We start from the raw sequence: 96,940 nt of genomic DNA, 5'->3' as shown, positions 1-96,940 counted from the left end.
CGGGGCCCCGGGCCGGGACACCTCGGCCGCCTACACTGGCCCGCTGTGAACGAAACCCTCGGGGACGCCGCGCTCGTCCTCGTCTTCATCCTGCTGGGCGGGCTGTTCAACGTTGCCGAGATCTCGCTGATCTCGTTGCGCGAGGGCCAGATCCGGGCGCTGGAGGCGCGCGGCACCCGGCGCTCGGCCCGGGCCGCGCACCTGGCCGCGGACCCGAACCGCTTCCTGGCCGCCGTGCAGGTCGGCGTGACCTGCATGGGCTTCCTGTCCGCCGCGTTCGGCGCGGACACGCTGTCCGGCAAGGTCGCCCCGCTGTTCGTCCGGGCCGGAGTGTCCCAGGGGGTGGCGGACGCGATCGCCCTGGTCGGCCTCACCCTGGTGATCAGCTACGTCTCGCTGGTGCTCGGCGAGCTGACCCCCAAGCGGATCGGCCTGCAGCGCGCCGAGTCCATCGCGGTGGCCGCCGCCCCGGTGGTGGACGTGATGTCGGTGGCGCTGCGCCCGGTGATCTGGCTGCTCGGCCACTCCACCAACCTGATGGTCCGGCTGTTCGGTGGCGACCCGGCGGCCGGGCGCGGCTCGATGAGCTCCGAGGAACTGCGCGGACTGGTCGCCTCCAACACCGAACTGGGAAGCGACGAAAGGGCGTTGATCGCGGATGTGTTCGCCGCCGGGGAGCGCCAGCTGCGCGAGGTGATGGTCCCGCGCACCGAGGTGACCTTCCTGGACGCCGAGCGTCCGCTGGCCGCCGTGCGCCACCAGGCGGAGACCTCCCCGCACTCGCGCTACCCGGTGGTCGAGGGCAGCGCCGACGCGGTGGTCGGCTTCGTCCACGTCCGGGATCTCTACGGCGCCCGCGGTGAGCAGGCCGTCAAGGTCCGCGACCTGGCCCGCCCGGTCAAGCTGCTGCCCGGCACCAAGCGGGTGCTGGAGGCGATGGGCGAGATGCGCCGGGAGGGCCACCACCTGGCCATCGTGGTGGACGAGTACGGCGGCACGGCCGGCATCGTCACCCTGGAGGACCTGGTCGAGGAGGTGGTCGGCGAGATCCGGGACGAGTACGACCGGCCGGAGTCCGCCCCCACCCGCCGGCTGGCCGGCGGCGGCACGGAACTGGACGGTCTGCTGAACCTCGGCGACTTCGAGGAGGAGACCGGCGTCACCCTGCCCGAGGGCCCGTACGAGACGGTGGCCGGCTGCCTGGTCGCCTCGCTCGGCCGGCTGCCCCGGGACGGCGACCAGGCCCGGGTGCCGGTCGAGGGCGGCGGGGAGGTGCTGCTGACGGTGGCCAAGGTGGAGGGCCGGCGGATCGCCCGGGTGAGGGTGAGTGCGGTCACACCGGAGGAGCCTCCTGGGGCAGAGGTTTCCTGAGCGACCGGGGGAACTGGAACAATGGCCCGCATGGTCAACGCAGCGGTCACTGGTCCGGTCAAGGACCGTCCCCGGGTGCTCTCCGGCATCCAGCCCACCTCCGGCTCGTTCCACCTCGGCAACTACCTGGGCGCCGTGCGCCAGTGGGTCGACCTGCAGAAGGACAACGACGCCTTCTACATGGTTGTCGACCTGCACGCGATCACCGTGCCGCAGGACCCGGTGACCCTGCGCCAGAACACCCGGGTCTCCGCGGCCCAGCTGCTCGGCGCCGGGCTGGACCCGGAGCACTGCACGCTGTTCGTCCAGTCGCACGTGCCCGAGCACGCGCAGCTCGCCTGGGTGATGAACTGCCTCACCGGCTTCGGCGAGGCCTCCCGGATGACCCAGTTCAAGGACAAGTCCTCCCGGTACGGTGCCGACAGCACCACCGTCGGCCTGTTCACCTACCCGATCCTGCAGATCGCGGACATCCTGCTCTACCAGGCGGACGCCGTCCCGGTCGGCGAGGACCAGCGCCAGCACGTGGAGATCACCCGCGACATCGCGGAGCGCTTCAACTCGCGCTACGCGCCGGTGTTCACGATCCCGAAGCCGTACATCCTCAAGGAGACGGCGAAGATCATGGACCTCCAGGACCCGGGCATCAAGATGAGCAAGTCGGCCTCCTCGGCCAAGGGCCTGGTCAGCCTGCTGGACGACGCCAAGGCCAGCGCCAAGAAGTTCAAGAGCGCCGTCACCGACACCGGCACCGTGGTCTCCTACGACGAGGAGCAGAAGCCGGGCGTCTCCAACCTGCTGCGGATCCACTCCGCGCTCAGCGGCCAGTCGGTCGAGCAGCTGGTCGCGCACTTCGAGGGCAAGATGTACGGCGCCCTGAAGACCGAGCTGGCCGAGCTGTACACCGAGTGGGTCACCCCCTTCCAGGAGCGCACCAGCGCCTTCCTGGACGACCCGGCCGAGCTGGACCGGGTGCTGGCGATCGGCGCCGAGAAGGCCCGCGCGGTGGCCTCCGAGACGCTGGCGACCGTGTACGACCGGATCGGCTTCCTCCCGGCCGCCAAGCGGTGACTCCGCTCACCCGTCTGCCCGGTGGTGAGGGGCTCCCGGAGCTCCTCACCATCGGTGTGTCCGTGAGCGTCCCGGATCCGCACGGCGCGCGGATCCAGGACGCCCGGGCCGGCCTCGGGGACCCCCAGGCCCGCTCGATACCGACGCACGTCACCCTGCTGCCGCCCACCGAGGTGCCGGCCGAGGCGCTGCCGAAGATCGAGGAGCACCTGGCGTCGGTGGCGGCCGCGCACCGGCCGTTCCGGATGCTGCTGCGCGGTGGCGGCACCTTCCGCCCGGTCTCCCCGGTGGTGTTCGTCCGGGTCGAGGAGGGCGCGCAGGAGTGCCGGCTGCTGGAGGCGGACGTCCGCTCCGGCCCGCTGGCCCGCGAGCTGGCCTTCCCGTACCACCCGCACGTGACGGTCGCCCACGGCCTGCCGGACGACGTGCTGGACCAGGCGTACGAGCAGGCGCGCGGGTTCCGGGCGGCCTTCCCGGTGCCGGGGTTCTCGCTCTCCCGGTTCGACGCGGACGAGGTCTGGCGGCCCTGGCGGGACTACCACTTCTCCTGATCCGGCGCCGCTCCCGGATCCGGCGCCGCTCCTGAATCGCAGCTGAACTACCGGGCGGTGCGGCCGAGTTCGAGCATCCGGTCGGCCACCCGCCGGGCCGCACCGCCGTCGTCCAGGGCACAGTGCCCGGCCCGGAAGCGCCGATAGCGCTCGGCGTAGCCGGGCGGCAGTCCCGCTCCGCGGTCGGCGAGTTCGCGCAGTGCGGCGAGCAGTTCGGCCGAGTCGGGCACCAACGGGCCGGGGGCGTCCCGCTCGAAGTCGAAGTAGAAGCCGCGCAGGGTGTCGCGGTAGTGCTCCAGGTCGTAGGTGAAGAAGTACATCGGGCGGCCGGTGATCGCGAAGTCGAACATGATCGACGAGTAGTCGGTCACCAGCACGTCCGCGATCAGCAGCAGTTCCTGCGGGTCGGGGAAGTCCCCGCAGTCGAACAGGAAGCCGTCGTCGGCGCCCGGCAGCGGGTCGCGCACGTGCGAGTGCGGGCGGACCAGCAGCACGTGGTCCTCGCCGAGCAGTCGGCGGGCGTGGTCGAGGTCCAGCCGCAGGTCGAGCCGGAAGCCCTCGCCGTCGCCGCGTCGCTGGTCCTCGCGCCAGGTCGGCGCGTACAGCACGACCCGCTTGCCCTCGGGGACGCCGAGCCGGCGGCGGACGGCCGCGGCGGTCCGCGGTTCGGGTCGGGCCAGCACGTCGCCGCGCGGGTAGCCGGACTCCAGGACCTCGCCGTCGTAGCGGAAGGCGCGCCGGAGGATCGGGGTGGCGAAGGCGCTGGGGGAGAGCAGCAGGCTCCACTGCGGGGTCTCCCGGTCGAGCGCCTCCAGGTAGCCGTGGTCGGCCAGCCAGGGGTTGTCGACGTCGTGGGCGATCCGCTTCAGTAACGAGCCGTGCCAGGTCTGCACCACGACCTGGCCCGTGCGGCGCTCCAGGAAGTCCGGGAAGTGGGTGTTGCCGACCAGGTACCGGCAGGTGGCCAGCGCGTGGTACCACTGCGGGCTCCAGATCCGGATCGGGACGACCCCGGGCGGCAGCTCGGCCTGGCCGTCGTCGACCACCCACAGGTGCTCCAACTGCTCGCCGCGGCGGACGAGTTCGGCGTGCACCGCGCGCGGGGAGTCGGCGTAGCCGCGGCCGCCGAAGACGTCGTACAGCACCGCCTCGCGCAGCGGCTCGCGGCGGGCGGCCGGGTAGTGCCCGGTGCGTAGCCGGGCCTGGGTCCAGGCGCTGCGCTCGGCGGCGTCGAGCACCGGGGTGGAGTCCACCAGCAGGGTGTCGTGCCAGCGGCGCTGCAGCAGGACGTCCTTGCCGCCGGTGGTCGCGGTGGCGGGCAGGGCGGGCAGGACGGCCGCGGCGGCGAGCAGCGGCCGGGCCGGGCCGGAGCCGTCGGCCCGCTCCAGGGCGGCCTCCCAGACGCCCTTGCGCAGCGGCAGCACGGCGCCGTCCGAACCGGTACGGGTGGCGGGCACCCGGACCCGGAAGCGGCCGTCCGGCTCGGGCTCGACCGGGGCGCGGACCTCGCCGGCGGTGCCGCCGTGCCGCAGGACCAGTTCCAGCCGGTCGGCGGCCGGGTCCGGGCAGTGGCCGGACAGTTCGAAGCCGCCGAAGTGGACGGCGATCCGGTCGACGATCCCGGCCGCGGGCTGGACGCAGACCTGGAGCCGGCCGTCGGCGAGGTGCTTGAGGTAGAGCACCCGGTCCGGGGCGTCCGGCAGCGGGTGCTGGCCGGCCACCGGGCCGCCGCGCTCGTCCAGGCAGAGCTGGTCGGTGCCGCCGTCGGGGCGCAGCAGTTCGGCGTCCCAGTGCTCCAGTTCGCGGCGGCCGCGCCCGTCGGCGGTGAACGGCCGGTACGGCAGGTCGACGGCGAAGGTGTTGCCGGTGCGGGTGAGCGGCCGTTCGATCACCGCGTCGCTCTGCCGGTGCCGCAGCCGCAGGACGGTGCCGCCGGGGCAGTGGTCGGCGGTGCCGGCCAGCCGGAGGCCGTCGGGGGTGGGCCCGGCGTGGTCGAGTCGGACGCCGGGGCGCTCCAGCCGCAGCCGCAGCCGGCCGTCCTCGAAGTACGGCTGGAGGCGTACGTCGCGGTCCACCCATCGGGCGGGCGGGTATTCGCCGGAGCCGCACCAGTGGGGGGCGAGGGCGCCGTACTGACGGCGCAGCCGGGTGGGGCGGGGGCGGGTGAGGAGGGTGGTCTCGACCTGCCAGTCGCCGAGCTGCCAGCGGTCGTCCTGGCGCAGCCGGGAGGGTTCCACCAGGGCGGTGAAGCCGGACCAGTCGTGGTTGTGCTCGGGCTGGGCGCTGTCGTCGGTGACCTCGGGCAGCCGGCGGGGCCGGGAGCGCAGGTGCAGCGGCGGCACCGTCCCGCGCTCGTGGCGCAGGGTCAGCCAGGTCCAGGCCGAGCCGGGGCGGCCGGTGTCCAGGTCCAGCGGGCGGCCGAAGCCGGTGAGCTCCAGTCCGCGGCCGTGCCAGCGGGCGCGCAGCAGCCCGAACACCACGTCCTCGTCGTCGGCCGGTCGGCCCGGGCTCACCCACGGGGCGGCGTGCGGCAGGACTAACCGGGTGAGCGCAGACATGGGGCGGGGACCCTTCGGGGGGACGGCATCCCGGCGGTGGCGGTGGCCGGGAGGGCCGCGTTCCGGTGTCGACCGGACCGGGGCCGAATTGATATCCCATACCGGGAAGGCACCCCGGGTCAACTGCGGGGGTCGCAGGATATCCGTTGAAATTCGTCAACAAAACATCAGTTCGAATGCAAAATACACGTAAAGGGCCGACACTTCCCAGGAAATTCCCAGAAAGCACGGAGGCGCCCGGCGCTGATCGCGCCGGGCGCCTCGCGGCGTGCCGGGGACTACTCCTTGCGGAGCATCGCGTCGACCACCCGGGCGGCGGCCTTGCCGTCGTCCAGGTCGCAGTACGCCTCGCGGAAAGCGGCCGCCTTGTCCGCGTACTCGGCGGCGACCTCGTCCACCCGGCCGAGCGCGTCGACCAGTTCGGTGGAGCTGGCCAGCAGCGGACCGGGGGCCTCGGCCTCGAAGTTCAGGCTGAAGCCGCGCAGGTTGTCGCGGTAGTGCTCCAGGTCGTGGGTGAAGAAGAACATCGGCTTGCCGGTGTTGGCGAAGTCGAAGACGCTCGACGAGTAGTCGGTGACCAGCACGTCGGCGATCAGCAGCAGCTCCGCCATGTCGGGGTAGGTGCCGACGTCCCAGACGTAGCCGTTGCCGGCACCCGGGATCTGGCCGCACATCAGGCTGTGCCGGCGCACCAGCAGCACCTGGTCGTCGCCGAGCGCGGCCTTGGCCGCCTCCAGGTCGATCCGCAGGTCGATCTGGTAGCCGCCGTTCGGCCGGCGCCGGTCCTCGCGCCAGGTCGGCGCGTACAGCACGACCTTCTTGCCCTCGGGCAGGCCGAGCCGCTCGCGGACCTGTTCCGCGGTCTTCTCCCGGTCGGCCGCGAAGAGCAGGTCGTTCCGCGGCGAACCGCTCTCCAGGATCTCGCCCTGGTAGTCGAACGCGCGCCGCAGCACCGGGGCCGACCAGCTGTTGCCGGCCACCAGCAGGCTCCAGTTCGGCACCTCGCGGGCCAGGCTCTTGAGGTACCGGGAGTCGGTGAACCAGACCTTCTCGAAGTCGAAGCCGACCTGCTTCAGCGGGCTGCCCTGCCAGGTCTGCACGACCACCTGGCCGGGGCGGCGGACGAAGAAGTCGGGCAGGTGGGTGCTGGTGACGATGTACTTGGCCGTCGCCAGCGCCTCGAACCACTCCGGGCTCCAGAGCCGGATCGCCTGCGCGGTGCGCGGCAGGTCGGCCTGCAGGTCGTCGTTGCCCCACAGGTGCTCCAGCGGCAGGCCGCGGCGGACCAGCTCCTCGTGGATCGCCTTCGGGGAGTCGGCGTAGACGCTGTTGTTCCCGGCGTTGTACAGCACGGTGTCGCGCACCGGCAGCCGACGGGCGGCCGGGTAGTCGACGCTGCGGATCTGGCGCTGGCGGAAGCCGGCCCGCTCCTCGGGCATCAGCGCCGCGTGCGACTCCAGCGACAGGCAGTCGTGCTGGCGGCGCTCCAGCGCGATCCGCTTGCCGCGGGACTCCACCTCCACGGGCAGGGAGCCGAAGCAGCCCGGGGCGATCTGCACGTAGCCGTTCGGCAGGTCGACGCCGGGCACGCCGACCGGACGGAAGAAGACCCGCCAGGTGCCGTGGGCGAGCGGGACCTGCCCGGCGAAAGAGGCGGTGGGCACGGCGGGCAGCGCGGTGCGGAACCGGCCGTCCGAGATCTCCACCGGGTAGACGTGCTCCTCCTCGCGCCAGTGGTGCCGGACCACCAGCTCCCAGCGGTGCGCGCCGGGCAGCGGGAACGAGCCGCTCAGCAGGAAGCCGTCGGCGCCGCGCGCGGCCACCTCGTCCACCACCGGCTGCAGCAGCTGGTCGGAGAACTGCAGGTGCCCGCTGGGGGAGGGCTTGGTGTAGATCGCCCGGCGCTGCTCGACCGGCGCCTGCGGGTCCAGCGGCAGGTGCAGCTGCTCGGGCGCGTTGCGGTCGTCCCAGACCAGCGGCAGCACCACACCGTCGGCCAGCACCAGCGCGCTGTCCCAGCGGTCCCGCACCCGCTCGGCGGCCACCGGGTCCAGCTCGGCCCAGGCCTCGCGGACGGCGGTCAGCTCGGCCACCTCGACGGCGGAGGTGAACGGCTGCAGGGTGCCGACCGGAGCGCCCAGCTCCAGCGGGAAGGTCAGCTCGCGGTCCGACTCGACGTGGGTGAGCCGCAGCCTGGCCCCGACGAAGCTCGCCCCGGAGCGGGCCGCGCCGGAGACCTCGATCCGGCCGTCCTGCGCGGCCAGGCCGGTCACCCGGGCCTTGACGGTCTCCACCTGCAGGTAGACGAAGTTGTCTCGGACCCACGGCACGATCCGCACGTCGGGCTCGACCCAGTGCAGCGGGATCGACTCGGCGGTGTCGCTCCAGCCCGCCGAGATCCGCCCCTTGTAGATCCCGCCCTTGCCCGCGCCGGCCACCAGGACGCGCCAGTGGCCGTCCTTCCACTGGCCGCGGTGCTTGAGCTTCTTCGGGTCCAGGGCGACGGTGAAGCCGGACCAGTCGCAGCTGTACAGGTCGTGGTTGCAGCTGGCGGTGGCCTCGGGGCTGTACTGGGTCTTCATCGGCACCGCGACGACCCGGCGGCCCTTGGCCTCGCGCAGCACCAGGGTGCGGACCATGTCGTGCTTGTTGGCCGCGCCCAGCTGCTCCGGGTAGGCGTGCCCGGTCAGCTCCAGCTTCCCGCCGACCCAGGCGCTCTCGTACAGCCGGCTGCGCATGACCAGCGAGTTGTCCAGCTTCAGCACGCCGGGCGGCACGCTCTTGCGCCCGCCGCGCAGGAACGGGTAGTCCGCGTACGGCCGCAGCAGGCCGCGGGCCTGCACGCCGCCGCCGCTGTCGCCCTCGTACTTGATCTGCTCGACCAGCTCGTCCACGCGGTTCTGCAGGGTCAGGTGGTACTTCAGCCGCAGCGGCGCGCGCAGCTTGCGGACCTGCTCCTGGCCGATCGAGCGGAGCAGCCGGCTGACGTGCTGGACGTAGGCGTCCCGGTACTCCTTGTCGCCGTCCACGACGGACCAGAAGAACATCGGGATCTCCTCGACGAGGGTGTTCTCGTCGTAGGAGCGCAGGTACTCGGCGAAGCGCGGCTCGGTCTGCTTCTTCAGCCAGCCGCGGACCAGCTCGACCGAGGCGACCCGGTCGACCAGGCCCTTGGGGTTGGTGCGCATCTGGGTGATCGACATCTCGCCGACCTCCCGCTCGCGCCAGTGGTAGATCGGCTCGGAGAGCACGTCCACGCTCTTGGCGAGGTAGTGGTGCGGCACGCTGACCGGCGCGTCCTCGTACAGGATGCCCTCGGGGTACAGCAGGTCGGCGGCGTCGAAGAAGGACCGGCGGTACACCTTGTTCCACGCGGTGCGGTCGGTGACCAGCGCCGGGAGCTCGGTGATGTGGGTCTTGAGCCGGGTCTCCTTGAACGGCTTCACGTGCCCGCCGGACTGGTAGTAGCCCACCGCCCGGAACCGCAGCACGTTGCCGGTGCAGAAGTCCGAGCCGGTCTCCTCCAGCGTGTTGATCATCAGCTCGTAGGCGCTCGGCGGCATCGAGTCGTCACTGTCCACGAAGCACAGGAACTCGGAGTCCGGGTCGATGTGCCGGATGCCGGTGTTGCGGGCCGCGCCGAGGCCCTTGTTCACCTGCCGGACCAGCCGGAACCGGGAGTCCCGGGCCGCGTAGGCCTCGGCGAGCGCCGCGCTGCCGTCCTTGGAACCGTCGTCGACCATGACGCACTCGAAGTCCGTGAAGGTCTGGGCGGCGATCGAGTCGAGGCATTCGACGAGGTAACGCTCGACGTTGTAGATCGGAACGACGATGGAGAGGCGGGGAGCCATCGGCTACGCAGGCCTTTCTCGGGAGGAGCGTGGCAGCCCCGTGGGGGCCTTGCCGCACAAGGGATCGGTGCGTACGTGCGCCCCGATCCTACCTCCGGGGCCCGGTCGCCCCCGGGCCCACTACGCTGGGCCCCGTGCCCCGCTTCAGTGTCATCGTCCCCGTGTACCAGGTCCAGGACTACCTCGCCGAGTGCCTCGAATCGGTCCTCGGACAGGACGGCCCGGACTTCGAACTGATCGCGGTGGACGACCGTTCGCCGGACGGCTGCGGAGCCCTGCTGGACGAAGCGGCGGCCGCCGATCCCCGGGTCCGGGCGCTCCACCTGCCGGAGAACGTCGGCCTCGGCCGGGCCCGCAACGCCGGCCTGGAGGTAGCCACCGGCGACTACGTGGTCTTCCTCGACAGTGACGACACCCTCACCCCCGACCTGCTCCGCACCGTCGACGAGCGCCTCGCCGCCACCGGCGACCCGGACGTCCTGGTCTACGACTACGCCCGCAGCTACGCCGACGGCCGGATCACCCGGGCCGCCGCCGGGCACGTCTTCGGCGCCGCCTCCCCGGACGTCTTCGACCTCGCCGCCCGCCCCGACCTGCTCGACCTGCTCCAGGTCGTCTGGAACAAGGCCTACCGCCGGGGGTTCATCACCGAGCAGCGGCTGGAGTTCCCGGCCGGCTACTACGAGGACACCCCCTGGACGTACCCGGCGCTGCTCGCCGCCGCCTCCATCACCCTGCTGGACCGGGTCGGCGTGCACTACCGCCAGCGCCAGGAGGGTGGCAACATCCTGGCCACTGCCAGCCGCAAGCACTTCGACGTGTTCGCCCAGTACGACCTGGTCTTCGCCTTCCTCGACCGCCGCCCCGACCTGGACCGGTGGCGCCCCGTCGTCTACGGCAAGATGCTCAACCACCTCAACACCGTGGTCGCCAAGCCCGGCCGGGTCCCGCCCGGCGACCGCCGCGAGTACTTCCGCCGCGCCGCCGAGCACTGCGCCCGGCTGCGCCCGGCCGGCTACCGCCCGCCGGCCGGTGTGGACGGCGTGCGCACCGAGCTGCTCGGACAGGGCCGCTACACCGCCTACCAGGCCGTCCGCGCGCTGGCGAAGGCCCGCCGGCTGGTCAGCCGCTGACCCCGGAGGCCCGCCGGCCGGGCCCGTCCGCCGGAACCGGCCAGGGGATCCGGCCCGGGGATCCGGCCCGCGCCTGACGGCCGTTCGGGGGACGGGCCGGTATAACCGGTCGGGTGGACTTCCTGACCCGCCTTCCGGTCCTGGGCCCGCTCGTGGCCCGGGTGCTGCGCAGCCGCCCGTACCGGGTGTACGAGTACTTCTCCGCCGCCCGTGGCAACCGGCTGGCCGGAGCCGTCACCTTCTTCGGCTTCCTGGCCCTGTTCCCGCTGCTCACCGTCGGACTGGCGATCGCCGTCGCGACGCTGAACGGCAGTCAGGTGGACGACCTCCAGCACCGCATCTCCGACCAGCTGCCGGGCCTGTCGGACGCGCTCAACCTGCCCTCCCTGGTGGCCAACGCGGGTGCCCTCGGGCTGGTCAGCGGCGCCCTGCTGCTGGTCTCCGGCCTCGGCTGGGTGGACACCATGCGCACCTCGATCCGGGACCTCTGGCAACTGCCCGACGAGAAGGGCAACCCGGTGCTGCGCAAGGCCTGGGACGTCGTGGTGCTGGCCGGCCTCGGCCTGGTGTCGCTCTTCTCGCTGGCCGCCTCGGCGGCCGGCACCACGCTCGCCGGGCGGATCGCCCACGCCAGCGGCTTCGACAGCGGCTACCTGCTCACCGCGGTCGGAGTGCTGATCGCCATAGCGTGCGACATGCTGCTCTTCGCCTACCTGCTGGCGCCCTTCCCCGGGATCACCGGCCAGCACCGCCGGGACCTCCTCACCGGCGCGCTGATCGGCGCGGTCGGCTTCGAACTGCTGAAACTGCTGCTCGCCTCCTACCTCGGCTCGGTCGCCGGGCGGAGCCTGTACGGTGCCTTCGCCACTCCGGTGGCGCTGCTGCTCTGGATCAACTTCGTCAGCCGGCTGTTGATGTACTGCGTGGCCTGGACGGCGACGGCCGACCCGGCGGACGCCCGGGAGCGCACCAGGGCGCACGGCCGGGCCCTGCTGGCCGCGGCCGACGAGTCCGAGGCCCGAGGAGCGGAGACGGCGAAGGCCCGGCCCCAGGACTGAGGCCGGGCCCGCGCACCGGGGATCACCTCCAGGTACGGCCCGCCGACCGGCGCCGTACGGCCACCACCGCACCCACCGCGACCACGGCCCCGGCCACCACCGCCGACCAGCCGCCCAGGCCGAGCCCGTCGTCCCCGGCCGCCGCCGCGGGGCGGCCCGGCCCGGCCGAGGGCCGCGGCGGCGGGGCGGGGGACCCCGCGGCGCCGCCCGCCCGACCGGTCGGCTCCTCGCCGCCGGCCGGCTTCTCGTCGACCAGCCGACCGACCGGCCGCACCTTGCCCGCCGCGGCGAAGCCCCAGTCCAGCAGCTCGGCCGTCTCGTCGTACACCCGCTGGTAGCTGGCCGGGTGCATCACCGTCACCAGCAGGGTCCGCCCACCCCGCTCGGCGGCGCCGACGAAGGTCGAGCCGGCGTTGGTGGTGGTGCCGTTCTTCACCCCGATCAGGCCGGGGTACTTGCCCAGCAGCCGGTCGGTGTTGGCGATCCCGAAGCTGCCGCGCTGGCCGGTGTTCTTGTCAACGGCCCCAGGGAACATCGCCTCCCGGGTCGCGCAGTACATCCGGAAGTCCGCGTTGCCCAGGCCGGAACGGGCGAACAGCGACAGGTCGTAGGCCGAGGACACCTGGCCGTCCATGTCGTAGCCGTCCGGGGAGATCACCTTGGTGTCCCGGGCCTGCAGCGCGTCGGCGCGGGCCTGCATCTCGTTGACGGTCGGCTGGATGCCGCCGTTCATGTGCGACAGGACGTGCACGGCGTCGTTGCCCGAACTGAGGAACACGCCGCGCCACAGGTCCTCGACCCGGTAGTCCAGGTTCTCCTTGATGCCGACCAGGCTGCTGCCGGGGCCGATGTTCTGGATCTCCTCGTCGGCGACCCGGTGCACCGCGTTGCGGTCGAACTTGGGCAGCACGGTGTCCGCGAAGAGGATCTTCAGGGTGCTCGCCGGGGGCAGCCGGAGGTGCGGGTTGTAGGCCGCCAGCACCTCGCCCGACGCGGCGTCGGAGACTATCCAGGACTGGCCGGTGAGGTCCGTCGGCAGCGCCGGCGCCCCCGCCAGCGGATCGACCTGGACCCCGGGGAGCCCGAGCCGCTCACCGCCGACCGCGGTCGACGGGGGCGGCGCCTGCGGAGCCGCGACCGCCGCCGGAGCGGCGAGCAGGACCGGGAGGGCCGCGGTGGCCGCGGCGAACAGCTGGGCGAAGGAATGACGGCGTGTGGACACCAGCTGACCGTACCCATCGCGGCGCCCCGCCGTCCGCCACACCGGACGGGTCCTCCGCACGAGGGGCCCGCCCTGGGCCGATCGGCGGCCCGCGCATACTGGGGAGGCACACCGCCGCCACCCTGCCGAGGACCACCCCATGAAGCTCAGCCGCCGCACCTCCTGGTTCCTGACCGCCTTCGGCGTCTGGTCGATGATCATCTGGACCACCTTCGTCAAGAACCTGTGGAAGGACTCCGGCGGCCAGGCCTTCGTCAACGGCGACCACTCCCAGCCCACCGCCTTCTTCTGGATCCACCTCCTCCTCGCCGTCACCTCCTTCCTCCTCGGCATCGCCGTCGGCACCATCGGCCTCCGCGGCCTCCGCGCCACCCGCCGCACCCCGGCCACCGACTGAAATCCCCCCGGCCTCGCCGACCCGACGGCAGGTGACCTTCAGCGGCTGGTCCTCGCCGAAGGACCTCGGCGCGCTGGACTGAGCCCGGACGCACAAGAGACCCCGCCCGAACAACTCGGGCGGGGTCTCCGGGTTGAGCACTCGGCGCGGCCGGGCTCCACCGGAAATCCGCGTTGCCTCCGTCGGCCCTCGCTGGCAAGATCCTCTCCGCTCTCATGCGCGTACCGGACGCGCCGAGCACGAGGGGTGGGGATTTCGATGAAGCACGTACGCCTGCGCAGAGTCGGCGGGGTCGCGGCGGCGACCGTGGCCGCGGGTCTGCTGGCCGCGCCGACGGCTGCCGTGGCCGACACCGCGCCGGCCGTCCTCGGCACCAACCAGGGTGTCGACTCGTCCCACGTCGGGGCCTGCGACTCGGCGGCGGATCCGACCTGGATCGGCCGGAGCGTCAACGGGCCGGCGCTCAACGTCAAGGTCGCCGGCACCGGTGCCCGGTTCGGGGTCTGGGACGTGACCACCGGCGCCGAGGACCCGGTGTTCACCGGTGAGGCCCAGGCCGGCTCCGACCGGTCGGCCGCCCTCACCGTCCCCGGCCTGCTGGACGGGCACAGCTACGCCTGGCACGCCTGGGCGCTCCAGGGCACCCAGGCCTCGGCCCCGTCGGCGGACTGCCACTTCACGGTGGACACCACCAGCCCGACCGCCACGGTCAGCTCGACCGACTTCCCGGCGAGCGGTACCGCCCCCAAGTTCGCGGGCCAGTTCGGCACCTTCGTGGTCAAGACCACCGACCCGGTGCCGGCCGGCGGCGAGTCCTCCGGGATCGCCTGCATCCGGTACGGCTGGGGCGACCTCGGCGTCGGTGGCTGCGACTCGCCCGACGCCGTCGTCCCGGAAGACGACGGCACCGCGACCGTCAGTCTGCGGGTCCTGAACTGGGGCACCAACACCCTCAACGTCCAGGTGATCGATGACGCGGGCAACGTCGGCGGGGCGGGCTACACCTTCTACGCCCCGTGGAACCAGAACCCGCCCAAGGCGCTCGGCGACGTGGACGGGGACGGCGTCCCGGACGTCCTGCTGCCGGACGCCGGTGGCAACCTGCAGATCATCAGCGGCAACTCGGGCGACACCACCCCGTCCGCCGTGATCCGGGCCGTTCAGTCGCCGAACCGGACCTCGTGGTCCGACGTCCAGGTGGCGCACCGTGGTTGGGACGCCAACGCGCACGCGCCGATGGACGACCTGCTGATGCACCCGAGCGGCTCGCCGGCGCTGTACCTCTACAGCAACCAGGACTACGCCTCGTTCACCCAGGGCTATTCGGCGATCTCCCGGCCGTCCGCCTGCCAGGACGCCGCCGGAACGGCCGCCACCTGCCCGGCCGGCTTCGCCACCGACTGGCACAAGGCCGACCAGATCGCCCTGATCGGCTCGCTGGACAGCCGGATGGTCTCCTCCCTGATGACGGTGGAGGACGGCAACCTCTGGCTGTTCGCCAACCCCGGGTTCTCCTACCGGCTGCGCAGCGCCCGCCAGCTCACCGCCAACGGCGCCTGGGCGGGGTACGACCTGATCGCCCCGGGGCCGGACTCGGCCGGCAACCTGACCCTCTGGGCCCGCGAGCGGGCCACCGGCCGGCTGCACGCCTACCCGATCGTGAAGAAGGCCGACGGCACCTTCGACTTCTCCGCCCTCGCCGACCCGAGTGCGGACGTCGTCGCGAGTGGCTTCACCGTCGACAAGTACCCGACCCTCGGCAGCTCGGGCGACGTGGACGGCGACGGCAAGCCGGACCTGTGGGCCGTCACGGCGGACCGTCACCTGGTGTACTTCAGCGGCTGGAGCGACCCCTCCGGGGCCGGCGTGCTGAAGTGAGGAACACGGAGGCCCCCGCCCGATCCTCGGATCGGGCGGGGGCCTCCGTACTGTCAGGCGGGGATCAGAAGCGGCGGGTGACCAGGGCCCGCTTCACTTCCTGGATCGCCTTGGTGACCTCGATGCCACGCGGGCAGGCCTCGGAGCAGTTGAAGGTGGTGCGGCAGCGCCACACGCCCTCGCGGTCGTTGAGGATCTCCAGGCGCTGCTCGGCACCCTCGTCGCGCGAGTCGAAGATGAAGCGGTGCGCGTTGACGATGGCGGCCGGGCCGAAGTACTGGCCGTCGTTCCAGAACACCGGGCAGGACGACGTGCACGCGGCGCACAGGATGCACTTGGTGGTGTCGTCGAAGCGCTCGCGGTCCTCGGCGGACTGCAGCCGCTCGCGGGTCGGGTCGTTCCCCTTGGTGATGAGGAACGGCATGACGTCCTTGTACGCCTGGAAGAACGGGTCCATGTCCACGACCAGGTCCTTGAGGACCGTCAGGCCCTTGATGGCCTCGATCGTGATCGGCTTCTCCGGGTTGACGTCCTTGATCAGGGTCTTGCACGCCAGCCGGTTGCGGCCGTTGATCCGCATGGCGTCGGAGCCGCAGATGCCGTGCGCGCAGGAACGGCGGTAGGTGAGGGTGCCGTCCTGCTCCCACTTGATCTTGTTGAGCGCGTCCAGGACGCGCTCCTTCGGGTCCATCGTCAGCTGGTAGTCGACCCACACCGGGTCCGGGTGCTCCTCCGGGTTGAACCGGCGGATCCGGAAGGTGACGGTGATCAGCTGTACGCCACCGGCCTCGACCGCGTCCAGAGCGGCCGAGTGCTCCACAGTCGGAGTGCTCATCAGTACTTACGCTCCATCGGCTGGTAGCGGGTCGTGACGACCGGCTTGTAGTCGAGGCGGATGGAGGTGCTGCCGTCGGCGGCGACCTCCTGGTACGCCATGGTGTGCTGCATGAACTTCACGTCGTCACGGGTCGGGAAGTCCTCGCGGTAGTGGCCGCCGCGGGACTCCTCGCGGGCCAGCGCGGAGACGGCCAGCACCTCGGCCAGGTCGAGCAGGTTGCCCAGCTCGATGGCCTCCAGCAGGTCCGTGTTGTACCGGAAGCCCTTGTCCTGGATGGAGACGTGCTTGTAGCGCTCCCGCAGCGCGGCGATGTCCTCGACCGCCTGCTTCAGGGTGGCGCCGGTGCGGTAGACCATCGCGTTGGCGTCCATGGTCTCCTGCAGCTCCTTGCGGATCTGCGCCACGGACTCGGTGCCGGTCGACTCGCGGAGCTTGTCGACCATGCCCTGGACCAGCGCCTCCGGGTCCTCCGGGAGCGGGACGAACTCGTTGGCGCTGGCGTAGTCGGCGGCGGCGATGCCCGCGCGCCGGCCGAACACGTTGATGTCCAGCAGCGAGTTGGTGCCGAGGCGGTTGGCGCCGTGCACGGACACGCAGGCGACCTCGCCGGCCGCGTACAGGCCCGGGACGACGTCGGTGTTGTTGCGCAGGACCTCACCCTCGACGTTGGTCGGGATGCCGCCCATGGCGTAGTGCGCGGTGGGCTGGATCGGGATCGGGTCCGTGTAGGGCTCGATGCCGAGGTAGGTGCGCGCGAACTCGGTGATGTCCGGGAGCTTGGCGTCCAGCTGCTCCGGCGGCAGGTGGGTGAGGTCCAGGTAGACGTGGTCGCCGTCCGGACCGCAGCCGCGGCCTTCGCGGATCTCGGTGTAGATCGCGCGGGAGCAGACGTCACGGGACGCGAGGTCCTTCATGACGGGGGCGTAGCGCTCCATGAAGCGCTCGCCGTCCTTGTTGCGCAGGATGCCGCCCTCGCCGCGGGCGCCCTCGGTGAGCAGGATGCCCATGCGCCAGATGCCGGTCGGGTGGAACTGGAAGAACTCCATGTCCTCCAGCGGCAGGCCGCGGCGGTAGGCCACCGCCTGGCCGTCACCGGTGAGGGTGTGGGCGTTCGAGGAGACCTTGAAGAACTTGCCGGTGCCGCCGGAGGCGAACACGACCGACTTGGCCTGGAAGACGTGGATCTCGCCGGTGGCCAGCTCGTAGGCGACGACGCCGGCCGTCTTGCCCTCGTTGAGCAGCAGGTCGAGGACGTAGAACTCGTTGAAGAACTCGACGCCGTGCTTGACGCAGTTCTGGAACAGCGTCTGGAGGATCATGTGACCGGTGCGGTCGGCCGCGTAGCACGAGCGGCGGACCGGGGCCTCGCCGTGGTTGCGGGAGTGACCGCCGAAGCGGCGCTGGTCGATCCGGCCCTGCTCGGTGCGGGAGAAGGGGAGGCCCATCTTCTCCAGGTCGAGGACGGCGTCGATGGCCTCCTTGCACATGATCTCGGCGGCGTCCTGGTCGACCAGGTAGTCACCACCCTTGACCGTGTCGAAGGTGTGCCACTCCCAGTTGTCCTCCTCGACGTTGGCCAGGGCGGCGCACATGCCGCCCTGGGCCGCGCCGGTGTGGGACCGGGTCGGGTAGAGCTTGGTCAGGACGGCGGTGCGGCTGCGCTGCGTCGACTCGATGGCCGCGCGCATGCCGGCGCCGCCGGCGCCGACGATGACGGTGTCGTACTGGTGAATCTGCATGGGGGGTTAACTCGCCTCTGGCCTCTGCCGATGGTCGATGGTGCTCGCGGCTCAGATGTTGGGGTCGAAGGTGAAGATCACCAGGGTCCCGAGCAGCACGGTGAACACCGTGGCGGTCCCCATGAGCCCCTTGAGCCAGAGCCGGGTCGAGTCCTTCTCGGCGTAGTCGTTGATGACCTGACGCATGCCGTTGGCGCCGTGCAGCATGGCGAGCCAGAGCATCAGGAGGTCCCAGCCCTGCCAGAACGGCGAGGCCCAGCGGCCGGCCACGAAGGCGAACCCGATCTTGGAGACGCCGCCGTCGAGCACCAGCATGATCAGCAGGTGACCGAGGATCAGCACGACCAGGACGACACCGGACAGGCGCATGAAGAGCCAGGCCAGCATCTCGAAGTTGGTGCGGGTGCGGCGCGGGGTCTTCGCGGTCCGCTTGCGCGGCGGCTCGATGACGAAGGCGTCGGCGGGGTTGCCGGTGCCGAGGCCCTTGCCGGTGTGCGCCTGCTTGGAGGGGACGACGATCGCGTCGGAGTAATCCGTGGACATCAGTCAGCTCACTTCCCGAACCAGGAGATCAGCGTGTGCTGCAGGATGCCGTAGAAGGAGCCGGCCATCAGGACGACCCAGACCCCTACGACGGTCCACAGCATCTGCTTCTGGTACTTCGGGCCCTTGGACCAGAAGTCCACCGCGACGACGCGCAGGCCGTTGAGCGCGTGGAACAGGATGGCGGCCACCAGGCCGTACTCCATCAGGTTCACGAGCGGAGTCTTGTACGTCTGGATGACGGTGTCGTAGGACTCCGGCGACACTCGCACCAGGGCGGTGTCCAGGACGTGGGCGAACAGGAAGAAGAAGATGAGGACGCCGGTGACTCGATGAGCCACCCAGCTCCACATGCCTTCCCGGCCGCGGTACAGCGTTCCAGCCGGCACGGAAAAACCCTCCGGAAGCGATTGGGGGCTCGGCCGGCTTCGGTGTCGGTCAGCCCGGCCGGGTACGGTCCACCGGCCGCCAGCATCCTATCGACGCCGTGTCGGGAACCGCCTCCGGGGTCCCCAGGTGTGATCAATCAGGCACTTCTGGCCTAGTGGGGCGGGAACCGAGTCGCCACTTGTCACCCTGGGTGACGGCGCAACTCCGCCATGATGCCTTGGTGGCCCGCCTCCGGGGGCCGAACGGGTGGTCGGGTTCATCCTGACGGGTGAACAGGGTTCGGCCGGCCCCGGCGCGCCGGGGCCGGCCGTGCGCGGGGCGGGTCCCGCGTCAGCGCGCGCCGGCCTCCGAGTGGGTGGCGACCAGGTGCTCCAGCCGGGTGAGGGCGATCCGCCGGAGTTCGTCCGCCGCGATCAGCCGCTCCTCGTCCGGGTCGTTGGCCAGCCGGGTGCGGATGGAGGAGAGCACGGTGTCGAGCATCTCCTCCGGGGCGACGCCGTCCAGGCAGACCACGAAGACGTGGCCGAACCGGGCCTCGTAGGCGGCGTGGGCCGCCCGCAGTGCGGTGTGCGCGGCCTGGCTGCCGGGGGCGCGCATGCCGAGCAGGGGCTGCGGCATCCAGCTCTCGTCGGCGAGGGCCTCGGCGAGGTCGGCCGGGCGGAGGTCGTAGGAGGCCTCGCTGGCGGCGGCCAGCAGGGACCCTATGTCGGGGTAGGGGCGGTGGGCGGTGAGTCGCAGGGCCCAGCGGTGGCTGCCGCAGCAGGCCAGCAGGGCCTCCTCGGCGGCGCCGGCGTCCGCTTCGTTGAAGCGGTGCAGCCCCAGGAGGGTCGGCTCGGTGCTGGCGTCGGGCCGCTGTGACGGGATGTCGCTGGCCAGCGGGTCCTCCTCGGGAGGGCGGGAAGGCCGGTGGGGTGGGGTGGAGCAGCAGGAGTATGGGGCCGCGAAGGGGGCGTACGGCACCCTTCTGGCAGCCCCTCAAAGGTAGTTGAGCGGTCATCAGTTGGGGAGGGCGCGCGCGGAATTCATCCGGACGAGCTATCAAGTTGTGACGTTGACACCTTCGTGTCATCGTCCGCCCTCCCCGGGTCTGATAATGGCGGGCCGTGGCGACGGGCCCGCCGGGGCCCGTCGCCGGGCGGGGTCAGCCGCAGCGGGTGCCCTCGGCCGGCATGGTGCCGTCGGTCAGGTAGGCGGCCATGGCCTGGTCGATGCAGGCGTTGCCCTTGCCGAAGGCGCCGTGGCCCTCGCCCACCCGGGTGAGCAGGGTGGCCTTGGCGAAGCCCCGGGCCAGCTTCTCGGCGGAGGAGTACGGGGTGGCCGGGTCCCCGGTGGTGCCGACCACCAGGATCGGGGCGGCGCCCTCGGCGCGGATGGTGTGCGGCTTCTCCTGGGTCTTGAACGGCCAGTAGGCGCAGCCGGGCTCGGCGTAGTCGTCCACCGTGACGCCCTTGGAGAGCAGCGGCGCCTCGGCGAGCAGCCGGTCGACCGCCTGCCGGGCGTGTTCGGGGGTCGGCGCGGGGCGTGCCGCGTCGGCGCAGCTGATCGCGCCGTTGGCCTCGTCCATCGGGCTGTAGTGGCCGTTCTCGTCGCGACCGTTGTAGTCGTCGGCGAAGGCCATCAGGTAGTCGCCCTTGCCGCGCTTCATCGCCCAGCCGAGGCTGTTCCGCAGGTACTGCCAGGAGGTCTTCTCGTCGCCGTAGAGCAGCGAGACGACGCCGGTCCAGGCCAGGTCGCGGCCGAGCTTGCGGCCGTCCTTGGTGGTCAGCGGCTCGTCGTGGAGGCCGTCCAGGAAGTCGGCGGCCTTCTTGGCGGCCTTGGTCCGGTCGGTGCCGAGCGGGCACTCGTCGGCGTGGTTGTCCACGCAGTCGGCGGCGAAGCGCTCGAAGGACTTCTCGAAGCCGACCTGCTGGTCGACGCCGTGGTCGAGGGTGTCCTGGGCCGGGTCGACGGCGCCGTCCAGGATCAGTCGGCCGGTGTTCTGCGGGAACTCCTCGGCGTACAGGGCCCCGAGGTAGGTGCCGTAGGAGATGCCCAGGTAGTTGAGCTTCCGGTCGCCGACGACGGCGCGCAGCACGTCCAGGTCGCGGGCGGTGTTGCGGGTGCCGACGAAGGGCAGCAGCCTGCCGGACTTGGCCTGGCAGGCGGCGGCGTGGTCGGTGGACTGCTTGACGTGGGCGGCCTTGCGCTCGGCGGGGTCGTCCGGGGAGTCCAGCTGGTTGACGGCGTCGAGCTGCTTGTCGTCGTAGCAGACCACGGGGGAGCTGTCGCCGGTGCCGCGCGGGTCGAAGCCGATCACGTCGAAGCGGTCGTGCAGGGTGCCGGCGAAGTCCTTGGCGCCGTACTTCACCATCTCGACGCCGGAGGCGCCGGGGCCACCGGGGTTGACCATCAGCGAGCCGATCCGCTGACTCCGGTCGCCGGCTCGATACCTGATCAGCGCCAGGTCGATCGCGTCGGCGGCGGGGTCGGCGTAGTCGAGCGGGACGTGCAGCTTGCCGCACTGCATGCCGGAGGTGTCGATCTTCGCCTGCTCGGCCTTGGGGTCGGCCGGGCAGTCCGCCCAGGTGATCTGCTGGCCGTAGAAGGCCTTGAGCGCCGGGTCGGCCTCGCCCTTGGGCTTCGGGGTCGGGGTCGGGGTCGGGGTGGCCGTGGGGCTCGCAGGGGCGGGCGCGGTGTTGCCGGAGGCCTTGTCCTGGGCCGTCGTGGCGGTGTCGTCGCAGGCGGAGGTGAGCAGGAGGGCGCCTGCCGCCACGGCGGTCAGCAGGACCCGTGGGCGGGCGGCCCGGAAGATCGTCATCGCATGTGTGTACCACTCGTGTGCGACACGTGTTCGATTGGGGTGCCGGGCCGCTCCGCCGCGACGGCTGCCGGATCAGCCGCGGTGGACCTTGTGGTTGGCGGCCTGGGCCCGGGGGCGGACCACCAGCAGGTCGATGTTCACGTGCGAGGGCCGGGTGACCGCCCACGCCACGGTGTCCGCGATGTCTTCCGAGGTCAGCGGCTCGGCCACGCCCGCGTAGACGGCGGCGGCCTTCTCCTCGTCACCGCGGAAGCGGGTGACCGCGAAGCCCTCGGACTTCACCATCCCGGGCGCGATCTCGATCACCCGGACCGGCTCCCCGCACAGCTCCAGTCGCAGCGTCGCCGCGATGGTGTGCGCGGCGTGCTTGGCCGCGACGTAGCCGCCGCCGCCCTCGTACGCGGCCATGGCGGCGGTCGAGGAGAGCACCAGCACGGTGCCGTCGCCGGTCGCGCGCAGGGCGGGCAGCAGCGCCTGGGTCACGTGCAGCACGCCGAGCACGTTCACCTCGTACATGGCCCGCCAGTCGGCCGGGTCGCCGTGCTCGACGGTCTCCGCGCCGATCGCGCCGCCGGCGTTGTTCACCAGGACGTCCACCCGGCCGACCTCGGCCGCGAAGGCATCCACGGCGGCCCGGTCGGTGACGTCCAGGGTGACCGCTCTCGCTGAACCGCCGCGCCCGCCGATCTCCTCGGCCAGCGCCTCGATCCGCTCGGTCCGGCGGGCGGTCAGCACCACCTCGAAGCCCTCGGCGGCCAGCCGGCGGGCGGTCGCCGCGCCGATTCCGCTGCTGGCACCGGTGACCACGGCCACCTTCTGCTCGGTCATTGCCACTCCCTGGGGGCTCATCCGGTCGTTCACCCGATCATCTCAACCGCCTCCGCGCGCCCGCCGCCCGGTCCGGCCCTAGATTGCGAGGACCGACTCCCGCAAGAGAGGCCTCCGCCCGCCGACCCCGTGGAGAGAACCATGGCTGCCGCAGAATCCGGTTTCGGGATCGAACCGCTGTACGGCCCCGAGGCGCTGGCCGGGTGGGACCCGGCGGCCCGGCTGGGCCGGCCGGGGGAGTACCCGTACACCCGGGGCGTCCACCCGACGATGTACACCGGCCGGCCGTGGACGATGCGCCAGTACGCGGGCTTCGGCACCGCCGCCGAGTCCAACGCCCGCTACCGCCGGCTGATCGCGGCCGGCGGCACCGGCCTCTCGGTGGCCTTCGACCTGCCCACCCAGATGGGTTACGACTCGGACGCGCCGCTCGCCGCCGGGGAGGTCGGCAAGGTGGGCGTGGCGGTGGACGGCGTCGAGGACATGGCGGTGCTCTTCGACGGCATCCCGCTCGGCGCGGTGTCCACCTCGATGACCATCAACGCGCCCGCCGCCGTACTCCTGCTGCTGTACCAACTGGTCGGCGAGGCACAGGGGGTGGCGCCCGCGGCGCTCACCGGCACGGTGCAGAACGACGTGCTGAAGGAGTACATCGCCCGGGGCGCGTACATCTTCCCGCCGGAGCCCTCGCTGCGGTTGGCCGCCGACGTGTTCCGGTACTGCCGGGCCGAGATCCCGCGCTGGAACACCATCTCCGTCTCCGGCTACCACACGGCCGAGGCCGGGGCCGATCCGGCGCAGGAGGTCGCCTTCGCGCTGGCCAACGGGATCGCCTACGTCCGGACCGCGCTCGCCGCCGGGATGGCCGTGGACGACTTCGCGCCCCGGCTCTCCTTCTTCTTCGTGGCCCGCACCACGCTGCTCGAGGAGGTCGCCAAGTTCCGTGCCGCACGCCGGATCTGGGCCAGGATCATGCGCGAGGAGTTCGGTGCGAAGGACCCCCGTTCGCAGATGCTGCGCTTCCACACCCAGACCGCTGGGGTGCAGCTCACCGCCCAGCAGCCCGAGGTGAACCTGGTCCGGGTCTCGGTGCAGGCGCTGGCCGCGGTGCTCGGCGGCACCCAGTCGCTGCACACCAACAGCTTCGACGAGGCGATCGCGCTGCCCACCGAGAAGGCCGCCCGGCTCGCCCTGCGCACCCAGCAGGTGCTCGCCCACGAGACCGACGTGACCGCCACGATCGACCCCTTCGCCGGCTCCTACGCGGTCGAGTCGCTGACCGACGCCGTCGAGGAGGCCGTACTGGTGCTGCTGGCCCGGGTCGAGGAGCAGGGTGGCGCGGTGGCCGCGATCGAACGGGGCTTCCAGAAGGGCGAGATCGAGCGCAGCGCCTACCGGATCCAGCAGCAGACCGACTCCGGCGAGCGCACGGTGGTCGGCGTCAACCGCTTCCGGCTGGACGAGGAGGAGCCGTACCGGCCGCTGCGGGTGGACCCGGCGATCGAGCGGCAGCAGGCCGCCCGGCTGGCCCGGCTGCGGGCCGAGCGCTCCGGCTCGGCCGTCACCCGGGGGCTGGACGCGCTGCGCCGTGCGGCGGAGGGCTCGGCGAACGTGCTGTACCCGATGAAGGAGGCGCTGGCCGCCCGGGCCACCGTCGGCGAGGTCTGTGACGCGCTGCGCGGGGTCTGGGGCACGTACGTTCCGGTGGAACGTTTCTGAACCGGTCGAACGAGACGGACGAGACGAACGGGTGGAGCTGGTTGACCCGGCTGAACCGGAGCGCGGAATTGACGAACTGAGCTGACGTCAGGGCGGATCGGCCGTCAAGGCGGTGGGGGCCGTGACCACCGGCGCGGGTGATCGTTGCACAGGGCAAGCAATCCGGGGAAGGCGGCAGAAACGAGATGTCATACCCACCTGTCCGGCCGGTATGCACCCATCCGGGGACTAATTTTCCGGAAGTCGGGCCAAATCCCCCCAACGGGCCTATTCTTGGGGAGATGAACCGTCCTGAGCCCGCTCAGCCGGGCGCCACTCTCGCCGTCGCACGCCCCGCCGCCGAACTGCGCGACCGGGTCCGGACGCTGGAGCCCGAGCTGATCGCCTTCCGCCGTGACCTGCACCGGCACCCGGAGCTCGGCCGCCAGGAGTTCCGCACCACCGACCTGCTGCGCGACCGGCTGGTGGCGGCGGGCCTGGAGCCGCGGGTGCTGCCCGGCGGCACCGGCCTGCTGGTCGACATCGTCCCGGCCGGCACCGCCCCGGGGACGGAGTTCCTGGCCTTCCGAGCCGACATCGACGCGCTGCCCATCGACGACGCCAAGACCGATGTGCCGTACCGCTCGACCGTCCCCGGCCGGGCCCACGCCTGCGGTCACGACGTGCACACCTCGGTGGTGCTCGGCACCGGCCTGGTGCTGGCCGAGGCCGTCCGCTCCGGTGAGCTGCGCCGCCCGGTCCGGCTGGTGTTCCAGCCGGCCGAGGAGGTCATGCCGGGCGGGGCGCTGGACGTCATCAACGCCGGGGGGATGGACGGCGTCGGCCGGATCTTCGCGGTGCACTGCGACCCGAAGGTGGAGGTCGGCCGGATCGCCCTGCGGGTCGGGGCGATCACCTCGGCCTGCGACCGGCTGGTGCTGCACCTGGACGGCCCCGGCGGGCACACCGCCCGCCCGCACCTGACCACCGACCTGGTGACCGCGATCGCGCGGATGGCCGCCGACCTCCCGGCCGCGCTGGCCCGCCGGATGGACCCGCGCTGGGGCGTCAGCCTGGTCTGGGGCCGGATCGCCTCCGGCTCCGCGCCCAATGTCATCCCGCAGCACGCCGAGCTGGAGGGCACCGTCCGCTGCCTGGAGCTGGACGGCTGGCGGGAGGCGCCGGACCTGCTGCACGAGTTGATCGCCAAGGTCGCCGAGACCTACCGGGCCAAGTGGACGCTGGACTACCACCGCGGGGTGCCGCCGGTGGTCAACGAGGCGGTCTCGGTCGCGCGGCTGGAGGAGACGATGACCGCCCGGTTCGGACAGGGCGGTGCCCAGGTGGTGGAGGGGACCGAACAGAGCCTGGGCGGCGAGGACTTCTCCTGGTACCTGGAGCACGCCCCGGGCGCACTGGCCCGGCTGGGCGTCCGCACCCCCGGCGACGTCACCGTCCGTGACCTGCACCAGGGCCGGTTCGACGTGGACGAGCGGGCGATCGGCGTGGGCGTGGAACTCTTCGCGGCGCTCGCCCTGGAGGACGACCGAATCTGACCGATTCCTGGGGGTATGTGGCCCTCCTGTGATCGGGTCGTTGAGATCCGGGGTTACGAACCGTTCCGTAAACTGGGCCGGACCAATCTCGGATCACCGTCCGCGTAGGGGAAATAGAGCCTTCGGAAGGCCGTCAGACCACGGTTTGATAACAACCCGAATGCTCTGGCACCCCGTAACACAACCGTGTTCTACGCGCGTTACGGTGGCGTCCGACCACGCTAAACGGGTGCGTGTGAGAAGGAGATACTCCCTTGCGCCGTTCAATGAAGCTCGCCGCGGTTGTGCTCTCGGGTTCCCTGGGCATGGCCTCGCTCGCCGCTTGCGGCGCAAAGAGCACTGACAGTAACGCTTCTTCGGGTTCGTCCGATGCCCTCAAGGTCGGCATGGCCTACGACATCGGCGGCCGTGGAGACCAGTCCTTCAACGACTCCGCCGCGCGTGGTCTCGACAAGGCCAAGTCCGACCTGGGCGTCGCCGTCACCGAGGCCGAGGCCAAGCCGGGCGAGGCCGAGGCCGACAAGGAGACCCGGCTCAAGAACCTGGTCGACGCCGGCTACAAGACCGTCATCGCGGTCGGCTTCGTCTACCAGCCGGCGGTCAACAAGGTCGCCAAGGACAACCCGAACGTCAAGTTCGCGATCATCGACTCGAACGACAAGGACCAGCCGTCCAACGTCACCTCGCTGCTCTTCGCCGAGCAGGAGGGTTCGTACCTGGCCGGTGTCGCCGCGGCGAACAAGTCGAAGAACCACCACATCGGCTTCATCGGTGGTGTCCAGTCCGAGCTGATCAAGAAGTTCGAGGCCGGTTACAAGGCGGGCGCCAAGTTCGCCGACCCGAACATCCAGATCGAGACCACCTACCTGACCACGCCGCCGGACTTCACCGGCTTCAGCGCGCCCGACAAGGGCAAGGAAGCCGCGCAGGGTCAGCTCGACAAGGGCGCGGACGTCATCTACTCCGCCGCCGGCTCCTCCGGCGCCGGTGCCATCGAGGCCGTCGCCAACGCGGGCAAGTACGCCATCGGCGTCGACTCCGACCAGGCCGCCCAGCCGGCCCTGTCGAAGTTCAAGAACAGCATCCTGACCTCGATGGTCAAGAACGTCGACACCGCGGTGTACTCGTACATCGACTCGGTCAAGAAGGGCACGCCGTTCACCGGCATCAAGCTCTTCGACCTGAAGGCCAACGGTGTCTCGCTCGCCACCACCGGCGGCAAGATCGACGACATCCAGGACAAGCTGAAGGCCGCCGCCGACTCCATCACCAGCGGCGCCACCACCATCCCGACCGCGCCGGCCCAGTAAGGCCCGCGCGTCTCGGACGCGACCTGCGCCCGCCGCCTGCCCGGTCGGGCGATGATCGACACAGTTCACGGGAGGGGCCCGGAAGGGTGCGCTCAACGCGTACCCCCGGGCCCCGTTCCGTCTCCCCGTTTCCCCCCTTGGCCCTCCGAGCGCAACGACGCGCCTCCAGACCACCAGGAGACCGCCATCACCGCATCAGACCCCGTCCCCCTGCGCAAGGACGGCACCCCCAGCGCGGGGACGGCGACACCGGCCGTCGAACTGCGCGGCATCACCAAGCGCTTCCCCGGAGTCGTGGCCAACCACGACATCAACCTCACCGTCCGCACCGGCACCGTGCACGCCCTGATGGGCGAGAACGGCGCCGGCAAGTCGACGCTGATGAAGATCCTCTACGGCATGCAGAAGCCGGACGAGGGCACCATCGCGATCAACGGCGAGGTGTGCGAGTTCAACACCCCGGGCGACGCCATCGCCCGCGGCATCGGCATGGTGCACCAGCACTTCATGCTCGCCGACAACCTCACCGTGCTGGAGAACGTCGTCCTCGGCGGCGAGAAGCTCCACGGCATCGGGGCCAAGGCGAAGGCGAAGATCAAGGAGATCTCCGACCAGTACGGCCTGGGCGTGCGCCCGGACGTGCTGGTCGAGGACCTCGGCGTCGCCGACCGCCAGCGCGTCGAGATCCTCAAGGTGCTGTACCGCGGCGCCAAGATCCTGATCCTCGACGAGCCCACGGCCGTGCTCGTCCCGCAGGAGGTCGACGCGCTGTTCGACAACCTGCGCGACCTCAAGGCCGAGGGCGTCACCGTCATCTTCATCTCGCACAAGCTGCACGAGGTGCTCGCGGTGGCCGACGCGATCAGCGTCATCCGGCGCGGCACCACGGTCGGCGACGCCGACCCGAAGGCCGTCACCGCGCGCCAGCTGGCCGAGTTGATGGTCGGCGCCGAGCTGCCCTCCCCGGAGAGCCGCGAGTCGACCGTCACCACCACCGAGATGCTCGACGTCAAGGACCTGCGGATCGCCAAGACCGACTCCGAGGGCATCGAGCGCGTTGTCCTGGACGACATCTCGCTGCGGATCCACAAGGGCGAGATCCTCGGCATCGCCGGGGTCGAGGGCAACGGCCAGGCCGAACTGGTCGAGGCCATCATGGGCATGCTGCCGCTGGACGGCGGCACCGTCGTCCTGGACGGCAAGGACCTCTCCGGCACCCTGACCCGGGCCCGCCGCGAGGCCGGCATCGGCTACATCCCCGAGGACCGCCACAAGCACGGCCTGCTGCTGGAGGCTCCGCTCTGGGAGAACCGGATCCTCGGCCACGTCACCGAGGCGCCCAACTCCAGCGGTGTGCTGCTCAAGCCGGCCGCCGCCCGCGAGGACACCTGGCGGATCGTCGAGCAGTACGACGTCCGCACCCCCGGCATCGAGGTCACCGCGGCCTCGCTCTCCGGCGGCAACCAGCAGAAGCTGATCATCGGCCGCGAGATGAGCCACCAGCCCAAGCTGCTGATCGCCGCCCACCCGACCCGCGGGGTGGACGTCGGTGCGCAGGCGCAGATCTGGGAGCACATCCGGCGAGCCCAGCGCGAGGGCCTGGCCGTCCTGCTGATCTCGGCCGACCTGGACGAGCTGATCGGTCTCTCCGACACCATCCGGGTCATCTACCGCGGCCGCCTGGTCGCCGACGCCGACCCGGCCACCGTCACCGCCGAGGACCTCGGCACCGCGATGACCGGTGCCGCCGCCGGCCACCTGGAGTCCGCTCCGGAGGACGTCGCCGAGGCACAGGCGATCGCCGCCGAGGGTACCGAGGCCGAGGCCGAGCACCCGCACACCGACACCGCCGACGACCCGCAGGCGGGGGAGTAACCCATGACCAGTCCCAACCCCGCCGCCAAGCGCAGCCTGGCGCAGCGGATCAGCGGTGAGCGGATCGTGCTCGCCCTGGCGGCGCCCGTGCTCGCCGTCCTGCTCTCGGTCGCGATCTGTTCCATCCTGCTGGCGACCTCGGGCAAGAACCCGTTCGACGCGTGGAACGTGATGCTCACGTTCGCCAGCAAGTCGGACGGCCAGGTGAACATCCTCAACCGGACCACCACCTACTACCTGGCCGCCGCGGCCGCCGCGTTCGGGTTCCGGATGAACCTGTTCAACATCGGCGTCGAGGGCCAGTACAAGGTCGCGGCGCTGTTCGCGGCCTACATCGGCGCCCAGGTCGACCTGCCGTCGTTCATCCAGATCCCGCTGCTGCTGGTCACCGCCATGCTGGTCGGCGGTCTGTACGCGAGCATCGCCGGTCTGCTGAAGGTCTTCCGCGGTGTCAGCGAGGTCATCTCGACCATCATGCTGAACTCGATCGCGCTCGCGATCATCGGCCTGCTGCTCGTCCCCGGCGTCTTCGCCCCGAAGGTCAGCGGCACCAGCAACTCGATCCAGACCAACCCGGTCTCGCAGTCCAGCCACTTCTTCAGCCTCGACACGGCGGGTGGCCCGCTCTGGGGCTTCATCTTCGTCGCCGTCCTGGTCGGCGTGGTCTTCCAGTTCGTGCTGACCCGCACCCGGTTCGGCTTCGACCTGCGCGCCACCGGCCGCTCGGAGTCCGCCGCGACGGCCTCCGGCGTGAACGTCAAGAAGATGGTGATCATCTCGATGGCGGTCTCCGGCGCGATCGCCGGTCTGATCGGTCTGCCCGAGCTGCTGCAGAACTCGTACTACTTCGGCCAGACCTTCCAGCAGAACCTGGGCTTCCTGGGCATCTCGATCGCCCTGCTCGGCCGCAACAGCCCGATCGGCATGGCCTTCGCGGCGCTGCTGTTCGCCTTCCTGGACGTCACCGGTTCGGTGCTGCCGCTGCAGGGCGGCTTCCCGTTCGAGATCGTCACGGTCATGCAGGGCACCATCGTCATCTGCGTCGTCGTGGCGTACGAGCTCGTGCGCCGGTACGGCCTGAAGCGCCAGCAGCAGAAGGTCGGCGCGCAGCTCGCCGCCCAGCTCGCGGCCACTGAGAAGAAGGAGGTGTCGGCATGAGTACGGCCACCGCCGCTCGTCCGAAGGCGCCGGGCGCGCCCGCGAAGAAGCGCAAGCTGTCCTGGCCGGTCGTCCTGCTCCTGATCGCGGGCGCCCTGGTCCTGTTCTCCGCCGTGGGCATGGCCACCGGCAACCACTCGCTGACCTCCTCCGGGCAGATCACCGCCGCGCTCAGCGCCGCCGTGCCGATCGGCATGGCCGGTCTGGGCGGTCTCTGGTCCGAGCGGGCCGGCGTGGTCAACATCGGCCTCGAAGGCATGATGGTCGCCGGCACCTTCTGCGGTGCCTGGGCGGGCTACCTGGTCAACCCGTGGGTCGGTCTGCTGGCCGGCATGGCCGGCGGTGCGCTCGGCGGTCTGCTGCACGCGATCATCACCGTCACCTTCGGCGTCGACCACATCGTCTCCGGCGTCGGCATCAACCTGCTGATCCCCGGCATCTGCGCGTACGTCAACCGGATCTACTACAAGGACTACATCTCGGCCGGTGCCGGCCAGAACCAGTCCCCGCCGGCGGACCCGCTGCCCTACATCACCGTGCCGGGGCTGTCCTCGGGCCTGAAGAGCATCGAGAACCACCACTGGTTCCTGGTCTCCGACATCGCGGGCGTGCTCGGCGGCCTGGTGACCAACCTGTCGGTGGTCGTGGTGCTGGCCGCCGCGCTGATCGTGGCCAGCTACTTCCTGCTCTGGCGCACGGTGTTCGGCCTGCGGCTGCGCTCCTGCGGTGAGAACCCGACCGCCGCCGAGTCGCTGGGCGTCAACGTCTACAAGTACAAGTACCTGGCGGTCATCGCCTCGGGCGCCTTCGCGGGCCTCGGCGGTGCGTACCTCTCGCTGGTCGCCGCGCACTTCTACAAGGACGGCCAGACCCTGGGCCGCGGCTTCATCGGCCTCGCGGCGATGATCTTCGGCAACTGGATGCCCGGTGGCCTCGCCGTCGGCGCCGGCCTGTTCGGCTTCACCGACAGCCTCCAGCTGCGGGACCCGGAGTCGGTGCACGTGCTGATCCTGATCATCGCGATCGCGATGGCGCTGCTCGCCCTGTGGCAGCTGTACCGTCGCAAGTTCACCGCGACGGTGATCTCCTTCGTGGTGGCCGGCGGTCTGGGCGCCTGGTACGCGCTGACCGACGAGGTGCAGCGTCCGCTGATCGTCGCCACGCCGTACCTGATCACCCTGGTGGTGCTCGCGCTGGCCTCGCAGCGACTGCGGATGCCCAAGGCCGACGGCCAGATCTACCGCAAGGGCCAGGGCAAGTGACGGCCCCCGCGGGCTCGGCGGCCTCCGCGATCGACTGGGAGCGGCTGCGCGCGGCGGCACGCGAGGCGATGGGCCACGCGTACGCCCCGTACAGCAGGTTCCCGGTCGGCGCGGCGGCGCTGGTGGACGACGGCCGGCTGGTCAGCGGCTGCAACGTGGAGAACGCCTCGTACGGGCTCGGGCTGTGCGCCGAGTGCGGGCTGGTGTCCGCGCTGCACGCTTCCGGCGGCGGCCGGCTGGTCGCCTTCACCTGCGTCGACGGCACGGGCGAGCTGCTGATGCCGTGCGGGCGCTGCCGCCAGCTGCTGTACGAGCACGGAGGGCCCGGGCTGCTGGTCGACCTGGCCTCCGGCGTGAAGCCGATGAGCGAGGTCCTGCCCGAGGCGTTCGGGCCGGAGCGGCTCTAGCATCTGCTTTTGTTACGCGCGTAGAGTGTCGCGAGTGGGCCGGAACCCGGTCATCTCGCGGCACTCTACGCTTTTTGACGCATCTGAAACCCCTCTTGGAGCACGCATGGACGCCATCTCCGTCATCAGGACCAAGCGCGACCGCGGAGAGCTGAGCGACGCTCAGATCGACTGGGTCATCGACGCCTACACCCGCGGCGAGGTCGCCGACGAGCAGATGTCCGCGCTGGCCATGGCGATCCTGCTGAACGGCATGAAGCCGCACGAGATCAGCCGCTGGACCGACGCCATGATCCGCTCCGGCGTCCGGATGGACTTCTCCTCGCTGCCGCTGCCCACCAGCGACAAGCACTCCACCGGTGGCGTCGGCGACAAGATCACCCTCCCGCTCGCCCCGCTGGTCGCCGCCTGCGGTGCCGCCGTCCCGCAGCTGTCCGGCCGCGGTCTCGGCCACACCGGCGGCACCCTGGACAAGCTGGAGTCCATTCCCGGCTGGCGCGCCCTGCTCTCCAACGACGAGATGATGGACGTCCTGCGCGACGCCGGCGCCGTCATCTGCGCGGCCGGCGACGGCCTCGCCCCCGCCGACAAGAAGCTGTACGCGCTGCGCGACGTCACCGGCACCGTCGAGGCCATCCCGCTGATCGCCTCCTCGATCATGTCGAAGAAGATCGCCGAGGGCACCGGCGCGCTGGTGCTCGACGTCAAGGTCGGCTCCGGCGCCTTCATGAAGAACCTGGACGACGCCCGCGAGCTCGCCCGCACCATGGTCGGCCTGGGCACCACCGCCGGGGTCAACACCGTCGCCCTGCTCACCGACATGTCCACCCCGCTCGGCCTCACCGCGGGCAACGCGCTGGAGGTCCGCGAGTCGGTCGAGGTGCTGGCCGGCGGCGGCCCGGCCGACGTCGTCGAGCTCACCCTCGCGCTGGCCCGCGAGATGCTCGCCGCGGCCGGCGTGCACGGCAAGGACCCGGCCGACGCCCTGCGCGACGGCTCCGCGATGGACCACTGGCGCCGCATGATCGCCGCCCAGGGCGGCGACGTCGACGCCCCGCTCCCGGTCGCCCGCGAGCAGCACGTCATCCCCGCGCCCGCCTCCGGCGTGCTCACCGAGCTGGACGCCTACGCGATCGGCGTCTGCGCCTGGCGCCTGGGCGCCGGCCGCGCCCGCAAGGAGGACCCGGTCCAGGCCGGCGCCGGCGTCGAGATGCACGCCAAGCCCGGTGACGCCGTCGTGGCCGGCCAGCCCCTGCTGACCCTCCACACCGACACCCCGGAGCGCTACGACTACGCCATCGAGGCCCTGAAGGACGGCATCACGGTCGCCCCCGAGGGCACGGCGTTCACTCCGAACCCGATCGTTCTCGACCGCATCGCGTAGTCATCCGATCGCTCCATGTGCGGCAGCGTGGTTTGCGCTGCCGCACATGGGAGTTGACCGAGCCGGCACTGTGTCCACCTTGCTGCTGTCGGAGCGGTTGGCGGGCTCGCTGGAGTCGTCGCTTCACATCCGCATCGCGCCCGAGGTGGAGCCCACCGTCCGCTTCCGTGCGCCGGCTGTCCGAGGCGACGAGGAGTCCGTGCCCGGCGGTCGGGTGCGGACTCCTTTCGCGTACTCAGGCGTACGTGAGCAGACCGCTGGTGTCGAGGGTCCAGGGGCCGACGGTGATCTTGTCGCCGAAGACGAACTTCTCCCGGGACTCGTAGCCCAGTTCGGAGTGCACGATGCCGGTGCCTGTGCGGGGGTCGACGATCAGGTAGAACGGGATGCCCATCGCCGCGTAGTCGTGGACCTTGTTGTGGTAGTCGTTCTCGGGGTTGGAGTGGGAGACGATCTCCACCACGAGCAGTACCTCGTGTGGGAGCACCGCTCGCTGCTCGCCCTCCAGGGTCGCCTCGGGGAAGACCATCAGGTCCGGGTTTCGCAGCTGACCGAGGCCGGCATCCTGCAAGTCCGCGCCGTGGTAAGCGATGTGGCCCGGGTGAGTGGTCGGCAGTTGGGCGTTGAGCTGTCGGGCGATGCGCAGCACGGCGAGCTCGTGGCGCTTCACCGGCGACATCGTCATGACGATCTGACCGTCGGCGATCTCGATCTTCCCTATCCCGGGCACCTTCGGCAGCTGATCCGCGATCTCAAGCAGCCTGGTGTACACAGCAGGACCGACGCTCATGCCCCTGAGTCTATCGGCGCCCACTGTCAAGCGTCCGCGACCGCTCGCCTCGTGGTGTGCGCCTGGTGGGTGGCGTAGAGGGTGACGGCGGCGGCGAGGGTCATGGCGGTGAGGCCGACGGTGGCGGCACCGGGCCAGCCGGTGGCGTGGTAGGCGTCGGCGCCGAGGGTGCCGCCGAGGCTGTTGCCGAGGTAGTAGGCGATCAGGTAGAGGGCGGAGGCCTGGGCGCGGCCCTCGGTGGCGGTGTGGCTGACGGCGGAGGAGGCGGTGGCGTGGCCGGCGAAGAAGCCGGCGGTGATCAGCACCAGGCCTAGCAGCGCGCAGACCAGGGAGTCGGCGAGCGAGAGCAGCAGGCCGGCGGCGGTGACGCCGATGGCGACGTAGAGGGCGCCGCGGCGGCCGAGCCGGCCGGAGAGACGGCCGGCCGCGGCGGAGGTGCCGGTGCCGACCAGGTAGACCACGAAGATCGAGGCGGCGATCGACTCCGGCAGGTGGAAGGGTGCGGCGATCAGCCGGTAGCCGACGGTGTTGTAGACCGCGCCGAACACCGCCATGAACAGCATCGCGAGCGCGTACAGCCGCACCAGCAGCGGGTTGCGCAGGTGCCGGCCGACGGTGCGGGCGAGGGCGCGGGCGTCCACCGCGGCCGGGGTGAAGTGCCGGGCGGCGGGGACCAGCAGCCGGAAGGCGAGTGCGGCGAGCAGCGCGAGGGCGGCGGAGGCGGCCAGGCCCCAGCGCCAGCCGAGGGCGGCGGCGGTCCAGCCGGAGACGAGCCGGCCGCCCATGCCGCCGATGCTGTTGCCGGCCACGTACAGGCCCATCGCGGAGGCCAGCGCGCTGGGGTGGACCTCTTCGGCGAGGTAGGCCATCGCGGTGGCGGGGAGTCCGGCGAGGGCGGCGCCCTGGAGGACGCGCAGCGCCACCAGGGTGGTCAGGCCGGGGGCGAAGGGCAGGGCGACGGCGAGGGCGGAGGCGGCGAGGACGGAGGCCGTCATCACCGCGGTGCGGCCGTACTTGTCGGAGAGCGCGCTGGCGGGGAGCAGCCCGAGGGCGAGGCCGAGGGTGGCGGCGGAGGCCGTCCAGCTGGCCTGGCCGGGGGTGAGGTCGAGGTCGGCCGAGAGGACCGGCAGCAGGCCCTGGGTGGAGTAGAGCAGGACGAAGGTGGCGACCCCGGCGGCGAACAGGGCGAGGTTGGCGCGGCGGAAGCCGGGCCGGCCGGGGCGGTGGCGGTCGTCCTGGTCGGGGGTGTGCTCGGTCGAGGCATCCGGGGCGGGCACGGATGCCCTGGTATCGGAGGGCTGCATGGCATCGACGGTAGGCCCGGCGCGCTTGATGCGTCCAATGCATGAAGAGTGGATGATCGATGCACTGGCGTATGAGTCGAGGTGGGACGGGATGACCGTGGCGGATCTGCCGGACGGAGCCGAGCAGCGGTACCGGGCAGCCGAGTTGGGGCCGGAGGCGCCGGCCGTCCGGCTGGCGCCCAGGCTGGCGCAGTTCGCCGCGGTGGCCCGGCTGGAGCACGTGACCCAGGCGGCGGCGCTGCTCGGGGTGCCGCAGCCGACGCTGTCGCGCGCGGTGGCCCGGCTGGAGGAGGAGCTGGGGGTGGACCTGCTGGCCCGTCAGGGCCGGACGGTCCGGCTGACCAGGGCGGGCCGACTGCTGCTGGCCTCGGTGGAGCGGGCGTTGGCGGAGCTGGAGCGCGGCGCGGAGGCGGCCCGGGCGGAGGCGGATCCGGCGGTGGGGCGGGTGGCCTTCGGCTTCCTGCACACGATGGGTCCGGACGCCGTGCCGGCGCTGCTGCGCGGCTTCCGGGCGGCGCACCCGCAGGTGCGGTTCCAGCTGGTGCAGGACTACGGCATGGCGATGCTGGAGCGGCTGCGGGCGGGCGAGCTGGACCTCTGCCTGGTCGCGCCGCTGCCGGACGACCCGGCCTTCGCCGCCCGTCCGCTGGACGAGCAGCGGCTGCACCTGGCCGTGCCGGCCGACCACCGGCTGGCCGGGCGGCGGCGGATCCGGCTGGCGGAGGTGGCCGAGGAGCCCTTCGTCGGGCTGGAGGACGGGTACGGGCTGCGCATGATCACGGACGGCTTCTGCGCGCAGGCCGGGTTCGTGCCCCGGCTGGCCTTCGAGGGGGAGGAGACCGAAACCCTGCGCGGGCTGGTGGCGGCCGGGCTGGGGGTGGCGCTGCTGCCGCCGGCGCTGGTGCCGCGGCCCGGGGTGGTGGAGCTGGAGGTGACGGCACCGCGGACCCGCCGGGCGATCGGGCTGGCCTGGGCGGCGGGGCGGCCGCTGACGCCGCCGGTGGCGGCGTTCCGGGACTTCGTGCTGTCCCGGCGGGGGCGCCTGCTGCACCACGACTGAGGCCTTGGCCCACCCTCGGCTCCTTTGGCGGATCCTATGGACCGGGCGGTGGAATTCCGGGTTCGGTTTGGACCATTCGGTGCTGTTACCGGTGGTCGGTCTACGCGCGTAGGGGCTATATTTCCGCAATGGAGAAGCAGATCCCCGTCACCACCGCGGGCACCGGCCCGCGCATTCCCACCCCCGACCAGATCCGCCGCGCGCCGAAGGTCCTGCTGCACGATCACCTCGACGGCGGGCTGCGCCCGGAGACCATCGTCGAGCTCGCCGCCGCGACCGGCTACCAGGGGCTCCCGACCACCGACGCCAAGGAGCTCGGCGAGTGGTTCCGCGAGGCCGCCGACTCCGGCTCGCTGGTCCGCTACCTGGAGACCTTCGCGCACACCTGCGCCGTCATGCAGACCCGCGAGTCCCTGATCAAGGTCGCCGCCGACTGCGCCGAGGACCTGGCCGCCGACGGCGTGGTGTACGCCGAGGTCCGCTACGCCCCCGAGCAGCACCTGGAGGGCGGCCTGTCCCTGGACGAGGTCGTCGAGGCCGTCCAGGAGGGCTTCCGCCTCGGTGAGGCCAACGCCCGCGCGGCCGGCCACCGGATCCGGGTCGGCACCCTGATCACCGCGATGCGGCACGCCGCCCGCTCGCAGGAGATCGCCGAGCTGGCGAACCGCCACCGCGACCGGGGCGTCGTCGGCTTCGACATCGCGGGTGCCGAGGCCGGCTACCCCCCCACCCGCCACCAGGCCGCCTTCGACTACCTCAAGGGCGAGAACAACCACTTCACCATCCACGCGGGCGAGGCCTTCGGCCTGCCGTCGATCTGGGAGGCCCTGCAGTGCTGCGGCGCCGACCGGCTCGGTCACGGCGTGCGGATCGTCGACGACATCACGGTGAACGAGGACGGCAGCGTCGAGCTGGGCCGGCTGGCCGCGTACGTGCGCGACAAGCGGATCCCGCTGGAGATGTGCCCGACCTCCAACCTCCAGACGGCGGCGGCCACTTCGTACGCCGAGCACCCGATCGGGCTGCTCAGCCGGCTGAAGTTCCGGGTCACCGTGAACACCGACAACCGGCTGATGAGCGGCACCAGCATGAGCCAGGAGTTCGGCCACCTGGTGGACGCCTTCGGCTACACGCTGGGCGACATGGAGTGGTTCACGGTGAACGCGATGAAGTCCGCGTTCCTGCCCTTCGACGAGCGACTGGCGATGATCAGCGACGTGATCAAGCCGGGCTACGCCGAGCTCAAGGCGGAGTGGCTGTTCAGCGCGGGCGCCGGCGGCCGCTGAGTCCGGGCGGCCCCTGCGGTCGGATGAACGCGGCTGCCGGGCAAGGCAGTTGGCGTTCATCCGACTACTCACTCGGGTGAGTGAACGGCCTTTGGATCTCGCGAGCCCCTGTCACTACGGTGTGCCAGTCATTGCTGACAGGCCGGGGCGACGGTCGCCCGTACGCCGCCCCGCGCGATGTCGGCCACCGACGAGGACTCAAGGGGACGAACCATGAAGCAGGCTCTCAAGGCCGCCGGCACCGCGGCGCTCGGCATCGCCATCGCGGCGGTCGGCGCCGGCACCGCCTCCGCGGCGCCCGGCCAGGCGGCCGGCGGCCTCGGGCTGCCCACCGGCGCGGTGACGAACCCCGCGGTGACCGGTGCGGTCACCGACACCGCCGCCAAGCTGCCCGGCGGCGACAAGGTCGCCGGCACCCTCGGCACCCTGGCGCCGACCGCCGGTCAGGCCGCCCCCGCCCCCGCGCCCGCCGCCGACGCCGCCCCGATCGCCGGCGTCACCCAGCAGCGGGCCGGCGCCCTCCCGGGCGTCCCCGGCCTGGACAAGACCCCGGTCGGCGGACTGGCCGGCGCCCTGCCCGGCCTGCCGCTGGGCTGATCCGACCCGCACCGCACGACGACGGGCCGCCCGCCCCCGGAGGAAACCCCGGGAGCGGGCGGCCCGTCGCCGTGCCCGCCCGTAAGGCCTCACGGCTCCTGGGGGAGCAGCACCCAGAGCGCGAGGTAGACCAGGAACTGCGGGCCGGGCAGCAGGCAGGAGAGCAGGAAGATCAGGCGGACGGTCCACGGGGTGAGGCCGAAGCGCTCGGCGATCCCGGCGCAGACGCCGGCGATGACGCGGTTGTGGCGGGGGCGGGCGAGACGCGCGCTCATGCGGACTCCTTGGGCCGGTGGCCCGGCCGGGCGGTCCGGCGGGCGTACTTCCATGCTCCGCCGTCGCGGGCCGGAAAACCTCCGCCCACCAGGCGATCCCCGACCCCGTCGGCTCACCGGGAAGGCGGAGGCCCGAGTCGGGGTCCCCTCAGGGATGCCCCGGAGAGTACGAATGCGGAAAACCCGTTCGCGAACCGGTCCCACCAAGGGGATATGATCTCGCGGTCGCTGATGGTGGGGGGCATTCCGGCGGCGCCTTCGCGGCCTCAATAGGCCCCTCACGCCTGCGATTTCGCACTTTTATCGGGCTATGTCCGAATTCTCTCCGTGAGGTTCCATTGCGCAATCAGCCCCGCAGACTCCTCGCCGCGGCCGCCGCTGCGGCCCTGGTCTCCGGCGCCGCCCTGGCCTCGGCCCCGGCCGCCCTCGCGGCCCCGACGTCGGGCCCGACGTCGGGCCCCACGGCTCCCGCCCCGCAGGGCCAGGCCTCGCCGGTCGTGGTCACCACCAGCGGCTTCCCCACCAGCGTGACGGCCGGCAGCACGGTCGAGTTCAGCTCGACCCTCAAGAACACCGCCGACCACCAGATGGACGTCATGACGGACTTCGTCATCGCGACCATCGGCACCGGCGTCAAGGAGGCCCAGCTCAAGCTGCAGGTCCAGAAGCCCGGCAGTACGCAGTGGCAGGACGCCAAGCTCCGTCCGGGTTCGAACACCGGCGCCTGGTGGGAGCTCGATCCCTTCGCCACCGAGCTGCACCTGCCGGCCGGCGGCTCGGCCACCTACCAGCTGCGTCTGACCTTCGCCGCCGACGCTCCGGGCGGCCAGGCCACCGGCAGCCTCAACGCGATGGTCACGGACCCGACCCTGCCCCCGGAGCAGCGGCTCAGCCAGGCCTGGGGCCGCACACCGTACTTCACCATCGTCGGAGCCGGTGGCCCGACCACCCCGGCCCGGGCGGGACTGCCGGACGTGAAGGTCGAGGACGTGCCCGCATCCTTCACCGCCGGGGGCGAGGCGAAGCCGTTCAAGGTGGTGTACACCAACCACACCGGCAAGGGCCTCCGGATCGTCCCGGCGGTCATCCTCCAGAACGAGAACGCCTTCCTCCCCGCAGTGGTCAAGCTGGAGTTCCAGACGCAGCAGGGCCAGTGGCTGGTCGGCACGCCGGCGCCGCTCGGGGACCTCGCCAGCACCCAGCTGGGGGTGGACCTTCGCAGCGGCAGCAAGGACGCCGACGTCATCCCGCTGCCCGACGGCGAGAGCCGCACGGTCAACCTGCGGCTCGCCTGGACCAAGGACGCGCCGGTGGGCGGCGGGTCGGTCTTCGCCAACGGGTACAGCCTGCCCGGCCCGGGGGAGCAGGACAACGGCGTCTCCAGCCCCACGGTGGGCTTCAGGGTCGAGGCCGCCGCCGGCTCCACCGGCACCCCGGCTCCGACCGCGCCGGCCACCACCCCGGTCACCACCGACCCGGTCACCACCGACCCGTCCACCGCCGCCGCCGTCCCGGCCGCGCAGGTGACCACCGGTGCGCCGAGCCCGGCCGCCGGCACCACCGGGCAGACCGGCGACGCGGCGCCCGCCGCCGCGGCCCCGCTCGCCGCCACCGAGACCCAGCTGGCCTCCACCGGCGGCGGCTCCTCGGCCGCCCCGATGGCGATCACCGGCGCGACCGCCATCGCCCTCGGCATCGGCACCCTGGTCGTGGCGCGCCGCCGCAAGGGAGCCCAGGGCGCCGGGAACTGACCCCGGACAGCACGAGGCCCGTCCGTGCCCCGCTCGAAGGTGGGGGACGGACGGGCCTTCCGGTGTTCCGGGGCTCAGCCGGCCGGCTGCTGCGGCGGCTGCGGCTGGGCGGGCTGGGCGTACGGGTTGTCCGCCACCGGCTGGGCGGGCGCGCCCGGCTGGTACGGCACCGCACCCTGCGGCGGCACCGGCTGGGCGGGCTGTGCGGGCTGTGCGGGCTGACCCGGCTGGTCGGACTGCGGCGCGTTCGGGTTGAACCCGGCGGCGTTGGGGTTGTAGGCCGCGTTGGGGTTGTACGCCACGTTCGGGTTGAACGCCCCGGCCGGCGGGGTCGGCTGGTTCTTCGCGTTGCTGCGCTCGACGACCGCCTTCACGGTGGCGACGATCATCGCGACCGGCAGGATCAGCGCCTGGAAGAAGATCCGGTAGGTGCCGCCCTCGAAGACGAACGCGAGGTAGTAGGCGTAGCCGATGAACGCGACGCCGACCACGACGTTGAGGATGCGCAGGCCGACCTTCAGCCCGGCGAGCGGCAGCACGCCGAGGACCACCATGATGAGGCCGCTGAGCGCCAGCAGGACGACGTACCAGGAGAAAAGGGGCTCGGCGCTGAAGTCGAGATTGTTCAAGGGGGTTTCCTGTGGGAGGAGAAAAACGACGGGAACCGTCCGGGACGAAAGCGCACAGTACTGGAGGCGACCGACATCCGTCCTCGCCTTTTCATCACGGTGTCGTTGCGCTGTGTCGGCGCCGCGCCGGAAAGGTAATTGACGAGGTGGAAAATGACTGCCTATGAGGTGCTGCGGGTCTTTTGCGGACCGGAAGGGCGGCACGGGAACGAGCTCGGCGTGGTGCGCGACGGCGCCGCCCTGCCGGAGCGGGCGGACCGGCAGGCCCTCGCCCGGGAACTCGGTTTCAGCGAGACGGTGTTCGTCGACGACCCGGAGCGCGGGGAGATGGACATCTACACCCCGAGCGTGCGCCTGCCCTTCGCCGGCCACCCGTGCGTCGGTGCCGCGTGGCTGCTCGGCGCGGACCGGCTGGTCACCGCGGCCGGGACGGTGGCGGTGCGGCGCGAGGACGGGCTGACCCTGATCGGCGCCCGGCCCGAGTGGGCCCCGGGCCGGACCCTGCGGCAGTACGGTTCGGCGGCCGAGGTGGAGGCCTTGGAGGTGCCGCCGCCGGGGGAGTGGATCTACGCCTGGGCCTGGCAGGACGAGGCGGCCGGTACGGTCCGGGCGCGGGCCTTCCCGGGCCGGGGCGACGGGATCGACGAGGACGAGGCGACCGGTGCGGCGGCCCTGCTGTTGGCCGCGCGGCTCGGACGGGCGCTGACCGTCACCCAGGGCCGGGGTTCGCAGCTGCTGGCCGGCCCGCGTCCGGACGGGCTGGTCGAGGTCGGCGGCCGGGTGGTGCCGGTGGCGGGTCAGCGGCCGGGAGGGGCCGGTTCCGCGTAGGCGCGCGGACGGGCCGTAGGCGCCACCGTCACCGTCGGGGTGACGGTGGCGGCCACCGCCGGGACGGTCAGGACGGCGATCCGCGGGGTCCGGGGCTCGGCGCGGTGGTCCCGCAGCAGCCGGCGCAGGGCGGGGACGAGGGCGAGGTGGGTGGCCACCACGCCGAGCACGGCGAACAGTATGTGGTCCACGTTGAGCACGTGTCCGGGCGTCCAGGAGGAGAGGAACTCCAGGCCGGTCGCCAGTAGCGCGGAGACGCCGGTGGTGCGCAGGAAGGACGGCAGCCAGGGAGCCCGGAGCCGGCCGCCGGCCAGCGGGAGCAGCAGGCCGAGCGGGGCGAGCAGCAGGAACTCGCCGACCACCTGCCAGGGGGTGGAGGAGCGGAGCGAGGCCAGCGGCGTCAGGTTGGCGTCGTACACCCAGGCCACCGGCAGCGGTCTGAGCACCAGCCACAGCACCAGCGTCAAGTGGAGGGCCAGGCCCGCCAGCCCGGCCAGCCGGAAGGGACGGTGGACGCCCGCCGCCGGCCTGGTCTGGGTCCGTGCGCCGGAACGCTCGTCGCGTGTCCTGGTGCCATCTCGCTGCACGGGGGGAAGGACGTGGGCCGGTGGCGCGGCGGTTCCCCACCGGGCGTGAACATTCCGGACCACGCCCCCGTTCCCTCTCGCCCCATCGGCCCGGACCCGTCCCACCGGCCCGGGTTCGCCCTACCGGCCCGGACCCGTCTCAGCGGCAGGGCGAGGGCGTCGGCACCGCGCTGAACGCGTTGTTCGGCGGTGGCGAGCCCGGGGCCACCGGCGTGGGCGAGGGGCTCGGGCTCGCGGCGGTCCTGGCCGCGCCGCGGGCCGGGGTGACGGCCGGGGCCGGTCCGGGCGGGGTGACCAGCGCGGTCGGTATGCGCGGGGTGCTCGGGCAGGCCGTCCGGCTGGCGGGCGCGCCGGCGTCGACCGGTACGGCGGTCGGCCGGATGCCGCAGCCGGAGGCCAGTGCGAGCAGCAGCAGTACGCCGGCGGTGCGGCGCAGGGTGGTGCGGGTGGGGGAGGTCACGTGGCGTCCTTGTGCTCGTCGTCGCCGGCCGGGCCGTGCTCGGCCCCGCCCGCGGACGGCGGCGGCGGTGGGGTCAGCGGCAGGGTCAGGGTGAACACCGCGCCGACCACCCCGTTCGCCGCCGTGATCGTCCCCCCGTGGATCTGGGCGTTGGCCATCGCGATGGACAGCCCCAGGCCGCTGCCTTCGGAGCGGGCCCGCCCGCGGTCGGCCTTGTAGAAGCGGTCGAAGACGTGCGGCAGGACGTCCTCGGGGATGCCGGGGCCGCTGTCGGAGACCTCGATCACGACCGAGTCCTCGGTCTGCCGGACCTTGACCCGCACCGGCGAGCCGCCGTGCTTGAGGGCGTTGCCGATCAGGTTGGCGAAGACCACGTCGAGCCGGCGCGGGTCGACCACGGCCAGGATGCCGCGCGGGGCGTCCAGTTCGACCGCGTCGTACCAGGCCCGGCCGTCGATGCAGGACATGATCAGGTCGGCGACGTCCACCTCGTCGGCGACCAGCTTGGCGGTCCCGGCGTCGAAGCGGGTGACCTCCATCAGGTTCTCCACCAGGTCGGACAGCCGCCGGGTCTCGCTCACCACGAGCCGGACGGCCGGCTCGATCATCGGGTCCAGCGACTCGGCCTCGTCTTCCAGGATGTCGGTCACAGCGGTCATCGCGGTCAGCGGGGTGCGCAGCTCGTGGGACATGTCGGCGACGAACCGCCGGCTCTGCGCCTCGCGCGCGCTCAGCTCCTCGACCTGTTCGTGCAGCGATTCCGCGGCCCGGTTGAAGGTCCGTGCCAGGTCGGCGAGTTCGTCTGAGCCGTCGACCTCCAGCCGGGTGTCCAGGTGGCCCTCGCCGAGCCGCTTGGCGGCCTCGCCGAGCCGCTTGACCGGCCGCAGCACGGTCGCCGAGGCGGCCTGGGCGAGCAGGGCCGAGCCGATCAGCGCGAGCAGGGTCGCGATGGCCAGTGACCAGCCCAGGGTGTTGAGGTCGGCCCGCTCGTTCTCCAGCGACTTGAACATGTACGCCGTCGGCCCGTTGGGCAGCACCTTGGTGCCGCCGATCACGAACGGTCGGCCGGCCAGGTTCTGCCGCTGCCAGTACAGGTGGTAAGGGTACGGGTTGCTCTCGGTGACCTCGCGCGGCTTGGCGACGGTGGACTGCAGCGGCGCCGGGACGTCGGCCAGGGTGAACTTCGTCGGGTCGGAGGAGGCCGGGCACTCGGGGTGCGCCGGGTCGACCACGACCACGTCGTAACTCAGCCCGGAACTCGCCACATTGGCGGCCAGCGCGGCGAGGTCCGGACAACTGGCGTTCAGTGGCAGGTCGGAGACGTTGCGGCTGAGCGAGACCCGGAAGTCGTTCAGCGCGGTGCCCTGGGCGCGCTTGAGCACCGCGTCGCGGTTCAGCCAGTACGCGATGCCGGACGCCGAGACGGCGGCGAGCAGCGCGACGGCCGCGAACACCGCGATCAGCCGCACCCGCAGGGAGCGCAGCCGCCGCCACGGGCCGGACGAGAACCGCCGGGCAGTCTGCTGATGGTCAGTCACAAGAGCCTGTCGTGATACGGGAGTTCAGGGACAAAGCCGGGCAACGGGCCGGGTTCAGGCAGGAGGGTCCAGCCGGTAGCCCACACCGCGGACGGTGCGGATCAGGGTCGGTGCGGACGGCACGTCCTCGACCTTGGCCCGCAGCCGCTGCACACAGGCGTCCACCAGGCGGGAGTCGCCGAGGTAGTCGTGCTCCCAGACCAGCCGCAGCAGCTGCTGGCGGGAGAGCGCCTGGCCGGGGCGGCGGCTGAGTTCCAGCAGCAGCCGCAGCTCGGTCGGGGTGAGCTGGAGGTCCTGGCCGTCCTTGGTGACGGTCATGGCGGCCCGGTCGATCACCACGCTGCCGTAGGCGGAGGAGTCCGAGCTCTCCCGTTCGCCGCGCCGCAGCACGGCGCGGATCCGGGCGTCCAGGACACGCGGCTGGACCGGCTTCACCACGTAGTCGTCCGCTCCGGACTCCAGACCGACCACCACGTCGATGTCGTCCGAGCGCGCGGTGAGCAGGATGATCGGCAGCTGGTCGGTGCGGCGGATCCGACGGCAGACCTCGAAGCCGTCGATTCCGGGCAGCATCACGTCCAGCACGATCAGGTCGGGCCGCTGCTCCTTGAAGAGCCTCAGTCCGTCTTCGCCGGAGGCAGCGGTGGCCACACGGTGGCCCTGGCGGGTGAGGGCGAGTTCGAGGCCGGTCCGGATGGCGTCGTCGTCCTCGATCAATAGGAGGAAAGGCACGGCCCCATTTTGGCCCACCGGGAGCGTCGAATCACCCCCCGGACCGGTCACCGCCCGTATGGGAACCGGAAGGAGGGCCCCCGGCGTCCGGTACGGAGGGAGGCGGACCGGGTCGTACGGCCCGCCCCTGTGACACCCCTGTGACAGTCGGCGGACAGCGCCATCACAACCGGCGGGCAGGATTTTCCATGTCGCCGCAGGACAGCGGGCCGCAAGGGCCGGCTGGAGGGCGGCAACAGGAACCGCTCGTACCGAACCAAGGGGGCGCACGATGAACGCCATGCTTCAGACCCGGACCAACCCGGCTGTCCGCACCGCGCGTTCCTCAGCCGCCACCCACCGGACCCGGTACGAGATCAGGACCGACGAGAACTCCGGTGCCGTGACCGTACGGGGGTGCGCGCACAGCACCGGTGGAAACCCTGTCGCCCGCCGGGTGAGCGGCGGCGGCAGGACGGGGGAGCTGTACGGGATCGGCCGACTGGGGAGTGCGGTCGACTCCGCCGCCACCCTCACGCTGCGGGGGATCCTCCCCGTCCGCGTCGAGGGCACGGACGCCCGGGGGGGCGACCGGGGGAACAACGGCCTGCGGACGGTCGGTTCGGGGGAACAGACCGGCCGCGAGGCCCCTGGTGCGACGCTGCTGCGGCTGAACCCCGCACCGGCCCGCACCACCGAGGCGGGACAGGGAGACGCGCAGGGGGAGCACCCGGCCGTCGCGGAGGACCACATCACGGAGTTCACCGCGTACGTGCGCGAGCGCCGCGCCTCCCTGTACGCCACGGCGTACCACCTCACCGGTGACCGCTACGAGGCCGAGGACCTGCTGCAGAGCGCGCTCTTCAGCACCTACCGCGCCTGGGGCCGGATCACCGACAAGGCGGCGGTGGGGGGCTACCTCCGCCGCACCATGACCAACCTGCACATCTCCGCCTGGCGGCGCCGCAAGGTCAACGAGTACCCGACCGAGGAGCTGCCGGAGACGGCCGGCGACACCGACGCGATGGGCGGCACCGAGCTGCGCGCCGTGCTCTGGCAGGCGCTGGCGAAGCTGCCGGAGAACCAGCGGACCATGCTGGTGCTGCGGTACTACGAGGGCAAGACCGACCCGGAGATCGCCGACGTGCTGGGGATCAGCGTCGGCACGGTCAAGAGCAGCATCTGGCGCGCGCTGCGCCGGCTGCGCGACGACGAGCACCTGAACAAGTCGGGCGACACCGCCCGGGCGTTCGGCGAGCTGGTCGCGTAGGGAGCGGGGACAGGACTCCCGTCGGGGGACGGGTAGCGGACGGTTGTGGTTCGGGGGCGCTGGCTCGGGGGAGCGGCGCCTGTGGGGAGCCGAGGCCGTTCGGAAGGCGACGGGCCCGGTGCGGGGGAGACGCACCGGGCCCGTCGTCGTTCGTCGTTCCGGGGCGGCTCAGACCGCCGACAGCTCCCGGGGGCCGGCCGCCGCGCGGACCCGCCGTTCGGCCTCCGCCCCGGCGCACGGGTGCGAGCCCAGCTCGATCTGCCGCTCGACGATGGCGCGCTCGGCCCGCATCAGCCGCAGACCCCGGCGCAGCAGCACCGGCAGCGACTTGCGGCCCTCGCGGACGTCCCGGCGCAGCCGGCGCCAGGCGGTGGTGAGCGCGCCGTTGCGCAGGCACAGGGCGTCGCCGAGCAGGCCCTCGGCGGCGCACTGGGCGACGATCTCGGCGGCGAAGATGCCCTCGGCGATGAACGCGCCGGCGCCGTCCAGGTCCAGGGTGCGGGTGGAGATCCGGCCGTTGTCCGGGATCGAGTACACCGGTACGTCGGTGCGCCCCCGTCCGTGGAGCGCGCGGATGGCGGCGACGGCCTGGTCGCGGTGCCAGGCGAGCGGGGAGTCCCAGTCCACGGCGCCGTCCGGCAGCCGGGGGAGGGTGGGGTCGTCCCCGTCCTTGTAGAAGTCGTCCAGCTGGAGCACCGGCAGGCCGCTGCGTTCGGCCAGCGAGGACTTCCCCGATCCGGAGGGCCCGGAGAGCAGGATCACTCGGGCGTGGGCCGTCGGCACGGGATTCATGGGGGAGTCACTCACGGGACACCAGTCTGACGCATCCCGGCCGGTTGCCGAAACCGGTCGGCTCACACCTTCTGGGAGTCGGGGTCGGCGAGGGCGACGTGGATCATCGGCAGGTAGCGGGTGTCGACCTGGAGGTACACCTGGCGGCCGCCGCCGGGCGGCTGGTAGCCGGTGGCGGCCCAGTCCTGGGAGTGCCAGGTTTCGGGCTCGGGCTCGTGGAAGGTGCCCCCGGTCGGCAGCTCGACCGGGTCGGCCCCGCGGGTACGGAAGATGACGGTGGCGGCGCCCGGGGTGATGCCCAACTTCCCGTTGACGTAGGCGCGTTGCCAGCCGGGCCGGTCCGACCGGGCGGAACAGGGCACCCGTACGGCCTTCCCGGCGGCCAGCCGCCGGCGGACCCGGGCCACGTGCCACCTGCGGACGACGCCGTCCGCGAACAGCGGCATCAGCTCGGCGATCAAGTCTCCCACGGCGCCCCCTCGGTGGTGTCGGTACCAGGATTCTGGTCCGGACGCATACGTACGGCGAGCGCCGAAAGTCGGCGGGGGCGCTGACGAAAGTCGACGGACCCGCGCCAGGGGGGGAGAGGCGCGGGTCCGTCCAATGACCGTCCGGGCCCTGGGGGGGAGAGGGCACTGGGGACGGCCAGTCTGTGGAGTTGTTACTCGGTGGTGACGGAGGATCAGATCCCCATCGGGTGCCAGACCGTCTTCGTCTCCAGGAAGGAGAGTAGCCGCTTGGTACCGGGCGCATCGGTCCAGTCCCGGGCGAACGGGTCCAGCTCCGGACGGATCACTCGCTTGAGGGTATCCGCGGCGGCGGCCTCCAGGGCGGGCGCCGCGCCGGGGCCGTCGGCGGCGATGGCACCGGTGAGGTCCAGCGCGTTGACGTCCTGGTGCGAGGCCAGGGTGGGGGCGATGTCCGCGGTCTTCCCCGAGATGATGTTGACCACGCCGCCGGGGACGTCCGAGGTGGCCAGCACCTCGCCCAGGGACAGCGCGGGCAGCGGGGCGTCCGCGGCGGCCGCGACCACGACCGTGTTGCCGGTGGCGATGGCCGGGGCGATCACCGAGACCAGGCCGAGCAGCGAGTGCCCGTACCCGGCCTGCGGGGCGACGATCCCGACCACGCCGGTCGGCTCCGGGGTGGAGAGGTTGAAGTACGGCCCGGCGACCGGGTTCGCGCCGCCCGCGATCTGGGCGACCTTGTCCGTCCAGCCCGCGTACCAGACCCAGCGGTCGATCGCGGCGTCCACCAGCGCGGCGGCCTTCTTCGGGCCGATGCCCTCGGAGAGGGACACCTCGGCGGCGAACTGCTCGCGCCGGCCCTGGAGCATCTCGGCCACCCGGTACAGCACCTGGCCGCGGTTGTACGCGGTGGTGCCGGCCCAGCCCTTGACCGCCGCGCGGGCGGCCAGGACGGCGTCACGGGTGTCCTTGCGGGTGCCCAGCGGGGCGTTGGCGAGCCACTCGCCCTTCGAGTCGGTCACCTCGTACACCCGTCCGCTCTCGGAGCGCGGGAACTTCCCGCCGACGTACAGCTTGTAGGTCTTGAGGACGTCAAGACGCGTTGCGACATCAGACATCTCGGGCCTCGACATTCAGGTAGGGCTCCAGACCGTGGCGGCCACCCTCGCGGCCGTAACCCGACTCCTTGAAGCCGCCGAACGGCGAGGTCGGGTCGAACTTGTTGAAGGTGTTGGCCCAGACCACGCCGGCCTTGAGCCGGTTGGCCATCCAGAGGATGCGCGAGCCCTTCTCCGTCCAGATGCCGGCGGAGAGGCCGTACGGGGTGTTGTTGGCCTTCTGGACCGCCTCTTCGGGGGTCCGGAAGGTCAGCACCGACAGCACCGGGCCGAAGATCTCCTCCTGGGCGATCCGGTGGGCCTGGCTGACGCCGGTGAACAGGGTCGGCTTGAACCAGAATCCGGTGCCGGGGAGTTCGCACTCCGGCGACCAGCGGTCCGCGCCCTCGGCCTCGCCGGCGTCGGTCAGCTCGGTGATCCGGGCCAGCTGGGCGGCCGAGTTGATCGCGCCGATGTCGGTGTTCTTGTCCAGCGGGTCGCCGACCCGCAGGGTGGCCATCCGGCGCTTCAGGGCGTCCAGCACCTCGTCCTGGACGGACTCCTGGACCAGCAGGCGCGAACCGGCGCAGCAGACGTGGCCCTGGTTGAAGAAGATGCCGTTGACGATGCCCTCGACCGCCTGGTCGATCGGCGCGTCGTCGAAGACGATGTTGGCGGCCTTGCCGCCCAGCTCCAGCGACAGCTTCTTGCGGCTGCCGGCGAGCTGCTTGGCGATCGCCCGGCCGACCGGGGTGGAGCCGGTGAAGGCGACCTTGTTGACGTCCGGGTGCGCGGTGAGCGCCGCGCCGGTGCGGCCGTCGCCGGTGACGATGTTGACGACGCCCTTCGGCAGACCGGCCTGGCGGCAGATCTCGGCGAAGCGCAGCGCGGTCAGCGGGGTGGTCTCGGCCGGCTTCAGGACGACCGTATTGCCGGTCGCCAGCGCGGGCGCGATCTTCCACGCCAGCATCATCAGCGGGAAGTTCCACGGGATGATCTGGCCGGCCACGCCCAGCGGGCGCGGGTTGGCGCCGAAGCCGGCGTAGTCCAGCTTGTCCGCCCAGCCCGCGTAGTAGAAGAACCACGCGGCGACGGTCGGGATGTCGAAGTCGCGGGTCTCGCGGATCGGCTTGCCGTTGTCCATCGACTCCAGCACGGCCAGCTCGCGGGCGCGCTCCTGGATGATCCGGGCGATCCGGAACAGGTACTTGGCGCGCTCGCTGCCCGGCAGCGCCGACCAGTCGGCGAAGGCCTTGCGGGCGGCGGCGACGGCGCGGTCCACGTCCTCGTCGGTGCCCTGGGCGAACTCGGCGAGTACCTGCTCGGTGGCCGGGTTGACCGTCTTCAGGGCCTCGCTGCCGGAGGAGTCGACGAACTCGCCGCCGATGAAGTGGCCGTACGAGGTGGCGATGTCGCCCGCGGCGGCGGGGGACTCCGGGGCCGGGGCGTAGCTGAAGAGGCCTCCGGCCGGCTTGGCCGCGGGCTCCTCGGTGTTCTTCTTCTTGGCCATGGTGATCAGTCCACCGTCACGTAGTCGGGGCCGGAGTAGCGGCCGGTGGCCAGCTTCTGGCGCTGCATCAGCAGGTCGTTGAGCAGGCTGGAGGCGCCGAAGCGGAACCAGTGCGGGGTCAGCCAGTCGTCGCCGAGCGTCTCGTTGACCATCACCAGGTACTTCATGGCGTCCTTGGTGGTCTTGATGCCACCGGCGGGCTTCACACCGACCTGGACGCCGGTGGCGGCGCGGAAGTCGCGGACCGCCTCCAGCATCAGCAGGGTGACCGGCGGGGTCGCGTTGACGGCGACCTTGCCGGTGGAGGTCTTGATGAAGTCGGCGCCGGCCAGCATCGCCAGCCAGGAGACCCGGCGGACGTTGTCGTACGTCTGCAGCTCGCCGGTCTCGAAGATCACCTTGAGGTGGGCGTAGCTGCCGTCGGCGCGCTTGCACGCCTCCTTGACGGCGACGATCTCGTTGTAGACGTCGAAGTAGCGGCCGGAGAGGAAGGCGCCGCGGTCGATCACCATGTCGATCTCGTCGGCGCCCGCGGCCACCGCGTCGGCGGTGTCGGCGAGCTTGACCGGGAGGGCGGCGCGGCCGGCCGGGAAGGCGGTGGCGACCGAGGCGACCTGGATGTCGGTGCCGCGCAGGGCGTCCTTCGCGGTGGCGACCATGTCCGGGTAGACACAGATGGCGGCGACGCGCGGGGTGGTCGGGTCGGTCGGGTCGGGGGTCCTGCCCTTGGCGCACAGGGCGCGCACCTTGCCGACCGTGTCCGCGCCTTCCAGCGTGGTCAGGTCGATCATGGAGATCGCCAGGTCGATGGCGAAGGCCTTCGCCGTGGTCTTGATCGAGCGGGTGCCGAGGGTGGCGGCTCGCGCCTCAAGGCCGACCTGGTCGACGCCGGGCAGGCCGTGCAGGAAGCGGCGGAGCGAGGCCTCGGACGCCGCAACGTCCGCGAGGCCGCTGCCCGCAACGCCGGGGGCATTGGCTGCAACAGTGGACATAGTCACCAGACCAGCATATCTACGCGCGTAGCCGACCGCTAGGGCGCCCACCTTTCCGGCCCGCTTTCGTGGCCGGACCGATACCTGGCGCACCGCCGGCCCGCCGGTCCCGCCGGGGCCCGCCATTCGTGGCCGGACCGAGACCCGCTGGTGAGGGGTGCATGGGGCAGAATCGACGCCATGACCGAATCCGACGGCAAGCCCCACCAGGGCCCGGCCGCCCCCGGCGGGGAGCCCGAGTACGCGGACCGCGTGTACCGCTCCGTCCCCGGCGTGATCTCCGGAGTGTTCCTGCTGGCCGTCGCCGGCTGGCTGATCGGCGACGCGGTGGTGACCGGCACCGGCAAGACCCCGTACGTCGCGCTCGCGGCGGTGCCGGTGTTCGCCTTCCCGGTGATCGCCTACACGCTGCGCCCGGCGGTCTTCGCCGGCCGCGGCCGCCTGGTCGTCCGCAACCCGTGGCGCACCGTCACCGCCCCCTGGGCCTCGGTCGACGCGCTGCGCGCGGGCTACTCGGTCGAGCTGCTGTCCGGCGAGAAGAAGTACCAGGTGTGGGCCGTCCCGGTGTCGCTGCGCCAGCGCAAGCGCGCCACCCGGGCGCAGAGCCGCGGCAACGCCGAGCACGCCTCCCGGACCGGCCTGGGAATGGGCCTGGCCGCCCGGACCAACCCGGTCGTCCAGGGCTCCCCGGACCCGACCCGCGCCTGGTCCGACCAGGTGACCGACGTCCTCCAGGAGATGGCCGAGCGCAACCGCACCAGCCCGGACGCGGCCGGCCCGGTGGTCGTCCGCTGGTGCTGGTGGGTCATCGCCCCCGCCCTGGCCGGCCTCGTCGCCCTGATCACGGTGATCGCGGTCTGAGCCCGGAGCACGCGCTCCGCTCCCGACCCGGGAGACACGCACGAGGGCCCGCCGGTCACGAACCGGCGGGCCCTGTCACGTACGGCGGCGGGGTCAGATGCCCGCGGCCTCGGCGAGGTCGCGCTTGACGGCGGCGAGCAGCTCGGCGGCGCGCTCGCGGGCGCCGGCCAGGTCGGCGGCGCTCGCGACCGGGAGGACGACCTCCAGGTAGCACTTGAGCTTGGGCTCGGTGCCGGAGGGGCGGACCACGATCCGGGCCGAGCGGACGGCCTCGCCGGCCAGGTAGTAGCGCAGGCCGTCGGTGGGCGGCAGCTCGGCGGAGCCGGCCGCGAGGTCGTCGGCGCGGGTGACGGTCAGCCCGGCCAGCACGGTCGGCGGCTGCTCGCGCAGCCGGCGCATGGCGTCGGCGATCAGCGAGAGGTCCTGCACCCGGACGGACAGCTGGTCGGTGGCGTGCAGGCCGTGCTCCAGCGCCAGGTCGTCCAGCAGGTCGCTGAGCGTGCGGCCGGACCGCTTGAGCGTGGCCGCGAGTTCCGCGACCAGCAGGGCGGCGGTGATGCCGTCCTTGTCGCGGACGCCCTGCGGGTCGACGCAGTAGCCGAGGGCCTCCTCGTAGCCGTAGCGCAGGCCCTCGGCGCGGGAGATCCACTTGAAGCCGGTCAGCGTCTCCTCGTAGCCCAGGCCCGCGGCCTCGGCGATCCGGCCGAGCAGGGTGGCGGAGACGATGGTGGTGGCGAAGGTGCCCTCGGCCTTCTTGGCGACCAGCGCGGAGCCCAGCAGCGCGCCGACCTCGTCGCCGCGCAGCATCCGCCAGCCGGAGGTGCCGTTGCCGCTGCCCGCCGCGTTCCCGTGGACCGGGACGGCCACCGCGCAGCGGTCCGCGTCCGGGTCGTTGGCGATCACGATGTCCGGGCCGGCCGCGGCGGCGGTGCGGAAGGCGAGGTCCATCGCCCCCGGCTCCTCCGGGTTGGGGAAGGCCACGGTCGGGAAGTCCGGGTCGGGCTCGGCCTGCTCGGCGACCACGGTCGGCGCGGGGAAGCCGGCCCGGCGGAAGGCGGCGACCAGGGTGTCGCGGCCGACGCCGTGCATCGGGGTGTACACCACGTCCAGCTCGCGCGGGCTGTGCGCGTCGAGGATGCTGACGGCGCGGTCAAGGTAGGCCTCGATGACGTCCTCGCCGAGCACCTCCCAGCCCTCCTCGGCGCGCGGGACGTCGTCCAGCGAGCCGATCGCGTCGATCTCGGCGGCGATCCCGGCGTCGGCCGGCGGGACGATCTGCGAGCCGTCGCCCAGGTAGACCTTGTAGCCGTTGTCCTGCGGCGGGTTGTGGCTGGCGGTGACGGTCACGCCGGCGGCCGCGCCCAGGTGGCGGATCGCGAAGGCGAGCACCGGGGTGGGCAGCGGGCGCGGCAGCAGCGCGGCGCGCAGGCCGGCCCCGACCACGACGGCGGCGGTGTCCCGGGCGAAGTCGTACGACTTGTGGCGGGCGTCGTAGCCGATCACCACGAGGTCGCCGAGGCCCTGCTCCTTCACGTACGCGACCAGGCCGGCGGCGGCCCGGATCACCACGGCGCGGTTCATCCGCATCGGGCCGGCGCCGAGTTCGCCGCGCAGGCCGGCGGTGCCGAACTGGAGGCGGTCGGCGAAGCGCTCGGCGAGGTCCGACCAGGCGAGCTTGCTGTCCGTCTCGGCGTCCGGGCCCTCGGCCAGGGCCAGCAGGGCGGTCAGCTCCTCGCGGGTCTGCGGGTCGGGGTCCTCGGCCAGCCAGGTCCGGGCCCTGGCGAGGAGGTCGGGGTTGAGTGCCTGCGTCATGTTGGCTGCTCCATCGGGAGTGCGTCGGGGTGTCGGCCGGAGGGTTCCGCGCGAAGGGGGTGGAGAAGGGGTGCGCACATGCGGACGGGACCCGCCGGAGGGCGTGATCAGCGGATCACGCCGCCCGTGGGCCCCGTCGTTCATGATTCTGTGCCGCAGGCGTCAGATCCGCTCCAGGACCTTCGCCAGCAGCTCGCCCATGCGCTCGGCGGAGGCCTTGCCGGCCTCCAGGACCTCTTCGTGGTTGAGCGGCTCGCCGGTCATGCCGGCGGCCAGGTTGGTGACCAGGGAGATGCCGAGCACCTCGGAGCCGGCCTCGCGGGCGGCGATGGCCTCCAGGGTGGTGGACATGCCGACCAGCTCGCCGCCGATCACCCGGGCCATGTGGACCTCGGCCGGGGTCTCGTAGTGCGGGCCGCGGAACTGGACGTAGACGGCCTCGTCCAGGCTCGGGTCGACCTCGCGGCACAGCTCGCGCAGGCGCTTGGAGTAGAGGTCGGTGAGGTCGACGAAGTTCGCGCCGACGATCGGGGAGTCCGCGGTCAGGTTGATGTGGTCGCTGATCAGGACCGGCTGGCCCGGGGTCCAGCCCTGGCGCAGACCACCGCAGCCGTTGGTCAGGACGATGATGCCGCAGCCGGCCGCGGCGGCGGTGCGCACGCCGTGGACGACGGTGGCCACGCCGTGGCCCTCGTAGTAGTGGTTGCGGCCCAGGAAGATCAGGGCGCGCTTGTCGCCGATCTTCACCGAGCGGATCTTGCCGGCGTGGCCGGCCACGGCGGGGGCGGGGAAGCCCGGGAGGTCGGTGACCGGGAACTCGGCCACGGTCTCGCCCAGGGCGTCGGCGGCCGGCACCCAGCCGGAGCCCATCACCAGGGCGACGTCGTGCCGCTCGGCACCGGTCAGCTCGCGCAGGCGCTCGGCGGCGGCCTGGGCGGCGGCGTAGGGGTCGGCGGAGACGACCGACTGAGGAGAAGCGTTCACGGGTCCGAGGATAGACGGGTTTTGGCTACGCGCGTAGAAATTCAGCTGCGGCGTGCCGGATCGTTACCCGGTTGGCCCGAAAACACAGCTCGGTGGCCCTCTTCGAGCGACCGGCTTTGTTGATACGTACGGAAATCAGGTCGGTGATCAGCACGGCCGGCGGCGCAGGTCCATCACGTAGTCGTGCGGGGCCCCGGCGCTCTCGGCGGCGTCGGCGATCAGACCGAGGTAGCGCGCCGCCGGCAGGCCGCCCTCGTAGTCGTTGAGCACGTACGTCCAGACCTGGATGTCGCCGTCCAGGGTCTGCGCCCGCAGCTTGATCTTGCGGTAGATGCCGAGCTGGACCCCCTCCCAGCGGTCCAGGCCCTCCTCGTCCATCGGCGCGACGTCGTAGAGGGAGACGAAGACCTGCTCCTTCTCGTCCTCGACGACCGTGGCCAGCGAGCCCTCCCAACCGAGTTGCTCGCCACCGAAGGTGAGCCGCCAGCCGTCCAGCCACCCCGTGCCGCGGTGCGGGGAGTGCGGGGCTCGGCGGGTCATCTGCCGGGCATCGAGGTTGGTGGCATACGCGGCGTAAAGGGGCATGGGTGCAGAGTAGCCCGGTCGGCGCACGGGGCGGGGCCAGTGGACGAAGCTACGAGCGTGGACCCCGTTGTGGCGCCGCTCCCGGCGTGCGGGACAATGGGGTACGTGACTCGGATCGTGATCATCGGTGGCGGACCCGGCGGCTACGAGGCGGCCCTGGTGGCCGCTCAGCTCGGCGCGGAGGTGACCGTCGTCGACCGCGACGGTCTGGGCGGATCGGCGGTGCTCACGGACTGCGTTCCGTCGAAGACCCTGATCGCGACCGCGGAGGTGATGACCACCTTCGACAGCTCGTACGAGGAGCTGGGCATCACGGTCGACCAGGAGGGCGTCGCCGAGGACCGGAAGGTCATCGGGGTGGACCTGGGCAAGGTCAACCGCCGTGTGAAGCGCCTGGCGATCGCACAGTCCCACGACATCACCCAGTCCGTCACCCGCGCCGGGGTCACCGTGCTGCGCGGCCGGGGCCGGCTCGGCGCCGGCGGGCAGGCCGTGGACGGCTCCCGCGAGGTGCTGGTGGACGCCCCCGACGGCAGCGTGCAGTCGCTGCGCGCCGACGCGGTGCTGATCGCCACCGGCGCCCACCCGCGCGAGGTGCCGGACGCCCAGCCGGACGGCGAGCGGATCCTCACCTGGACCCAGGTGTACGACCTGGAGGAGCTGCCCCGCGAGCTGATCGTGGTCGGCTCCGGCGTCACCGGCGCCGAGTTCGCCGGCGCGTACCAGGCGCTCGGCTCCAAGGTCACCCTGGTCTCCAGCCGTGACCGGGTGCTGCCGGGCGAGGACCCGGACGCCGCCGAGGTGCTGGAGGACGTCTTCCGCCGCCGCGGCATGAACGTGATGAGCCGGACGCGGGCTGAGAGCGCCAAGCGGATCGGCGACCGGGTCGAGGTGACCCTCTCCGACGGCAAGGTGATCGGGGGCACCCACTGCCTGATGGCGGTCGGCTCGATCCCCAACACCGCGGAGATGGGCCTGGAGGAGGCCGGGGTCAAGCTCAACGACTGGGGCCAGATCCAGGTCGACCGGGTCTCCCGCACCAGCGCCCCCGGCGTCTACGCGGCCGGCGACTGCACCGGCGTCTTCATGCTCGCCTCGGTGGCGGCCATGCAGGGCCGGATCGCGATGTACCACGCGCTCGGCGACGCGGTGCAGCCGCTGAACCTCAAGACCGTGGCCTCCAACGTCTTCACCGACCCGGAGATCGCCACCGTCGGCTACACCGCCGCCGACGTGGAGTGCGGCAAGATGGACGCCGTCGTGGTCAAGCTGCCGCTGCGCGGCAACCCGCGGGCGAAGATGCAGGGCATCCGGGACGGCTTCGTGAAGCTGTTCTGCCGCCCCGGCACCGGCATCGTGGTCGGCGGCGTGGTCGTCGCCCCCCGGGCCAGCGAACTGATCCACCCGATCGCGCTCGCGGTGGACGCCAATCTGACGGTCGAACAGGTGGCCAGCGCGTTCACCGTCTACCCGTCCGTCTCCGGCTCGACCGCCGAGGCCGCCCGGCAGCTGCACATCCGCAAGCGGGTCGACGGCGAATCCTGAGCTCAGGCGCACAGTTGAGGGCGGCTGCCGATCGGCGGCCGCCCTTCGCGCAGGCATGATCGTCACCCGGACGGCGGGCGCAGTTCCGGGTTGTTGACGGCGCGTATTGTACGGTCACGCGCCGCTCTTGCGTGAGCAATTCCCGCTACCAGCTGCAAACGCCTGAAAGCAGACGGTCACGCAGGTTACCGTCGGTTCTGTGTTTGCAGCAGAACGTCGCCAGTTGATCCTCGAAATGGTGCGCGCCAACGGAGCGGTCTCGCTCCGGGAGTTGGCCCGCGTCGTCCAGACCTCCGAAGTGACCGTGCGCCGGGACGTGCGGGCGCTGGAGGCAGAAGGGCTCCTCGACCGCCGGCACGGCGGCGCGGTGCTCCCCGGCGGCTTCAGCCGCGAACCCGGCTACCCGCAGAAGACCCACCTGTCCGCGGCGGAGAAGAGCGCCATCGCGGACCTCGCCGCCGGCCTGGTGGAGGAGGGCGACGCGGTGGTGGTCGGCGCCGGCACCACCACCCAGGAACTGGCCCGCCGGCTGGCCCGGGTGCCCGGGCTGACGGTGGTCACCAACTCCCTGCTGGTCGCCCAGGCGCTGGCGCACGCCAACCGGGTCGAGGTGGTGATGACCGGCGGCACCCTGCGCGGCTCCAACTACGCCCTGGTGGGCAGTGGTGCGGAGCAGTCGCTGCAGGGGCTGCGGGTCACCAAGGCCTTCATCTCCGGCAGTGGGCTGACCTCCGAGCGCGGGCTGTCGACCGCGAACATGCTGTCCGCGAGCGTGGACCGGGCAATGGTGCTGGCGGCCGCCGAGGTCATCGTCCTCGCCGACCACACCAAGCTCGGCGCGGCCGGCATGTTCCAGACCGTCGCCACCGAGACCATCACCCGGCTGGTCACCGACGAGCAGGCCACCGCCGACGACGCCACCGCCCGCGAGCTGGACGCGCTCGCCGACTGCGGGGTGCAGATCGACCTGGCGCCGCTCGGGGCCGCACCCGGCGGGGACGCCCCGGTGCACGGCACCGGCAGCGGCCCGGTGCACCAGACCCAGCCCGGCCCGCTGGGCCGCCGTCCCGCCCCGCCGGGCGGCGCCCCGCTGCCCGGTCAGCGCCGCCCCGGGGCGCACGGCGGGCCGGTCGGCCCGGGCGGGATGCCGGTCCGGCTGGCCGAGATGGGCCTGCCGCGCGGGCGCTGAGCCCGGCGGCGAATCACAGCGGGCGAGCAAACCCTGGAAACACGACCGGTCCGCACCCCCCGAAGGGAGTACGGACCGGTCGAGGATTGACGGACCCGGCGTCAGCCGCCGGTCCGGATCAGTCCTTGATCTCGCACAGCGCGGCGCCACTGCTGACGCTCGCGCCCACCTCGGCCTTGAGGCCGACCACGGTGCCCGCCTTGTGGGCGTTCAGCGGCTGCTCCATCTTCATCGCCTCCAGGACCACGATCAGCTCGCCCTCGGCGACGACCTGGCCCTCCTCGACGGCGACCTTGACGATGGTGCCCTGCATCGGCGAGGCCAGGGTGTCACCGCTGACGGCCGAACCGGCCTTCTTGGCGCCCACCCGGCGCTTGGCCTTCGCGGCGCCCGTCGCACCGGCCGCCGGGGCCGCCGCGACGCCCAGCGAGGACGGCAGCGAGACCTCGATCCGCTTGCCGCCGACCTCGACGACCACGGTCTCCCGGGTCTCCGCCTCCTCGGCCTCGCCGGCCGAGCCCGCGAACGGCGGGATGGTGTTGTCGAAGTCGGTCTCGATCCAGCGGGTGTAGATCGTGAACGGCTCGTCGCTGCCGTGCACCTCGGGCGCGAACGCCGGGTCGGTGACGACCGCCTGGTGGAACGGGATGGCGGTGGCCATGCCCTCGACCTTGAACTCGCTCAGCGCGCGCCGGGCCCGCTCCAGCGCCTGCTTGCGGTCGCGGCCGGAGACGATCAGCTTGGCCAGCAGGGAGTCCCAGGCCGGGCCGATGACCGATCCGGTCTCCACGCCGGAGTCCAGGCGCACACCCGGGCCGGACGGCGGGGCGAACAGCGTCACGGTGCCGGGCGCGGGCAGGAAGTTGCGGCCCGGGTCCTCGCCGTTGATGCGGAACTCGAAGGAGTGGCCGCGCACCTCGGGGTCGCCGTAGCCGAGCTCCTCGCCGTCGGCGATCCGGAACATCTCGCGGACCAGGTCGATCCCGGTGACCTCCTCGGTGACCGGGTGCTCCACCTGCAGACGGGTGTTGACCTCCAGGAAGGAGATCGTGCCGTCCAGCGCGACCAGGAACTCGCAGGTCCCGGCGCCCTCGTAGCCGGCCTCCTTGAGGATGGCCTTGGAGGCGCGGTACAGCTCGGCGTTCTGCTCCGCGGTCAGGAACGGCGCGGGCGCCTCCTCGACCAGCTTCTGGTGCCGGCGCTGCAGCGAGCAGTCACGGGTGGAGACGACCACCACGTTGCCGTGCTTGTCCGCGAGGCACTGGGTCTCCACGTGCCGCGGATTGTCCAGGTAGCGCTCGACGAAGCACTCGCCGCGCCCGAAGGCGGCGACCGCCTCGCGCACCGCGGACTCGTACAGCTCCGGGATCTCCTCCAGGTTGCGGGCGACCTTCAGGCCGCGACCGCCGCCGCCGAACGCCGCCTTGATGGCGACCGGCAGGCCGTGCTCCCGGGCGAACTCGACGACCTCGTCGGCCCCGGAGACCGGGTCCGGGGTGCCGGCCACCAGCGGGGCGCCGGCGCGCTGGGCGACGTGACGGGCGGTGACCTTGTCACCGAGGTCGCGGATGGCCTGCGGCGGCGGGCCGATCCAGGTCAGGCCCGCGTCGATCACGGCCTGGGCGAACTCGGCGTTCTCCGACAGGAACCCGTAACCGGGGTGGACGGCGTCGGCGCCGGAGTCCTCGGCGGCCTTCAAGACCTTGGCGATGTCCAGGTAACTGGTGCCGGGGGTGTCACCGCCCAGCGCATAAGCCTCGTCGGCCGCGCGGACGTGCAGCGCATCCCGGTCCGGCTCGGCGTAGACGGCGACGCTGGCGATACCGGCGTCCGAGCAGGCCCGGGCGACGCGGACGGCGATTTCCCCGCGGTTGGCGATGAGCACCTTGCGCACTGTGGCTCCCTTCTTGAACCTCGTTGAGTTTATGGATTCCTGGGCGGTACCGGCGAGTAGCCCCAGGTTGTGAACTATCCCACACGCTCGGTGATGGGATTCCGGGCCCGCCCGACGGGGCCGACGGCGACTTCGCAGGTCGCGGCCGGTGCGGTCGTACCGGCCCGGTCGACGGTGGGTGACCGGGGGGCGGCGTGGCGGGTCGGTGGCGTGCAACACACCCTGCCGCGGCCCGCTCAAGCCACGGTCGTGCCGGTGGCCGTGCCGGTGGCCGTGCCGGTGGCCGAAGCGGCCGTCGGAGCGGTCGCGGCGGTCGCAGCGGCCGGGGGGCGGCGCAGGGCCTCGGCCGTGACGTCGGCGACCGGCTCGACCATGTCCGGTCCGTACGCCCCCGGGTTGACCACCCGCAGGACGAGCGCGAAGGTGCCGTTGCGGCCGTGCTTGCGGGCGAGTTCGCGGTGGTGCGAGACCAGGTAGCGGACGCCGGCCTGGTTGGCGGTGCCGGTCTGGCCGGAGATCAGGAACACCGGGCGGCCGCCCTCCGGGGTGGCGATCCGGGCCAGCAGGACGTGGGTGCGGTCGGGTTCGACGGCGAACTCCTGGCCGCCCACCGTGAGCACGTTGCCGCCCGGGCCGGGGCCGGAGGTGATCAGCACCCCGGGCAGGCCCCAGGCCAGGTGGGCGGCCATCCGCTCGTTGCTGACCGGACCGCCCAGGCACAGCTCGGTCTTGGTGCCCAGGCCGCGGTGCGCGGAGTCGTGGGCGACCAGTTCGGGCCGGGCGCCGCACTCCTCGACCAGCCCGGCCAGCCACATCAGGGCGTAGGCGTCCCGGCGGGTCACGGTGTTGGCGTGCGAGCCCGCCCCGACGCTGCGCGGCACCACGATCAGGCACTCACTGCCGGTCGGCAGTCCGAAGAACTCCCGTACCCGCTCGACCTTCCGGCGCCGCCGCAGGGCCTGGGCCAGCCAGCCGAGTCCGGCGCTGATGGCACTGGCCACCAGGCCGAGCACCACGTTGAGCACGTTGTCGGTCATCGCCGCGTTCCCCTCCCGGTTCGAACGCCGGTCAGCTTAGACCGACTGCCCGCTGCGGCAGGTCAGTTGGCCCACAGGTCCGTGATGCGGACGCCGAGGTCGGCGAGCAGTCGGCGCAGCAGCGGCAGGGAGAGGCCGATGACGTTGCCCGGGTCGCCGTCGATGCCGTCGATGAACGGTGCCGAGCGGCCGTCCAGGGTGAACGCCCCGGCCACGTACAGCGGTTCGCCGGAGGCGACGTAGGCGGCCACCTCCGCGTCGTCCGGGGTGCCGAAGCGGACGGTGGTGGAGGCGGTGGCCGAGGACTGCCGGCCGGTCGCGGTGTCGATCACGCAGTGGCCGGTGCGCAGCACCCCGGCCCGGCCGCGCATGGACTGCCAGCGGGCCAGCGCCTCGGCGGCGTGGGCGGGCTTGCCGAGGGCGAGGCCGTCCAGCTCCAGGACGGAGTCGCAGCCGATCACCAGCTCGCTGCCGGTCAGTTCGGCGGCGACGGCCTTCGCCTTGGCCTCGGCCAGGACGAGGGCGAGCTCGCCGGGGGTGGCGGCGGTGATGGCGTCCTCGTCGACGCCGCTGACCACCACGCGCGGGTCGAGCCCCGCCTGGCGCAGCAGTCCGAGGCGGGCGGGGGAGGCGGAGGCGAGGACGAGGGCGCGCTGGTCGGTCATGCCCACCAGGGTAGGGGGTGCTGGTATCCGCCGTTCGGGTGAACGGGTCAGGTGAAGTACCGGGTGACCATGATCAGGACGGAGCCCACCAGCACGATGGCGGCGAGCACCTTGCCGGCCCGCTGCATCCGTTCCTGCATGCGACGGGCTTCGGGCGAGGGCCCGTCCTCGGGGTCTGACCAGAGCACCCGTCCAGAGTGCGGTGCCGGTGGGTCAGGCCGCCTGAGTATCCGTACTCAGGTTTCGGGCCCAGGGGGCGGCATGGCGGGCGGCGGAGCGGGAGGTCGGGTGGGCCGACTTCCCGCTCCGCCGCCGGAGACGGAGCTAGTGCGCCCAGCCCGAGGTCCGCCAGGCGTTGACGCCCGGGTGGACGGTGGGGCGGAGCAGGCGGGAACGGTCGTTCCAGGGGGAGGCCGGGCCGGCACCGGCCAGGCGCGCCGCTTCGGCGGCGGCCTGCGCGGCGGCGGCCCGGGCCTGGACCACCGCCAGGACGGTGGCGAGCTCCTCGGGGGTCGGCTGCCCGTGCAGCACGTGGATCGGGGACATGGCTGGGTTCTCTCCCGAGAGGGTGGTGCCTACAGGGGGATGTTGCCGTGCTTCTTGGGCGGCAGCACCTCGCGCTTGCCGCGCAGCGCCCGCAGGCCCCGGACGATGTGCCGGCGGGTCTCGCTCGGGGCGATCACCGCGTCGACGTAGCCGCGCTCGGCGGCGAGGTACGGGTTCAGCAGGGTGTCCTCGTACGAGGCGATCAGCTCGGCCCGCTTCTCGTCGACGGTGCCGGCCGCCTGGGCCTCGGCGATCTCCCGGCGGTGCAGGATGTTGACCGCGCCCTGGGCGCCCATCACCGCGATCTGCGCGGTCGGCCAGGCCAGGTTGAGGTCGGCGCCCAGGTGCTTGGAGCCCATCACGTCGTACGCGCCGCCGAAGGCCTTGCGGGTGATCACGGTGATCAGCGGGACGGTCGCCTCGGCGTAGGCGTAGATCAGCTTGGCGCCGCGGCGGATGATGCCGTCCCACTCCTGCTCGGTGCCGGGCAGGAAGCCGGGCACGTCCACGAAGGTCAGCACCGGGATGTTGAAGGAGTCGCAGGTGCGGATGAAGCGCGCGGCCTTCTCGCTGGCGTTGATGTCCAGGCAGCCGGCCAGGTCCATGGGCTGGTTGCCGACGACGCCGACCGCGTGGCCCTCGACCCGGCCGAAGCCGGTGATGATGTTGCCCGCGTACAGCGGCTGGGTCTCCAGGAACTCGCCGTCGTCGACGATGTGCTCGATCACCTTGCGCATGTCGTACGGCTGGTTCGCCGAGTCCGGCACGATGGCGTCGAGTTCGAGGTCCTCGTCGGTGACCGTGAGGTCCGCCTGCTCGGGGTAGGACGGCGGGTCGCTCAGGTTGTTGGAGGGCAGGTACGACAGCAGGCTCTTGACGTACTCGATCGCCTCCTTCTCGTCCGTGGCCAGGTAGTGGGCGTTGCCGGACTTGGTGTTGTGGGTGCGGGCGCCGCCCAGCTCCTCCATGCCGACGTCCTCGCCGGTCACCGTCTTGATCACGTCCGGGCCGGTGATGAACATGTGCGAGGTCTGGTCGGCCATCACCACGAAGTCGGTGATCGCCGGGGAGTAGACCGCGCCGCCCGCGCAGGGGCCCATGATCAGCGAGATCTGCGGGATGACGCCCGAGGCGTGCACGTTGCGGCGGAAGATCTCGCCGTACAGGCCGAGCGAGACCACGCCCTCCTGGATCCGGGCGCCACCGGAGTCGTTGATGCCGATGACCGGGCAGCCGGTCTTCAGCGCGAAGTCCATCACCTTGACGATCTTCTCGCCGAAGACCTCGCCGAGCGAGCCGCCGAAGACGGTGAAGTCCTGGGCGAAGACGGCGACCTGACGGCCGTCGACGGTGCCGTAGCCGGTCACCACGCCGTCGCCGTACGGGCGGGTCTTCTCCTGCCCGAAGTTGGTCGAGCGGTGCCGGGCGAACTCGTCGAACTCCACGAAGGAGTCCTCGTCCAGCAGCTCCACGACCCGCTCGCGCGCGGTCTGCTTGCCCTTGGCGTGCTGCTTCTCCACGGCCTTGGACGAGCCGGAGTGCACCGCCTCGTCCAGCCTGCGCCGCAGGTCGGCGAGCTTGCCGGCGGTGGTGTGGGGGTCGTACGGCGCCTCGGTCATCCGGTGGCTCTCCCTGATCATCGGCCGCGACCTGTTCGAGTGCGCGCGGGCCGGGATCGGGGGCTCGCGCACGAGGGCAGGGCGGCGCTGCGAACTACCGCTGCGTAGCGTAGCCAGCGCGAAGGGCGATGCGGCTGTCCTGGCGTTATGGCCATCGACACAGTGTGTCAACGAGCGTTCTGCGGGACGATGGGGCGGACTGCGCCTCTGTGGTCCGTCCTGCCGCGGGCCCGTCCTGGTCCTAGGGTGGCCACCATGACCGCACCCGAGACCCCCCGCCGCAGCGGACTGCGCGGCTTCGGCCGTACCGGACCGTCCCCCTGGACCGACCTGGACCGGCCGCCGCTGGACCAGGCGGCGCTGCGCCGCGAACTGGTCGTCCCGGGCGGGCTCTGGACCTCGCTGGACGTCGTCGCCGAGACCGGCTCGACCAACAGCGACCTCGCCGAACGGGCCCGCGCCGGCGCCCCGCAGGGCACCGTGCTGATCGCCGAGGCGCAGAGCGCCGCCCGCGGCCGGCTGGACCGGCAGTGGACCGCCCCGGCCCGCTCCGGACTGTTCACGTCCTTCCTGCTGCGCCCCGAGGAGGTGCCGGTCGAGCGGTACGGCTGGCTGCCGATCCTGGTCGGGGTGGCCGTCGCCAGCACCCTCGACCGGGTGGCCGGGGTCGAGGTCGGGCTGAAGTGGCCCAACGACCTCCAGACGGAGATCGACGGCGCGGAGCGCAAGCTCGGCGGCATCCTCACCGAACTGAGCGGCGGCGCCGTGGTGGTCGGGACGGGCCTCAACGTCTCGCTGCGCGCCGCCGAACTACCCGTCCCCACCGCCGCCTCGCTCGCGCTGGCCGGCGCCACCACCACCGACCGCTCCGTCCTGCTGCGCGCCCTGCTGCGCGAGTTCGCCGGGCTGTACCGGGAGTGGACGGCCGCCGCCGGCGACCCGCACACCAGCGACCTGCTGCGCGCGTACGTGGACCGCTGCAGCACGCTCGGCCGCCGGGTGAAGGTGCACCTGCCCGGCGACCGCGAACTGGTCGGCGAGGCGGTGGCGATCGACGGGGACGGGCGCCTGGTGGTGCGCACCGCCGACGGCGCACGCCGGGCGGTCGGCGCGGGGGACGTGGTCCACGTCCGCCCCGAGCCGCGCTGAACGGCACTCTTCACCTCTCCTTGACTCGGGCGGATGCTCCGGATCACGCGATTCCGTGCGAACATTCCACCTGGCAGGTGTGAGGCGCGCCACTGTCCGCCCGGGTGGCGGGCGGTGCGCCCGGACAGGTAGGACACGAGGCAAGTGCGGCGACCGCACGGGGACGGACCGGTGGCAGAGGACGGCAGCGGAGCGGCGGCGGGCAACCACGACCCCATGGTCGCGCTCGAACTGGAACGCCTGATCCTGGACGCGCCACGCCGCTACACCCCGTACCAGGCCGCGCGCGCCGCCGACGTCCCGATGGAGCTGGCCACCCGCTTCTGGCGCGCCATGGGCTTCCCCGACATCGGCCAGTCCCGGGCCCTCACCGACGGCGACGTGATCGCGCTGCGGCGCCTGGCCGGCCTGGTCGAGTCCGGACTGCTCAGCGAGTCGATGGCGATCCAGGTGGCCCGCTCCACCGGCCAGACCACGGCCCGGCTGGCCGGCTGGCAGATGGACACCTTCCTGGAGAACCTCACCCAGGCCGTCGAGCCCGGCCTCACCCGCGCCGACGTCGCCTACCCGCTGGTCGAGCTGTTGCTGCCGGAGCTGGAGCAGTTCCTGGTGTACGTCTGGCGGCGCCAGCTGGCCGCCGTCACCGGCCGGGTGGTGCAGGCCGCCGAGGACCACGAGATCACCAGCGGTCGGCTCGCGGTCGGCTTCGCGGACCTGGTCGGCTTCACCCGGCTGTCCCGGCGGCTGGAGGAGGAGGAGCTCGGCGAGCTGGTCGAGACCTTCGAGAACACCTGCTCCGACCTGATCGCCGGCCAGGGCGGCCGGGTGATCAAGACCCTCGGTGACGAGATCCTCTACGTCTCCGAGGACCCGGCCACCGCCGCCGAGATCGCGCTCAGCCTGATCGACGCGCTCGCCGAGGACGACAGCATTCCGGCGCTGCGGGTCGGCATGGCCTTCGGGACGGTCACCCAGCGGATGGGCGACGTCTTCGGCACCACGGTCAACCTGGCCAGTCGGCTCACCTCCATCGCGCCCAAGGACGCGGTGCTGATCGACGGCGAGTTGGCCGCGGCGCTGGAGCAGAACGGCAGCGTCGCGCCGGCCGACTCGGAGGGGCCCGGCCTGGCGGAGGCGCTGTCGGTGGCGGCCGGGATGCCGGCCTCCGGGCTGCCGGTGCCGGGGCCGGACACGGGGGCGCGGTTCCACCTCCAGCCGATGTGGCGTCGGCCGGTGCGGGGGCTGGGGCTGGTGGAGCCCTGGCTGCTGTCGCGGCGGATGAAGCCGGAGTAGACGGCGCCGGAGTAGATGGAGCCGGAGCAGCGGCCGGGCCCCGAGGCTTCGGCGGTGGGCCGCTCGGACGGGTGCCGAACGGTTGAAGACCGTACGGTTCGGTGCGGTTCCATCCGGGCAAACGGGGCATAACCGAACGAACTCGCCATAGTCTTGGTGCAAGCGGCCGGACGGGTGCGGCCGACCGGTGGGGGCCCGGCAGGGCCGGGCACAGGGAGCGAGGCGATCCGGTGAGCAGTGAGGCGATCATGACGGGCCGCGGCTGCGACTGCGAGAGCCCGCACCACTGCGACCCGCTGCCCGACCTGCGACTGCAGTCGGTGGTCGAACTCGCCCAGGACATGGCCGGGGCGCTCACCCCGCTGGAGGCCGTCCGGGCCGCCGCCACCCGGGCCACCGAGGCCCTCGGCGCCACCATGGCCGCCGTCTCGGTCTGGGACCGCGAATCCGGCCGGCTGCGGGTGCTGGTCAACCACGGCGAACTCGCGCCCGGCGAGGAGGAACTGCCGGAGGACGAGTCGTACCCCGTCGCGGACTTCCCGGAGATCGTCACCTACCTGGAGGAGCGCTGGACCACCGGGCGCCTGCCGCGTGCCTGGCTGCAGACCGCCGAGAACGCCGAACCGCGCACCGGGCACGTCCACCCGACCGCCGGCGCGTACTGCCAGGAACGCGCCGCCGCGCTGCGCCGGCGCGGCCGGGCCTGCTGCGTGGTCGCACCGATCGTGCTGCACGGACAGGCCTGGGGCGAGCTGTACCTCGCCCGGTCCACCGGCATGCCCGCCTTCACCGACGCCGACGCCGACTACGCGACCCTGCTCGCCGCCCAGGTCTCGGCCGGCCTCGCCCAGACCGAACGCCTCGCCGACCTGCGCAAACTCGCCTTCTCCGACCCGCTCACCGGCCTCGCCAACCGGCGCGCCGTCGACGCCCGGCTGGAGAGCGCGCTGGAGGCCCACAACCGCGACAACACCGTGGTCTCGCTGGTGGTCTGCGACGTCAACGGCCTGAAGCGGGTCAACGACCAGCTCGGCCACGAGATGGGCGACCGGCTCCTCGAACGCTTCGCCCACCAGTTGTCCCTGGCCGCCGCCAAACTGCCCGGCAGCCTCGCCGCCCGGCTCGGAGGCGACGAGTTCTGCCTGCTCGCGGAGGGCCAGAAGGCCGACGAGGTGGTCGCCGTCGCCGAGGAACTCTGCGCACGGGCCCTCGCGCTCGCCGAGGGCGAGGGGGTCGCCTGCGGGGTCGCCTCCACCGGCGACTCCATCGGACCGGTCACCACCCCCGACCGGCTCTTCCGACTCGCCGACGCCGCCCAGTACCGGGCCAAGGCCGCCCGCGCCGCCCACCCCGTCGTCGCCGGACGCAGCCACGGGCCCGGCTTCGCACCCGACCCCACCGTGCTGCTCGCCGACGCCGCCGACCCGCACCACCGCGCCGACGGGCGCCGCGGGCCCGCCGGCCGGGCCGGCACCGGCGACCGGCGGCGGTTCCGCGGCGCCGCCCACAGCGCCGACCCGGGACAGCTGCTCACCGCCGTCCTCGCCGCCCTCGACCGGGCCGCGGCCGCCCGGGCCGTCCACCCGGCCGACACCCTCGGCAAACTGGTGGTCGTCGCCGAGACCTCCGCCCGGCTGCTCGACGCGGTCGGCTGGTGGGTCTCGTACGTCCCGCCCGGCTCCCAGCTGATGCGCACCGCCCAGCACGCCGTCTACCGGATGACCAGTGGGCCCAGCAGCAGCCGTGCCGAGACCCAGCGCGCCCAGATCGAGGCCCCCGACGCCGTCTTCGACCTCCGCCACTACCCGATGACCCGCCGGGCCGTCCGCGGGGGCTCCTTCTCGCTGCGCGCGGGCGCGGCGGGCAACGACCCGGCGGAGGAGGCGATGCTGGTCGTCTCCGGCTACCGCGGGATGGTCGCGGCGGGCGGGCAGAACGCGGGGGGTGGGTGGTTGGTGGAGCTCTTCGCCGACGACGCGACTCTGCCGCTCGGGCAGGTCGTCCATGCGATGCGGGCTCTGGTGGCGGTGGCGTTGGCGGGGGCGGCTTCGGCTCCGGGGCTGTGAGGGCCGCTGCGCGGGGCTGTTGTGTGGGTGGGCTTTCGGGAGGGTGGGTGGTGCCGGGGGCGGTTCCGGGGGTGGGCGCTCCGGGGGCTGGGTGATTTTCGGACCGCCGACCCTCATCGCGCGGGGTGCTCGTCGTTGGCGGTCTGAAAATCACCCGTCACGCCCCTCTCCGCACCCACCCCCTCCACCGCCCCCTCCCGCAGCGCGTCCCTCTCGCCTGGGGCGGGTGGGAGGGGGAGGTGGAGGGAGGTGGGGGGTGCGGAGAGGGGGCGGGTGAGTGCGGGTGGGGTCGGGTGAGTGCGGGTGGGGGTGAGTGCGGGTGGGCTTGGGGGGTGGGGGTGTTGTGGGGGCTTCGCCCTGCGTGTCCGCTGGGAGGGGTGGGGTGCGGGGGTCGGTGATGTGCTGGTTCGGTGACCGGGGTGTCGCGGGTGGGTCGCGGTCGGGTGGGTGGGGTGTCGGGGTGGGGTGGGTGGTGGGAAGGTGACGGGGGTGGATCGGGGAGTGGGGGGTCGGCGGTGGCCGGACGGTTGGTGGGTGCGGTGGTGACCGGGGTGCTGGTGCTCGGGGGTGGGGTGGTGGCGGCCGGTCCGGCGGCGGCGGTGCCGGTGGTGCGGGTGGCGGGCCATCCGGGGGCGGTGGCTTCGGGGGCGACCGGGCCGGCGGCCGTGCGGACGGCGCCGGCGCGGGTGAAGCAGGTGCGGGCCGGGCTGCGGGCGCACCAGATCACCGATCACACGGCCTCGCGCCGCACCCGTAAGGCTCGGCGCAGCGTGGTCGGCCGGGCGATGGACGCGGTGTTCGGCCGGGTGGTGCTGGTGGTGCTGGTGGTGCTGGTGGTGCTGTTGGTGGCGGTGCTGGTGGTGGTCGCGCTCAGGCGCCGGAGCGGACGCTAGGGCCCGTCGTGGTGGGGGCGAGGGCGCGGAGGAAGGCGTCGACGAGGCGGTCGGCGTGGTCGTGGGTGAGTGGGCCGAGCCGGTACTGCCAGCGGTAGTAGAGCGGGCCGTAGACCAGTTCGATGGCGAGGTCGAGGTCGGCGTCGGGGGCGAGCTGGCCGGCTTCGCGGGCGGTGCGGAGACGGTTCCGGGTGATCTCCAGCAGGGGGTCCAGCAGGCGGGTGCGGTACTCGGCGTGCAGCGCCGGGTCGTTGAGGATCTCGGCGATGATGGCGCGGTAGGTGCGGTCGGCGCCCGGGTCGGTGAGCTCGTCGCTGGTGGGGCGTAGGACGGCCCTCAGGTCGGCGGCGAGGTCGCCGGTGTCGGGGAGGGTTAGGCCGCCGTCGCGCTGGTTGACGGCGAGGAAGGCGTCGAAGACGACGGCGCCCTTCGAGGGCCACCACCGGTAGATGGTCTGCTTGCCGACGCCGGCCCGGGCGGCGATCGCCTCGATGGTCAGCTTGCTGTAGCCGATCTCGGTGACGAGTTCGGTGGTGGCGGTGAGGACGGCGGCGCGGGCGCGCTCGCTGCGCCGGGCGGGGTCGGGGGCGGTTCTGGGGGCCATGTCGGAAATTGTATGCGCGAACGCGAGACGAGACGTATCGTGTCGTCGTAGCAATGGCGAGACGGTTCGTCTCGTCTCGTTTTTCTCCGGAGGTGCGCATGACTCGTTCCGCCCACGTTCTGATGGTCTCCATCCCGGCCCACGGGCACGTCAATCCCAGCCTGGCCGTGGTCACCGAGCTGGTCGCCCGGGGCCACCGGGTCAGCTACGTCAACGCCGACTCCTTCCGGGAGACCGTCGAGTCCACCGGTGCCGCGTTCGTCCCGTACCCGTCGACACTGCCGCTCACCGACGACCCGGCCGGCTGGGCGATGGACCCGGTGGCGCTCCAGGAGCTGTTCCTGGACGACGCGCTCGCCATGTGGCCCGTGCTGCTGGAGCGCTTCGGCGACGGCGCGGACCGCCCCGACCTGGTGCTCTGCGACATCGCCGGCTTCGCCGGGCGGGCGCTCGGTGAGCGGCTGGGCGTGCCGGTGGTGCAGCTGTCGCCGACCTATGTCGGTTGGGAGGGCTTCGAGGAGGACTACCCGGAGGTCTTCGAGGCGATCCGCACGGCTCCCGGCGGGCCCGAGCACTACCGGCGGTACGCCGACTGGCTGGCCGAGGCAGGCGCCGTGCAGCGGGACGTGGAGGCCTTCAAGGGCCGCCCGGAGCGCGCCGTCGCGCTCATCCCGCGCGCCCTGCAGCCGAACGCGGACCGGGTGGACGAGCGGCGGGTCACCTTCGTCGGGCCCTGCTTCTCGGACCGCGGCCACCAGGGCACTTGGCAGCGGCCGGTCGGCGCCGGGAAGGTGCTGCTGGTCTCGCTGGGCTCCGCCTACACCAATCAGCCCGCGTTCTACCGGGCCTGCATCGAGGCGTTCGGCGGCCTGCCCGGCTGGCACACCGTGCTGCAGGTCGGCCGGCACACCGATCTGGCGGAGCTGGGCGAGGTGCCGGACTCGGTGGAGGTGCACCGCTGGGTGCCGCAGCTGTCGGTGCTCGCCCAGGCGGACGCCTTCGTCACCCACGCCGGCATGGGCGGCTCCAGCGAGGGGCTGTTCCACGCCGTGCCGATGATCGCGGTGCCGCAGGGCGTGGACCAGTTCGCCAACGCGGACGCCCTGGTCGGCCTCGGTGTGGCCCGGCGGGTGGACACCGACGCGGCCACCCCGGAGGCGCTGCGCGGTGCGCTGCTGGAGCTGGTCGGGGACGCCGGGGTGGCCGAGCGGCTGTCGGTGCTGGCCGCAGCCGGCCGGGCCGAGGGCGGCACCGCGCGGGCGGCGGACCTCATCGAGGCCGAGTTGAAGGGGTGAGGCCCGGGGTTGTGGGGGAGGGTGGGCACCGGGGGTCGGTTGAGCAGGACCCCCGGTGGAGCGGCTCGGATCGGGGCGTCCGAGAATCCGGATGGCGAGCAGCTGTTGTCATATCTTCATTCACCTGGTGTGATTGTGTATATGGATATGCACAGTGCTGTGGTCCCCGACGCTCCGCTGGTCCAGGTCGGCAAGGCCGACGTCAGCGCGGAGGACGTCCTGGCCGTCGCCCGGGGTAACGCCCGGGTCGAGATCGGCCCCGACGCGCTCGCCGAGATGGCGGCCGCCCGCGCGCGGATCGACGCCCTCGCGGCCGAGCCGCGCCCCGTCTACGGCGTGTCGACCGGTTTCGGCGCCCTCGCCGTCCGGCACATCAGCCCCGAACTGCGCGCCCAGCTGCAGCGCTCGCTGGTGCGCTCGCACGCGGCCGGCATGGGCCCGGCCGTCGAGCGCGAGGTGGTCCGCGCGCTGATGTTCCTGCGGATGAAGACGCTGGCCTCCGGCCGCACCGGCGTCCGCCCGGTGGTCGCGCAGACCATGGCCGCCCTGCTCAACGCCGGCATCACCCCGGTCGTCCGCGAGTTCGGTTCGCTCGGCTGCTCCGGCGACCTCGCGCCGCTGTCGCACTGTGCGCTGGTGCTGATGGGCGAGGGCACCGCCACCGGCCCCGACGGCGTGGAGCGGCCGGTCGCCGAGCTGCTCGCCGCCGCCGGCATCGAGCCGGTCGAGCTGCTGGAGAAGGAGGGCCTGGCCCTCATCAACGGCACCGACGGCATGCTCGGCATGCTCGTGATGGCCATAGCCGACCTGCAGCGGCTGTTCACCACCGCCGACATCACCGCCGCGATGACCCTGGAGGCGCTGCTCGGCGCCGAGAAGGTGCTCGCCCCCGAGCTGCACGCCCCGATCCGCCCGCACCCCGGCCAGGCGCTGAGCGCCGCCAACATGCTCGCCGTGCTCAAGGACTCCGGCCTCACCGGCCACCACCACGACGACGCGCCGCGGGTCCAGGACGCCTACTCGATCCGCTGCGCCCCGCAGGTCGCCGGCGCCGGCCGGGACACCCTGGCGCACGCCCAGCTGGTCGCCTCGCGCGAGCTCGCCGCCTCGGTGGACAACCCGGTGGTGCTGCCGGACGGGCGCGTGGAGTCCAACGGCAACTTCCACGGTGCGCCGGTCGCGTACGTGCTGGACTTCCTCGCCATCGCCGCCGCCGACCTCGGCTCGATCTCGGAGCGCCGCACCGACCGCCTGCTGGACCAGGCCCGTTCGCACGGCCTGCCCGCCTTCCTGGCCGACGACCCGGGCGTGGACTCCGGGCTGATGATCGCCCAGTACACCCAGGCGGCGCTGGTCAGCGAGAACAAGCGGCTCGCCGTCCCGGCCTCGGTCGACTCGATCCCGTCCTCCGCGATGCAGGAGGACCACGTGTCGATGGGCTGGTCGGCCGCCCGCAAGCTGCGCCAGGCCGTCGACAACCTCGGCCGCATCCTGGCCGTCGAACTCACCGCCTCGGCCCGCGCGCTGGAGATCCGTCAGCAGGCCGACTCGGCCGTCCGGATCGCTCCGGCCACCGCGGCCGCGATGGCCGCCGCCCGCGAGGCGGGGGTGGGCGGCGCCGGCCGGGACCGCTTCCTCTCGCCGGACCTGGAGGCCGCCGCCGCGCTGGTCGCCACCGGCGACCTGGTGCGGGCGGTGGAGCGGGTCACCGGACCGCTGGCCTGACGTGCCCCCGGTGCGGGGCGGCCGTCGGCCGGGACGTGCCGTGCGGGTCCGACCGGGATCCGTGCGGCACGCCTCAGACCGGCCGGTCTCAGTCCCAGTCGCTCCGCGGCCGGCGCTCCTCCCGGTCGCGGCGGTTGCCCAGCGCCGCGGCGAAGTTGACCCCGACGATGCCCGCCCAGCAGGCCAGCAGCCCGGCGAAGCCGCCGCCGGCGGGGTTGCTCGCGATCGCGGTCAGCGGGATGCCCAGGGCCAGCGAGACCACCGCCAGCTTGTTGCCGGAGCGGTTGGGGGACCAGCCGCGGCGGGGGCCGCGGTCCCGGTGGTGGTGGGACGGCTCGTAGTCGTCCAGCCGCGCGGCCACCGAGCGCTCCACCCGGGCGTCCAGGCGGGCGTCGAGGCGCTTCATGAACGAGTCGACGAGCTCCTCCTCGTACTCCTTGCCTAGCTCCTTGCGGGCCTGAAGGGTGGCGTCGAGGTCGCGCCGCAGGTCGTCCTGGCGAGTGTCCATGCCAGTAGCGTGGGGCCGCCGCGCCACCCGGTCCATCCGTTCGCGGGGGGAATCCGGGCGGGCTCAGGGAGAAATCAGGGTTACCCCGAGGGTTGTGCTCCGGTGTCCGCCCCGGCGTCCGTCCCGCTGTCCGATCATTGGGACGTCTCATCCGGCGTCCCGCCGTACGAGACGTCTTTGCCAGGCGCGACGAGCTGCTGCACAGTCGTCGTTTCGAACGCTCGCATCCGGAGGTAGAGCTGATGACCGCCACCGACGAGGCCGGTACCGTCGGCCCCTCCGCCCGGCTGCTCCAGCTGTTCGAGGGGCACCGGCTGACGCCCACCCAGCGGCGGATCGCGCACTCCCTCGTCCGGCACGCCACCGAGGCGCCGTTCCTGTCCAGCGTCGAGGTCGCCGAACTCGCCGGCGTCAGCCAGCCCTCCGTCACCCGCTTCGCCGTCGCGCTCGGCTACGACGGCTACCCGGCGCTGCGCCGGCAGCTGCGCGAACTCGGCGCGGGCGAACCGGCCGCGCCCGAGACCCCGGACGACGCGGTGCGCAACGAGCACCAGCAGGCCGTGCTCGCCGAGATCGAGCACCTGCGCCACCTCGCCGAACTCCTCGCCGACCCCGAGCCGATCATCCGGGCCGCCCGGCTGCTCGCCGCCTCCCGCCCGCTGCCGGTGCTCGGGCTGCGGGCCGCCTCGGCGCAGGCCCGCGGCTTCGCCTACTTCGCGGCCAAGGTGCACCCGGACATCCGGCTGCTCGACGAGGGCGGCAGCATGCTCGCCGACCGACTGGAACAGGCCACCGCGGCGGGGGCGACCGCCCTGCTGTGCTTCGCACTGCCGCGCTACCCGCGGGAGTTGATGGACGCCCTGGTCGTCGCCCGGGAGTGCGGGCTGACCGTGCTCACCGTGGCCGACAGCGCCTTCTCGCCGGTCGCCAAGCTCTCCGACCTGATGCTGCCGGCCGCCGTCGGCACCGGGCTGGTCTTCGACACCGCCTGTGCGCCGATGATGCTCGGCCGGGTGCTGTTGCAGAGCATGTGCGACGAAATGCCGGGCGCGGAGGCCAGGTTGGAGGCGATCGAGCAGTCGGCGGCGGCCCGGGGGCTGTTCTTGGAGTAGGCACGGCCTGGAATAAGGCCGGGGGAGTACTCGCCAGGAACCCGGGCATCCCCTATGGCAGGGGGTGCCACCCATGCGCGTGATCCACGAGATGAAGTTCGTCGCCCGCCTGACCTCGGGTGCCGACGAATGGTCCTGCCCCGCCTGCGGACGCCGCGTCACCCTGCGGCGCCTGCCCGAACCCGAACTGACCGTCCTCGACCCGGGCGACGAGTCCGCCGTCCACGTGGGCGTCATCGAACCCGACGCCGCCGCGGCCACCGAGAAGTACGGCCTCGGCCCCGTCCAGAACGTCCCCCGCCCGCCCACCCCGCCGGCTCCGGACGCCGCCGACCGCCGCTGGCTGGCCGAGATCGGCATCGACTGGGACGGCGGCGCGGCTGCCTGAGCCGTCCACGCCGGTCCGTCCGGTCCGCTCCAGCCCGTACCGGCCTGCCGGGCGGGCCCTTCGGCGTGCCTGGAGGCTGCTTCCGGCCATGGCTGCTCCGATGGATCCGGGGTCTGGTCGAAAGCTGGTTGTTTAGTTATATTCAGCCAGAGCAGTCTTGAATGAATCCATCCGCAGAGAGGCCGGGACATGGTGCAGCAGCAGGCGAGCGGACCGCGTGAGGTGCGTGCGGCGCGCGGGACGAGGCTCACGACGCAGGGGTGGCAGCAGGAGGCCGCCCTGCGGATGCTGATGAACAACCTCGACCCGGAGGTGGCCGAGCACCCGTCGAAGCTGGTGGTGTACGGCGGCACCGGCAAGGCGGCGCGTGACTGGCGCTCCTTCGACGCGATGGTGAAGACGCTGCAGGGGCTGAAGCAGGACGAGACCATGCTGGTCCAGTCCGGGCGGCCGGTGGGCGTGATGCAGACCCACGAGTGGGCGCCGCGCGTGCTGATCGCCAACTCCAACCTGGTCGGCGACTGGGCCAACTGGGAGGAGTTCCGCCGGCTGGAGAGCCTCGGGCTCACCATGTACGGCCAGATGACCGCCGGCTCGTGGATCTACATCGGCACCCAGGGCATCCTCCAGGGCACCTACGAGACCTTCGCCGCCGTCGCCAACAAGCGGTTCAACGGCACGCTGGAGGGCACCATCACCCTCACCGCCGGCCTCGGCGGGATGGGCGGCGCCCAGCCGCTGGCCGTCACCATGAACGGCGGCGTGGCGATCTGCATCGACTGCGACCCGTCCCGGATCGCCCGCCGGATCGAGCACCGCTACCTGGACGTCGAGGCCAAGGACCTCTCCCACGCGCTGGAGCTGGCCACCGCCGCCCGCGACAAGCGGCAGCCGCTCTCCATCGGCGTGCTGGGCAACGCCGCCGAGCTGGTCCCGCAGTTGCTCGCGATGGACGCGCCGATCGACATCGTCACCGACCAGACCAGCGCCCACGACCCGCTGGCCTACCTGCCGGTCGGCGTCGCCTTCGACGACATGGCCGACTACGCGGCCGCCAAGCCCGCCGAGTTCACCCAGCGCGCCCGCGAGGCGATGGCCGCGCACGTCGAGGCGATGGTCGGCTTCCTGGACCGCGGCGCCGAGGTCTTCGACTACGGCAACTCGATCCGCGGCGAGGCCCAGCTGGCCGGCTACGACCGGGCCTTCGCCTTCCCCGGCTTCGTCCCGGCGTACATCCGCCCGCTGTTCTGCGAGGGCAAGGGCCCGTTCCGCTGGGCCGCGCTGTCCGGCGACCCGCAGGACATCCACAAGACCGACAAGGCCGTCCTCGACCTCTTCCCGGAGAACGAGTCGCTGCACCGCTGGATCAAGATGGCCCAGGAGAAGGTGCACTTCCAGGGCCTGCCCGCCCGCATCTGCTGGCTCGGCTACGGCGAGCGTGACAAGGCCGGCGAGCGCTTCAACGACATGGTCGCCTCCGGCGAGCTGTCCGCGCCGATCGTGATCGGCCGCGACCACCTGGACTGCGGCTCGGTCGCCTCCCCGTACCGCGAGACCGAGGCGATGCTGGACGGCTCGGACGCCATCGCCGACTGGCCGCTGCTCAACGCCATGGTCAACGTGGCCTCCGGCGCCTCCTGGGTGTCCATCCACCACGGCGGCGGCGTCGGCATCGGCCGCTCGATCCACGCCGGCCAGGTCACCGTGGCCGACGGTACGGCGCTGGCGGGCGAGAAGATCCGCCGGGTGCTCACCAACGACCCGGGCATGGGCGTCATCCGCCACGTGGACGCCGGCTACGACCGGGCCACCGAGGTCGCCGCCGAGCGTGGGGTCCGCGTCCCGATGGGCGAGCTGTGACCTTGAGTTTCGAAGAGATGTGGGCGGAGCTGCTCCCCGTGGGCCGCTCCGCCGCCTCCGGCGGCTACCGCCGCTTCGCCTGGAACTCCGCCGACGCCGAGTGCCGCGCCTGGTTCGAGCAGCAGGCCCGCGACCGCGGTCTGACGTACGAGCTGGACCGCAACGGCAACCAGTGGGCCTGGCTGGGCGATCCGCACGGTCAGGGCGCTATCGTCACCGGCTCGCACCTGGACTCCGTCCCGGACGGCGGCGCCTACGACGGCCCGCTCGGGGTGGTCTCCTCCTTCGCCGCGCTGGACGAACTGCGCTCCCGGGGGAGCGAGTTCACCAAGCCGCTGGCGATCGTCAACTTCGGTGACGAGGAGGGCGCCCGGTTCGGCGTGGCCTGCATCGGCTCCCGCCTGACCGCCGGGGTGCTCTCCCGGGAGGCCGCGTACGAGCTGCGCGACGCGGACGGCCGGCGGCTGCCCGACGCGATGGAGAAGGCCGGCTACGACCCGACCGCGCTCGGCGCGGACGACGAGCGGCTGTCCCGGATCGGCGCCTTCGTCGAACTCCACGTCGAGCAGGGCCGCTGCCTCGCCGAGGGGCAGCCGGTCGGCGTGGCGGGCGCGATCTGGCCGCACGGCCGCTGGCGGTTCGACTTCCACGGCGAGGCCAACCACGCCGGGACCACCCGGATCGAGGACCGCCGCGACCCGATGCTGACCTACGCCAACACGGTGCTCGCGGCCCGCAAGAAGGCGAAGCTGGCGGGCGCGCTGGCCACCTTCGGCAAGGTCGCGGTCGAGCCCAACGGCACCAACGCGATCGCCTCGCTGGTGCGCGGCTGGCTGGACTCCCGGGCCGCCGACGAGCGCACCCTGACCGAACTGGTCGCCGAGATCGAGCGGGCCGCCGCCGAGCGCGGCGAGCGCGACGGCGTCCGGGTCGAGCTGACCCGCGAGTCCTACACCCCGGTGGTGGACTTCGACGGTCCACTGCGCGACCGGCTCGCCAAGCTGCTGGACGCCCCGGTGCTGCCCACCGGCGCCGGACACGACGCCGGGATCCTGGCGTCCGCGATCCCCACCGCCATGCTGTTCGTGCGCAACCCCACCGGCGTCTCGCACTCCCCGGCCGAGCACGCCGAGGAGGCCGACTGCCTGGCCGGGGTCGCCGCCCTCGCCGACGTACTGGAGGACCTCGCGTGTCGCCGACCCTTCCGGTGAGCTACTGGGCTCAGTACGCCTGGCTGCCGCACCACAACGGGCCAGTGGTCGAGCCGGACGTGCTGATCACCCTCGGTGCCGACGGTCGGATCGCCCGGGTGGAGCCGGACAGCGGGCCCTGCCCGCCCGGCGCCGTCCGGCTGGACGGGCTGCTGCTGCCCGGCCAGGCGAACGCCCACTCGCACGCCTTCCACCGGGCGCTGCGCGGGCACGTCCAGGTCGGCTCCGGGACCTTCTGGACCTGGCGCGACACCATGTACCGGTTCGCCGGCGCGCTCGACCCGGACAGCTACCTGGCGCTCGCCACCGCCGTCTACGCCGAGATGGCGCTCGCCGGGATCAGCGCCGTCGGCGAGTTCCACTACCTGCACCACGCGCCCGGCGGCGCCCGCTACACCGACCCGAACGCGATGGGCGAGGCGCTGATCGAGGCCGCCGCCCGGGCCGGCATCCGGATCACCCTGCTGGACACCTGCTACCTGTCCTCGGGCTTCGGCGCCGAACCGACCCACCCGCAGCTGCGGTTCAGCGACGGCGACGCCGAGGCCTGGGCGGCCCGGGTGGACGCGCTCAAGCCGCGCGAGCACGCCCGGATCGGCGCCGCCATCCACTCCGTCCGGGCCGTCCCGGCCGAGCAGCTGGGCACCGTCGCGCACTGGTCGACGATGCGCGGCGCGCCGCTGCACGTCCACCTGTCCGAGCAGACCGCCGAGAACGACGCCTGCCTCGCCGCGCACGGCGTCACCCCGACCCGGCTGCTCGCCGACCACGGCGCGCTCGGCCCGCGCACCTCGGCCGTGCACGCCACCCACCTCACCGACGAGGACGTCGAGCTCCTCGCCGACTCGGGTACGACCGTCTGCATGTGTCCCACCACCGAGCGGGACCTCGCCGACGGCATCGGCCCGGCCCGGCGACTCGCCTCGGCGGGCAGCCCGATCTCCCTGGGCAGCGACAGCCACGCGGTGATCGACCCGTGGGAGGAGGCGCGGGCGCTGGAACTGGACGAGCGGCTGCGGACCCGCACCCGCGGCCACTGGACGGCCAACGCGCTGCTGCGGGCCGGGGGCGAGGACGGACACGCCTCGCTCGGCTGGCCCGAGGCCGGGCGGATCGAGACCGGGGCGCTCGCCGACTTCACGGTGATCGCGCTGGACTCGGTCCGTACGGCCGGGCCGCCGCCCCGGCTCGGCGCCGAGATCGCCGTCTTCGCGGCCTCGGCGGCGGACGTCCGGCACCTGGTGGTCGGCGGGCGGCACGTCGTCCGGGACGGCGTGCACCAGCTGGTGGCCGACGTGCCGGGGGCGCTGCTGACTGCCATCGGCGCCCTGGACTGCTGAGTTCCATGTCCAACTCGATTCGGAAGGCGTTGCCTTGAGCACCAGGACCACCTTGATCACGGGCATCGGCAGCCTGGTCACCAACGACCCCGGGCGCGGCACCGGGCCGCTCGGCCTGCTGGCCGACGCGGCCGTGGTGGTCGACGGCGACACCGTCGCCTGGGTCGGCCCGGCCGCGCAGGCTCCGGCGGCGGACGAGCGCTTCGACGCCGGGGGCCGGGCGCTGCTGCCCGGCTTCGTCGACTCGCACGCCCACCTGGTGTTCGCGGGGGACCGTACGGCCGAGTTCAACGCCCGGATGTCCGGGCAGTCGTACTCGGCGGGCGGTATCCGGACGACGGTGGCGGCCACCCGGGCGGCTTCGGACGCTGAACTGGACGCCAACCTGGCACGGTTCGTCCGGGAGGCGCTGCGGCAGGGGACCACCACCATCGAGTGCAAGTCCGGGTACGGGCTGACGGTCGAGGACGAGGCGCGGGCGCTGCGGATCGCCGCCCAGTACACGCCGGAGACGACGTACCTGGGCGCGCACATCGTGGCGCCCGAGTACGCCGAGGACCCGGCGGGCTATGTGGACCTGGTGACCGGCGAGATGCTGGACGCCTGTGCGCCGCACGCCCGTTGGGTGGACGTGTTCTGCGAGAAGGGCGCCTTCGACGGGGACCAGGCGCGGGCGGTCCTGACGGCGGGCATCGAGCGGGGGCTCACGCCGCGAGTGCACGCCAACCAGCTCACCTACGGGCCCGGCGTGCAGCTTGCGGTGGAGCTGGGGGCCGCCTCGGCGGACCACTGCACCCACCTGACCGACGAGGACGTGGCCGCGCTGGCGGGGTCGGCGACGGTCGCGACCCTGCTGCCGGGGGCGGAGTTCTCCACCCGGGCCGAGTACCCGAGCGGGCGGCGGCTGCTGGACGCGGGCGCGGTGGTGGCGCTGTCGACGGACTGCAACCCGGGCTCCAGCTTCACGAGTTCGATGGCGTTCTGCATCGCGGTCGCGGTGCGGGAGATGGGGATGACGCCGGACGAGGCGGTGTGGGCGGCCACGGCGGGCGGTGCCCACGCGCTGCGGCGGACGGACGTGGGGACGGTCGCGGTCGGCTCCCGGGCCGACCTGCTGCTGCTGGATGCGCCCTCGCACGTGCACCTCGCGTACCGCCCGGGCGTCCCGCTGACGGCGGCGGTGTGGCGGGCGGGGGTCCGGGAGGTCTGAGCCCCCGGCTGTGAACGGCCCCCGCGCCCCCGGGGTGGCGGGCGCGGGGGCTTCGCTTTCAGGGGGTGTTGGTCAGGTGGTCGAACTCGCCTGCCTTGGCGGCTTCGAGGAAGTCGGCGAACCTGAGGCGGGTGGTGCGGACTATGACCTCGCCGTCGTCGGACTCGCGGAGTTCGACTACTCCTTCAAGTGCGCGCACCTCGACGCAGTTGCTGGCTGCTTCGCTGAAGCTGGATTTCTGCCACTCGGAGCTATTCATACTTGTCGTTCAGTTCCTTCATGATCGAGCGAATGTAATCTCGCGACTCGCTCTCAGGGAGCGCGACGGTTTCGATGCGCTCAAAGATCGCGCGATAGCCCGCCAGCTGGGCGAGCGAGTCGAAGATGTGGGAGCCGTGGGACGAGTCGGCCTGGACCGTATCCAGCTCCGGTACCGGGCCTTCCGCGTAGATCAGGTTCTCACTGGGGCCAGGGAAGTCGGCCGTATCGAACGGTACGACTCGAAGCGAGACTCCCGAAAGCTCGGAGTCTTCGACGAGTGAAGCAAGCTGTTCTATGAGAACTGCGGGACCGCCGTACTGAATTCGCAGCGCTGCCTCGTGGATCAGTGCCACGTACGGCGTTTCACCGGATCGAATGATCTGCTGCCTGCGCAGGCGGAACCCCACCCTGCGATCGACCTCGCGACTGGGAAGAGGAGTGAAACCTCTCGCGAAAACGGCGGCGGCATAGGGGGCCGTCTGAAGCAGCCCCGGGATGAAGCCGATGTTGAAGCTCTTGAGCCTCTTCGCATGTCCCTCCATTTCCGCCACATCAATGGGGGCGGCTGTCAGGGTGTTGCGATACTCATCCCACCAGGCCCGATCTCGTTCCCTGGCGATCCCGGCGAGCGCATCGACCAAGGGTGCGTTGGCGCACATGCAAGCCTCCGCGATCTCGTGCAGGCGCTCCACGCTGACTGCGGACTTCCCGTTCTCCATCTGCGTCACCAGAGCTGGAGTCACACCGAGCAAGCGGGCGAGGTGGCTGCCCGCGAAGCCGGCCTGCTCTCGCATCCTCCGCAGTTCAGCACCGAGTCGACGCTGGCGAAGGGTCGGGTTCTGGCGGTTGGCCATGGCGTCCTCTCTACCGGTACAGGCGCCAGTCTGCCGTGCCGCGTGCAGGGGTGGCCATCCAGGGGATGACTCCATCGGGGGAACCTTCGCGCATTGAGCTTAACGTTAAGCTCCGATGCGCTATCGTCGTTCTCGGCTCAATCCGACGGATCGTCAGTAAAGCCTGCACTCAAGGCAGTAGGCGCCTGCTGCCCGCACGCCGAAGAGCAACCGCCGCCCCGGCCTGGCTCACGGTGACGACCGCCATCACCTCTCCCCACACCACAGCCTCACGGAGGTTCCCGTGTGCACCCGTAACACCCCCTCGCTCACCCTCTCCCGGCAGGCCCTGCGGGACGCCATGACCCGCAGTGGCGGGTGGGACGCCGACATCATCTTCAGCGCCGAACTCGCCCTCTGCGAGCTCATCTCCAACGCCTGGCGGCACGGTGAAACCCCCGCGCCCGTCGTCTGGTTCTCCATCCTCGACCGCACCCTCCGGGTCACGGTCTCCGACGAGAGCGACGCCCTCCCGCAGCTGCGGACGACCTCCGGCCTCGCCGAGACCGGCCGAGGCCTCCAGCTGATCGAGGGCCTCACCGACCGCTGGGGCGTCGACCCGCAGAAGCGCGGCAAGACCACCTGGTACGAGCTGGACTCCGACGCGTGACCCGCGACCCGGTCGCGCCGGACGACCCCCGGATGCGCGACTACACCGAGCCCCAGATCACCGCCCTCCTCGGTGAGTTGCACCGCCGGGGCCTCCCCTACGGGCTCCTCTGGGGCTCCGCCGGCACCCCCGAGACCACCCTCGACGGCCGCATCCTCGTCGACTTCGGCAACGCGCCGGTCAGCACCCTCCTCAACCTCCTCCACCTCCTCCGCGACCTGGAGCGCGACGAGCCGTGGCACCGGTGAACCTCTTCGTCGGCGCGATCCTCCTCGCCCTGCTCGCCCTCGCGATCGCCACCGTCGCCCTCGGCGTCATCGCGACCCTCAAGATGCCCCAGCCCGACGACCCCGACGACCACCACTGACCCAACGCGAAGGCCCTCACTCGCCCAGGGTGAGGGCCTTGCGGGCCCCGTGCGCCGCGAATCGGGCTGGATGCAACTTTCTTTTGACCTCCAGGTCAAAAATGGTGTTACGGTGGAGCCATGGGCAGGCCGAAGGAGTTCGATCCGGACGAGGCGGTGGAGCGCGCCATGGGCGTGTTCTGGCGCAAGGGGTACGCCGCGACGACGCCGCAGGACCTCGTGGACGGGATCGGCATCGGCAAGGGCAGTCTGTACAACGCCTTCGGCAGTAAGCACGCCTTGTTCGAGCGGGCGCTCAAGCGCTACCGCGACTCACAGGCCGAGTGGCTGGAGGCGCTTCTCGATCACCCGGGTTCGGCGAAGGATCGACTGCGGGGTGCGCTGGAGGCGCTGGTCGAGCTCGACCTGGGTGACCCGGATCGGCGCGGCTGCATGGCGGTCAACACCGCCGCCGAGTTGGCCACCTCGGACGCTGGAGCGAGGGACGCGGCGCGCAGGATGTTCGCGCGTACGGAGAGTGCGTTGCGGGCGACCGTTGAGGAAGGTCAGCGGGCCGGTGAGATCGCCGTTGGCCGCGACGCGGCGGCGGTGGCGGCCTGGTTGCTCGCGACGGTGATCGGCATGCGCGTGCTGGCGAAGACCGCTGAGGACGCAACGCAGTTGAGGCGGGTCGTGGACGCGGCGATCGGGTCGTTGTAGTCCGACGCCTACCGGTCGGCGCTGTCTTCATTTTTTGCGGCCCAGTTTTGTACCTGCAATTCAAATATCTTCGAGGAGTCTGACATGGAGCTCGATCTCGCCGGGAAGACCGCAGTCGTCACCGGAGCCAGCCGAGGCGTGGGCCTCGCGATCACCCGGCAGCTCATCGCCGAGGGGGTCCGCGTGGTGGGTGCGGCCCGCACGATCACGGCTGAGCTGAAGGAGGCCGGGGCCCACCCGGTGGCGGTGGACCTGAGCACGCCGCAAGGCGCCGAGGAGTTGGGGGCGCAGGCGCTCGCGGAACTGGGTGGGGTGGACATCCTGGTCAACAACCTGGGCGGCGGCGACTCGTTCACCTTCGGCGGGTTCCTCGCGACCGACGACAACCTGTGGGCGCAGAGCTTCGAGGTCAACCTGTTCGGCACGGTCCGGGTCACCCGCCGACTGCTGCCGAGCCTCCTGGAGCGCCGCGGTTCGGTGGTGAACATCTCGTCGATGAGCGCACGCCTGCCGGGCACGGGCCCGATCGAGTACGGCGCTGCCAAGGCGGGTCTCAACGCATTCGGCAAGGCGCTGTCCGAGGAGTTCGGCCCCCAGGGTGTACGTGTGAACACTGTCTCTCCCGGTCCGACGCGTACCGGCATGTGGGAGGACGCCGACGGCTTCGGTGCCCGCCTCGCAGAGGCGAACGGTGTCGGGCACCGCGACTTCGTTGCCGGGGTGCCCGCGGCGATGGGCCTGACCACCGGCCGCATGGTCGAGCCCGATGAGGTCGCGGCCGTCGTCGCGTTCCTCGTCTCGGACCGCGCGGCAAGCGTCACCGGCGCTGATTACGTCGTCGAGGGCGGCGGCATCAAGACGGTGTGAAACGGCTGGGGCGGTGAGGAGACGCCCGCCCCGTCCGGTCCGGCGCGGGAAGTCGGCCGGGCCGACTTCCCGCGCGTTCGGGTTCTAGTCGGGGGTGTTGCCCTCGGCCAGGACCTGGATCAGGATGCGTCCTTCGGGATCCGTTACGACCGCAGATGCTGCCACGACCACCCGGTTGAACTCGGGGGCGTCGGGACCGTCGTAGTACTCGGTCCGTGCCATACGATCAGCTCTCCCTCCCTGTACACCGACGTATCAATCCAGGCAGGCCAAGGCGTTGGCGATGAGGGAACGCGCTGCGGCGCCGCGCGCTGCGCCCTGTGAGAGCCGATCAAAGGCGCGGGCATACAGATCGACCTGGCCGGGCTCCGTAAGTGTCGAGGCGGCATCCAGCGTGTCCGCATGGACCCTGGTGTCATCGAAGATCGTGAAGGTCGGCATGGGCCACACGGTCCGCTGCGCCGCGAACGGGACGATGCCCACGGCGACGTTCGGAAGATCCATGACTCCGAACAGGTGGCCCAGCTGTGCCGCCATGGCTTCGGTACCGCACACGCGGTACCGCAGCACTGACTCCTCCAGGACGAACGAGAACCGGCGCCCGCCATTGCTCAGCACCGTGTTGCGCTTCATGCGGGCCGCCACGGCATCGTCCACGTCGTTCGGGGTTCCCCGGAAGTCCGCGATGGACGACAGCAGGGCGGTGGCGTATCTGGGTGTCTGGAGGAATCCCGGGATCACGTCGGAGACGTAGACCCGGAACGTCTCGGTCTGTCGGTACAGGTCCCCGGTGGACTCTTGCAGCCGACGTAGTCCGCTTCGCTGGAGTTGTCGCCACCGCACATGAGCGTCGGCGGACTGCCGATTGGCGGCGATCAGGTCGGGGACTTGGCCGTCGGCGTCACAGGCTCGGCACCAGGCCCTGATGTCGGCGTCAGAGGGAGGTGTTCTGGCGTTCTCGATCCGGGATGACTTCGATTCCGACCAGCCGCACTTGGCGGCCAGCTCCCGCCCGCTGAGCCCCGCGTCCTTCCGGATCCCGCTCAGTCGGCCGGCAAGGGCCTCGCGGGCCTTCTGGACGCTTGGGGAGGGGGGCGCAGGCATGGAGCCGGCCTTCGTCAGATCTCGTACTGGTGATGCGGGACCGCTCGTTCCCAGACTGCTTCGAACGCACTGGCGCACAGCTCCACGGTCTCCGGGTCTGCCGTGATCTCGTCCTCGACCACGGCACCGTCGCCGGAGAAGTGGTGTACCCGAAGCAGTGCACCGTCGAAGAGCCAGAAGTCGTTTCCCGGCAGGGGGATGCTCGTGGCCCGTCGCCGAGGCAACCAGCGGACGTCCTCGCCCGCCGTGACGTTGGCGTGGGTTACGTAGTGCTCCCAGCGGATGTACTCGGACACGGGCTCGGACACGATCCGAGCCCGACGGATGATCACGCCCCGGGCCACGGTGTCCGCGATCAGTTGGTCGTAGGGGTGCCACCAGGACTCACGGTCTTCCCAGTTGACCCGTTCACCGCGCTGCCACGCCTCGAAGCGTTCTGTCGGAGCGTATGAGTCCCGCAGTTCCAGATGGACGGCGGACCGACAGCACTGTTCAAGCAGTTCAGCGAAGTTGGGCACGCTCGATGACATCACACGCCTCCCTGATCATGGGCACCATCCGGGCTGGAAGCCTGACGATGGACTCGTCGCCGGGCACCGAGCCGTTCGCGGGGCTGCTCCCCTCGCAGTCCGCCTGAGTCTGGGGGTGCGGGTTCCATCCCTGGAAGAGGATCTCCTGAGCCACCGGGTCCACCCACACGGTGGGGCAGTGGTCCCGATCGGTGTTGGGGTCGATGCCAACGAACTCCACGGCCATGGCTGGCTCCCTGGTCTAGGTGCTTGCTCGGGCTTGCACAAGCTTGTCCAAGCAGCTGATACGTAGTCAATATCTGGATTTGACCGATTCGTTGGCGTGCAAGCTCATGCAAGTTCGTAGAGATCGGCGCATCACCGTCCGTAACGTCGCTCATGCCGATGAGACGGATGGCAGAGGGTTTCCTCGGTCGGACCAGCAGCGGAAGGGGAAGAACATGGGCAAGCGCGGAGGCGGGTCCGGCGACGGCAAGGGCGGCGGGCAGCAGGATGACAGCAACAAGGGTGCCGGGCACGGCGGTGGCGGGTCCGACGAGGGTGGCAACACCTCCGACGGCTCGTCCCCGGCGGGCGGCGGCAAGTGACTGGCGAATCGCGCAAGGAGGCGAGCCCCCAGGGGCTCGCCTCCGCGCTGGTGGCCGACGGCGTACTGTCCTCGGACTGGCTTCCCTCCTTCAACGCCGTACCCCGTGAACTGTTCGTCCCGGACCGTATCTGGCCGGGCATCGCGGACGGCACGCGACAGAACCCCGTGGTGTACCGGTCGCAGGACCCCGGCTCATGGCGGCGGGCGGTCTACTCGGACATCCCGTTGACCACGCAGTGGGATGACGGGGAGCACGCTGGCGACGGGCTCGGCACAACCCCAACCTCGTCCAACTCCATGCCCACCATGGTGTTCTCGATGCTCCGGGACCTCGATGTGCGCCCGGGGGACAGGGTGCTGGAGGTCGGTGCCGGCACGGGTTGGAACGCGGGGCTGCTGGCCCACCGCCTGGGGAGCCTCAACGTGGTGACGGTCGAGTACGATCCGGACGTCGCCCGCGGTGCTCGCGCGAACCTGGAGCGGGCCGGACTCGCGCCGACTGTCGTAGGGGGCGACGGACGGCAGGGCTGGCCGGACGGCGCTCCGTACGACCGGATCATCGCCACCTGCTCCCTGCTGGAGATCCCTCCCGCATGGCTGGCCCAGACGGCGCCCGGCGGGATCATCGTGGCGCCGTTCGGCACCGAGTACGGCGGCGAGCAGATCGTCCGGCTGATCGTCAACGACGACGGCACCAGCGGCAGTGGCCGGTTCACCCGGAGCTCGGCGTTCATGCGGCTGCGCCAACAGCGCACGGACCGGCCGCCCTTCGAGGCCTACCTCCACGGGCAGGAGTGGCCCGCCGACGCGGTGAGGTCCACCACGACGCTCGCCCCGCCGGACACCGGCGGGTGGTTCGAGCAGTTCGTCATCGGTGTGGCCGTCCCCGGCGCCTTCTGGCGGGCGGAGCGCTACGACGACGGCGCGTACACCCTCTGGCTCTACAGCCGGGACACCCGATCCTGGGCGTCCGCCGACTACCAGCGGGGCCGCACCGAGTACGAGGTGTACCAGTCCGGCCCCCGGAGCCTCTGGGACGAGGTGGAGGCCGCCTGGCGCTGGTGGGACGACCAGGGCCGCCCCGGCTTCGACCGTTTCGGCCTCACGGCCACCCCGGACGCCCACACTGTCTGGCTCGACTCCCCGGAGAACCCGGTGCCCGAACGCGTCGCAAGGGGAGACCAAGGGTGACCCGGCGCGGGAAGTCGGCCGGGCCGACTTCCCGCGCGTTCAGGGGCCCTGCTCAGGTCACGGCCAACGACTTGCGCAGGAAGTGCAGTTCGTGCAGCAGCAGGTTCTCCACCGTCGCCTCGTCGGTCGGCCGGTGGCCGGCGCCGCGCAGGGGGAGGACCTCGTGCGGGCGGCCGGCGGCGAGGAGGGCGGCGGAGAGCCGCAGGGCGTGGACGGGGAAGACGTTGTCGTCGGCGAGGCCCTGGACCAGCAGTAGGGGGCGGCTCAGGTTCGGGGCCTCGGTGATCAGGTCGCAGGAGGCGTAGTGCTCGGGGTGCTCGTCCGGGTGGCCGAGGAAGCGTTCCTGCCAGTGGGTGTCGTAGAGCCGGTGGTCGGTGGGCGCGGCCCCGGCCGAGGCGGCGTGGAAGACGTCCGGGCGGCGCAGCACGGCGAGGGCGGCGAGGTAGCCGCCGTAGGACCAGCCGCGGATGGCGACCCGGTCGAGGTCGAGCAGGCCGGGCCGCAGTCGGGCGGTCTCCTGCAAGCCCTCGATCTGGTCCTCCAGGGCGGGGCCGGCCTTGTCGCCCCAGACGGACTTCTCCCACAGCGGCCCGCGCCCCGGCGTACCGCGGCCGTCGACCACCAGCACCGCGAAGCCCTGGTCGGCGAACCACTGGGACACCTGCTCGTACCAGGCCCCGCCGGTGGTGACCTTCTGCATGGCCGGCCCGGCGTACGGGTCGAGCAGTACAGGCAGCGGGCCGTCGCCCGGGCGGTGGCCGGCGGGCAGGAAGAGGTGGGCGCGCAGTTCGCGCGGGCCGAGGCGGAGCAGCTCGGGATGGGCGTCGACGGCGGGTGGCTCGGCGTGCGAGGTGAGCGGGAGAGGCGGACGGCCCTCACGAAGGACGGTGGTGCGGGCGCCGGTGGTGAGCACCAGCGTGCCGCCCCGCCCCAGCCCGCTGTGCACGCCGGGTCCGCTGCTCAACTTCCTTATGCCGAAGCTCGGTTCGTACGACCACAGGTGGGTGTCGGTCGGCTCGTCGGAGGCGGTGAACAGCACCCGCTCGCCTTCCACGCCGACGACCGCCCGCAGTTGCAGCCCGGCCGGGGAAACAGGTGCGCCGTCGACGGTCAGGTGGCGGGTGCCGTCGAGATCGGCGGTGTCGACCAGCGCTCCGCCCGCCGTCCGGACCGGCAGCCCGGGCAGCAGTTCGACCCAGTGCGCGTCGGTGCGCTCGGCGAGTACCCGGGTGGCGCCGTCCGTCCCGATCGCCAGGGTGCGGACGGTCCGCTGGTCGCGGCTCTGCACGGCGGCGTACGGGCCGTGGCCGTCCCAGCCGGCGGCGGTGAGGTACTCGAAGGCGGCGCGGTCCCAGCGGACCTCGGTGCGGCTGCCGTCGAGGCCGAGCAGCCAGAGCGTGACCTCGGCGTTGGCGGTCCCGGCCAGCGGGTAGCGGATGGCGCGCGGGGGCTGTTGCGGATCGGCGGGGTCGGCGAGGTACCAGCGGGTGACCGGGCGGTCGTCGACCCGGGCGACCAGCAGACCAGTGCCGTCGGGGGACCACCAGTGGCCGCGGTCGCGGTACATCTCCCCGGCGGCGACGTACTCGGCGAGGCCGTAGCCGACGTCCTCGGCCTCGGGCTCGGCGAGCGCCCGGTCGCCGCCCGTGCCGTCGGTGTCGACCACCCGCAGGGCGCCGCCGCTGACGTAGGCGATCCGGCGGCCGGCCGGGTCGAGGCGGGGGTCCTCCGGGGCATTGGCGGAGGCGATCGGGCGCACCGGGCCCGAGGCGGTGTCGGCCAGCCACAGCGTGCCGTCCAGCGTGAAGGCGGCCCACGAGCCCGAGGCGTCGGTGGAGTACGAGGCGATGCCGCCGGAGGCACCGAGCGCGGCCGGGTCGGCGACCAGCCGTTCCGCGCCGGTCGCGGTGTCCAGCGCCCAGAGGCAGGTGATCGGGTCGGTGCCGCCCCGGCTGCGCAGGAACAGCACGGTGGAGCCGTCGGCGGTGGGCTGCGGCCGGACGGGGGCGCCCAGGGTGAACCGCCGGGTGCGGGCGAGCCGGCGGGGCAGTGAGTCGGTCGTCATGCCGGGGACCATAGGCACACCCCGGGCGGGCCTGTCGAGGCGATAAGTCGGGCTGACAAGGCGGCAACGGGGGTGACAGAACGCCCGGGGCCGCCGTGGATCTCAGGAATCCACGGCGGCCCCGGGGCCTCAACGGGCTGGCGTCAGTGGACGTCGCCCATGAGCTTGACGACCTTCTTGCGGTACATCGCCAGCGCGATGCCCGCGACGATCGCCATGACGCCCTGGACCGCGAAGTACGCGGTGCTGCCGACCACCTTGTCGCCCAGCACCAGCTGGAAGATGGCGGCGACGCAGTCACCCGCGGTGACGGCGAGGAACCAGACGCCCATCATCTGGCTGGCGTACTTGGTCGGTGCCAGCTTGGTGGTGACGGACAGGCCGACCGGGGAGAGGGTGAGCTCGCCGACGGTCTGGACCAGGTAGACCATGGCCAGCCACAGCGGGGTGACCTTGGTGTCGCCGGAGGCGGAGGCCATCGCCAGCATCATGACGATGAAGGAGGCGCCGATCATCAGCAGGCCGAAGGCGAACTTCATGGTGGTGCTGGGGTTCTTCGACCGGCGGGCCAGCGCGACCCAGATCCAGGCGAAGACCGGGGCCAGCGCCATGATGTACAGCGGGTTGAGCGACTGGAACCAGCTGGACGGGAAGTTGAACCCGAACAGCGTGGACGCGGTGTGCTCGTCGGCGAAGATGTTCAGCGTCGAGCCGGACTGGTCGTAGATCATCCAGAACACGGCGGCGGCGATGAAGAACCAGATGTAGCCGCTCATCTTGGACTGCTCGTTGGCGTCGAGGTCCTTGTCGCGCTTCACCTTGGTGAAGACCAGGACCGGGATCGCCAGGCCCGCGATGGACAGCGGCCAGATCGCCCAGTTGATGGTGAAGTGGCCGGTGGCGGCGACGACCCCGTAGAAGACGGCGGCGATGGCCAGCCAGATGCCCGCCTTGGTGAAGATCTTCCGCTTCTCGTCCGGGGTGATCGGCGAGGTGACGAGGTTGCTCTTCGGGCTCAGGTGGCGGGTGCCCAGCAGGAACTGGCCCAGGCCGAGGGCCATGCCGACACCGGCGAGGGCGAAGCCCAGGTGCCAGTTGACGCTCTGGCCGACGGTGCCGATGACCAGCGGGGCCGCGAAGGCACCGAGGTTGATGCCCATGTAGAAGACGGTGAAGCCACCGTCGCGGCGCGGGTCGTTCGGGCCGTCGTAGAGGTGGCCGACCATCGTCGAGATGTTGGCCTTGAGCAGGCCGGAGCCGACCGCGATGAACGCGAGGCCGACGAAGAACGACGCGCTGAAGGGGACCGCCAGCAGGAAGTGGCCGATCATGATGATCGTGCCGCCGACCGCGACGGTCTTGCGGGCGCCGAGGAAGCGGTCCGCGATCCAGCCGCCCGGCAGGGCCAGCAGGTAGACCATGGCCGTGTAAACGCTGTACACGGCGGCGGCGACGGCCGTCTTCATGGCCAGGCCGCCGTCGGCGACGGAAGCGGTCATGTAGAGCACCAGCAGGGCGCGCATGCCGTAGTAGCTGAAGCGCTCCCACATCTCGCTCATGAAGAGAGTGGCGAGTCCCCGGGGATGGCCGAGGAAGGTCTTGCCGCCAGGAGTGGCCGACGTGGTGCCGGTGTCCAGGGTCGTAGACGCCATGAGTAGTGGTTCCTTGCCTGATCGCGTCCGCCTAGGGGGGTGGCGGCGGACGAACTTGAACCACTCTACGTGGCGATATTTGGCGTTATCAGATGACAAAAGCCACGAATCAGGTATGGGAATGGCAAAGTTCGGGGCAGATCTTCCCGGCTTATCCATGGTAGGCGGGCATCTCTTCCTTAGGTTTCAAGATCCAAGTGGAGATTCTTCGCCGAACGACCGGTAGACGACGCCCCGTTGACCCCGGATGGCCCCTTGTATAACGATCACGCTCTGTGAACTACCTCACAGGGCGTACGGCCATACCCGAGCGGACTACCATCACCACATGACCTGTGTGCTGCTCGCCGAGGACGATCCGGCGATCTCCGAACCGCTCGCCCGGGCCCTGCGACGCGAGGGCTATGAGGTGCTCGTCCGCGAGGACGGTCCGACCGCACTCGCCGCAGGCCTCACCGAGGAGGTCGATCTCATCGTCCTCGACCTCGGCCTGCCCGAGATGGACGGCCTCGAGGTCTGCCGCCGTCTGCGCGCCGACGGCAAGAGCTGCCCCGTGCTGGTGCTCACCGCCCGCGCCGACGAGGTGGACACCGTGGTCGGCCTGGACGCCGGCGCCGACGACTACGTCACCAAGCCCTTCCGTCTGGCCGAACTGCTCGCCCGCGTCCGGGCCCTGCTCCGGCGCGGCAACGTCGACCAGCTCACCACCGGCGCGCACGGGGTGAAGATCGACATCGAGTCCCACCGCGCCTGGCTCGGCGAGGAGGAGCTGACCCTCTCCGCCAAGGAGTTCGAGCTGCTGCGCGTCCTGGTCCGCGACGCCGGCCGGGTGGTCACCCGCGAGGAGATCATGCGGCAGGTCTGGGACACCACCTGGTGGACCTCGACCAAGACCCTGGACATGCACATCTCCTGGCTCCGCAAGAAGCTCGGCGACGACGCGGCGAACCCGCGCTACATCGCCACCGTGCGCGGAGTCGGGTTCCGGTTCGAGAAGAATTAGCCCCGTACGGAGATCGAGGCCGGGCGGCGGCCGATGAAGCGGAACACCTCGGGGAGCAGCAGCGTGAAACGCCGGATGATCAACTCGCTGCTGGTCGTCGTCCTGGTGGTCGTCGTGGTGTTCTGCGTGCCGCTCGCCCTCGTCGAGAAGCGCACCATCGTCAACTCGGCCCAGGACCGGGTCGACGCGACCGCCGTTCGGGTGCTCGCCCTGGTCGAGAGCCGCCTCACCGCCGGTGAGTCGGTCAAGGAGGGGCGCGTCTTCGAGAGCCAGGTCACCGAGGGCAGCTACGTCGAGGTGCAGATCCCCGGCCAGCCCGTGCTCTCGGCCGGCGACCGCCCGGCCGGGAGCCACCTGCTGAAGGCCGTCGAGCACGGCATCAGCGGTGAGATCGTCACCGTCGAGCAGTCCCGCGAGGACGTCGACCACGAGATCGCCAACAATCTGCTGCTGCTCGGCGTGGTCGCCCTGCTGGCCATCCAGGCCGCCGTGGCGCTCGCCGTCTGGCAGGCCAAACGGCTCGCCCGGCCGCTCACCGACCTCGCCGAGACCGCCGAACGGCTCGGCTCCGGGGACCCGCGCCCGCGCGACCGCCGGTACGGGGTGCCCGAACTGGACCGGATCGCCGAGGTGCTGGACACCAGTGCCGAGCGGATCGCCCGGATGCTCACCGCCGAACGCCGGCTCGCCGCTGACGCCTCCCACCAGCTGCGCACCCCGCTCACCGCGCTGTCGATGCGGCTGGAGGAGATCACCGCCCTCGCCGAGGAGCCGGAGACCGTCAAGGAGGAGGCGACCATCGCCCTCCAGCAGGTCGAGCGGCTCACCGACGTCGTCCAGCGGCTGCTGACCACCCAGCGCGACCCGCGCAGTCCCACCGCCGTCGCCTTCGACCTGGACGAGGTGATCAAGCAGCAGGTGGAGGAGTGGGGCCCGACGCTGCGCGAGCGGGGCCGGGTGCTGTCCCTGGAAGGCCTGCACGGGGTCACCGCGGTCGGCACCCCGGGCACGGTGGCCCAGGTGCTCGCCACCCTGATCGAGAACTCGCTGATGCACGGCGCCGGGACGATCACCCTGCGGGTGCGGCCCTCCGGCACCTCGGTGGTGGTGGAGGTCCAGGACCAGGGCGCCGGGGTGCCCGCCGACCTCGGCAACCGGGTGTTCGAGCGGGCGGTCAGCGGCCGCAACTCCACCGGCATCGGCCTGGCCGTCGCCCGTGACCTCGCGGAGGCGGACGGCGGGCGGCTGGAGCTGCTCTCGCTGAAGCCCGCGGTGTTCGCGCTCTTCCTCGGCCGCAGCCACGACGACTGACGGCCGGGGGCGCGGCGACTGGCGGCCGGGGGCGCGGCGGCCGGACGAACGGGCCGGAACGCCGCTACTCGGCCTTGGCGTAGCGGATCTGCTCGGCGGCCAGCATCAGCTCGGCCTGGGCGGCCAGCTCCTGGCCGCTGGCGCCGTCGACGGCCTGGGCGGCCGGTGCGGCCGGTGCGGTCCGGGCGGTCGGCTCGGGCTCCGGGAGGGCCTTGAACACCCAGGTGCGGTACGAGATGAACCGGAACACGGTGGCGATGGCGAGGCCGACCACCTTGGCGCCGATCTGCTCGTAGCTCGTGTCCAGGCCGAGCACGTACCGGGAGAAGCCGAGCACGCCGGTCTCGATCAGCATGCCGATGCCGCTGAACACCAGGAACAGCGTGATCTCCCGCTTGCGGGAGGCGGCGTCGCGGTCCCGGTACAGCCAGTAGCGGTAGCCCAGGTAGTTGGTGGCGATCGCGATCACCGTGGCGACGACGTTGGACCGCAGTGAGGCCAGGCCCATCCCGTTGAGGCAGACCCAGAACACGGCGAAGTTGACCACCACGCCGCTCAGGCCGACGATGCCGAACTTCACGACTTCGCCGGAAAACCCACTCGACACCTTCTGCAGGAGCGAGGGGTTCGAAGCTGCGGTCGTCGCCATACCGGGTGGCCTCCATGTACCTACGGGAAAAGGGTGTCCCACTGGGCCGGGGGCACCCCTTGAGCCCTGCGTGCACGCACATGATCCGACCGCGCGGACGAGGACCTAGCCGTCCAGGCTACCCGCTTCCACCGAACGGCTCAGCCGTACTACCCCGGGGTTGACATCTACGCGCGTCCACTACTCACCGCCCCACCTCGGCTCCAAGGCCCCCCACCGGCCCGGATATCCTGGCCGGGTGACTTCCCCGGGCAATGTGAATTTTCCAGTGGTGGGCATGATCGGCGGCGGGCAGCTGGCCCGCATGGCACACCAGGCGGGCATCCCGCTCGGGGTCAGGTTCAAGCTCCTCGCCGACACCCCCCAGGACTCCGCCGCACAGGTGGTCTCCGACGTCGTCCTCGGTGACTACCGCGACCTCGACACCCTGCGCCGCTTCGCGGCCGGCTGCGACGTGATCACCTTCGACCACGAGCACGTCCCCACCGAGCACCTGCGGGCCCTGGAGGCCGACGGCATCGCCGTCCGCCCCGGCCCGGAGGCGCTGGTCAACGCCCAGGACAAGGGCGTGATGCGGGCCAAGCTCGACTCCATCGGGGTGCCCTGCCCCCGGCACCGGATCGTCGCCGACCCGGCGGACGTCACCGCCTTCGCGAACGAGGGCGCGGGCTACCCGGTCGTGCTGAAGACCGTCCGCGGCGGCTACGACGGCAAGGGCGTCTGGGTCGTCGACGACGAGCAGGAGGCTCAGGCCCCGTTCCTGGCCGGCGTCCCGGTGCTGGCCGAGGAGAAGGTCGACTTCGTCCGCGAGCTGGCCGCCAACGTGGTCCGCTCGCCCAGCGGCCAGGCCGTCGCCTACCCGGTGGTCGAGAGCATCCAGGAGAACGGCGTCTGCGCCGAGGTCACCGCCCCCGCGCCGGACCTCGATCCGGCCCTGTCCGACGAGGCCCAGCAGCTCGCCCTGCGGATCGCCGGCGACCTCGGCATCGTCGGCCACCTCGCCGTCGAGCTGTTCCAGACCCGGGACGGCCGGATCCTGGTCAACGAGCTGGCCATGCGCCCGCACAACTCCGGGCACTGGACCCAGGACGGTGCGGTCACCTCGCAGTTCGAGAACCACCTGCGGGCCGTCCTCGACCTCCCGCTCGGCGACCCCCGGCCGCGCGCCAAGTGGACCGTCATGGTCAACGTCCTCGGCGGCGACTACCCGGACATGTACCACGCCTTCCTGCACTGCATGGCCCGCGACCCCGGGCTGCGGATCCACATGTACGGGAAGGACGTGAAGCCCGGCCGCAAGGTCGGCCACGTCAACGTCTTCGGGGACGACCTCGACGACGTCCGCGAGCGCGCCCGCCACGCGGCCGCCTACCTGCGAGGAACGATCACCGAATGACCTCTCCTGTCGTTGGCATCGTGATGGGCTCGGACTCCGACTGGCCGGTCATGGAGGCCGCTGCCCAGGCCCTGGACGAGTTCGAGATCCCCTACGAGGTGGACGTCGTCTCCGCCCACCGGATGCCCCGCGAGATGGTCGCGTACGGCGAGAACGCCCACCGGCGCGGCCTGAAGGCGATCATCGCGGGCGCCGGCGGCGCCGCCCACCTGCCGGGCATGCTCGCCTCCGTCACCCCGCTGCCGGTCATCGGCGTGCCGGTGCCGCTGCGCTACCTGGACGGCATGGACAGCCTGCTGTCGATCGTCCAGATGCCGGCCGGCGTCCCGGTGGCCACCGTCTCGGTGGCCGGCGCGCGCAACGCCGGCCTGCTCGCGGTGCGGATGCTCGCGGCCTTCGACCCGGAGCTCGCCGAGAAGATGACCGACTTCCAGGCCGAGCTGAACAACCAGGCCACCGAGAAGGGCAAGAAGCTCCGGGCCAAGGTGGCCGGCTCCTCCTCCTTCGGCTTCGGCAAGTAGACCCGCGGCGGGGTGGGGTAGAACAGCCCGTATGACCTCCGACTCCCTCACCCCGCTGGACCGCGCCCGCGCCCTGCTGCGCACCGCCCCCGTGGTGGACGGCCACAACGACCTCCCCTGGGCGATGCGCGAGCAGGTCGGCTACGACCTCACAGCGCTCGACCTCACCACCGACCAGGCCGGCCGCCTGCACACCGACTTCGCCCGCCTCGCGGAGGGCGGGGTCGGCGCGCAGTTCTGGTCCGTCTACGTGCCGACCGCGCTGACCGGGGACCACGCGGTGAGCGCCACCCTGGAACAGATCGACTTCGTCCGCACCCTGGTCGAGCGCTACCCCGACCGGCTGCGCCTGGCCCGTACCGCCGCCGACATCGAGGCCGCCCGGGCCGACGGCCGGATCGCCTCGCTGATGGGCGCCGAGGGCGGCCACTCGATCGACTGCTCGCTGGCCACCCTGCGCGCCCTGTACGAGCTGGGGGTGCGCTACCTGACGCTCACCCACAACGACAACGTGCCGTGGGCCGACTCCGCTACCGACAAGCCGGTGGCCGGCGGGCTGACCCGGTTCGGCGAAGAGGTCGTCCGGGAGATGAACCGGCTCGGCATGCTGGTCGACCTCTCGCACGTCTCCGCCGACACCATGCGGGACGCCCTGCGGGTCACCGAGGCGCCGGTGGTCTTCTCGCACTCCTCCGCGCGCGCGATCTGCGACCACCCGCGCAACATCCCGGACGACGTGCTCGCCCAGCTGCCCGCCAACGGCGGCATCGCGATGGCCACCTTCGTGCCGAAGTTCATCCTCCCCGCCGCCGTCGAGTGGACCCTGTCCGCCGACGAGAACATGCGCGCCCACGGTTTCCACCCGCTGGACACCACCCCGCCGGCCATGGAGCGCCAGCACGCCTACGAGGCCGCCAATCCGCGCCCAGCTGCCCGCCAACGGCGGCATCGCGATGGCCACCTTCGTGCCGAAGTTCATCCTCCCCGCCGCCGTCGAGTGGACCCTGTCCGCCGACGAG

89 protein-coding genes and 2 pseudogenes are annotated in these 96,940 nt (G+C 72.1%); 48 read left to right on the top strand and 43 right to left on the bottom strand.

All coding sequences use genetic code 11. The annotated features are described in order from the left end of the window. Nucleotides 1-45: 45 nt before the first annotated feature. The 3 genes from ACZ7BZ_RS12555 (at nucleotide 46) to ACZ7BZ_RS12545 (ending at nucleotide 2,993) form a co-directional block, all read left to right on the top strand. A complete protein-coding gene (locus ACZ7BZ_RS12555; RefSeq protein ID WP_380457933.1) occupies nucleotides 46-1,371 on the top strand; it encodes a hemolysin family protein in 1,326 nt (441 codons plus the stop codon). Nucleotides 1,372-1,401: 30 nt separating this feature from the next. Further along, nucleotides 1,402-2,442, top strand: a complete 1,041-nt coding sequence (gene trpS / locus ACZ7BZ_RS12550; RefSeq protein ID WP_470358344.1) for a tryptophan--tRNA ligase — start codon at nucleotides 1,402-1,404, stop codon at nucleotides 2,440-2,442. 62 nt (nucleotides 2,443-2,504) lie between these two features. Beyond that, nucleotides 2,505-2,993 (top strand): 2'-5' RNA ligase family protein, encoded by a 489-nt coding sequence (locus ACZ7BZ_RS12545; RefSeq protein WP_470358343.1) that lies wholly within the window; start codon nucleotides 2,505-2,507, stop codon nucleotides 2,991-2,993. A 47-nt stretch (nucleotides 2,994-3,040) separates the two neighbouring features. Here ACZ7BZ_RS12545 and ACZ7BZ_RS12540 read toward each other — a convergent pair whose 3' ends face one another. Next, nucleotides 3,041-5,551 carry a CDP-glycerol glycerophosphotransferase family protein gene (locus ACZ7BZ_RS12540; RefSeq protein ID WP_470358342.1) on the bottom strand — a complete coding sequence of 837 codons (2,511 nt, stop codon included), beginning with the start codon at nucleotides 5,549-5,551 and terminating at the stop codon, nucleotides 3,041-3,043. Nucleotides 5,552-5,829: 278 nt separating this feature from the next. Continuing rightward, nucleotides 5,830-9,402 carry a bifunctional glycosyltransferase/CDP-glycerol:glycerophosphate glycerophosphotransferase gene (locus ACZ7BZ_RS12535; RefSeq protein ID WP_470358341.1) on the bottom strand — a complete coding sequence of 1,191 codons (3,573 nt, stop codon included), beginning with the start codon at nucleotides 9,400-9,402 and terminating at the stop codon, nucleotides 5,830-5,832. Nucleotides 9,403-9,536: 134 nt separating this feature from the next. Between ACZ7BZ_RS12535 and ACZ7BZ_RS12530 the strand changes: the two genes are divergently transcribed. Both ACZ7BZ_RS12530 and ACZ7BZ_RS12525 read left to right on the top strand, forming a co-directional pair. Further along, nucleotides 9,537-10,535 (top strand): glycosyltransferase family 2 protein, encoded by a 999-nt coding sequence (locus ACZ7BZ_RS12530; protein ID WP_470358340.1) that lies wholly within the window; start codon nucleotides 9,537-9,539, stop codon nucleotides 10,533-10,535. 113 nt (nucleotides 10,536-10,648) lie between these two features. After that, nucleotides 10,649-11,593 (top strand): YihY/virulence factor BrkB family protein, encoded by a 945-nt coding sequence (locus ACZ7BZ_RS12525; protein ID WP_465739273.1) that lies wholly within the window; start codon nucleotides 10,649-10,651, stop codon nucleotides 11,591-11,593. 22 nt (nucleotides 11,594-11,615) lie between these two features. Here the strand turns inward: ACZ7BZ_RS12525 and ACZ7BZ_RS12520 are convergent, their stop codons facing one another. After that, on the bottom strand, nucleotides 11,616-12,815 hold the full coding sequence (locus ACZ7BZ_RS12520; protein WP_470358339.1) for a D-alanyl-D-alanine carboxypeptidase family protein: 1,200 nt from the start codon (nucleotides 12,813-12,815) through the stop codon (nucleotides 11,616-11,618). A 139-nt stretch (nucleotides 12,816-12,954) separates the two neighbouring features. Between ACZ7BZ_RS12520 and ACZ7BZ_RS12515 the strand changes: the two genes are divergently transcribed. Together ACZ7BZ_RS12515 and ACZ7BZ_RS12510 are read left to right on the top strand one after the other, a co-directional pair. Then, entirely contained in the window at nucleotides 12,955-13,212 is a 258-nt protein-coding gene (locus tag ACZ7BZ_RS12515; protein ID WP_380457949.1) for an SCO4848 family membrane protein, read from the top strand. A gap of 258 nt (nucleotides 13,213-13,470) precedes the next feature. Next, entirely contained in the window at nucleotides 13,471-15,090 is a 1,620-nt protein-coding gene (locus ACZ7BZ_RS12510; RefSeq protein WP_470358338.1) for a hypothetical protein, read from the top strand. 64 nt (nucleotides 15,091-15,154) lie between these two features. Here ACZ7BZ_RS12510 and ACZ7BZ_RS12505 read toward each other — a convergent pair whose 3' ends face one another. The 7 genes from ACZ7BZ_RS12505 to ACZ7BZ_RS12475 form a co-directional block, all read right to left on the bottom strand. Continuing rightward, nucleotides 15,155-15,925, bottom strand: coding sequence for a succinate dehydrogenase iron-sulfur subunit (locus tag ACZ7BZ_RS12505; RefSeq protein ID WP_360238089.1), 771 nt, complete (start codon nucleotides 15,923-15,925; stop codon nucleotides 15,155-15,157). Beyond that, nucleotides 15,925-17,667, bottom strand: coding sequence for a succinate dehydrogenase flavoprotein subunit (sdhA, locus tag ACZ7BZ_RS12500; protein WP_470358337.1), 1,743 nt, complete (start codon nucleotides 17,665-17,667; stop codon nucleotides 15,925-15,927). Before sdhA ends, ACZ7BZ_RS12505 begins: the two co-directional genes overlap by 1 nt. Nucleotides 17,668-17,718: 51 nt before the next feature. Next, the gene (sdhD, locus tag ACZ7BZ_RS12495) at nucleotides 17,719-18,210 is read right to left on the bottom strand and encodes a succinate dehydrogenase, hydrophobic membrane anchor protein (protein WP_380457955.1); all 492 of its coding nucleotides are present in this window, start codon (nucleotides 18,208-18,210) and stop codon (nucleotides 17,719-17,721) included. Between the two features lie 8 nt (nucleotides 18,211-18,218). Next, nucleotides 18,219-18,599 carry a succinate dehydrogenase, cytochrome b556 subunit gene (gene sdhC, locus ACZ7BZ_RS12490; RefSeq protein WP_033332398.1) on the bottom strand — a complete coding sequence of 127 codons (381 nt, stop codon included), beginning with the start codon at nucleotides 18,597-18,599 and terminating at the stop codon, nucleotides 18,219-18,221. Nucleotides 18,600-18,930: 331 nt separating this feature from the next. Then, nucleotides 18,931-19,464 carry a 2-oxo-4-hydroxy-4-carboxy-5-ureidoimidazoline decarboxylase gene (locus ACZ7BZ_RS12485; RefSeq protein ID WP_380458021.1) on the bottom strand — a complete coding sequence of 178 codons (534 nt, stop codon included), beginning with the start codon at nucleotides 19,462-19,464 and terminating at the stop codon, nucleotides 18,931-18,933. Between the two features lie 277 nt (nucleotides 19,465-19,741). Further along, a complete protein-coding gene (locus ACZ7BZ_RS12480) occupies nucleotides 19,742-21,397 on the bottom strand; it encodes an alpha/beta hydrolase (protein WP_470358336.1) in 1,656 nt (551 codons plus the stop codon). Between the two features lie 75 nt (nucleotides 21,398-21,472). Beyond that, nucleotides 21,473-22,228, bottom strand: a complete 756-nt coding sequence (locus ACZ7BZ_RS12475) for an SDR family oxidoreductase (RefSeq protein ID WP_470358335.1) — start codon at nucleotides 22,226-22,228, stop codon at nucleotides 21,473-21,475. A 141-nt stretch (nucleotides 22,229-22,369) separates the two neighbouring features. Between ACZ7BZ_RS12475 and ACZ7BZ_RS12470 the strand changes: the two genes are divergently transcribed. From ACZ7BZ_RS12470 to ACZ7BZ_RS12435, 8 genes are all read left to right on the top strand, one after another. After that, on the top strand, nucleotides 22,370-23,947 hold the full coding sequence (locus ACZ7BZ_RS12470) for an acyl-CoA mutase large subunit family protein (RefSeq protein WP_470358334.1): 1,578 nt from the start codon (nucleotides 22,370-22,372) through the stop codon (nucleotides 23,945-23,947). A gap of 281 nt (nucleotides 23,948-24,228) precedes the next feature. Then, on the top strand, nucleotides 24,229-25,482 hold the full coding sequence (locus tag ACZ7BZ_RS12465; RefSeq protein ID WP_380457963.1) for an amidohydrolase: 1,254 nt from the start codon (nucleotides 24,229-24,231) through the stop codon (nucleotides 25,480-25,482). A gap of 254 nt (nucleotides 25,483-25,736) precedes the next feature. After that, nucleotides 25,737-26,792 carry a BMP family lipoprotein gene (locus ACZ7BZ_RS12460; protein ID WP_470358333.1) on the top strand — a complete coding sequence of 352 codons (1,056 nt, stop codon included), beginning with the start codon at nucleotides 25,737-25,739 and terminating at the stop codon, nucleotides 26,790-26,792. A gap of 210 nt (nucleotides 26,793-27,002) precedes the next feature. Beyond that, nucleotides 27,003-28,667 (top strand): ABC transporter ATP-binding protein, encoded by a 1,665-nt coding sequence (locus ACZ7BZ_RS12455; protein WP_470358463.1) that lies wholly within the window; start codon nucleotides 27,003-27,005, stop codon nucleotides 28,665-28,667. 3 nt (nucleotides 28,668-28,670) lie between these two features. Continuing rightward, nucleotides 28,671-29,825 (top strand): ABC transporter permease, encoded by a 1,155-nt coding sequence (locus tag ACZ7BZ_RS12450; protein ID WP_470358332.1) that lies wholly within the window; start codon nucleotides 28,671-28,673, stop codon nucleotides 29,823-29,825. Next, nucleotides 29,822-31,087: an ABC transporter permease gene (locus ACZ7BZ_RS12445; RefSeq protein WP_470358331.1), complete on the top strand. Its 1,266-nt coding sequence runs from the start codon at nucleotides 29,822-29,824 to the stop codon at nucleotides 31,085-31,087. The genes ACZ7BZ_RS12450 and ACZ7BZ_RS12445 overlap by 4 nt, the downstream gene beginning before the upstream one ends. Next, complete coding sequence (locus tag ACZ7BZ_RS12440) at nucleotides 31,084-31,494, top strand: cytidine deaminase (protein ID WP_470358330.1); 411 nt, start codon at nucleotides 31,084-31,086, stop codon at nucleotides 31,492-31,494. Before ACZ7BZ_RS12445 ends, ACZ7BZ_RS12440 begins: the two co-directional genes overlap by 4 nt. A 106-nt stretch (nucleotides 31,495-31,600) precedes the next feature. Further along, the gene (locus ACZ7BZ_RS12435; RefSeq protein WP_380457972.1) at nucleotides 31,601-32,878 is read left to right on the top strand and encodes a thymidine phosphorylase; all 1,278 of its coding nucleotides are present in this window, start codon (nucleotides 31,601-31,603) and stop codon (nucleotides 32,876-32,878) included. Between the two features lie 235 nt (nucleotides 32,879-33,113). Here the strand turns inward: ACZ7BZ_RS12435 and ACZ7BZ_RS12430 are convergent, their stop codons facing one another. Together ACZ7BZ_RS12430 and ACZ7BZ_RS12425 are read right to left on the bottom strand one after the other, a co-directional pair. Beyond that, the gene (locus ACZ7BZ_RS12430; RefSeq protein ID WP_470358329.1) at nucleotides 33,114-33,668 is read right to left on the bottom strand and encodes a Uma2 family endonuclease; all 555 of its coding nucleotides are present in this window, start codon (nucleotides 33,666-33,668) and stop codon (nucleotides 33,114-33,116) included. 26 nt (nucleotides 33,669-33,694) lie between these two features. Continuing rightward, nucleotides 33,695-34,972, bottom strand: a complete 1,278-nt coding sequence (locus ACZ7BZ_RS12425) for an MFS transporter (RefSeq protein WP_470358328.1) — start codon at nucleotides 34,970-34,972, stop codon at nucleotides 33,695-33,697. A gap of 91 nt (nucleotides 34,973-35,063) precedes the next feature. Between ACZ7BZ_RS12425 and ACZ7BZ_RS12420 the strand changes: the two genes are divergently transcribed. The 3 genes from ACZ7BZ_RS12420 (at nucleotide 35,064) to ACZ7BZ_RS12410 (ending at nucleotide 37,915) form a co-directional block, all read left to right on the top strand. Next, nucleotides 35,064-36,032, top strand: a complete 969-nt coding sequence (locus tag ACZ7BZ_RS12420; protein ID WP_380457978.1) for a LysR family transcriptional regulator — start codon at nucleotides 35,064-35,066, stop codon at nucleotides 36,030-36,032. A gap of 128 nt (nucleotides 36,033-36,160) precedes the next feature. Further along, the gene (locus ACZ7BZ_RS12415; RefSeq protein WP_465739255.1) at nucleotides 36,161-37,318 is read left to right on the top strand and encodes an adenosine deaminase; all 1,158 of its coding nucleotides are present in this window, start codon (nucleotides 36,161-36,163) and stop codon (nucleotides 37,316-37,318) included. A 213-nt stretch (nucleotides 37,319-37,531) separates the two neighbouring features. After that, nucleotides 37,532-37,915 (top strand): ATP-binding protein, encoded by a 384-nt coding sequence (locus ACZ7BZ_RS12410; RefSeq protein WP_470358327.1) that lies wholly within the window; start codon nucleotides 37,532-37,534, stop codon nucleotides 37,913-37,915. Nucleotides 37,916-38,004: 89 nt separating this feature from the next. On the opposite strand, the gene ACZ7BZ_RS12405 is transcribed toward ACZ7BZ_RS12410, so the two are convergent. Next, a complete protein-coding gene (locus tag ACZ7BZ_RS12405; protein WP_188308551.1) occupies nucleotides 38,005-38,190 on the bottom strand; it encodes a PspC domain-containing protein in 186 nt (61 codons plus the stop codon). Nucleotides 38,191-38,528: 338 nt separating this feature from the next. Here ACZ7BZ_RS12405 and ACZ7BZ_RS12400 point away from each other — a divergent pair, with 338 nt between their 5' ends. Continuing rightward, nucleotides 38,529-39,941, top strand: coding sequence for a hypothetical protein (locus tag ACZ7BZ_RS12400; RefSeq protein ID WP_470358326.1), 1,413 nt, complete (start codon nucleotides 38,529-38,531; stop codon nucleotides 39,939-39,941). 74 nt (nucleotides 39,942-40,015) lie between these two features. Here ACZ7BZ_RS12400 and ACZ7BZ_RS12395 read toward each other — a convergent pair whose 3' ends face one another. Continuing rightward, complete coding sequence (locus ACZ7BZ_RS12395) at nucleotides 40,016-40,570, bottom strand: hypothetical protein (RefSeq protein WP_470358325.1); 555 nt, start codon at nucleotides 40,568-40,570, stop codon at nucleotides 40,016-40,018. A gap of 153 nt (nucleotides 40,571-40,723) precedes the next feature. Between ACZ7BZ_RS12395 and ACZ7BZ_RS12390 the strand changes: the two genes are divergently transcribed. Then, a complete protein-coding gene (locus tag ACZ7BZ_RS12390) occupies nucleotides 40,724-41,398 on the top strand; it encodes a PhzF family phenazine biosynthesis protein (protein ID WP_470358324.1) in 675 nt (224 codons plus the stop codon). Here ACZ7BZ_RS12390 and ACZ7BZ_RS12385 read toward each other — a convergent pair. From ACZ7BZ_RS12385 to ACZ7BZ_RS12370, 4 genes are all read right to left on the bottom strand, one after another. Further along, complete coding sequence (locus tag ACZ7BZ_RS12385) at nucleotides 41,368-41,985, bottom strand: VanZ family protein (protein WP_470358323.1); 618 nt, start codon at nucleotides 41,983-41,985, stop codon at nucleotides 41,368-41,370. The genes ACZ7BZ_RS12390 and ACZ7BZ_RS12385 overlap by 31 nt on opposite strands. Nucleotides 41,986-42,124: 139 nt before the next feature. Beyond that, the gene (locus ACZ7BZ_RS12380; protein WP_470358322.1) at nucleotides 42,125-42,445 is read right to left on the bottom strand and encodes a hypothetical protein; all 321 of its coding nucleotides are present in this window, start codon (nucleotides 42,443-42,445) and stop codon (nucleotides 42,125-42,127) included. Then, nucleotides 42,442-43,983: an ATP-binding protein gene (locus ACZ7BZ_RS12375; RefSeq protein ID WP_470358321.1), complete on the bottom strand. Its 1,542-nt coding sequence runs from the start codon at nucleotides 43,981-43,983 to the stop codon at nucleotides 42,442-42,444. Before ACZ7BZ_RS12375 ends, ACZ7BZ_RS12380 begins: the two co-directional genes overlap by 4 nt. 54 nt (nucleotides 43,984-44,037) lie before the next feature. After that, nucleotides 44,038-44,715, bottom strand: coding sequence for a response regulator transcription factor (locus tag ACZ7BZ_RS12370; RefSeq protein ID WP_030257458.1), 678 nt, complete (start codon nucleotides 44,713-44,715; stop codon nucleotides 44,038-44,040). Between the two features lie 280 nt (nucleotides 44,716-44,995). Here ACZ7BZ_RS12370 and ACZ7BZ_RS12365 point away from each other — a divergent pair, with 280 nt between their 5' ends. Then, entirely contained in the window at nucleotides 44,996-45,964 is a 969-nt protein-coding gene (locus tag ACZ7BZ_RS12365) for a SigE family RNA polymerase sigma factor (protein ID WP_470358462.1), read from the top strand. 168 nt (nucleotides 45,965-46,132) lie between these two features. On the opposite strand, the gene ACZ7BZ_RS12360 is transcribed toward ACZ7BZ_RS12365, so the two are convergent. The 5 genes from ACZ7BZ_RS12360 to deoC all read right to left on the bottom strand — a co-directional run bounded on the left by ACZ7BZ_RS12360 (nucleotide 46,133) and on the right by deoC (nucleotide 50,822). Next, nucleotides 46,133-46,771: an ATP-binding protein gene (locus ACZ7BZ_RS12360; protein ID WP_470358320.1), complete on the bottom strand. Its 639-nt coding sequence runs from the start codon at nucleotides 46,769-46,771 to the stop codon at nucleotides 46,133-46,135. Between the two features lie 47 nt (nucleotides 46,772-46,818). Next, on the bottom strand, nucleotides 46,819-47,226 hold the full coding sequence (locus ACZ7BZ_RS12355; protein WP_470358319.1) for a hypothetical protein: 408 nt from the start codon (nucleotides 47,224-47,226) through the stop codon (nucleotides 46,819-46,821). Nucleotides 47,227-47,438: 212 nt separating this feature from the next. Then, on the bottom strand, nucleotides 47,439-48,341 hold the full coding sequence (locus ACZ7BZ_RS12350) for an aldehyde dehydrogenase family protein (protein ID WP_470358318.1): 903 nt from the start codon (nucleotides 48,339-48,341) through the stop codon (nucleotides 47,439-47,441). Next, entirely contained in the window at nucleotides 48,334-49,830 is a 1,497-nt protein-coding gene (locus ACZ7BZ_RS12345; protein WP_380458000.1) for an aldehyde dehydrogenase family protein, read from the bottom strand. The genes ACZ7BZ_RS12350 and ACZ7BZ_RS12345 overlap by 8 nt, the downstream gene beginning before the upstream one ends. Before the next feature lie 5 nt (nucleotides 49,831-49,835). Next, a complete protein-coding gene (gene deoC / locus ACZ7BZ_RS12340; RefSeq protein ID WP_470358317.1) occupies nucleotides 49,836-50,822 on the bottom strand; it encodes a deoxyribose-phosphate aldolase in 987 nt (328 codons plus the stop codon). Between the two features lie 180 nt (nucleotides 50,823-51,002). Between deoC and ACZ7BZ_RS12335 the strand changes: the two genes are divergently transcribed. Further along, nucleotides 51,003-51,683 (top strand): PH domain-containing protein, encoded by a 681-nt coding sequence (locus ACZ7BZ_RS12335; RefSeq protein ID WP_380458004.1) that lies wholly within the window; start codon nucleotides 51,003-51,005, stop codon nucleotides 51,681-51,683. A gap of 93 nt (nucleotides 51,684-51,776) precedes the next feature. Here ACZ7BZ_RS12335 and ACZ7BZ_RS12330 read toward each other — a convergent pair whose 3' ends face one another. The 3 genes from ACZ7BZ_RS12330 to ACZ7BZ_RS12320 form a co-directional block, all read right to left on the bottom strand. Further along, nucleotides 51,777-53,495: a phospho-sugar mutase gene (locus ACZ7BZ_RS12330; RefSeq protein ID WP_380458006.1), complete on the bottom strand. Its 1,719-nt coding sequence runs from the start codon at nucleotides 53,493-53,495 to the stop codon at nucleotides 51,777-51,779. 162 nt (nucleotides 53,496-53,657) lie between these two features. Next, complete coding sequence (locus tag ACZ7BZ_RS12325; protein WP_380458008.1) at nucleotides 53,658-54,479, bottom strand: purine-nucleoside phosphorylase; 822 nt, start codon at nucleotides 54,477-54,479, stop codon at nucleotides 53,658-53,660. A gap of 147 nt (nucleotides 54,480-54,626) precedes the next feature. After that, nucleotides 54,627-55,064 carry a gamma-glutamylcyclotransferase family protein gene (locus ACZ7BZ_RS12320; RefSeq protein WP_380458010.1) on the bottom strand — a complete coding sequence of 146 codons (438 nt, stop codon included), beginning with the start codon at nucleotides 55,062-55,064 and terminating at the stop codon, nucleotides 54,627-54,629. A 96-nt stretch (nucleotides 55,065-55,160) separates the two neighbouring features. Here ACZ7BZ_RS12320 and ACZ7BZ_RS12315 point away from each other — a divergent pair, with 96 nt between their 5' ends. Together ACZ7BZ_RS12315 and ACZ7BZ_RS12310 are read left to right on the top strand one after the other, a co-directional pair. After that, nucleotides 55,161-56,609, top strand: coding sequence for an NAD(P)H-quinone dehydrogenase (locus tag ACZ7BZ_RS12315; protein WP_470358316.1), 1,449 nt, complete (start codon nucleotides 55,161-55,163; stop codon nucleotides 56,607-56,609). Between the two features lie 235 nt (nucleotides 56,610-56,844). Then, complete coding sequence (locus tag ACZ7BZ_RS12310; RefSeq protein ID WP_470358461.1) at nucleotides 56,845-57,798, top strand: DeoR/GlpR family DNA-binding transcription regulator; 954 nt, start codon at nucleotides 56,845-56,847, stop codon at nucleotides 57,796-57,798. 118 nt (nucleotides 57,799-57,916) lie between these two features. Here ACZ7BZ_RS12310 and ACZ7BZ_RS12305 read toward each other — a convergent pair whose 3' ends face one another. From ACZ7BZ_RS12305 to ACZ7BZ_RS12280, 6 genes are all read right to left on the bottom strand, one after another. Next, nucleotides 57,917-59,692 carry an acetyl/propionyl/methylcrotonyl-CoA carboxylase subunit alpha gene (locus ACZ7BZ_RS12305; RefSeq protein ID WP_470358315.1) on the bottom strand — a complete coding sequence of 592 codons (1,776 nt, stop codon included), beginning with the start codon at nucleotides 59,690-59,692 and terminating at the stop codon, nucleotides 57,917-57,919. A gap of 236 nt (nucleotides 59,693-59,928) precedes the next feature. Further along, nucleotides 59,929-60,729: a hypothetical protein gene (locus tag ACZ7BZ_RS12300; protein WP_470358314.1), complete on the bottom strand. Its 801-nt coding sequence runs from the start codon at nucleotides 60,727-60,729 to the stop codon at nucleotides 59,929-59,931. A gap of 62 nt (nucleotides 60,730-60,791) precedes the next feature. Continuing rightward, nucleotides 60,792-61,394 carry a nucleoside triphosphate pyrophosphatase gene (locus ACZ7BZ_RS12295; RefSeq protein WP_470358313.1) on the bottom strand — a complete coding sequence of 201 codons (603 nt, stop codon included), beginning with the start codon at nucleotides 61,392-61,394 and terminating at the stop codon, nucleotides 60,792-60,794. 47 nt (nucleotides 61,395-61,441) lie between these two features. Beyond that, nucleotides 61,442-61,582 (bottom strand): morphogenic membrane protein MmpB, encoded by a 141-nt coding sequence (gene mmpB / locus ACZ7BZ_RS12290; RefSeq protein WP_380458019.1) that lies wholly within the window; start codon nucleotides 61,580-61,582, stop codon nucleotides 61,442-61,444. Between the two features lie 136 nt (nucleotides 61,583-61,718). Next, nucleotides 61,719-61,940: an acyl-CoA carboxylase subunit epsilon gene (locus tag ACZ7BZ_RS12285; RefSeq protein ID WP_470358312.1), complete on the bottom strand. Its 222-nt coding sequence runs from the start codon at nucleotides 61,938-61,940 to the stop codon at nucleotides 61,719-61,721. Nucleotides 61,941-61,969: 29 nt separating this feature from the next. Next, complete coding sequence (locus ACZ7BZ_RS12280) at nucleotides 61,970-63,559, bottom strand: acyl-CoA carboxylase subunit beta (protein WP_470358311.1); 1,590 nt, start codon at nucleotides 63,557-63,559, stop codon at nucleotides 61,970-61,972. Nucleotides 63,560-63,814: 255 nt separating this feature from the next. On the opposite strand from ACZ7BZ_RS12280, the gene ACZ7BZ_RS12275 reads away from it, so the two are divergent. The 4 genes and pseudogenes from ACZ7BZ_RS12275 (at nucleotide 63,815) to ACZ7BZ_RS12260 (ending at nucleotide 68,960) form a co-directional block, all read left to right on the top strand. Further along, nucleotides 63,815-64,708, top strand: coding sequence for a biotin--[acetyl-CoA-carboxylase] ligase (locus tag ACZ7BZ_RS12275; RefSeq protein WP_470358310.1), 894 nt, complete (start codon nucleotides 63,815-63,817; stop codon nucleotides 64,706-64,708). A gap of 216 nt (nucleotides 64,709-64,924) precedes the next feature. Further along, nucleotides 64,925-66,001, top strand: a complete 1,077-nt coding sequence (locus ACZ7BZ_RS12270) for an adenylate/guanylate cyclase domain-containing protein (RefSeq protein ID WP_470358460.1) — start codon at nucleotides 64,925-64,927, stop codon at nucleotides 65,999-66,001. A gap of 248 nt (nucleotides 66,002-66,249) precedes the next feature. Beyond that, nucleotides 66,250-67,473, top strand: a pseudogene (locus tag ACZ7BZ_RS12265) (GGDEF domain-containing protein); the annotation flags it as partial. Between the two features lie 1,109 nt (nucleotides 67,474-68,582). Beyond that, nucleotides 68,583-68,960: a hypothetical protein gene (locus ACZ7BZ_RS12260; protein ID WP_470358309.1), complete on the top strand. Its 378-nt coding sequence runs from the start codon at nucleotides 68,583-68,585 to the stop codon at nucleotides 68,958-68,960. On the opposite strand, the gene ACZ7BZ_RS12255 is transcribed toward ACZ7BZ_RS12260, so the two are convergent. Further along, nucleotides 68,938-69,564 carry a TetR/AcrR family transcriptional regulator gene (locus ACZ7BZ_RS12255; protein WP_470358308.1) on the bottom strand — a complete coding sequence of 209 codons (627 nt, stop codon included), beginning with the start codon at nucleotides 69,562-69,564 and terminating at the stop codon, nucleotides 68,938-68,940. The genes ACZ7BZ_RS12260 and ACZ7BZ_RS12255 overlap by 23 nt on opposite strands. A 53-nt stretch (nucleotides 69,565-69,617) precedes the next feature. On the opposite strand from ACZ7BZ_RS12255, the gene ACZ7BZ_RS12250 reads away from it, so the two are divergent. Further along, nucleotides 69,618-70,859 carry a macrolide family glycosyltransferase gene (locus ACZ7BZ_RS12250; RefSeq protein WP_470358307.1) on the top strand — a complete coding sequence of 414 codons (1,242 nt, stop codon included), beginning with the start codon at nucleotides 69,618-69,620 and terminating at the stop codon, nucleotides 70,857-70,859. A 147-nt stretch (nucleotides 70,860-71,006) separates the two neighbouring features. Then, the gene (gene hutH, locus ACZ7BZ_RS12245) at nucleotides 71,007-72,584 is read left to right on the top strand and encodes a histidine ammonia-lyase (protein ID WP_470358459.1); all 1,578 of its coding nucleotides are present in this window, start codon (nucleotides 71,007-71,009) and stop codon (nucleotides 72,582-72,584) included. An 88-nt stretch (nucleotides 72,585-72,672) separates the two neighbouring features. Here the strand turns inward: hutH and ACZ7BZ_RS12240 are convergent, their stop codons facing one another. After that, nucleotides 72,673-73,092 carry a hypothetical protein gene (locus ACZ7BZ_RS12240; protein ID WP_470358306.1) on the bottom strand — a complete coding sequence of 140 codons (420 nt, stop codon included), beginning with the start codon at nucleotides 73,090-73,092 and terminating at the stop codon, nucleotides 72,673-72,675. A 242-nt stretch (nucleotides 73,093-73,334) separates the two neighbouring features. Between ACZ7BZ_RS12240 and ACZ7BZ_RS12235 the strand changes: the two genes are divergently transcribed. From ACZ7BZ_RS12235 to hutI, 6 genes are all read left to right on the top strand, one after another. After that, nucleotides 73,335-74,204, top strand: a complete 870-nt coding sequence (locus tag ACZ7BZ_RS12235; RefSeq protein ID WP_380461325.1) for a MurR/RpiR family transcriptional regulator — start codon at nucleotides 73,335-73,337, stop codon at nucleotides 74,202-74,204. Between the two features lie 73 nt (nucleotides 74,205-74,277). Beyond that, nucleotides 74,278-74,592 carry a hypothetical protein gene (locus tag ACZ7BZ_RS12230; protein WP_470358305.1) on the top strand — a complete coding sequence of 105 codons (315 nt, stop codon included), beginning with the start codon at nucleotides 74,278-74,280 and terminating at the stop codon, nucleotides 74,590-74,592. 189 nt (nucleotides 74,593-74,781) lie between these two features. Continuing rightward, nucleotides 74,782-76,452 (top strand): urocanate hydratase, encoded by a 1,671-nt coding sequence (hutU, locus tag ACZ7BZ_RS12225; protein WP_470358304.1) that lies wholly within the window; start codon nucleotides 74,782-74,784, stop codon nucleotides 76,450-76,452. Nucleotides 76,453-76,469: 17 nt separating this feature from the next. Continuing rightward, nucleotides 76,470-77,663, top strand: coding sequence for an allantoate amidohydrolase (locus tag ACZ7BZ_RS12220; protein ID WP_470358458.1), 1,194 nt, complete (start codon nucleotides 76,470-76,472; stop codon nucleotides 77,661-77,663). Beyond that, nucleotides 77,642-79,003, top strand: coding sequence for a formimidoylglutamate deiminase (locus ACZ7BZ_RS12215; RefSeq protein WP_470358303.1), 1,362 nt, complete (start codon nucleotides 77,642-77,644; stop codon nucleotides 79,001-79,003). The genes ACZ7BZ_RS12220 and ACZ7BZ_RS12215 overlap by 22 nt, the downstream gene beginning before the upstream one ends. 34 nt (nucleotides 79,004-79,037) lie before the next feature. Then, nucleotides 79,038-80,213: an imidazolonepropionase gene (gene hutI / locus ACZ7BZ_RS12210; RefSeq protein ID WP_470358302.1), complete on the top strand. Its 1,176-nt coding sequence runs from the start codon at nucleotides 79,038-79,040 to the stop codon at nucleotides 80,211-80,213. Between the two features lie 58 nt (nucleotides 80,214-80,271). Here the strand turns inward: hutI and ACZ7BZ_RS12205 are convergent, their stop codons facing one another. Then, complete coding sequence (locus tag ACZ7BZ_RS12205) at nucleotides 80,272-80,472, bottom strand: DUF397 domain-containing protein (RefSeq protein ID WP_470358301.1); 201 nt, start codon at nucleotides 80,470-80,472, stop codon at nucleotides 80,272-80,274. Beyond that, on the bottom strand, nucleotides 80,465-81,328 hold the full coding sequence (locus ACZ7BZ_RS12200; protein ID WP_470358300.1) for a helix-turn-helix domain-containing protein: 864 nt from the start codon (nucleotides 81,326-81,328) through the stop codon (nucleotides 80,465-80,467). The genes ACZ7BZ_RS12205 and ACZ7BZ_RS12200 overlap by 8 nt, the downstream gene beginning before the upstream one ends. A 283-nt stretch (nucleotides 81,329-81,611) precedes the next feature. On the opposite strand from ACZ7BZ_RS12200, the gene ACZ7BZ_RS12195 reads away from it, so the two are divergent. The 5 genes from ACZ7BZ_RS12195 (at nucleotide 81,612) to ACZ7BZ_RS12175 (ending at nucleotide 83,910) form a co-directional block, all read left to right on the top strand. Next, nucleotides 81,612-81,977 carry an ATP-binding protein gene (locus ACZ7BZ_RS12195; RefSeq protein WP_470358299.1) on the top strand — a complete coding sequence of 122 codons (366 nt, stop codon included), beginning with the start codon at nucleotides 81,612-81,614 and terminating at the stop codon, nucleotides 81,975-81,977. Further along, entirely contained in the window at nucleotides 81,974-82,225 is a 252-nt protein-coding gene (locus tag ACZ7BZ_RS12190; RefSeq protein ID WP_470358298.1) for a hypothetical protein, read from the top strand. Before ACZ7BZ_RS12195 ends, ACZ7BZ_RS12190 begins: the two co-directional genes overlap by 4 nt. Continuing rightward, a complete protein-coding gene (locus ACZ7BZ_RS12185) occupies nucleotides 82,213-82,344 on the top strand; it encodes a hypothetical protein (RefSeq protein WP_470358297.1) in 132 nt (43 codons plus the stop codon). Before ACZ7BZ_RS12190 ends, ACZ7BZ_RS12185 begins: the two co-directional genes overlap by 13 nt. Nucleotides 82,345-82,464: 120 nt before the next feature. After that, nucleotides 82,465-83,043, top strand: coding sequence for a TetR/AcrR family transcriptional regulator (locus ACZ7BZ_RS12180; protein WP_470358296.1), 579 nt, complete (start codon nucleotides 82,465-82,467; stop codon nucleotides 83,041-83,043). 84 nt (nucleotides 83,044-83,127) lie between these two features. Further along, nucleotides 83,128-83,910 (top strand): oxidoreductase, encoded by a 783-nt coding sequence (locus ACZ7BZ_RS12175; RefSeq protein WP_470358295.1) that lies wholly within the window; start codon nucleotides 83,128-83,130, stop codon nucleotides 83,908-83,910. A gap of 114 nt (nucleotides 83,911-84,024) precedes the next feature. Here the strand turns inward: ACZ7BZ_RS12175 and ACZ7BZ_RS12170 are convergent. From ACZ7BZ_RS12170 to ACZ7BZ_RS12155, 4 genes and pseudogenes are all read right to left on the bottom strand, one after another. After that, nucleotides 84,025-84,132 (bottom strand): annotated as a pseudogene (locus tag ACZ7BZ_RS12170) (DNA mismatch repair protein MutT); the annotation flags it as partial. Nucleotides 84,133-84,165: 33 nt separating this feature from the next. Further along, nucleotides 84,166-85,014 (bottom strand): helix-turn-helix domain-containing protein, encoded by an 849-nt coding sequence (locus tag ACZ7BZ_RS12165; protein ID WP_470358293.1) that lies wholly within the window; start codon nucleotides 85,012-85,014, stop codon nucleotides 84,166-84,168. Nucleotides 85,015-85,028: 14 nt separating this feature from the next. Continuing rightward, nucleotides 85,029-85,544 carry a DUF6879 family protein gene (locus ACZ7BZ_RS12160; RefSeq protein ID WP_470358292.1) on the bottom strand — a complete coding sequence of 172 codons (516 nt, stop codon included), beginning with the start codon at nucleotides 85,542-85,544 and terminating at the stop codon, nucleotides 85,029-85,031. Further along, complete coding sequence (locus tag ACZ7BZ_RS12155) at nucleotides 85,516-85,770, bottom strand: hypothetical protein (RefSeq protein WP_470358291.1); 255 nt, start codon at nucleotides 85,768-85,770, stop codon at nucleotides 85,516-85,518. The genes ACZ7BZ_RS12160 and ACZ7BZ_RS12155 overlap by 29 nt, the downstream gene beginning before the upstream one ends. 214 nt (nucleotides 85,771-85,984) lie before the next feature. Here ACZ7BZ_RS12155 and ACZ7BZ_RS12150 point away from each other — a divergent pair, with 214 nt between their 5' ends. Both ACZ7BZ_RS12150 and ACZ7BZ_RS12145 read left to right on the top strand, forming a co-directional pair. Then, nucleotides 85,985-86,131 carry a hypothetical protein gene (locus ACZ7BZ_RS12150; RefSeq protein WP_380461339.1) on the top strand — a complete coding sequence of 49 codons (147 nt, stop codon included), beginning with the start codon at nucleotides 85,985-85,987 and terminating at the stop codon, nucleotides 86,129-86,131. Beyond that, on the top strand, nucleotides 86,128-87,324 hold the full coding sequence (locus ACZ7BZ_RS12145; protein ID WP_470358290.1) for a methyltransferase domain-containing protein: 1,197 nt from the start codon (nucleotides 86,128-86,130) through the stop codon (nucleotides 87,322-87,324). Before ACZ7BZ_RS12150 ends, ACZ7BZ_RS12145 begins: the two co-directional genes overlap by 4 nt. A gap of 52 nt (nucleotides 87,325-87,376) precedes the next feature. Here the strand turns inward: ACZ7BZ_RS12145 and ACZ7BZ_RS12140 are convergent, their stop codons facing one another. Beyond that, nucleotides 87,377-89,389, bottom strand: coding sequence for a prolyl oligopeptidase family serine peptidase (locus ACZ7BZ_RS12140; RefSeq protein WP_470358289.1), 2,013 nt, complete (start codon nucleotides 89,387-89,389; stop codon nucleotides 87,377-87,379). Between the two features lie 143 nt (nucleotides 89,390-89,532). Continuing rightward, complete coding sequence (locus tag ACZ7BZ_RS12135) at nucleotides 89,533-91,041, bottom strand: peptide MFS transporter (protein WP_470358288.1); 1,509 nt, start codon at nucleotides 91,039-91,041, stop codon at nucleotides 89,533-89,535. 328 nt (nucleotides 91,042-91,369) lie between these two features. Here ACZ7BZ_RS12135 and ACZ7BZ_RS12130 point away from each other — a divergent pair, with 328 nt between their 5' ends. Beyond that, complete coding sequence (locus ACZ7BZ_RS12130; RefSeq protein WP_402954461.1) at nucleotides 91,370-92,044, top strand: response regulator transcription factor; 675 nt, start codon at nucleotides 91,370-91,372, stop codon at nucleotides 92,042-92,044. Between the two features lie 63 nt (nucleotides 92,045-92,107). After that, on the top strand, nucleotides 92,108-93,355 hold the full coding sequence (locus ACZ7BZ_RS12125; protein ID WP_470358287.1) for an ATP-binding protein: 1,248 nt from the start codon (nucleotides 92,108-92,110) through the stop codon (nucleotides 93,353-93,355). A 64-nt stretch (nucleotides 93,356-93,419) separates the two neighbouring features. On the opposite strand, the gene ACZ7BZ_RS12120 is transcribed toward ACZ7BZ_RS12125, so the two are convergent. Beyond that, complete coding sequence (locus ACZ7BZ_RS12120) at nucleotides 93,420-94,004, bottom strand: GtrA family protein (RefSeq protein WP_470358286.1); 585 nt, start codon at nucleotides 94,002-94,004, stop codon at nucleotides 93,420-93,422. A 256-nt stretch (nucleotides 94,005-94,260) separates the two neighbouring features. Here ACZ7BZ_RS12120 and ACZ7BZ_RS12115 point away from each other — a divergent pair, with 256 nt between their 5' ends. The 3 genes from ACZ7BZ_RS12115 to ACZ7BZ_RS12105 form a co-directional block, all read left to right on the top strand. Then, nucleotides 94,261-95,400: a 5-(carboxyamino)imidazole ribonucleotide synthase gene (locus ACZ7BZ_RS12115; RefSeq protein WP_470358285.1), complete on the top strand. Its 1,140-nt coding sequence runs from the start codon at nucleotides 94,261-94,263 to the stop codon at nucleotides 95,398-95,400. After that, nucleotides 95,397-95,921, top strand: a complete 525-nt coding sequence (purE, locus tag ACZ7BZ_RS12110) for a 5-(carboxyamino)imidazole ribonucleotide mutase (RefSeq protein ID WP_380461346.1) — start codon at nucleotides 95,397-95,399, stop codon at nucleotides 95,919-95,921. The genes ACZ7BZ_RS12115 and purE overlap by 4 nt, the downstream gene beginning before the upstream one ends. A gap of 31 nt (nucleotides 95,922-95,952) precedes the next feature. Beyond that, nucleotides 95,953-96,940 (top strand): dipeptidase (locus ACZ7BZ_RS12105; RefSeq protein WP_470358284.1); only part of this gene is annotated, 988 nt, incomplete at its 3' end.

This window comes from Kitasatospora sp. NPDC036934 (assembly GCF_055608425.1).
Note: the sequence above shows the minus strand (reverse complement) of the source record. Positions and strands in the feature narration are given on the sequence as shown.

Coding starts and splice junctions, on each gene's coding strand:
- trpS (WP_470358344.1), top strand. CDS start 1,402: ATGGTCAACGCAGCGGTCACTGGTCCGGTCAAGGACCGTCCCCGGGTG.
- ACZ7BZ_RS12540 (WP_470358342.1), bottom strand. CDS start 5,551: ATGTCTGCGCTCACCCGGTTAGTCCTGCCGCACGCCGCCCCGTGGGTG.
- ACZ7BZ_RS12535 (WP_470358341.1), bottom strand. CDS start 9,402: ATGGCTCCCCGCCTCTCCATCGTCGTTCCGATCTACAACGTCGAGCGT.
- ACZ7BZ_RS12515 (WP_380457949.1), top strand. CDS start 12,955: ATGAAGCTCAGCCGCCGCACCTCCTGGTTCCTGACCGCCTTCGGCGTC.
- ACZ7BZ_RS12510 (WP_470358338.1), top strand. CDS start 13,471: ATGAAGCACGTACGCCTGCGCAGAGTCGGCGGGGTCGCGGCGGCGACC.
- ACZ7BZ_RS12505 (WP_360238089.1), bottom strand. CDS start 15,925: ATGAGCACTCCGACTGTGGAGCACTCGGCCGCTCTGGACGCGGTCGAG.
- sdhA (WP_470358337.1), bottom strand. CDS start 17,667: ATGCAGATTCACCAGTACGACACCGTCATCGTCGGCGCCGGCGGCGCC.
- sdhD (WP_380457955.1), bottom strand. CDS start 18,210: ATGTCCACGGATTACTCCGACGCGATCGTCGTCCCCTCCAAGCAGGCG.
- ACZ7BZ_RS12480 (WP_470358336.1), bottom strand. CDS start 21,397: ATGACGATCTTCCGGGCCGCCCGCCCACGGGTCCTGCTGACCGCCGTG.
- ACZ7BZ_RS12475 (WP_470358335.1), bottom strand. CDS start 22,228: ATGACCGAGCAGAAGGTGGCCGTGGTCACCGGTGCCAGCAGCGGAATC.
- ACZ7BZ_RS12470 (WP_470358334.1), top strand. CDS start 22,370: ATGGCTGCCGCAGAATCCGGTTTCGGGATCGAACCGCTGTACGGCCCC.
- ACZ7BZ_RS12465 (WP_380457963.1), top strand. CDS start 24,229: ATGAACCGTCCTGAGCCCGCTCAGCCGGGCGCCACTCTCGCCGTCGCA.
- ACZ7BZ_RS12450 (WP_470358332.1), top strand. CDS start 28,671: ATGACCAGTCCCAACCCCGCCGCCAAGCGCAGCCTGGCGCAGCGGATC.
- ACZ7BZ_RS12445 (WP_470358331.1), top strand. CDS start 29,822: ATGAGTACGGCCACCGCCGCTCGTCCGAAGGCGCCGGGCGCGCCCGCG.
- ACZ7BZ_RS12435 (WP_380457972.1), top strand. CDS start 31,601: ATGGACGCCATCTCCGTCATCAGGACCAAGCGCGACCGCGGAGAGCTG.
- ACZ7BZ_RS12430 (WP_470358329.1), bottom strand. CDS start 33,668: ATGAGCGTCGGTCCTGCTGTGTACACCAGGCTGCTTGAGATCGCGGAT.
- ACZ7BZ_RS12425 (WP_470358328.1), bottom strand. CDS start 34,972: ATGCAGCCCTCCGATACCAGGGCATCCGTGCCCGCCCCGGATGCCTCG.
- ACZ7BZ_RS12420 (WP_380457978.1), top strand. CDS start 35,064: ATGACCGTGGCGGATCTGCCGGACGGAGCCGAGCAGCGGTACCGGGCA.
- ACZ7BZ_RS12415 (WP_465739255.1), top strand. CDS start 36,161: ATGGAGAAGCAGATCCCCGTCACCACCGCGGGCACCGGCCCGCGCATT.
- ACZ7BZ_RS12410 (WP_470358327.1), top strand. CDS start 37,532: ATGAAGCAGGCTCTCAAGGCCGCCGGCACCGCGGCGCTCGGCATCGCC.
- ACZ7BZ_RS12405 (WP_188308551.1), bottom strand. CDS start 38,190: ATGAGCGCGCGTCTCGCCCGCCCCCGCCACAACCGCGTCATCGCCGGC.
- ACZ7BZ_RS12390 (WP_470358324.1), top strand. CDS start 40,724: ATGACTGCCTATGAGGTGCTGCGGGTCTTTTGCGGACCGGAAGGGCGG.
- ACZ7BZ_RS12365 (WP_470358462.1), top strand. CDS start 44,996: ATGCTTCAGACCCGGACCAACCCGGCTGTCCGCACCGCGCGTTCCTCA.
- ACZ7BZ_RS12350 (WP_470358318.1), bottom strand. CDS start 48,341: ATGTCTGATGTCGCAACGCGTCTTGACGTCCTCAAGACCTACAAGCTG.
- ACZ7BZ_RS12345 (WP_380458000.1), bottom strand. CDS start 49,830: ATGGCCAAGAAGAAGAACACCGAGGAGCCCGCGGCCAAGCCGGCCGGA.
- deoC (WP_470358317.1), bottom strand. CDS start 50,822: ATGTCCACTGTTGCAGCCAATGCCCCCGGCGTTGCGGGCAGCGGCCTC.
- ACZ7BZ_RS12335 (WP_380458004.1), top strand. CDS start 51,003: ATGACCGAATCCGACGGCAAGCCCCACCAGGGCCCGGCCGCCCCCGGC.
- ACZ7BZ_RS12330 (WP_380458006.1), bottom strand. CDS start 53,495: ATGACGCAGGCACTCAACCCCGACCTCCTCGCCAGGGCCCGGACCTGG.
- ACZ7BZ_RS12320 (WP_380458010.1), bottom strand. CDS start 55,064: ATGCCCCTTTACGCCGCGTATGCCACCAACCTCGATGCCCGGCAGATG.
- ACZ7BZ_RS12315 (WP_470358316.1), top strand. CDS start 55,161: ATGGGGTACGTGACTCGGATCGTGATCATCGGTGGCGGACCCGGCGGC.
- ACZ7BZ_RS12310 (WP_470358461.1), top strand. CDS start 56,845: ATGGTGCGCGCCAACGGAGCGGTCTCGCTCCGGGAGTTGGCCCGCGTC.
- ACZ7BZ_RS12300 (WP_470358314.1), bottom strand. CDS start 60,729: ATGACCGACAACGTGCTCAACGTGGTGCTCGGCCTGGTGGCCAGTGCC.
- ACZ7BZ_RS12295 (WP_470358313.1), bottom strand. CDS start 61,394: ATGACCGACCAGCGCGCCCTCGTCCTCGCCTCCGCCTCCCCCGCCCGC.
- ACZ7BZ_RS12285 (WP_470358312.1), bottom strand. CDS start 61,940: ATGTCCCCGATCCACGTGCTGCACGGGCAGCCGACCCCCGAGGAGCTC.
- ACZ7BZ_RS12280 (WP_470358311.1), bottom strand. CDS start 63,559: ATGACCGAGGCGCCGTACGACCCCCACACCACCGCCGGCAAGCTCGCC.
- ACZ7BZ_RS12275 (WP_470358310.1), top strand. CDS start 63,815: ATGACCGCACCCGAGACCCCCCGCCGCAGCGGACTGCGCGGCTTCGGC.
- ACZ7BZ_RS12270 (WP_470358460.1), top strand. CDS start 64,925: ATGGTCGCGCTCGAACTGGAACGCCTGATCCTGGACGCGCCACGCCGC.
- ACZ7BZ_RS12255 (WP_470358308.1), bottom strand. CDS start 69,564: ATGGCCCCCAGAACCGCCCCCGACCCCGCCCGGCGCAGCGAGCGCGCC.
- ACZ7BZ_RS12250 (WP_470358307.1), top strand. CDS start 69,618: ATGGCGAGACGGTTCGTCTCGTCTCGTTTTTCTCCGGAGGTGCGCATG.
- hutH (WP_470358459.1), top strand. CDS start 71,007: ATGCACAGTGCTGTGGTCCCCGACGCTCCGCTGGTCCAGGTCGGCAAG.
- ACZ7BZ_RS12240 (WP_470358306.1), bottom strand. CDS start 73,092: ATGGACACTCGCCAGGACGACCTGCGGCGCGACCTCGACGCCACCCTT.
- ACZ7BZ_RS12235 (WP_380461325.1), top strand. CDS start 73,335: ATGACCGCCACCGACGAGGCCGGTACCGTCGGCCCCTCCGCCCGGCTG.
- ACZ7BZ_RS12230 (WP_470358305.1), top strand. CDS start 74,278: ATGCGCGTGATCCACGAGATGAAGTTCGTCGCCCGCCTGACCTCGGGT.
- hutU (WP_470358304.1), top strand. CDS start 74,782: ATGGTGCAGCAGCAGGCGAGCGGACCGCGTGAGGTGCGTGCGGCGCGC.
- ACZ7BZ_RS12220 (WP_470358458.1), top strand. CDS start 76,470: ATGTGGGCGGAGCTGCTCCCCGTGGGCCGCTCCGCCGCCTCCGGCGGC.
- ACZ7BZ_RS12205 (WP_470358301.1), bottom strand. CDS start 80,472: ATGAATAGCTCCGAGTGGCAGAAATCCAGCTTCAGCGAAGCAGCCAGC.
- ACZ7BZ_RS12200 (WP_470358300.1), bottom strand. CDS start 81,328: ATGGCCAACCGCCAGAACCCGACCCTTCGCCAGCGTCGACTCGGTGCT.
- ACZ7BZ_RS12180 (WP_470358296.1), top strand. CDS start 82,465: ATGGGCAGGCCGAAGGAGTTCGATCCGGACGAGGCGGTGGAGCGCGCC.
- ACZ7BZ_RS12175 (WP_470358295.1), top strand. CDS start 83,128: ATGGAGCTCGATCTCGCCGGGAAGACCGCAGTCGTCACCGGAGCCAGC.
- ACZ7BZ_RS12165 (WP_470358293.1), bottom strand. CDS start 85,014: ATGCCTGCGCCCCCCTCCCCAAGCGTCCAGAAGGCCCGCGAGGCCCTT.
- ACZ7BZ_RS12160 (WP_470358292.1), bottom strand. CDS start 85,544: ATGTCATCGAGCGTGCCCAACTTCGCTGAACTGCTTGAACAGTGCTGT.
- ACZ7BZ_RS12155 (WP_470358291.1), bottom strand. CDS start 85,770: ATGGCCGTGGAGTTCGTTGGCATCGACCCCAACACCGATCGGGACCAC.
- ACZ7BZ_RS12150 (WP_380461339.1), top strand. CDS start 85,985: ATGGGCAAGCGCGGAGGCGGGTCCGGCGACGGCAAGGGCGGCGGGCAG.
- ACZ7BZ_RS12140 (WP_470358289.1), bottom strand. CDS start 89,389: ATGACGACCGACTCACTGCCCCGCCGGCTCGCCCGCACCCGGCGGTTC.
- ACZ7BZ_RS12135 (WP_470358288.1), bottom strand. CDS start 91,041: ATGGCGTCTACGACCCTGGACACCGGCACCACGTCGGCCACTCCTGGC.
- ACZ7BZ_RS12130 (WP_402954461.1), top strand. CDS start 91,370: ATGACCTGTGTGCTGCTCGCCGAGGACGATCCGGCGATCTCCGAACCG.
- ACZ7BZ_RS12120 (WP_470358286.1), bottom strand. CDS start 94,004: ATGGCGACGACCGCAGCTTCGAACCCCTCGCTCCTGCAGAAGGTGTCG.
- purE (WP_380461346.1), top strand. CDS start 95,397: ATGACCTCTCCTGTCGTTGGCATCGTGATGGGCTCGGACTCCGACTGG.